The organism is Arthrobacter pascens (genome assembly GCF_030815585.1).
Taxonomy (GTDB): Bacteria; Actinomycetota; Actinomycetes; order Actinomycetales; family Micrococcaceae; genus Arthrobacter; species Arthrobacter pascens_A.
The window spans coordinates 1-115343 of sequence record NZ_JAUSWY010000001.1 but is presented as its reverse complement, the minus strand read 5'-3'; the positions used below and the strand labels follow the sequence as shown (position 1 = coordinate 115343).

Annotated in this window: 99 protein-coding genes, 1 tRNA gene, 3 rRNA genes, 2 pseudogenes and 2 riboswitches (1 of these 107 running past the window's edge); of the genes and pseudogenes, 45 read left to right on the top strand and 60 right to left on the bottom strand. The window is 64.8% G+C overall.

The features are described from left to right. The 4 genes from QFZ30_RS00525 to QFZ30_RS00510 all read right to left on the bottom strand — a co-directional run. Positions 1-58 carry the beginning of a hypothetical protein gene (locus tag QFZ30_RS00525; RefSeq protein ID WP_307072459.1) on the bottom strand. Its footprint begins 233 nt before the window's first position, so the window shows 58 of its 291 coding nt (coding positions 1-58); the start codon lies at positions 56-58; its stop codon lies beyond the left edge, outside the window. Positions 59-154: 96 nt separating this feature from the next. Then, positions 155-721, bottom strand: a complete 567-nt coding sequence (locus QFZ30_RS00520; RefSeq protein WP_307072458.1) for a YdeI/OmpD-associated family protein — start codon at positions 719-721, stop codon at positions 155-157. Between the two features lies 1 nt (position 722). Further along, entirely contained in the window at positions 723-1148 is a 426-nt protein-coding gene (locus tag QFZ30_RS00515; RefSeq protein ID WP_307072456.1) for a VOC family protein, read from the bottom strand. 86 nt (positions 1149-1234) lie between these two features. Next, a complete protein-coding gene (locus tag QFZ30_RS00510) occupies positions 1235-3178 on the bottom strand; it encodes an FAD-binding monooxygenase (protein WP_307072454.1) in 1944 nt (647 codons plus the stop codon). A 222-nt stretch (positions 3179-3400) separates the two neighbouring features. Here QFZ30_RS00510 and QFZ30_RS00505 point away from each other — a divergent pair, with 222 nt between their 5' ends. Genes QFZ30_RS00505 through QFZ30_RS00480 form a run of 6 tightly spaced genes read left to right on the top strand, consistent with a single transcriptional unit; the run spans position 3401 to position 9882 of the window. Further along, entirely contained in the window at positions 3401-4894 is a 1494-nt protein-coding gene (locus tag QFZ30_RS00505; protein ID WP_307072452.1) for a fumarylacetoacetate hydrolase family protein, read from the top strand. Beyond that, positions 4887-5603, top strand: a complete 717-nt coding sequence (locus tag QFZ30_RS00500) for a GntR family transcriptional regulator (RefSeq protein ID WP_307072451.1) — start codon at positions 4887-4889, stop codon at positions 5601-5603. The genes QFZ30_RS00505 and QFZ30_RS00500 overlap by 8 nt, the downstream gene beginning before the upstream one ends. Before the next feature lie 47 nt (positions 5604-5650). Next, positions 5651-7165, top strand: a complete 1515-nt coding sequence (gene hpaE / locus QFZ30_RS00495; protein WP_307072449.1) for a 5-carboxymethyl-2-hydroxymuconate semialdehyde dehydrogenase — start codon at positions 5651-5653, stop codon at positions 7163-7165. A gap of 40 nt (positions 7166-7205) precedes the next feature. Beyond that, a complete protein-coding gene (gene hpaD, locus QFZ30_RS00490) occupies positions 7206-8288 on the top strand; it encodes a 3,4-dihydroxyphenylacetate 2,3-dioxygenase (protein WP_307072447.1) in 1083 nt (360 codons plus the stop codon). A 2-nt stretch (positions 8289-8290) separates the two neighbouring features. After that, positions 8291-9076 (top strand): 2-oxo-hept-4-ene-1,7-dioate hydratase, encoded by a 786-nt coding sequence (hpaH, locus tag QFZ30_RS00485; RefSeq protein WP_307072445.1) that lies wholly within the window; start codon positions 8291-8293, stop codon positions 9074-9076. Beyond that, complete coding sequence (locus QFZ30_RS00480) at positions 9061-9882, top strand: HpcH/HpaI aldolase family protein (protein ID WP_307072443.1); 822 nt, start codon at positions 9061-9063, stop codon at positions 9880-9882. The genes hpaH and QFZ30_RS00480 overlap by 16 nt, the downstream gene beginning before the upstream one ends. 582 nt (positions 9883-10464) lie before the next feature. On the opposite strand, the gene QFZ30_RS00475 is transcribed toward QFZ30_RS00480, so the two are convergent. From QFZ30_RS00475 to QFZ30_RS00435, 9 genes are all read right to left on the bottom strand, one after another. Further along, positions 10465-10890 (bottom strand): heat shock protein transcriptional repressor HspR, encoded by a 426-nt coding sequence (locus tag QFZ30_RS00475; protein ID WP_307072441.1) that lies wholly within the window; start codon positions 10888-10890, stop codon positions 10465-10467. Between the two features lie 14 nt (positions 10891-10904). Further along, positions 10905-11876: a DnaJ C-terminal domain-containing protein gene (locus tag QFZ30_RS00470; protein WP_307072439.1), complete on the bottom strand. Its 972-nt coding sequence runs from the start codon at positions 11874-11876 to the stop codon at positions 10905-10907. A gap of 282 nt (positions 11877-12158) precedes the next feature. After that, complete coding sequence (gene grpE / locus QFZ30_RS00465; RefSeq protein ID WP_307072437.1) at positions 12159-12878, bottom strand: nucleotide exchange factor GrpE; 720 nt, start codon at positions 12876-12878, stop codon at positions 12159-12161. Between the two features lie 2 nt (positions 12879-12880). Beyond that, a complete protein-coding gene (gene dnaK / locus QFZ30_RS00460) occupies positions 12881-14761 on the bottom strand; it encodes a molecular chaperone DnaK (protein ID WP_307072435.1) in 1881 nt (626 codons plus the stop codon). 222 nt (positions 14762-14983) lie between these two features. Next, positions 14984-15214, bottom strand: a complete 231-nt coding sequence (locus QFZ30_RS00455; RefSeq protein ID WP_307072433.1) for a hypothetical protein — start codon at positions 15212-15214, stop codon at positions 14984-14986. A 138-nt stretch (positions 15215-15352) separates the two neighbouring features. After that, positions 15353-16252: a carbohydrate ABC transporter permease gene (locus QFZ30_RS00450; RefSeq protein ID WP_307072431.1), complete on the bottom strand. Its 900-nt coding sequence runs from the start codon at positions 16250-16252 to the stop codon at positions 15353-15355. Between the two features lie 2 nt (positions 16253-16254). Then, on the bottom strand, positions 16255-17247 hold the full coding sequence (locus QFZ30_RS00445) for a carbohydrate ABC transporter permease (RefSeq protein WP_307072429.1): 993 nt from the start codon (positions 17245-17247) through the stop codon (positions 16255-16257). A gap of 32 nt (positions 17248-17279) precedes the next feature. Next, positions 17280-18611 carry an extracellular solute-binding protein gene (locus QFZ30_RS00440; RefSeq protein WP_307072427.1) on the bottom strand — a complete coding sequence of 444 codons (1332 nt, stop codon included), beginning with the start codon at positions 18609-18611 and terminating at the stop codon, positions 17280-17282. 181 nt (positions 18612-18792) lie between these two features. Further along, positions 18793-19497, bottom strand: a complete 705-nt coding sequence (locus QFZ30_RS00435; RefSeq protein WP_307072425.1) for a TetR/AcrR family transcriptional regulator — start codon at positions 19495-19497, stop codon at positions 18793-18795. Positions 19498-19640: 143 nt separating this feature from the next. On the opposite strand from QFZ30_RS00435, the gene QFZ30_RS00430 reads away from it, so the two are divergent. The 5 genes from QFZ30_RS00430 (at position 19641) to QFZ30_RS00410 (ending at position 24984) form a co-directional block, all read left to right on the top strand. Next, positions 19641-20570: an NAD-dependent epimerase/dehydratase family protein gene (locus tag QFZ30_RS00430; protein WP_307072423.1), complete on the top strand. Its 930-nt coding sequence runs from the start codon at positions 19641-19643 to the stop codon at positions 20568-20570. Between the two features lie 74 nt (positions 20571-20644). Then, a complete protein-coding gene (locus QFZ30_RS00425; RefSeq protein WP_307072421.1) occupies positions 20645-21463 on the top strand; it encodes a methyltransferase domain-containing protein in 819 nt (272 codons plus the stop codon). A 132-nt stretch (positions 21464-21595) separates the two neighbouring features. Further along, positions 21596-22219: a LysE family transporter gene (locus QFZ30_RS00420; protein ID WP_307072420.1), complete on the top strand. Its 624-nt coding sequence runs from the start codon at positions 21596-21598 to the stop codon at positions 22217-22219. Between the two features lie 117 nt (positions 22220-22336). Then, positions 22337-22897: a low molecular weight protein-tyrosine-phosphatase gene (locus QFZ30_RS00415; RefSeq protein WP_307072418.1), complete on the top strand. Its 561-nt coding sequence runs from the start codon at positions 22337-22339 to the stop codon at positions 22895-22897. After that, positions 22894-24984 (top strand): chorismate-binding protein, encoded by a 2091-nt coding sequence (locus tag QFZ30_RS00410; RefSeq protein ID WP_307072417.1) that lies wholly within the window; start codon positions 22894-22896, stop codon positions 24982-24984. The genes QFZ30_RS00415 and QFZ30_RS00410 overlap by 4 nt, the downstream gene beginning before the upstream one ends. Positions 24985-25015: 31 nt before the next feature. Here QFZ30_RS00410 and cls read toward each other — a convergent pair whose 3' ends face one another. Next, positions 25016-26488, bottom strand: a complete 1473-nt coding sequence (gene cls / locus QFZ30_RS00405; RefSeq protein WP_373462877.1) for a cardiolipin synthase — start codon at positions 26486-26488, stop codon at positions 25016-25018. A gap of 97 nt (positions 26489-26585) precedes the next feature. Here cls and QFZ30_RS00400 point away from each other — a divergent pair, with 97 nt between their 5' ends. Then, positions 26586-27527, top strand: coding sequence for an aminodeoxychorismate lyase (locus QFZ30_RS00400; protein WP_307072414.1), 942 nt, complete (start codon positions 26586-26588; stop codon positions 27525-27527). Positions 27528-27555: 28 nt separating this feature from the next. Here the strand turns inward: QFZ30_RS00400 and QFZ30_RS00395 are convergent, their stop codons facing one another. Both QFZ30_RS00395 and QFZ30_RS00390 read right to left on the bottom strand, forming a co-directional pair. Further along, positions 27556-29463 carry a transketolase gene (locus QFZ30_RS00395; protein WP_307072411.1) on the bottom strand — a complete coding sequence of 636 codons (1908 nt, stop codon included), beginning with the start codon at positions 29461-29463 and terminating at the stop codon, positions 27556-27558. Positions 29464-29522: 59 nt separating this feature from the next. After that, positions 29523-30941 carry an MFS transporter gene (locus tag QFZ30_RS00390; protein ID WP_307072410.1) on the bottom strand — a complete coding sequence of 473 codons (1419 nt, stop codon included), beginning with the start codon at positions 30939-30941 and terminating at the stop codon, positions 29523-29525. Between the two features lie 141 nt (positions 30942-31082). Here QFZ30_RS00390 and QFZ30_RS00385 point away from each other — a divergent pair, with 141 nt between their 5' ends. Further along, entirely contained in the window at positions 31083-31598 is a 516-nt protein-coding gene (locus QFZ30_RS00385) for a MarR family winged helix-turn-helix transcriptional regulator (protein WP_307072408.1), read from the top strand. 27 nt (positions 31599-31625) lie between these two features. On the opposite strand, the gene QFZ30_RS00380 is transcribed toward QFZ30_RS00385, so the two are convergent. Together QFZ30_RS00380 and QFZ30_RS00375 are read right to left on the bottom strand one after the other, a co-directional pair. Continuing rightward, positions 31626-32030, bottom strand: coding sequence for a (R)-mandelonitrile lyase (locus QFZ30_RS00380; protein ID WP_307072406.1), 405 nt, complete (start codon positions 32028-32030; stop codon positions 31626-31628). Between the two features lie 45 nt (positions 32031-32075). Then, positions 32076-32963 carry a helix-turn-helix transcriptional regulator gene (locus QFZ30_RS00375; protein WP_307072404.1) on the bottom strand — a complete coding sequence of 296 codons (888 nt, stop codon included), beginning with the start codon at positions 32961-32963 and terminating at the stop codon, positions 32076-32078. A gap of 133 nt (positions 32964-33096) precedes the next feature. On the opposite strand from QFZ30_RS00375, the gene QFZ30_RS00370 reads away from it, so the two are divergent. The 4 genes from QFZ30_RS00370 to QFZ30_RS00355 all read left to right on the top strand — a co-directional run bounded on the left by QFZ30_RS00370 (position 33097) and on the right by QFZ30_RS00355 (position 36749). After that, positions 33097-34140 (top strand): NAD(P)-dependent alcohol dehydrogenase, encoded by a 1044-nt coding sequence (locus QFZ30_RS00370; RefSeq protein WP_307072403.1) that lies wholly within the window; start codon positions 33097-33099, stop codon positions 34138-34140. 171 nt (positions 34141-34311) lie between these two features. Then, positions 34312-34776, top strand: a complete 465-nt coding sequence (locus QFZ30_RS00365; protein WP_307072401.1) for a pyridoxamine 5'-phosphate oxidase family protein — start codon at positions 34312-34314, stop codon at positions 34774-34776. Positions 34777-34948: 172 nt separating this feature from the next. Then, positions 34949-35494: a GNAT family N-acetyltransferase gene (locus QFZ30_RS00360; RefSeq protein ID WP_307072399.1), complete on the top strand. Its 546-nt coding sequence runs from the start codon at positions 34949-34951 to the stop codon at positions 35492-35494. Positions 35495-35537: 43 nt separating this feature from the next. Beyond that, positions 35538-36749, top strand: coding sequence for an acetyl-CoA C-acyltransferase (locus QFZ30_RS00355; protein ID WP_373462772.1), 1212 nt, complete (start codon positions 35538-35540; stop codon positions 36747-36749). 35 nt (positions 36750-36784) lie between these two features. On the opposite strand, the gene QFZ30_RS00350 is transcribed toward QFZ30_RS00355, so the two are convergent. Next, positions 36785-37000 carry an AsnC family protein gene (locus tag QFZ30_RS00350; RefSeq protein ID WP_307072397.1) on the bottom strand — a complete coding sequence of 72 codons (216 nt, stop codon included), beginning with the start codon at positions 36998-37000 and terminating at the stop codon, positions 36785-36787. 48 nt (positions 37001-37048) lie between these two features. Next, positions 37049-37555 (bottom strand): hypothetical protein, encoded by a 507-nt coding sequence (locus tag QFZ30_RS00345; protein ID WP_307072395.1) that lies wholly within the window; start codon positions 37553-37555, stop codon positions 37049-37051. A 115-nt stretch (positions 37556-37670) separates the two neighbouring features. Continuing rightward, positions 37671-37786: riboswitch (SAM riboswitch) on the top strand. Between the two features lie 13 nt (positions 37787-37799). Between QFZ30_RS00345 and QFZ30_RS00340 the strand changes: the two genes are divergently transcribed. Genes QFZ30_RS00340 through QFZ30_RS00330 form a run of 3 tightly spaced genes read left to right on the top strand, consistent with a single transcriptional unit; the run spans position 37800 to position 39673 of the window. Next, complete coding sequence (locus tag QFZ30_RS00340) at positions 37800-38057, top strand: DUF1737 domain-containing protein (RefSeq protein ID WP_307072393.1); 258 nt, start codon at positions 37800-37802, stop codon at positions 38055-38057. Then, the gene (locus tag QFZ30_RS00335) at positions 38054-38464 is read left to right on the top strand and encodes a rhodanese-like domain-containing protein (RefSeq protein WP_307072391.1); all 411 of its coding nucleotides are present in this window, start codon (positions 38054-38056) and stop codon (positions 38462-38464) included. Before QFZ30_RS00340 ends, QFZ30_RS00335 begins: the two co-directional genes overlap by 4 nt. Next, positions 38465-39673 carry an O-succinylhomoserine sulfhydrylase gene (locus QFZ30_RS00330; protein WP_307072390.1) on the top strand — a complete coding sequence of 403 codons (1209 nt, stop codon included), beginning with the start codon at positions 38465-38467 and terminating at the stop codon, positions 39671-39673. Between the two features lie 91 nt (positions 39674-39764). Here QFZ30_RS00330 and QFZ30_RS00325 read toward each other — a convergent pair whose 3' ends face one another. From QFZ30_RS00325 to QFZ30_RS00300, 6 genes are all read right to left on the bottom strand, one after another. Next, positions 39765-40070, bottom strand: a complete 306-nt coding sequence (locus QFZ30_RS00325) for a DUF1905 domain-containing protein (protein ID WP_307072388.1) — start codon at positions 40068-40070, stop codon at positions 39765-39767. A 171-nt stretch (positions 40071-40241) separates the two neighbouring features. Further along, the gene (locus QFZ30_RS00320) at positions 40242-41006 is read right to left on the bottom strand and encodes an ABC transporter permease (protein WP_307072386.1); all 765 of its coding nucleotides are present in this window, start codon (positions 41004-41006) and stop codon (positions 40242-40244) included. Continuing rightward, positions 41003-41851, bottom strand: a complete 849-nt coding sequence (locus tag QFZ30_RS00315; RefSeq protein ID WP_307072385.1) for an ABC transporter ATP-binding protein — start codon at positions 41849-41851, stop codon at positions 41003-41005. The genes QFZ30_RS00320 and QFZ30_RS00315 overlap by 4 nt, the downstream gene beginning before the upstream one ends. Beyond that, on the bottom strand, positions 41848-42228 hold the full coding sequence (locus QFZ30_RS00310) for a DUF1048 domain-containing protein (RefSeq protein ID WP_307072383.1): 381 nt from the start codon (positions 42226-42228) through the stop codon (positions 41848-41850). The genes QFZ30_RS00315 and QFZ30_RS00310 overlap by 4 nt, the downstream gene beginning before the upstream one ends. Positions 42229-42230: 2 nt before the next feature. Then, entirely contained in the window at positions 42231-42581 is a 351-nt protein-coding gene (locus QFZ30_RS00305; RefSeq protein ID WP_307072381.1) for a PadR family transcriptional regulator, read from the bottom strand. A gap of 512 nt (positions 42582-43093) precedes the next feature. Next, positions 43094-43501 (bottom strand): RidA family protein, encoded by a 408-nt coding sequence (locus QFZ30_RS00300; protein ID WP_307072379.1) that lies wholly within the window; start codon positions 43499-43501, stop codon positions 43094-43096. Between the two features lie 205 nt (positions 43502-43706). Here QFZ30_RS00300 and QFZ30_RS00295 point away from each other — a divergent pair, with 205 nt between their 5' ends. Beyond that, positions 43707-44204 (top strand): hypothetical protein, encoded by a 498-nt coding sequence (locus QFZ30_RS00295; RefSeq protein WP_307072377.1) that lies wholly within the window; start codon positions 43707-43709, stop codon positions 44202-44204. A 39-nt stretch (positions 44205-44243) separates the two neighbouring features. Here QFZ30_RS00295 and QFZ30_RS00290 read toward each other — a convergent pair whose 3' ends face one another. Then, positions 44244-44507 carry a hypothetical protein gene (locus QFZ30_RS00290; RefSeq protein WP_307072375.1) on the bottom strand — a complete coding sequence of 88 codons (264 nt, stop codon included), beginning with the start codon at positions 44505-44507 and terminating at the stop codon, positions 44244-44246. An 878-nt stretch (positions 44508-45385) separates the two neighbouring features. Here QFZ30_RS00290 and QFZ30_RS00285 point away from each other — a divergent pair. Together QFZ30_RS00285 and QFZ30_RS00280 are read left to right on the top strand one after the other, a co-directional pair. Further along, entirely contained in the window at positions 45386-46087 is a 702-nt protein-coding gene (locus tag QFZ30_RS00285) for an SMI1/KNR4 family protein (RefSeq protein ID WP_307072373.1), read from the top strand. 393 nt (positions 46088-46480) lie between these two features. Beyond that, positions 46481-47042: pseudogene (locus QFZ30_RS00280) on the top strand (recombinase family protein). Positions 47043-47159: 117 nt separating this feature from the next. On the opposite strand, the gene QFZ30_RS00275 reads toward QFZ30_RS00280, so the two are convergent. From QFZ30_RS00275 to QFZ30_RS00265, 3 genes are all read right to left on the bottom strand, one after another. Continuing rightward, on the bottom strand, positions 47160-47645 hold the full coding sequence (locus tag QFZ30_RS00275; RefSeq protein ID WP_307072371.1) for a GNAT family N-acetyltransferase: 486 nt from the start codon (positions 47643-47645) through the stop codon (positions 47160-47162). Between the two features lie 53 nt (positions 47646-47698). Next, positions 47699-48928, bottom strand: a complete 1230-nt coding sequence (locus QFZ30_RS00270; protein ID WP_307072369.1) for a glutamate--cysteine ligase 2 — start codon at positions 48926-48928, stop codon at positions 47699-47701. 153 nt (positions 48929-49081) lie between these two features. Next, positions 49082-50605, bottom strand: coding sequence for a UDP-N-acetylglucosamine 1-carboxyvinyltransferase (locus tag QFZ30_RS00265; protein ID WP_307072367.1), 1524 nt, complete (start codon positions 50603-50605; stop codon positions 49082-49084). Positions 50606-50716: 111 nt separating this feature from the next. On the opposite strand from QFZ30_RS00265, the gene QFZ30_RS00260 reads away from it, so the two are divergent. Beyond that, positions 50717-51313 carry a hypothetical protein gene (locus QFZ30_RS00260; protein WP_307072365.1) on the top strand — a complete coding sequence of 199 codons (597 nt, stop codon included), beginning with the start codon at positions 50717-50719 and terminating at the stop codon, positions 51311-51313. A gap of 25 nt (positions 51314-51338) precedes the next feature. Here the strand turns inward: QFZ30_RS00260 and QFZ30_RS00255 are convergent, their stop codons facing one another. The 4 genes from QFZ30_RS00255 to QFZ30_RS00240 form a co-directional block, all read right to left on the bottom strand. Then, entirely contained in the window at positions 51339-52640 is a 1302-nt protein-coding gene (locus QFZ30_RS00255; protein WP_307072363.1) for an ABC transporter substrate-binding protein, read from the bottom strand. Positions 52641-52750: 110 nt separating this feature from the next. After that, positions 52751-53545 (bottom strand): energy-coupling factor transporter transmembrane component T family protein, encoded by a 795-nt coding sequence (locus QFZ30_RS00250; RefSeq protein WP_307072361.1) that lies wholly within the window; start codon positions 53543-53545, stop codon positions 52751-52753. Beyond that, positions 53542-55113, bottom strand: a complete 1572-nt coding sequence (locus QFZ30_RS00245) for an ABC transporter ATP-binding protein (protein WP_307072359.1) — start codon at positions 55111-55113, stop codon at positions 53542-53544. The genes QFZ30_RS00250 and QFZ30_RS00245 overlap by 4 nt, the downstream gene beginning before the upstream one ends. Then, a complete protein-coding gene (locus tag QFZ30_RS00240; RefSeq protein WP_307072357.1) occupies positions 55113-55763 on the bottom strand; it encodes an ECF transporter S component in 651 nt (216 codons plus the stop codon). The genes QFZ30_RS00245 and QFZ30_RS00240 overlap by 1 nt, the downstream gene beginning before the upstream one ends. Before the next feature lie 65 nt (positions 55764-55828). Next, positions 55829-55970: riboswitch (TPP riboswitch) on the bottom strand. A gap of 57 nt (positions 55971-56027) precedes the next feature. Between QFZ30_RS00240 and QFZ30_RS00235 the strand changes: the two genes are divergently transcribed. Continuing rightward, complete coding sequence (locus QFZ30_RS00235) at positions 56028-56573, top strand: heme-degrading domain-containing protein (protein WP_307072355.1); 546 nt, start codon at positions 56028-56030, stop codon at positions 56571-56573. Between the two features lie 21 nt (positions 56574-56594). On the opposite strand, the gene QFZ30_RS00230 is transcribed toward QFZ30_RS00235, so the two are convergent. Then, complete coding sequence (locus QFZ30_RS00230; RefSeq protein ID WP_307072353.1) at positions 56595-56996, bottom strand: RidA family protein; 402 nt, start codon at positions 56994-56996, stop codon at positions 56595-56597. Between the two features lie 204 nt (positions 56997-57200). Here QFZ30_RS00230 and QFZ30_RS00225 point away from each other — a divergent pair, with 204 nt between their 5' ends. From QFZ30_RS00225 to QFZ30_RS00215, 3 genes are all read left to right on the top strand, one after another. Continuing rightward, the gene (locus QFZ30_RS00225) at positions 57201-58619 is read left to right on the top strand and encodes an MFS transporter (RefSeq protein ID WP_307079947.1); all 1419 of its coding nucleotides are present in this window, start codon (positions 57201-57203) and stop codon (positions 58617-58619) included. Positions 58620-58853: 234 nt separating this feature from the next. After that, positions 58854-61028 carry a hypothetical protein gene (locus QFZ30_RS00220; protein ID WP_307072351.1) on the top strand — a complete coding sequence of 725 codons (2175 nt, stop codon included), beginning with the start codon at positions 58854-58856 and terminating at the stop codon, positions 61026-61028. A gap of 144 nt (positions 61029-61172) precedes the next feature. After that, complete coding sequence (locus QFZ30_RS00215) at positions 61173-61433, top strand: DUF4235 domain-containing protein (RefSeq protein ID WP_307072349.1); 261 nt, start codon at positions 61173-61175, stop codon at positions 61431-61433. A 107-nt stretch (positions 61434-61540) separates the two neighbouring features. Here QFZ30_RS00215 and mnhG read toward each other — a convergent pair whose 3' ends face one another. The 6 genes and pseudogenes from mnhG to QFZ30_RS00185 all read right to left on the bottom strand — a co-directional run bounded on the left by mnhG (position 61541) and on the right by QFZ30_RS00185 (position 67961). Beyond that, a complete protein-coding gene (mnhG, locus tag QFZ30_RS00210; RefSeq protein ID WP_307072347.1) occupies positions 61541-61957 on the bottom strand; it encodes a monovalent cation/H(+) antiporter subunit G in 417 nt (138 codons plus the stop codon). Then, a complete protein-coding gene (locus QFZ30_RS00205) occupies positions 61947-62225 on the bottom strand; it encodes a monovalent cation/H+ antiporter complex subunit F (protein ID WP_307072345.1) in 279 nt (92 codons plus the stop codon). The genes mnhG and QFZ30_RS00205 overlap by 11 nt, the downstream gene beginning before the upstream one ends. After that, positions 62222-62768 (bottom strand): annotated as a pseudogene (locus tag QFZ30_RS00200) (Na+/H+ antiporter subunit E). The gene QFZ30_RS00205 and the pseudogene QFZ30_RS00200 overlap by 4 nt, the downstream one beginning before the upstream one ends. Beyond that, positions 62765-64369, bottom strand: a complete 1605-nt coding sequence (locus QFZ30_RS00195; protein WP_307072343.1) for a Na+/H+ antiporter subunit D — start codon at positions 64367-64369, stop codon at positions 62765-62767. The pseudogene QFZ30_RS00200 and the gene QFZ30_RS00195 overlap by 4 nt, the downstream one beginning before the upstream one ends. Then, positions 64366-64956 (bottom strand): Na(+)/H(+) antiporter subunit C, encoded by a 591-nt coding sequence (locus tag QFZ30_RS00190; protein ID WP_307072341.1) that lies wholly within the window; start codon positions 64954-64956, stop codon positions 64366-64368. The genes QFZ30_RS00195 and QFZ30_RS00190 overlap by 4 nt, the downstream gene beginning before the upstream one ends. Further along, positions 64953-67961, bottom strand: coding sequence for a Na+/H+ antiporter subunit A (locus QFZ30_RS00185; RefSeq protein ID WP_307072339.1), 3009 nt, complete (start codon positions 67959-67961; stop codon positions 64953-64955). Before QFZ30_RS00185 ends, QFZ30_RS00190 begins: the two co-directional genes overlap by 4 nt. Positions 67962-68153: 192 nt before the next feature. Between QFZ30_RS00185 and QFZ30_RS00180 the strand changes: the two genes are divergently transcribed. The 3 genes from QFZ30_RS00180 to QFZ30_RS00170 are packed head-to-tail and all read left to right on the top strand — an operon-like array spanning position 68154 to position 71256. Further along, entirely contained in the window at positions 68154-69557 is a 1404-nt protein-coding gene (locus QFZ30_RS00180) for an MFS transporter (RefSeq protein ID WP_307072338.1), read from the top strand. Positions 69558-69586: 29 nt separating this feature from the next. Beyond that, positions 69587-70069: a cation:proton antiporter regulatory subunit gene (locus tag QFZ30_RS00175; RefSeq protein WP_307072336.1), complete on the top strand. Its 483-nt coding sequence runs from the start codon at positions 69587-69589 to the stop codon at positions 70067-70069. 5 nt (positions 70070-70074) lie between these two features. Next, on the top strand, positions 70075-71256 hold the full coding sequence (locus QFZ30_RS00170) for a cation:proton antiporter (protein ID WP_307072334.1): 1182 nt from the start codon (positions 70075-70077) through the stop codon (positions 71254-71256). A 77-nt stretch (positions 71257-71333) separates the two neighbouring features. On the opposite strand, the gene dcd is transcribed toward QFZ30_RS00170, so the two are convergent. Further along, positions 71334-71909: a dCTP deaminase gene (dcd, locus tag QFZ30_RS00165; protein ID WP_307072332.1), complete on the bottom strand. Its 576-nt coding sequence runs from the start codon at positions 71907-71909 to the stop codon at positions 71334-71336. A gap of 120 nt (positions 71910-72029) precedes the next feature. Here dcd and QFZ30_RS00160 point away from each other — a divergent pair, with 120 nt between their 5' ends. After that, on the top strand, positions 72030-73763 hold the full coding sequence (locus QFZ30_RS00160) for a CAP domain-containing protein (RefSeq protein WP_307072330.1): 1734 nt from the start codon (positions 72030-72032) through the stop codon (positions 73761-73763). Between the two features lie 2 nt (positions 73764-73765). On the opposite strand, the gene QFZ30_RS00155 is transcribed toward QFZ30_RS00160, so the two are convergent. Further along, entirely contained in the window at positions 73766-74209 is a 444-nt protein-coding gene (locus tag QFZ30_RS00155) for an SRPBCC family protein (RefSeq protein ID WP_307072328.1), read from the bottom strand. A 255-nt stretch (positions 74210-74464) separates the two neighbouring features. Between QFZ30_RS00155 and QFZ30_RS00150 the strand changes: the two genes are divergently transcribed. The 3 genes from QFZ30_RS00150 to QFZ30_RS00140 all read left to right on the top strand — a co-directional run bounded on the left by QFZ30_RS00150 (position 74465) and on the right by QFZ30_RS00140 (position 76124). Then, a tRNA-Gly gene (locus QFZ30_RS00150) sits at positions 74465-74535 on the top strand. A gap of 297 nt (positions 74536-74832) precedes the next feature. Further along, positions 74833-74973: a hypothetical protein gene (locus QFZ30_RS00145; RefSeq protein WP_165478350.1), complete on the top strand. Its 141-nt coding sequence runs from the start codon at positions 74833-74835 to the stop codon at positions 74971-74973. Next, on the top strand, positions 74970-76124 hold the full coding sequence (locus tag QFZ30_RS00140; RefSeq protein WP_307072327.1) for a N(5)-(carboxyethyl)ornithine synthase: 1155 nt from the start codon (positions 74970-74972) through the stop codon (positions 76122-76124). Before QFZ30_RS00145 ends, QFZ30_RS00140 begins: the two co-directional genes overlap by 4 nt. Here the strand turns inward: QFZ30_RS00140 and QFZ30_RS00135 are convergent. Continuing rightward, a complete protein-coding gene (locus QFZ30_RS00135) occupies positions 76121-77485 on the bottom strand; it encodes an MFS transporter (RefSeq protein ID WP_307072326.1) in 1365 nt (454 codons plus the stop codon). The genes QFZ30_RS00140 and QFZ30_RS00135 overlap by 4 nt on opposite strands. A gap of 149 nt (positions 77486-77634) precedes the next feature. On the opposite strand from QFZ30_RS00135, the gene QFZ30_RS00130 reads away from it, so the two are divergent. After that, positions 77635-78489: a LysR family transcriptional regulator gene (locus QFZ30_RS00130; RefSeq protein WP_307072324.1), complete on the top strand. Its 855-nt coding sequence runs from the start codon at positions 77635-77637 to the stop codon at positions 78487-78489. Between the two features lie 161 nt (positions 78490-78650). Continuing rightward, positions 78651-78977 (top strand): hypothetical protein, encoded by a 327-nt coding sequence (locus QFZ30_RS00125; protein ID WP_307072322.1) that lies wholly within the window; start codon positions 78651-78653, stop codon positions 78975-78977. A gap of 122 nt (positions 78978-79099) precedes the next feature. Here QFZ30_RS00125 and QFZ30_RS00120 read toward each other — a convergent pair whose 3' ends face one another. Further along, positions 79100-82606: a bifunctional proline dehydrogenase/L-glutamate gamma-semialdehyde dehydrogenase gene (locus tag QFZ30_RS00120; RefSeq protein WP_307072320.1), complete on the bottom strand. Its 3507-nt coding sequence runs from the start codon at positions 82604-82606 to the stop codon at positions 79100-79102. Between the two features lie 382 nt (positions 82607-82988). Then, positions 82989-84437 (bottom strand): amino acid permease, encoded by a 1449-nt coding sequence (locus QFZ30_RS00115; RefSeq protein ID WP_307079945.1) that lies wholly within the window; start codon positions 84435-84437, stop codon positions 82989-82991. Between the two features lie 169 nt (positions 84438-84606). On the opposite strand from QFZ30_RS00115, the gene QFZ30_RS00110 reads away from it, so the two are divergent. The 3 genes from QFZ30_RS00110 to QFZ30_RS00100 all read left to right on the top strand — a co-directional run bounded on the left by QFZ30_RS00110 (position 84607) and on the right by QFZ30_RS00100 (position 87048). Continuing rightward, entirely contained in the window at positions 84607-85545 is a 939-nt protein-coding gene (locus tag QFZ30_RS00110; protein ID WP_307072318.1) for a LysR family transcriptional regulator, read from the top strand. Positions 85546-85643: 98 nt separating this feature from the next. Further along, the gene (gene panD, locus QFZ30_RS00105) at positions 85644-86069 is read left to right on the top strand and encodes an aspartate 1-decarboxylase (RefSeq protein ID WP_307072316.1); all 426 of its coding nucleotides are present in this window, start codon (positions 85644-85646) and stop codon (positions 86067-86069) included. A gap of 52 nt (positions 86070-86121) precedes the next feature. Then, the gene (locus QFZ30_RS00100; protein WP_307072314.1) at positions 86122-87048 is read left to right on the top strand and encodes an AEC family transporter; all 927 of its coding nucleotides are present in this window, start codon (positions 86122-86124) and stop codon (positions 87046-87048) included. 33 nt (positions 87049-87081) lie between these two features. Here the strand turns inward: QFZ30_RS00100 and QFZ30_RS00095 are convergent, their stop codons facing one another. Both QFZ30_RS00095 and QFZ30_RS00090 read right to left on the bottom strand, forming a co-directional pair. Further along, positions 87082-89721 (bottom strand): trehalase-like domain-containing protein, encoded by a 2640-nt coding sequence (locus tag QFZ30_RS00095; protein WP_307072312.1) that lies wholly within the window; start codon positions 89719-89721, stop codon positions 87082-87084. 232 nt (positions 89722-89953) lie between these two features. Then, complete coding sequence (locus QFZ30_RS00090) at positions 89954-90943, bottom strand: LLM class flavin-dependent oxidoreductase (protein WP_307072310.1); 990 nt, start codon at positions 90941-90943, stop codon at positions 89954-89956. Positions 90944-91230: 287 nt separating this feature from the next. On the opposite strand from QFZ30_RS00090, the gene QFZ30_RS00085 reads away from it, so the two are divergent. After that, the gene (locus tag QFZ30_RS00085; protein ID WP_307072308.1) at positions 91231-92214 is read left to right on the top strand and encodes an ABC transporter substrate-binding protein; all 984 of its coding nucleotides are present in this window, start codon (positions 91231-91233) and stop codon (positions 92212-92214) included. A 178-nt stretch (positions 92215-92392) separates the two neighbouring features. Here the strand turns inward: QFZ30_RS00085 and QFZ30_RS00080 are convergent, their stop codons facing one another. The 6 genes from QFZ30_RS00080 to QFZ30_RS00055 are packed head-to-tail and all read right to left on the bottom strand — an operon-like array spanning position 92393 to position 98830. Then, complete coding sequence (locus QFZ30_RS00080; RefSeq protein WP_307072306.1) at positions 92393-93817, bottom strand: NtaA/DmoA family FMN-dependent monooxygenase; 1425 nt, start codon at positions 93815-93817, stop codon at positions 92393-92395. A 9-nt stretch (positions 93818-93826) separates the two neighbouring features. Further along, positions 93827-95011, bottom strand: coding sequence for an LLM class flavin-dependent oxidoreductase (locus QFZ30_RS00075; RefSeq protein WP_307072304.1), 1185 nt, complete (start codon positions 95009-95011; stop codon positions 93827-93829). Further along, positions 95008-95865: a DUF1684 domain-containing protein gene (locus QFZ30_RS00070; RefSeq protein ID WP_307072303.1), complete on the bottom strand. Its 858-nt coding sequence runs from the start codon at positions 95863-95865 to the stop codon at positions 95008-95010. Before QFZ30_RS00070 ends, QFZ30_RS00075 begins: the two co-directional genes overlap by 4 nt. Positions 95866-95919: 54 nt before the next feature. After that, entirely contained in the window at positions 95920-96960 is a 1041-nt protein-coding gene (locus tag QFZ30_RS00065) for an ABC transporter substrate-binding protein (protein WP_307072301.1), read from the bottom strand. 11 nt (positions 96961-96971) lie between these two features. Beyond that, a complete protein-coding gene (locus QFZ30_RS00060) occupies positions 96972-97796 on the bottom strand; it encodes an amino acid ABC transporter ATP-binding protein (RefSeq protein WP_307072299.1) in 825 nt (274 codons plus the stop codon). Then, positions 97793-98830 (bottom strand): amino acid ABC transporter permease, encoded by a 1038-nt coding sequence (locus QFZ30_RS00055; protein WP_307072298.1) that lies wholly within the window; start codon positions 98828-98830, stop codon positions 97793-97795. Before QFZ30_RS00055 ends, QFZ30_RS00060 begins: the two co-directional genes overlap by 4 nt. A gap of 273 nt (positions 98831-99103) precedes the next feature. Here QFZ30_RS00055 and QFZ30_RS00050 point away from each other — a divergent pair, with 273 nt between their 5' ends. From QFZ30_RS00050 to QFZ30_RS00035, 4 genes are all read left to right on the top strand, one after another. After that, the gene (locus QFZ30_RS00050; RefSeq protein ID WP_307072296.1) at positions 99104-101080 is read left to right on the top strand and encodes an FAD/NAD(P)-binding protein; all 1977 of its coding nucleotides are present in this window, start codon (positions 99104-99106) and stop codon (positions 101078-101080) included. A 3-nt stretch (positions 101081-101083) separates the two neighbouring features. Next, a complete protein-coding gene (locus QFZ30_RS00045) occupies positions 101084-101638 on the top strand; it encodes a GNAT family N-acetyltransferase (RefSeq protein WP_307072294.1) in 555 nt (184 codons plus the stop codon). A gap of 4 nt (positions 101639-101642) precedes the next feature. Further along, entirely contained in the window at positions 101643-103376 is a 1734-nt protein-coding gene (locus tag QFZ30_RS00040; RefSeq protein WP_307072292.1) for a helicase HerA-like domain-containing protein, read from the top strand. A gap of 130 nt (positions 103377-103506) precedes the next feature. After that, positions 103507-104499: a hypothetical protein gene (locus tag QFZ30_RS00035; RefSeq protein WP_307072290.1), complete on the top strand. Its 993-nt coding sequence runs from the start codon at positions 103507-103509 to the stop codon at positions 104497-104499. A 92-nt stretch (positions 104500-104591) separates the two neighbouring features. Here the strand turns inward: QFZ30_RS00035 and QFZ30_RS00030 are convergent, their stop codons facing one another. From QFZ30_RS00030 to QFZ30_RS00005, 6 genes are all read right to left on the bottom strand, one after another. Then, positions 104592-106574: an NHL domain-containing thioredoxin family protein gene (locus QFZ30_RS00030; protein ID WP_307072288.1), complete on the bottom strand. Its 1983-nt coding sequence runs from the start codon at positions 106572-106574 to the stop codon at positions 104592-104594. Next, entirely contained in the window at positions 106574-108736 is a 2163-nt protein-coding gene (locus QFZ30_RS00025; protein WP_307072286.1) for a cytochrome c oxidase assembly protein, read from the bottom strand. The genes QFZ30_RS00030 and QFZ30_RS00025 overlap by 1 nt, the downstream gene beginning before the upstream one ends. Before the next feature lie 99 nt (positions 108737-108835). After that, the gene (locus tag QFZ30_RS00020) at positions 108836-109123 is read right to left on the bottom strand and encodes an HU family DNA-binding protein (RefSeq protein WP_214961838.1); all 288 of its coding nucleotides are present in this window, start codon (positions 109121-109123) and stop codon (positions 108836-108838) included. A 422-nt stretch (positions 109124-109545) separates the two neighbouring features. Beyond that, a 5S ribosomal RNA gene (gene rrf, locus QFZ30_RS00015) occupies positions 109546-109662 on the bottom strand. A 224-nt stretch (positions 109663-109886) separates the two neighbouring features. Beyond that, a 23S ribosomal RNA gene (locus QFZ30_RS00010) occupies positions 109887-113012 on the bottom strand. A gap of 558 nt (positions 113013-113570) precedes the next feature. Then, positions 113571-115094: ribosomal RNA gene (locus tag QFZ30_RS00005) — 16S ribosomal RNA — on the bottom strand. Together the 16S, 23S and 5S rRNA genes form the textbook arrangement of a ribosomal RNA operon. Between the last annotated feature and the right edge of the window lie 249 nt (positions 115095-115343).

The following is a 115343-nucleotide window of genomic DNA, read 5'->3' as shown; positions in this document are numbered from 1 at the left end:
TCTGGACCTCATTGAAGCCGGCGACGGCGAGGCCGCGAGCTCCTTCCTGGATGAGCACCTGAGCCGGCCCAGGGAGCGCCTGGTCGAAGCTGTGGGAGGCGTGGCCGGTCCGGAGGCAAATCTCGATTCATCCCTTGAGGACTAGGCCGTTTGATCAGGTCGGCCGGGACTGCGGAAAGTCTCGCAGCTTTGCCAACTCACGGACCAGCACCAACGCACGCGATTCCGGCGTGCGGGCCTTGAGGAGTGGCAAAATCACGGCGTAACGCCCAGACCGTCCCAGGTTCTCGAAGGCGGCGTTGGCCGAGGCATCGCCCGCCAGAGCGGCCGCGAGGTCGGACGGGACCTCGGCTGTGCGTTGTGGCTCATAGGCAGCCTCCCAGCGTCCGTCCGACTTTACGGCCTCAATCTCGGCGAGTCCGGAAGGCCGCATCCGTCCGGCCGCGATCAGGGCCTCAGCCTTGACCACGTTGACCCTCGACCATGAACTTCGCGCCCGGCGTCGAGAGTATCGCTGGAGGAATGCCACGTCGTTATGGGCCTTGCGCTGACCGTCGATCCAGCCGTGGCACAAGGCCACGTCCAGGGCTTCCTCGATGCTGATCAGCGCCGCCCCCGAGTGCCGCTTTCCGACGACCAGCCAAGCCTGGGCCTGACCGTCCTGGTTGGCCGCCAGCCACGACTCCCAGTCCGCGGCGTCGCGGAACTCGAGCGACTCCACCTCAGTCCTGCTGGACGGCAGCGAGGACGTCGAGGTAGTGGGGGTTGTTCATAACCCCCAGCACATTGCCGAACGGGTCCACCACCGACGCGGTGATGAAGCCGGAGTCTCCGTGCGCGGTGATGGGCAGGTACTCGGTGGCGCCCATCGACAACAGTCGCTGCACTGTGCCACTGAGGTCGTCGACGTGCCAGTGCATCACTGCGCCACCGGGCACCGTTGATGTTGCGGACGGCCGGAAGCGGCTGTCGATGATGCCTAACTCGTTCTGGTAATCACCGATGCGGAACTCCGCGTAGGCCAGTTTCCCGTCGGGCCCTGGCCGCTGGAAGTAGGCCTCAAGACCAAGGAATTCCTGGTACCAAGCGGTGGCGGCTTCCACGTCGTCGGCCCAGAAGTTGATCGTGCTGAATCCTCGCAAGCTCACAATTCTTGTCCTTCCTCGGTTCCCTATGTGCTGGTGCCTGTGTGGGTACCCTATGACGGCTGGCCGCCATAATGCACGCATCGGAATCAGAAGTGAGCGAAGGGTTTTTCTGAGCGGACCGCTTCGGGTCGGCGGGCCGGTAGGAGGGGTGCGAAGAACCCGGCGAGCTCCGCCGTCGCCGTCAACGGCAGGACATGGGCCACGTACTGGTCCGGCCGCACGACAACGACGACACCGCCGCGGTCGAGGCCGCGCAGCTCGAAGATGTCCGCCGCAGGATCGCTGGCGTAGACCTTCTCGTAGTCGGTGAGCCGGAACGGTCCGACCCGGGGCTTGAAAACAGCCGGCACGGCGCCGATGTCGATTCTCGTGTGATCCTGCTGGTAGATCACCTTCACGTCGAACCACGCGTCAGGATCGGCGCCCGACGGCGTGGCGGCCAGCGGCGATTCCGGCGAGTTTGCGATCCACTCGGCGAAATCCGAGGTGGGCGACGGCACCGCCTGCTGTCCCATGGCGGGGACTGCCGCGTCGGCGAAGACGTAGATCCGCCACCGGCCGTCCGCCGTGGCGTGGTGGCCGAGGTGCACCGGGTTGGTGTCGCCCACCCGCACAACGGGCGCGGACTTGAAGCGTTTTCCGACGGTGAAGCCGGTGGCCCGGGCCTGGTGTTCAGAGGCGGCGACAAGCATGGAAGGGGCGTACTGGGTCATGAATCCGGCGGGGAACTCGGCGGTGCTGACGTAGAAGTTCTCGAGCTCGGAGGGGTCTGCGAACTCGTCGGGTTTCTTCGCCATGAGCGTTGACCACTCCTTGTCGAAGTCAATGAGGTTCTTCGCGACCACGTGCCGCTCGGCCGAGTACGTGGACAGCAGGCTCTCCGGGCTTCTGCCCTCGAGCACATGTCCGAGCTTCCACGCCAGGTTGAAGCCGTCCTGCATGGACACGTTCATACCCTGGCCCGCCTTGGCGCTGTGTGTATGGCACGCATCGCCGGTGATGAACACGCGCGGCGTGCGGGCGCCCCGCTGGTCGGGAAGGACGTCGTCGAACCTGTCCGTCAAGCGGTGGCCGACCTCATACACGCTGTGCCAGGCGACGTTGCGTACGGCCAGCGTGTAAGGGTGGAGGATCTCATTCGCCTTGCCGATGATCTCCTCGATGGTGGTGCTGCGCACGGCGCCGTGATCGTTCGGATCAACCTCGCCAAGGTCAACGTACATGCGGAAAAGATGGCCCCCTTCGCGCGGGATCAGCAGGATGCTGCCGCCCGTGCCCGACTGGATCGCGCACTTCGTGCGGATGTCCGGGAAGTCCGTGACGGCGAGGGCATCCATGACGCCCCAGGCGTGGTTGGCCTGGTCGCCGGCCAGCGTGCAGCCGATCGATTCCCGCACCTTGCTCCGCGCGCCATCCGCGCCCACGACGTACTTGGCCCGGACAATGCGCTCCTGGCCCTCCTCGGGGCCGGCAGTGCGCAGAAGCGTCACGGTGACGGGGTATTCTCCCCCGCCGGTGACGTTGAGGCTGACGAATTCAAAACCATAATCGGGCACCATGCGCGTGGGCGAGTTCGCCATGAACTCGGCGAAGTAGTCCAGCACGCGGGCCTGGTTGACGATGAGGTGCGGGAACTCGCTGATGCCTGCAGGGTCATCCACGGTGCGGGCAGTCCGGACGATGCGCGAGGGGTCCTTGGTGTCCGGCTTCCAGAACGCCATCTCGGTGATCCGGTACGCCTCCGCGATGATCCGCTCGGCGAAACCGAACGCCTGGAACGTCTCGACGCTGCGGGCCTGGATGCCGTCGGCCTGGCCGATCGCCAGCCGACCGGCGCGGCGCTCCACAATGCGCGTCGTAACTCCGGGGAACTGGGAAAGCTGCGCGGCGGTGAGCACGCCCGCAGGTCCGGTGCCCACAATGAGCACGTCGACCTTGTCGGGGAGCTCCGCGGGCCGGTCGATGCCGGCGCCGGCCACCGGTTGGACCCGCGGGTCACCGGATACGTAGCCGTGGTGGTGGAACTGCACGGGCTTTCCTCACTTCGCTGTGTGGCTGTTTTCGCAGAAGTTCTATATTAGAACTCTACGTTCTATAATTGAAAACCGTCTTGCGCCCTTACTGTACGCCAGAAGTGACATGGCCCACAACCACAACTACCCACCTATGGCGCGAAACCTAGGTGGTTGACCTTCGGGAGTTCCTGCGCCATAGTTTTCGTATACGATTTCGTACTTGATGAGGAGACAGCTGTGGAGCAGGTCACTGACGACACCTTGGCGGCGGCACGCAAGGTGATCGCCGTGCACATCAACTACCCCAGCCGCGCGGCCCAACGCGGACGCACCCCGGCCCAGCCCTCCTACTTCCTCAAGCCCTCCTCCTCCCTCTCGCTGACCGGTTCCGCTGTGGAGCGCCCTTCGGGCTGCGAATTGCTGGGCTTCGAGGGCGAGGTTGCCCTGATCATCGGCAAGCCCGCCCGCCGCGTCGGCATCGACGACGCCTGGAGCCACGTGGAGTGGGTCACCGCCAGCAACGACCTCGGCGTCTACGACCTCCGCCATGCGGACAAAGGCTCCAACCTCCGGTCCAAGGGCGGCGACGGCTTCACCCCTGTGGGACCGGGACTCATCCCGGCAGACGCCGTCGACCCCGCCGGCCTGCGCATCCGCACCTGGCATAACGGCGACCTCGTCCAGGACGACACCACGGAGGACCTGCTCTTCCCCTTCGCCCGGCTGGTGGCGGACCTTTCGCAGCTGCTGACCCTCGAAGAAGGGGACATCATCCTCACCGGCACACCCGCCGGCGCCTCCGTGGCCAAGCCGGGCGACGTCGTCGAGGTTGAAGTAGCTACGACGGCGGCCGGCAACACGGGCCCTGGTCTGACCAGCGGCCGTCTGATTACCCGGGTGGAGGAAGGCTCGACGCCGTTCGCAGACTTTGGTGCGCAGCCCAAGACCGATGACCTGCAGCGGGAGGAGGCCTACGGCTCACGGGAAGCGGCCGGATTGCCGGCGGAAAACGCAGCCCCGGTATCCGCTCTGTCACCCGAGCTGAAGGCGAAGCTGGAAAGTGTCTGCACGGCCACGTTGTCCTCCCAACTGCGCAAGCGGGGCCTCAACAACGTCAGCATCGACGGCCTCACCGCTACCCGGCCGGACAGGCGCGTGGTCGGGCTGGCCCGAACCCTCCGTTACGTCCCCAACCGCGAAGACCTCTTCAAGACCCACGGCGGCGGCTTCAACGCCCAGAAACGCGCCATCGACTCTGTCAACGAAGGTGAAATCCTGGTCATGGAAGCCCGCGGGGAGAAGGGCACCGGCACCATCGGCGACATCCTGGCCCTCCGCGCCCAAGTCCGCGGCGCGGCAGCCATCATTACCGACGGCGGCGTGCGGGACTTCTCAGCAGTCGCAGCGATGGATATGCCCACATATTATTCCAACCCGCATCCGGCTGTGCTGGGCCGACGCCACATCCCATGGGACACCGACATCACCATCGCCTGCGGCGGCACCACCGTGCAGCCCGGCGACATCATCGTGGCCGACTCGGACGGCATCCTGGTGATCCCGCCGGCGCTGGCAGAGGAAGTGGCCAACGAATCCATCATTCAGGAACGTGAGGAATCGTTTATCGCCGAAATGGTGGAACGGGGCCACAGCGTTGACGGCCTGTACCCGCTGGGGGCCGCCTGGCGCGCCAAGTACGAGGAATGGGAAGCGGGCAAAGCCAATGACTGAGACAGCCACGGCCGCAGGTACGACCACTGGCACGGGCGCTGGCAGGAAGACTGCCAGCAGCACTGCCGGAAGCAAATCCGAGCAGGCCTACGCCGCAGTCAAGGCCCGGATCGTGGGAGGCACTTATACCCCGGGGTACAGGCTGGTGCTGGCCAAGATCGCCGAGGATCTGGGTTTCAGCGTGGTGCCGGTCCGCGAGGCCATCCGCCGGCTGGAAGCCGAAGGCCTCGTGAAGTTCGAGCGCAATGTGGGTGCCACGGTGGCGGGGATCGATCCCACCGAGTACCTGTACACGATGCAGACCCTGAGCATCGTGGAGGGTGCAGCCACCGCACTGTCCGCACCGCTCATCGGTGCCGACGACATTGCCCGGGCCCGGGCGGTGAACGCTGAAATGCGGGATTGCCTGCAGCACTTCGACCCCGTGCGGTTCACGCGGCTTAACCAGGACTTCCACAGCGTCCTGTTTGAGCACTGCCCCAACCCGCACATCCTTGACCTGGTCCATCGGGGCTGGAATCGGCTGGCATCGCTGCGGTCCTCCACGTTCCGTTTTGTCCCCGGCCGTGCGCACGACTCGGTGGAGGAACATGAGGAACTGCTCCAGCTCATCGAGTCGGGAGCCGGCGCTGACGACATCGAGAAAGCCGCCCGCCTGCACCGCTCCGCCACCCTGGACGCCTACCTGCGCCAGGCCAGGAACCTCTGACCCACACCATGGGTCCCCAGACGACACCCAGCAGTAAGGAAACAACAATGACGTTCGCATCCGTTGCAGCAAACACGCACTATGTGCCGCAGGACCTGCCCACCCACATCCAGCACTACATCAACGGCGAATTCGTTGACTCCGTGGGCGGCATGACCTTCGATGTCCTGGATCCCGTGTCCAATACCAACTACGCCACCGCCGCCGCCGGCCAGAAAGAGGACATCGACCTGGCCGTCGCGGCCGCCCGCGAAGCCTTCGTCAACGGCCCCTGGCCGAAGATGAAGCCCCGCGAACGGGCACGCATCCTCAACAGGATCGCGGACGCAGTCGAAGCCCAGGAAGAACGCCTTGCGGAACTGGAAACCTTCGACACCGGGCTCCCCATCACCCAGGCCAAGGGCCAGGCCCTGCGCGCCGCTGAGAACTTCCGCTTCTTCGCGGACCTGATCGTGGCGCAGTTCGACGACGCCATGAAGGTGCCCGGCTCACAGATCAACTACGTAAACCGCAAGCCGATCGGCGTCGCGGGGCTCATCACGCCGTGGAACACCCCGTTCATGCTGGAGTCCTGGAAGCTGGCTCCGGCGCTGGCCACGGGCAACACCGTGGTGCTCAAGCCCGCCGAGTTCACCCCACTCTCCGCCTCGCTGTGGGCCACCATCTTCAAGGACGCAGGCCTGCCGGACGGAGTGTTCAACTTGGTCAACGGCCTGGGCGAGGAAGCCGGAGACGCGCTGGTCAAGCACCCGGACGTGCCGCTGATCTCCTTCACCGGCGAGACCACCACCGGGCAGACCATCTTCCGAAACGCGGCCACCAACCTCAAGGGCCTCTCGATGGAGCTGGGCGGCAAGTCCCCGTGTGTCGTTTTCGCCGACGCCGATTTGGACGCCGCGATCGATTCCGCCCTGTTCGGCGTCTTCTCGCTCAACGGCGAGCGCTGCACGGCCGGCTCCCGGATCCTCGTGGAGCGCGCCATCTACGACGAGTTCTGCGAAAAGTACGCGGCCCGCGCCAGGAACATAGTGGTCGGCGATCCGCACGATCCCAAAACCCAGGTGGGCGCCCTGGTCCACCCGGAGCACTTCGCCAAGGTGGCCTCCTACGTGGAAATCGGCAAGACCGAAGGCCGTCTGCTGGCCGGCGGCGGACGCCCGGAGCACCTCCCGGAGGGCAACTACATCGCCCCCACGGTGTTCGCCGACGTCGCGCCGGACGCCCGGATCTTCCAAGAGGAGATCTTCGGTCCCGTCGTCGCCATCACGCCGTTCGAGAACGACGACGAGGCGCTGGCATTGGCGAACAACACCAAGTACGGGCTGGCCGCCTACATCTGGACCCAGAACCTGACCCGGGCCCACAACTTCTCGCAGAACGTGGAAGCCGGCATGGTGTGGCTCAACAGCCACAACGTCCGCGACCTCCGCACACCGTTCGGGGGTGTGAAGGCTTCCGGGCTTGGCCACGAAGGCGGCTACCGCTCCATCGATTTCTACACCGACCAGCAGGCTGTGCACATCACGCTCGGCACTGTGCATACCCCTAAATTCGGCGCATAGACCGCCGCCCCAGGCCCCCTTTCAACGAAGAGAGAATCCGATGACAGACTTTGTACCTACCCCCACCGTTCCTGCCCCGGACATCGTCCGCTGCGCCTACATGGAGATCGTGGTCACCGACCTGGCCAAGTCCCGGGCGTTCTATGTGGACCTGCTGGGTCTGCACGTCACCGAGGAAGACGGGAACAACATCTATCTGCGCTCCCTCGAGGAGTTCATCCACCACAACCTGGTCCTCCGCAAGGGACCCATGGCCGCCGTCGCAGCGTTCGCCTACCGGGTGAAGTCCCCCGCTGAGGTGGACGCCGCAGAGGCGTATTACAAGGAACTGGGTTGCCGGGTGGAGCGCCGCAAGGAGGGCTTCACCAGGGGCATCGGCGATTCCGTCCGGGTGGAGGATCCGCTGGGCTTCCCGTACGAGTTCTTCTACGAGGTAGAGCACGTGGAACGCCTCACCCAGCGCTACGACCTGTACTCCGCGGGCGAGCTGGTGCGTCTGGACCACTTCAACCAGGTCACCCCCGACGTTCCCCGCGGCCGTAAATATCTTGAGGACTTGGGCTTCCGCGTCTCCGAAGACATCCAGGATTCCGACGGCGTCACGTATGCTGCGTGGATGCACCGCAAGCAGACGGTCCACGACACCGCCCTGACCGGCGGCAACGGCCCGCGCATGCACCACATCGCGTTCGCCACGCACGAGAAGCACAACATCATCCAGATCTGCGACAAAATGGGCGCACTGCGCATCAGCGACCGGATCGAGCGCGGCCCCGGCCGCCACGGCGTATCCAACGCTTTCTACCTCTACATCCTGGACCCGGACGGCCACCGTATCGAGATCTACACCCAGGACTACTACACCGGAGACCCGGACAATCCCACCATCACCTGGGACGTCCACGACAACCAGCGCCGCGACTGGTGGGGTAACCCGGTGGTCCCGTCCTGGTACACGGAGGCCTCGCTCGTATTGGACCTGGACGGCAACCCGCAGCCTGTCATCGTGCGCGAGGAAAGGAGCGAAATGGCCGTCACTGTGGGCGCGGACGGCTTCTCCTACACCCGCAAGGAAGGGGCCGAAGGCGAGAACGCGGGATTCAAGCTGGGAGCGCAGCTGTAGCCATGATGGATGCCAGGACGATCGAGGCCATAGCCGACGAACTGCTGGAGGCAGGCAGGAGCCGGACCCCTGTCCCCCGACTCACCGCCCGCTACCCGAAGATGACGGTGGAGGACTCCTACGCCGTCCAGCAACTCTGGCGGCGGCGCAACGAGGACGCCGGGCGGAAGCTTGTTGGACGCAAGATCGGCCTCACGTCCAAGGCCATGCAAGCGGCCACCGGCATCACCGAACCGGATTATGGCGCCATCTTTGATGACGCGGTGCTCGACACCGGATGCTCGGTGCAGTGGGACAGGTACACCCACCCCCGGGTGGAAGTCGAGCTCGCGTTTGTCCTGAAAGACGGCCTCAAAGGCCCCGGCTGCACCATCTTCGACGTCCTGAACGCCACCGACTATGTGGTCCCGGCCCTGGAGATCCTGGACTCCCGGATCGAAATGGAGGGCCGGACCATTGTGGACACCATCGCGGACAACGCCGCCATGGGCGCCATGGTGGTGGGCGGCAATCCGGTCCGGCCGGATGCCGTGGACCTCCGCTGGATCTCAGCCATCCTCTACAAGAACCAGACCGTCGAGGAAACCGGCGTGGCCGCCGGTGTCCTGGACCACCCCGCCAACGGCGTCCACTGGTTGGCCAACAAGATCGCAGCCCACGGCGACAGCCTGTCGGCCGGGGACATCATCCTGGCCGGCTCGTTCACCCGCCCACTCTGGGTCTACAAAGGCGATACCGTCCACGCAGACTACGGACCATTGGGAGCTGTCACATGCCGCTTCGAGTAGAACCAGAGACCACCTTCCGCGATGCCCTGCGCAATCAAAACGGTAAAGCAGGCAGGCCGCTGGCCGGAATGTGGGTGTGCTCCGGCAGCCCGCTCGTGGCCGAACTCTGCGCAGGGTCCGGCCTGGACTGGCTCCTGATCGACGCCGAACACAGCCCCAACGGGCTCGAATCCATCCTGGCCCAGCTGCAGGCCGTCAACGGCTATCCCGTACAAACCGTGGTCCGGCCCCCCATGAACGACACAGTGTTAATCAAGCAGTACCTGGACCTGGGCGTGCAGAACCTACTGGTTCCCATGGTGAACTCTGCCGCCGAGGCCGAGTCTGCCGTGGCCGCCACCCGCTACCCGCCCCACGGCGTACGCGGCGTGGGATCTGCCCTGGCCCGCGCCTCACGGTGGAACCGCATCCCGGACTATCTGGCCCGGGCCGCCGAAACCATCAGCCTCACCGTGCAGATTGAATCCAGTGCGGCCGTCGGAGCCGTGGAGGAGATCCTGGCCGTGGACGGTGTAGACGCCATCTTCCTGGGGCCTTCAGATCTCGCTGCCTCCCTGGGAGTGCTGGGCCAGCAGGAACATCCAGAGGTGCGCGCCGCCGTCGAACACTGCCTCAAAGCGGCCGAAGCTGCAGGTAAACCTGCCGGCGTCAACGCCTTCAACAAAGACACAGCCCGCTCTTACCTAACCGCCGGGGCGTCCTTCATCCTGGTCGGCGCGGATGTTTCGCTCCTGGCCCGCGGCTCTGAGGCTCTCGCTGCTGCCTTTATCAAGCCAGCCGATGGTCAAGAGCCCGCAAGCTACTGAAAGGCTCTCCGCGACGACGTCCCGAAGCACAAGGTGCGATCGGTTTCCCGATCGCACCTCCCCCATTAGTGCCCCGTGAACTCGTTCCAGTAAGCAGAAGTCGCTCGCAGAATGCGAGTCTATGCGTGACCGTCTGAGAAAACAAACCTTTCAGCCGGTTTTCTCAGCCGCACGCCAGTCCGTCACGGTCAACGCGAACTAGCCCATGGCGGGCGCGACTGCGGACCGCGGGCTGAATTGCCTACGCGCCCAGCGGGCAAGCTTCTTGCCCTTGCCCTTCCACCAATTGTCCTCATCCTTGTCATGATGCGGATCTGACCCGGCATGGACCCAGCGAACATGGCCACGGTCTCCATTCCGGCGCTCATCGGACACGACCCACGATTGCGAGGCCGGTACCGGGACACCTGACATTTACGGATACCAAACACACGAAAACACCCCAGAAGGCTTGAAACGATGCTGTGAGACCAGCTGTAGTTCCATTCAAGACACTGGCGGGGGTCCCGTCACGAGTAGTAAGTACTCTGGTCTCAGCGCCGCCGGGCCGCCCGAGTACTCGCTGGCTACTCCCCCAGGGCCCTATTCACCCAGGGCCCTGGGCCGCCAGAGCACCACAGCCTGGGACCGTGCACGCGGGCGCTGGCCGCGGGCCAGGCTCACCACGTCGCCAGCAGCACCGGCGGCAAAGATCCGCGAGTCCAGGGGATCACGACGGCGGCCCAGCTGCTCGGTCAGTTCGGCCACCCTGCGCTGCAGTGCGGACACCTGGTTCTCCAGTTCAAGGATCCGCTTAATGCCTTCGAGCGAGACGCCTTCGTGGGACAGTCGCTGCACTTCGCGCAGCATGTTGACGTCCCGCTGCGAATAGCGGCGGGACTTGCCGGGCGCCCGGCTGGGCGAGACGATGCCCAGCCTGTCATACTGCCGCAGTGTCTGCGGGTGCATGTCAGCCAGTTCCGCCGCCACGGAAATGACGAAAATCGGCTGGTCAGCGCTGATGTCCACGGCTTGCTCCGTTGCTAGAGCCGGGCCTTGGCGGCCAGGCCTTCACGGACATCGGCGTCCGCTGTGGCGGTGGCGAAGGCCCTGACAGCAGCTTCCGCTTCCTTGTTCAGGTTCTTGGGGACCGCGACGTCGATGGTCACCAGCAGGTCGCCGGTTCCCTTGGACGTCTTGACGCCATGGTTCTTGACCCTGAGGGTGCGGCCCGAAGGAGTTCCCGCAGGAACCCGGACCTTGACCTTCTCGCCGTCAATGGTCGGAACCTCGATGTCGGCGCCCAAAGCAGCTTCCGGGAAGGAGACCGGAACGTGGATGCGGAGGTTGTCGCCGTCGCGCGTGTAGAACTCGTGGGGCTTGACCGACACCGCCACCATCAGGTCGCCGCTGCCCGCAGGGCCGGCCTGGCCCTTGCCGCGGACTCGGACCTTCTGGCCGTCCTTGATGCCGGCGGGCACCCGGACGTCAATGACTTCGCCGCCGGGCTCACGGAGGCCGATGGTCGTGCCGCGGATGGATCCGGCGAAAGAAATGGTGGTGGAGGCGGTCCGGTCGGCGCCCTTCTGCGGGGCCTGCTGGAAGCCGGTCTGGCCGCCGAAGCCGCCGCCGAACAGGTCGGCAAATTCAGGCGGAATGCCGCCGGCCGTGCTGAACCCGCCGGAGTGGCGCCCGGCGTTCCCGGTGAAGAGGCCACCGAACATGTCCTCGAAACCGCCGTTGGTGGCACCGCCGCCGCCGGGAGCAAACCGCGCGCCGCCGCCCATGGCGCGGATTGCGTCATACTGCTGCCGCTCGTCGGGGTCGGACAGCACAGAATACGCCTCCGAGATGTCCTTGAACTTCTTCTCCGACGCAGTGTTCCCCGAGTTGGTATCCGGGTGGTGCTGGCGGGCGAGCTTCCGGTAGGCCTTCTTGATGTCGGCGTCGGAAGCGTCCTTGGCGATACCAAGGATCGCGTAAAAGTCCTTGTCCACCCAATCCTGGCTAGCCAATGGCGTTTCCTTTCTCGTTCTCAAATTATGTGCTCTCCACGGCGGCGCTCCGCTGGATAGGGGGCCGTGCCCGCTTCGCGGTGCCCGCCACGCCGCGGCCCCCTATCCAGCTGCGCTGCGCTCATCTCACCTTAGGCGAGACAACCGCCGGGCGACGGACGGATAAGGGGGCCCGGGAGTGGCATCGGGCCTGCCGGAGCTGGGTGGCCAAGGATCGCAGATCCCTGGCCACCCAGCGTAGGGGCGGGGCCCCCTTATCCGTCCGGCGCCTTTATGAGCGGACTAAACCGGAACAGCCACAATCACTTGGGCTGCGCGGAGGACGCGTTCGCCTGACTTGTAGCCGGACCGGAGCACCTGGCTGACGGTGTCAACCTCGATGTCCGCGCCGGGCTGCTGGATCAGTGCCTCGTGGATCGTGGGATCGAACTCCACTCCGGTTTCATCGATGCGGACCAGGCCGTACGTCTTCAGCGCGTTCTCCAGCTTGGTGGCGATCGCGGCGAACGGGCCGTCCGTCAGGTCGCCGTGCTGCCGTGCGGCGTCGACGTCATCCAGGACCGGGAGCAGGGAGTTCAGAACGCCGATAACGGCCATCTCCCCTGCCACGGCACGGTCGCGTTCAACCCGCTTGCGGTAGTTGACGTACTCGGCCTGGAGACGGAGGAGATCGTTCTTCAGCTCGACGGCTTCGGCGTTCGCTGCACCCTGGGCCACGGATTCCTCTGCAGGTACCTCGATGCCGTTGAGGATCTCCTCAGCCTGGGCGAGTGCATCGCCGTCGGAATCTGCAGCTGATGCTGCATCCGGCGTCGGTGCCGATGCGGAAGCGGCGGGCTGCTCCCCTTGCGGGTGGCGGGCCTCCCCGGTCACCGGATCAACCTTGCGGTTGTCCCGGATGACCGGCTCCTGGTGGCCGTTGCCCTGCTGTTCCTGCTGGTTCTCCTGGTCTTGTTGGTCCGCGGCGGCGCCGTGCTCTTCCTCGTTACCGTGATGAGGCATGGCTACTTCTTCGCTTCGTCTTCGTCGATGATCTCGGCGTCAACGATGTCTTCATCTGAAGCGCCCGTCTTGTCACCCGTGGATCCCGCTGCACCTTCGGCCCCTGCGGCACCGGTGGCGCCGTCCGGGGAACCGGCCTGGGCGTAGATGGCTTCGCCGAGCTTGCCCTGGGAAGCCTGCAGCTTCTCGAAGGCGGCCTTCACGGCAGCGTCATCCGTGCCTTCCAGGGCCTTCTTCAGTTCGTCGACGTCGGCCTGGACCTCGGTCCTGACCTCTTCGGGCAGCTTGTCCGTGTTGTCGGCGATCAGCTTGTCCACGGAGTAGGCGAGCTGCTCGGCCGTGTTACGGGTGTCGGTTGCCTCGCGGCGGGCCTTGTCCTCAGCCGCGTGCTCCTCGGCGTCCTTGACCATGCGGTCAATGTCTTCCTTGGAGAGGCTGGAGCCGCCCGTGATGGTCATGGACTGTTCCTTGCCGGTGCCCTTGTCCTTCGCCGAGACGTGGACAATGCCGTTGGCGTCGATGTCGAATGTGACCTCAACCTGCGGGACGCCGCGCGGAGCCGGAGCAATGCCGGTCAGCTCGAACGTGCCAAGCGGCTTGTTGTCGCGGGTGAACTCGCGCTCGCCCTGGAAGACCTGGATGGCCACGGAGGGCTGGTTGTCATCAGCGGTGGTGAACGTCTCGGACCGCTTGGTGGGGATAGCGGTGTTGCGTTCGATCAGGTGCGTCATCACACCGCCCTTGGTTTCGATGCCCAGGGACAGCGGGGTGACGTCGATTAGGAGAACGTCCTTGCGCTCGCCCTTCAGCACGCCGGCCTGGAGTGCAGCGCCCACGGCCACAACCTCGTCCGGGTTAACGCCCTTGTTCGGCTCCTTGCCGCCAGCGAGCTCCTTGACCAGGTCGTAGACGGCCGGCATACGGGTGGAGCCACCCACGAGCACAATGTGGTTGATGTCGGACAGCTTGATGCCCGCTTCCTTGATCACATCGTGGAACGGCTTCTTGGTGCGCTCCAGCAGGTCCTTGGTGAGGTCCTGGAACTTGGCGCGGGTCAGCTGCTCGTCCAGGTGGACCGGGCCGTCCGGGGTGACGGAGAGGTACTGGAGGGAGACATTGGTGCTGGTGGAGGAGGAGAGTTCCTTCTTGGCCTGCTCAGCTGCTTCACGAAGGCGCTGCAGGGCGATCTTGTCCTTGGACAGGTCGATGCCCTTGACCTTGAGCTGGTTCAGCAGGTAGTTGACGACGCGCTGGTCCCAGTCGTCGCCGCCCAGGCGGTTGTCACCGGCGGTGGAGCGCACCTGGATGGTGGAGAAGTTGTCCTCATCCTTGCCCACCTCGAGCAGGGAGACGTCGAACGTACCGCCACCGAGGTCGAAGACCAGGATAAGTTCGTCTTCCTTGCCCTTGTCCAGGCCGTAGGCCAGTGCAGCCGCGGTGGGCTCGTTGACAATGCGGAGGACGTTGAGGCCCGCGATTTCGCCGGCTTCCTTGGTGGCCTGGCGCTCGGCGTCGTTGAAGTAGGCCGGAACGGTGACCACAGCGTCGGTGACCTTTTCGCCGAGGTACGACTCGGCGTCGTTCTTCAGCTTCATGAGGATACGCGCAGAGATTTCCTGCGGCGTGTACTTCTTGTCGTCAATGTTGACGGACCAGTCGGTACCCATGTGGCGCTTGACGGAGGCGATGGTGCGGTCAATGTTGTTGACGGCCTGGCGCTTGGCGATCTCGCCGACCAGGACTTCGCCGGACTTGGAGAATGCAACGACCGACGGCGTGGTGCGGCCACCCTCGGCGTTGGCAATAACGGTGGGCTCGCCACCTTCGAGAACGGAGACGACGGAGTTGGTGGTTCCGAGGTCAATACCTACTGCACGTGACATGTGTTGCTTCCTTCTTTCCGGGGAAACTTGCTTCCGCCCACTCATTGAGCGTTCTGCACTCAACTTTACTCAGGGGGCAGGTGATGTCAAGGCAGGGTTGAGCCACCTTCGCTCAACTTTGAATCTACTGGCGCAGACGATCGCCGTGATTCCGCGGAGTTACAGGGTTTGGGCCGCCGCAAAAGGGCCCGGCGGTTTCGTTCGCCGTGCGTGAACGGGGCGCTAAGAGTCCTTGTCCTCGTCCACCTCGGCCTCGCGGGCGGGCACAGCGCCGGCATCGCCGTAGTCGCCCTCGGTGTATTCGCCGTCCTTGGACTCATCGGCGTCGTCCCCCACCAGCCCGGCGTCGCCGTAGTCGCCCTCGGTGTACTGCCCGCCTTCGCCCTCAATGCCAGGTTCCGTGCTGGCTTTGCGGCGCTCGTGTTCAGCTGCGGATTCGATGTTTTCGCTCATGGCGTGATCTCCCCTTTGAGGTGTCGCGTCCGTGTGGGGCGCGATGGAATTCTACTCAGAAGCGGCGGGCGGCAAAAGGGTGCCGCCCGCCGCCGAAACGCGTGCCAGCTTACGGCGGGAATCGGGTCCCGGCCGTATCTAGGTTCCGGCCAGTCCGGTGGTGGCTACGCCCTTGATGATCTGCCGTTGGAAGAACAGGAAGACCAGGATCAGTGGGAGCGCGGCCAGCAATGCGGAGGCCATGTTCTGGGCGTACTGGATTCCGTAGGCGCTTTTGATGGTCTGCAGGCCAACCGGAAGGGTGAGCAGCGAGCTCTCGTTGGTGGCGATGAACGGCCACAGAAAATTGTTCCAGGCCCCGATGAAGACGAAGATCGCCACGGCGGCGAGGATCGGACGGGACAGCGGCAGCACGATGGTGGTGAAAATCCGCAGCCGGCCGGCCCCATCCATCAGTGCGGCTTCCTCAAGCTCCCGCGGAATCTGGTCAAAGAACTTCTTGAGCACAAACACCATCGGGGAATGGATCACCTGCGGCAGGATCACTGCCCAGTACGTGTCAATCAGGTTCAGCGACTGCATCTGCTGGAACAGCGGGATGATGAGCACCGGCGGCGGAACAATGATCGAGGCAATAATGACGCCCATCAGCAGATCCTTGCCGCGGAAATCGATCCGCGAAATGGCATATGCAACCGACGCCGAAATCACCAGCGTAATGGCCGTAATAGCCGCCGAGGTGAAGAGTGAATTGAGCGTCCAGGTGGGGATGTTTCCGCTCCCCAACACTTTGGTGAAGGCATCCAGGGTAAAGCCCGACGCCGGGATCCAGCTGATGGGGGTGGACGCGGCTTCAGTTTCGCTCTTGAGGGCGGTGAGCGTTGCCCAGGCGAAGGGTATGAGCCACGCGACGGCAAGGACCGAGACGATGACAGTGGCGAGGATGCGGGAAAGCGGCGTCCGCTTCTGGCGGGCAGGAATATCGGCGACAGAGCCTTTGAACCGCAGCTTGGGCCGGGAAAGTGTGGTGGTGGCCATGGCTAGACGCTCCGTTTCCGTGTGATAAATACCTGGACCAGCGCAATGAGAAGGATCAGGCCGAAGAAGATGTAGGAGATGGCCGCGGAATAGCCCAGACGGTAGCCCGTGAAGCCGGCCTCGAAGATGTACTGCACGATGGACCGGGTGGTGCCGCCCGGACCGCCTTCGGTCATCTGGTAGATCTGGTCGAAGACCTTCAGGGATGCGAGGATCTGCAGGATGGCGATCATGACTGTGGTGGGGCCCAGCTGGGGCAGGCTGATGGAGAAGAACTGCCGCCAGCCGCCGGCGCCGTCGATTGAGGCCGCCTCATAGTGTTGCTGCGGAATGTTCTGCAGCGCGGCCAGGTACAGCAGGAAGTTGAATCCCACCGTCCACCAGACCGTCGCGATCACAACGGCCCACATCGCCACCGCCGGATCGTTCAGCCACGCCACCGGCGGGATCCCCAGTTTCACGAGGACATCGTTGAACAGTCCGAGCTCCGGGTTGTACATCCAGGCAAAGAAGAGCGAGATCACCGTGGAGGCGAGCAGGAACGGCGAGAAGAAGGACAGGCGCCACAGCCACTGCGCGGGCAGCCCCATGTTCACCAGGGCTGCCAGCGCCAGGGCGATCACCACCAGCGGTACGGTGCTGATCAGGGTGAAATAGAGAGTGTTTCCCAGCGATCGCCACATGTCGGAGTCGCCGAACGCCTCGGCGTAGTTGGCCAAGCCAATAAATCCGCTGTTGGCGCCGGTCAGGGATTTTCCGGTCAGGCTCATGTATGCGCCGGAAATCATCGGCCAGACCAGGAAGATCAGGAAGAAGGCCAGGAACGGGGCCGAGAATGCCCAGCCATGGATGTTGTCTCGGCGGCTTCGCGGCCGGACCAGCCTGGCGCCGGACCTTTGGCCCGGCGACGTTTTAGCCGGCAGCGCTGCAGGGGCGGGTTCTGAAAGACCAGGCGCAGATTCTCCGGTCGGCGCTGGAATGCGTACGGTGCTCATAGGGACTCCTTTGTCACAGACGTGTTCGGCGGTCAGACGGGGTTCGGCATCGCGAGGACGGTGTTGATGCGTGAAATAAAGGCATCCCAGCCGGCTGTGGCCTTGTCCCGGCCGAGGAACACGTTCTGGACGTTCTCGGCAAAGTAGCTCTGGAAGTCGGACCCCGAACCGGTGAACCAGGCCTCTGGGTCGTAATTGATGATGTCCGCTGCGTGGGCGTAATCGGCCTGCGGTTTCAGGGCGGCGTACTCACTGGAGCGGACCACTGGCTGGAACGCCGGGATGTGGCCGGCTTCCGCCCAGCTGAGGGAACCCTTGAGCATCGAGGCCACGAACCGGTACACCCCGCGGCGCTTGGCCTCGTCCGCTCTGGCCTGGTGCGGCAGCACGAACGAATGCGAATCGGCGAACGCGGCCGGGGTGCCGAACAGTGTGGGGATGGTGGCCGCGCCGAGCGGAACGCCCGCCGTCTTCATGGTCGGCAGCTCCCAGACCCCCGTAAAAAGGATTCCCGAGCCCTGGCTGGCGAACTCCGCGACAGCGGTGCCGCCGTCGCCGCTTTTTGTGGCGATGGTGTTGTCCAGCAACGAGGTGATGAACTCCAGGCAGTCAATGGCCACGTCCCGCTCCACTTGGGCCGGCTTGCCCGGATCGAGGACAAAATCCGCACCGTGCTGGCGGTACAAGGTGTAGAAGAGCCGCCACATCTGGGCACCGTCGCCCAGGTACCCATAGGAGAGACCGTGCTTGCCCGTGACGCGCTGCAGTTCCCGGCTGACTTCCAGGAACTGGTCCGGCGAAGAGATATCCATCAGCCGTCCATCCGTTCCCAGCACGCCGGCCTTACCGGCCACCTCGGTGTTGTAGAGCATCACGAAGGGGTGCGAGTCCAGCGCCAGCGAATACACCTGGCCGTTGAACTGACTCTTCTCCCAGATCCTCGGGCTGAAGTCCTCCGGACGCACGCCGAACTCCGCCAGCAGGTTCAGGTCCCAGGCATCCAGGAGCCCGCCGGGAGCGTAGCCTGGCACCCTGGCCGCGTGCATCACGGCCACCTCGGGCGGCCGTCCGCCGGCCGAGGCCATGGCCAGTTTGGTGTAGTAAGGCGCACCCCAGGCGAGCACAGTGGGCTTGACCTTGAACGCCGCCTCTTCGGCATTGGCCCTGTCGATCATGGCCTGCATCTTGATGCCGTCACCGCCGGAGAGCAGGTGCCAGAACCGGATGTCACCGGCGGCCGCCTGCGCCGGCCCTCCACAGCCGGTCAGCCCCGCCCCCAAGGCCAGCCCTCCAAACAGGGCTCCACCGCCAAGCAGCAATTGCCTTCGGTTCAGGTTGGTACTGCCGGAATCCTGTTGCTTCACCGTCACTCCTTTGGACGTAGCGAGACAAAAAACTTCAGCCGCCACCTCCGGAAACGACCGGAAGCAGGTCAGCGACCCTGGGCTCCACCCGACTTTACATCGTTGTAAAGTCAGAGGCAAGGAAATTTGTTAGCGTTCACAGATTTTCTCACACGAGGCGGGGAACGGCTTGGCCAGCCGCTTAGACCAGTCCAGCGATAGCCTGCAGCACCTGCAGGTGATGCTCGTAGAGTTCATCCCGCGCCGCGAAGGTGTCCGGACCATACTGACCAAACACCTCAAAGCTCACGGCGCCGAAGATGGATGTCCACACCAGTGCACCGCGGGCCAGTAGGCCATCGGGGATGGCCAGCCCCAGCTCGCTCCGGATCGCCGTCAGGTCACCGGAAAGAGCCGAAGGAATGGGCGTGGCATCCTCCGGCCCGGCAGCCATCGCGCCTGAGCGGTAGGCGACGTCGAAGATCCCCATAAGGGCGTAGATCACGCGGGTGCCCGGCTCCGTGGTCCGCTCGGCCGGGGCCTGATAACCGGGCACTGGACTGCCGAACAGCAGTGCATAGCGCGCCGGTTCGCGCAGGGCCCATCTCCTTATGGCCCTGGCCAGGGCGGCAAAACGGCCGGCGTAATCACCCTCAGGCACGGCCCCGACGGCGGCATCCACCTCATCGCCCAACTCGCCATAGGCATCGATGAGCAGGAGCGTGAGCAGTTCGTCCCGACTTGCCACGTACCGATAGACGGCCGACGAAACCACTCCGAGGTCGCGGGCAACAGCCCGAAGAGAGAGAGCCGCGGCCCCGTGGCTTGCCAAGTGTTGGCGCCCCAGCCGGATGATGTCCGCGATGGTCTGGGCCCTGGCCCGCTCCCGGGGCGTCTGTGGATTCATGGTTCCACCCTGCCAGAACGCAGAGCAGTGTCAACTTATGAGAGCAGTGCTCTTGACAGTTGCCGTGAAGCGGTCCATTCTAGATTCAGAGAGCACTGCTCTCACCGCGGGTCGCAGGCCAGAAACTGGAAGCAGGAGCATCAATGTCAAAGCTGTATGTAGTGACTGGAGCAGGCCCCGTGGGGTGGACCGTCGCCGAGCAACTTGCAGGGAAGGGCCACCGGGCCAGGCTCCTGACCAGATCGGGCGATGGGCCTGAACATCCCCTCATTGAACGGGTGACCGCAGATGTCCGGGATCCATCGCTGATCGGCAAGGCAATGTCCGGAGCGGACGCCGTCTTTCACTGCATCCATGGCTCGGCCTATCGGGCTGCCGCTTGGCAGGCGGAGTTGCCGGAGGCGGAGCAGACGGTACTGACTGCGGCAGGCGAGGCGGGCGCCGTCGTCGTATTTCCCGAAAGTCTCTATTCCTACAGCGGGCCGGACCAGGTGATGACCGAGGAGGGGCCCAGGACCGCCAGCGGCGGTAAGCGCGGCATCCGGACTGTGCTGCTCAACGCCCGGGAGCAGTCAGCAACGGATACGGCCAGCGTGGTGGCCAGCGATTTCTTTGGACCCCGGGTGCGGACCTCGCATGCCGGCGAACGCATGGTGCCCGCCATCCTTGCCGGCAAAAAGCTGAGCGTAATGGGCAGCACCCAGCAGCCGCATTCCTTCACCTATGTGCCTGACCTGGCTGCTGCCATGATCAGGGCGGCGCAGACGCCGGAATTGTGGAACAAGGTCTGGCATGCCCCCACCGGACCGGCGATCACGCAGCGCGGGCTCTCTGCTGCTTTCGCCGAGGCCGCCGGAGTAGGAACACCGGCGGTGAGGGCCGTACCGGGCTGGGCACTCCGGGCTGCCGGACTGTTCTCCACGGACATCCGGGAACTGGCCGAGATGCTGTACCAATTTGAGAAGCCCTTCATCATGGACTCCGCAGCCAGTGAATCGGCCCTGGGCCTGCGGCCGACGCCCCTGCCAATGGCCGCAGCGGCCACGGTTGCGTGGTGGCGTTCCCGGGCGTGACGCCGTCGGTAGGCCCTATGGCGCTCCGGCCGAGGTTCCACCCATTAGGGGCATCAGGGCGGTAGCGTTTGTTTATGAGTACGCAGGGGCCCGAAGACGATGTGTACACGCACGGCCACCACGAGTCAGTGGTCCGCGCCCATGCGTCCCGGACTGCGGAGAATTCCGCGGCCTTTGTCATTCCGCACCTGACTCCCGGGGCGTCCGTGCTCGACGTCGGCTGCGGGCCGGGCAGCATCACTTGCGATTTCGCAGGACTCGTGGCGCCGGGAAAGGTGACGGGCCTGGACCGGTCTCCGGACATCATCGCCCAGGCCACAGCCCTTGCCGCGGAGCGGGGTGTGGCCAACGCGGAGTTCCTGGCGGGCAACATCTACGACCTCGATTTCGAGGATGAAACCTTCGACGTCGTCCACGCGCACCAGGTGCTCCAGCACCTGACGGACCCTGTGGAGGCGCTGAGGGAAATGCGGCGCGTGGCCAAACCCGGCGGCATAGTGGCCGTGCGCGACGCCGACTTCCATGGCATGAGCTGGTACCCCGCCATTCCGGAGCTCGATGAATGGATGGAGCTATACCAGCGGATCGCGCGGCGCAACGGGGCCGAACCCGACGCCGGACGACGCCTGGTTTCGTGGGCCCAGTCCGCAGGATTCACCGATGTTGCGCCCACCAGCAGCAACTGGCTCTACGCCACCGGGCAGCAGCGCCGCTGGCAGGCCCGGGTGTGGGGCGAGCGGGTGCTGCATTCGGCCTTCGCTGAACAGGCCCTGGAGTACGGTTTCGCCAACCCCGCGGACCTCGCCCGGATTTCCGCCGGCTGGCACCGCTGGGGGTCAACCGACGACGGCTGGTTCCTGATCCCGAACGGGGAAGTCATCGCCCGGGCGTGAGCGTACTAAGTACGGCGAATGTGGCTGACCTTTCCTCGGACGGTGAAAGGACTTACGTTGGTGGCGGCCGATGCGGATCTCCAGGCCCTTGTCCGTGGCCACCCTGTGGTGAAGGGGCACTAGGCTTGGGAGGTGCAATTCTCCCTATGGCTCACCCTGGCCGGAGCCGGCGTCCTGGTCAGCTTCACTCCGGGTGCGGGCGCCATCAACACGATGAGCAACTCGCTGACCACCGGTTTCCGGCGCTCCATCTGGGGCATCCTGGGCCAGCAGGCGGCCCTGGTCATCCACGTGATGATCGTGGCGCTGGGACTGGGCGTGCTGGTGGCGAGCTCCCCCGTGGCCTTCAATGGGATCCGCTATGCGGGTGCGGCCTACCTGGTGTATCTGGGCATCCGGCAGTTCCTGAGCAAACCGGACCTGGATCAGGAGGACGTCACGGCCCTCCGGAACGAACCCGCCTGGTCCATGGTCCGGCGTGGACTCTGGGTGAACCTGCTGAACCCCAAAGCGATAGTGTTCTTCCTGGCATTCATGCCGCAGTTCATCCGCCCCGAACAGCCCCTCGTTCCGCAGTACCTGGTCCTGACGGCCACGGTGGTCGTGATCGACATCCTGGTCATGTGGTTCTTCTTCGCCTTGGCCGCCAAGTGGTTCCAGCGCTTCACGCATAACACCCACGGACAGAAGATCCTCAGCCGGATTTTCGGGGCCCTCTTTGTGGCGGTGGGCATCCTGCTCGCCCTGATCCACTGACGCGGCAGCCTGCGTCGTAAACCACATGTGTCGGGTTCCGCAAGTCACTTTACGAAACGGTGAAGGTTCATGAAATCCGGGTAGCCAAGAGGGTCCGGCATCCCGCATGCTTAGCCCATGAACTCATCGTCGAGCCCATACCGGATCATCGCCGTGTGCACCGGAAACATCTGCCGATCCCCCATGGCAGAGCGGATGCTGGCTGCGGCACTTGAGGCGGAAGGGCTGGCCGATGAGGTGAGGGTGGACTCTGCGGGAACCACGGGTTACGAAGCCGGGCGCCCCATCGATCCCCGGGCTGCCCGCCGGCTCGCCGCCACCAAACTCACCGCGGACCAGCACATTGCCCGGAAATGGCAGGCCAACTGGTTCCGCGAGCGCGAGCTCATCCTGGCCCTTGACATCGACCACTACGCCTGGCTGCGAGAATCGGCCCCGGACCAGGAATCCATGGACAAGGTGCGCATGCTCCGCAGTTTTGACCCGGCCGTTGCCTCCAGGGACCTGCTTGACCAGGGCATCGAGGATCCCTGGTACGGCGGCCAGGCAGATTTCGACGTCGTGTGGCAGGAGATCCACGCCGCCGTGCCGGGGATCATTGCGCACGTCCGGTCCGTCGTCCGCCAGACGGCACTGCTCCATCAGCAGAACCAGCAGCAGGTACGCTCTATTTCATGACCCCCGCACCTGTGATCATCGCCATCGACGGGCGATCCGGCGCAGGGAAAACCACTCTGGCCATCGAACTGGCAGCACAGCTCCGGAACCACCACAAGGTCTCGCTCTTCCACCTTGAGGACATCTACCCGGGTTGGAACGGCCTGACGGCAGGCATTGAACGCTACGTGTCCACCGTGCTCACGCCCCTGAGCCACGGAGAACGGGCTACCTGGACCAGCTGGGACTGGGAAAGACACTACGACGGCGACACCCGGGTCACCCTTCCCGCCGAGATTGTGATCATCGAGGGGGTGGGCGCCGCCGCGGCCGAAGCCCGCCCGCTGCTGAGCGCCGTGATCTGGGCCGACTCACCGGACGAGGTCCGCCGGACGCGGGCCCTGGAACGGGACGGCGGCACCTATGAGCCGTTCTGGGACCAGTGGGCCGCGCAGGAAGACGCGTGGCTCGCCGGCGATGACGTTCCACAGCGCGCGGACATTCGGGTGCTGAACCTTGCCGATGGCTCCGCCCCCGCGGACGTCCTGCAGCTCCTCCCTTATCTGCCCGCCCTGGCACCTTCCCTGGTCCCGGAACTTTCCGCCCGCCGCGGGCTCAGGCTTCGCGCCGAACGGCTGGAATGCCGTCCGGACGCAGCCACCCTGTTCAATGCGCTGTACGGCAGTTCAGCCAATGCGGTCTGGCTGGACTCCTCGAATGCACCCTCCGAGCCTCCCGCTGAGGATTCTCCGGCGAGTGAGCGCAGCCGCTTCAGCATTCTGGCGGACGGCGGCGGTGTCTTCGGCCAGGCGGTCACGCACCGCTCGGGTGAAAGCCGAATCACGGCCGGTTCCGCCACAGCCCGGGTGTCCGGCCCCTTCTTCCGCTGGCTGGATTCCGTCTGGGGCCGCAGGGCAGTCCGCACCCCGGAGGGCTATCCCGGCGAGTTCACCCTGGGCTGGCTGGGCTGTCTCGGATACGAGCTGAAGCGCGAAACCGGTGGAACCGATATTTCCGCGCAGACTCCTGACGCTGCCCTGATTTTCGCCGGAAGGGCGGCAGTCCTGGACCATGCCGAGGGAACCGTTTGGCTCCTGGCCCTGGAATCCTCCGATGCGGACAGCTGGCTGGCAACGGCCCGCGCCGCAGTGTCAGCGGCGGCGGAACCACGCGCAGGGGAGGCATCGACGCAGGCTGGCGGCAGCAACGGCGTCGTACGTCCGACGGAACCGGCGTTCAGAGGCCGCGACACCGAGCTGGACTACAAGCAGAAGATCGCCGCCGCGCAGCACGAAATCGGCGAAGGGAATTCGTACGAGGTCTGCCTCACCACGACGCTCTCCGCCCGGCTGCCCGCAGCCGCGGCGGACCCGTGGCGGACGTACCTGGCCCTGCGCGGGAGGAACCCGGCGCCGTTCGCCAGCTTCCTGAAGTTCGGCGCGCTGACGGTGGCCAGCACGTCTCCGGAGCGGTTCCTGAAGATAGCGTCCGACGGCGGCATGCGCGCCGAGCCCATCAAGGGAACCCGCCGCCGGGCCGCCGATCCTGCCCGTGACGCGCAGCTGCGGCGCGAACTGGAGACTTCACTCAAGGACCGTGCCGAGAACATCATGATCGTGGACCTGCTGCGCAATGACCTCAGCCACTTCGCGGAACCGGGCTCCGTTACGGTCAGCCGGCTGTGCGAGATCGAAAGTTACGCCACGGTGCATCAGATGGTGAGCACCATCGATGCGTGTCTGCTGCCCGGTTCGCCACGGGCGGAGGCCGTGGCCGCGTGCTTCCCCGCCGGATCCATGACCGGCGCCCCCAAGATCAGCACCATGGCTATCCTGGACCGGCTGGAAGGCGCACCGAGAGGGATCTATTCGGGCGCGATCGGCTACTTTTCACTCAACGGCGCCACGGACCTCGCCGTGGCGATCCGCACGCTGGTGATCACGGCGGAAGCCGGGGACGGCAGCGGAGGCGGGGCAACGGCGGAACTGTCCCTCGGCGTCGGCGGCGCCATCACCTCCGACTCCGCGCCCGATGAGGAGTACGACGAGATCCGGGTCAAAGCCTTCGGCGTGCTCTCGGCCCTCGGCGCCCAATTCCCCGACCGCTGACCCCCGGGAAGCAGACAAAAACTCCCAGTGGTTACTGGACCGTCGCTGTCAGCCGGGCAACGTTGTCTACGTACCTGGCCCCTAGCGGCCGCCTGAGCCAGTCCTCAAGCCTGAGCTCGTGCGAGATGTCCCGGTACGTGTTTTCCACTGCTCGCATGTTGTTGACGATGTCAGCACCAAGGAGCATCACGGAGACCTCCATGTTCAATGAGAAGGAGCGCATGTCCATGTTGCTGGAGCCCAGCACGGCCACTTCGTCGTCGATGGTGAAGTGCTTGGCGTGGAGCACAGACGGGGCCTTGTAGAGGTAGATCCGGACTCCGGCCTCCAGCAGCGCCTCGTAGTAGGAGCGCTGGGCGTGATGGACCAGGAACTGGTCCCCCTTTTCAGAGACGAACAGTTCCACGTCCACGCCCCGCTGGGCGGCGGTGGTGATGGCGTAGAGCAGGGAATCGTCGGGAACGAAGTACGGGCTGCAGATGGAGATGCGGTGCTGGGCGGAGTAGATCAGGGTATTGAACAGCCGCAGGTTGTTCTCGGTGATGAACCCGGGACCGCTGGGCACCACCTGTGCCGTGATTTTGCCGCGTTCCGGGTTGGACGGGAGCTGCAGCTGGTGTTCCAGGGATTCATCGGTTTCGCTGAGCCAGTCGGTGGCGAACACAACGTTCAGCGTGGTGACGATCGGCCCGTGCAGGCACGCCATGAGCTCCACCCATTCGCGGCCGGCCTTGCGGTGCTTCGGGTTGTTGTAGGAGGGCTCGATCAGGTTCTGCGAGCCGGTAAAGGCGAGTTCGCCGTCGATCACCATGATCTTGCGGTGGTTGCGCAGGTCGGGACGCCGCCATTGGCCGTGGATGGGCAGCAACGGGAGCATGCGCTTCCACTGGATCTTGCTGGCCCGCAGGCGCTTGAGGAGGTTGCGGTAGCCCCTGACCCGGAGCGTGCCGATGTGGTCGAACAGCACCCGGACTTCCACGCCGCGTTCGGCGGCCTCTTCCAAGGCCGTGAGCAGATCGTCGGTGATGTGGTCCGTGCTCATGATGTAGAACTCGGCGTTGACGAACTTCTTGGCCTTGCGTACTGCCTCGGCCATGGCCAGGATCGAGTCCGGGTAGCCGGGGATGAGGTCCACGGAGTTGCCGTCCACCATGGGAAGGGAGCCCAGCCGCCGGTTCAGTTCCGCGGCGGAAGTCACCCACTCAGGACCGCGGTATTTGCTTTCGACGTCGGCGAGTGAGGAGGTGCCCGCACGCACCCTTTCATTGACCTGCTCCTGCTGCTGGCGGCGGCGGCTGGAGAGTTTGAAGTTGCCGAACAGCAGGAAGAGGACCAGGCCCAGGAACGGCACAAAGAAAATGCCCAACAGCCACGCCATGGCGGTGGTGGGGCGGCGGTTGCCGGGAATGATGCCCACGGCGAGCACCCTGATCACCAGGTCCGCAGCGCTCAGAAGCACCACGAGCCACGTCGGCGAGGTACCCGCCAGCGAAAATGGCCACAACACTCGAAAACCCCCGGATTGCGCACACCCTGCGGACGGTTTCCGGCCAGGGCAATGACCACAGCTTATCCGCGGCGGCCCGGACTAAGCTGGAGCCATGACCTCTCCTGCTTCCGTGGTGCTCGTTTTCCTTGACCCCGCGTTCCCCAACGGCCGGCTGGCCGATGCCTCGCAGCCCCAGCTGATGGCCACGGACCAGGGTGCCACCCGGGGCGACGGCGTGTTCGAATCCATGCTCGCAGTGGGCGGAGCGGTCCGGAAGCTCCAGGCCCACCTGGACCGTCTGGGCGGTTCGGCACTGGCCATGGATTTGGACATCCCTGGGCAGGAGCAGTGGCGGCGGGCCATCGAAACAGGCGTGGCCGAGTACCGGACGCAGCACCCGGCAACCACCCCTGCCGAGGACGAGGTAGTGGTGAAGCTGATCGTCACCCGCGGAACGGAAGGTGCCTCCTCCCCCACCTGCTGGGTGCAGGTTTCCCCGGTGGGCGCTGCCGGGCGGCGGCAGCGCGAGACCGGCATCGACGTGATCCTCCTGGACCGCGGCTACGACAGCGATGCGGCAGAGCGCGCGCCCTGGCTGCTGCTCGGCGCCAAGACACTGTCCTATGCGGTGAACATGGCGGCGCTGCGGCACGCCCACAAACAGGGTGCCGATGACGTGATCTTCACGTCCTCAGACGGCCGAGTCCTCGAAGGCCCCACCTCCACCGTCCTGCTGGCCCACCTGGAAACGTCCGACGACGGCACCGGCGGCACCCGCACGGTGCGCCGGCTCGTCACCCCGCAGCTGGACAGCGGCATCCTCGCCGGAACCTCCCAGGAGGCGCTTTTCAGGGCCGCCGCAGCGGCTGGTTGGGAACTGGGCTACGGTCCGCTGGAACCGCATGACCTGCTGGAGGCCGACGCCGTGTGGCTGATTTCCAGCATCAGGCTGCTGGCGCCGGTCAACCACATCGACGGCAAGGAGATCGGCACCCCGGCCGTCCAGAAGCAGCTGACGGCGGAGCTGAACGAGCTGTTCGCCAGGATTCAGTAGCTTCGCCCGGATTCAATGGGCTGGCGCGTCAGCGGTTGCTGGCCCTGTCCACGGGTTCCCGGACGAGGGCTTCCGCGGCATCGGCGATATGCGCAGCATCGATCCCGGCCCAGGCAAGCAGTTCCGCGCCGGTTCCTGAGCCCGGCATCCCCGTGACGGCAAGCCGCCTGATCGTCAGGGTTCGCGTCCCGGATCCGGTGAGGGCGTCGGTGACGGCGGATCCGAGGCCGCCTTCGGGGTGGTGATCCTCAGCGACGACGATCCGCCCGCTGGTTTCTTCTGCCGCCGTGATGAGGGTGCCGGCATCAATCGGCTTTACGGAATAACAGTCGATGACCCGCGCCCGGATACCCCGCTGCAGCAGGGTATCCGCGGCCTCGAGTGCGGCGTGAAGCGTGACGCCCGCCCCAACCAGGGTCACCTGGTCATCCTGGCTCGATCTAAGGACCTTGCACCCTCCGATCGGAAACAGCTCTCCCGCCCCGTAGAGCACCGGGTAGGCGCCGCGGGTCGTCCGGAGGTAGCTGATCCCTGACCTGTCAGCCATGGCATCCACCAGGGCCACCGTGCTGGTTCCGTCGGAGGGATAGAGCACCGTGGAGCCATGCACGGCGCGCATCATCGCTATGTCTTCCAACGCCATCTGTGAAGGTCCGTCTGCGCCGATCTCGACGCCGACATGAGACCCGACGAGCCGCAGATCGACGCCCGAGACCGCACCCATCCGGATGAAGTCGTGGGCGCGGGTGAGGAACGCCGCGAACGTCGACGCGAAGGCCTTGTAGCCCCGGACGCTCAGGCCGGTGGCTGCGGCGATGAGCTGCTGTTCGGCGATGAACATCTCGAAAAACCGCTCGGGGAAGGCCTTGGCGAACAGGTCTGCATGCGTGGAGTTGCCCACTTCCGCGTCGAGCGCCACAACGCGTGCGTCCCTTGTGCCGACGGCGACCAAGGCCTCGCCGTACGCCTTCCGCGTCGCCACTTCGTCACCGACCTGGTATTTGACGTGGTCCCAGTCCGTGGCGGCAGCGGCGGGCCTGACTGTCGAGACGACCTCCGGCAGCGGTCCACGGATCTTCAGGTGCCGTTCGCCGCCGAGTTCTGCGATTGCTTCGTCTGCCATGTCCTTCGGGAAGGGCTTGCCGTGCCAGTCAGGACTGTCGGCGGCTTTGGAGAACCCCTTAGCCTTGATCGTCCTGGCGAGGATGACCACAGGTTTGCCCTCTCCTGCCTTACGGGCCTGGACCATGGCATCGTCAATCTGCCCCAGATCGTGGCCATCGATCACTATCGCCTGGGCGCCGAAGGCTTCGACTCGACGCGCATAAGCGTCCATGTCCCAGGCCAGTTCAGTCTCGCCGCGCTGACCCAGCCGGTTCACGTCGACGATCGTGATCAGGTTTGTCAGCCCGTAGTATGCGGCTTTGTCGAGCGCCTCCCAGACGGAGCCCTCAGCGAACTCGCTGTCGCCGCAAAGGACCCAGACGCGGTAGGGCGATTTGTCGAGATATTTGCCGGCGAGGGCGACGCCGACGCCGTCGGGCAGACCCTGGCCGAGTGAGCCCGTGGCGACGTCGACCCACGGCAGGACCGGCGTGGGGTGTCCCTGGAGACGCTCGCCGAAGCGGCGGTAGCCCGTCAACAGCTCCTCGTCCGAGACGACTCCGGCCGCCTTGAAGACCGAGTAGGCGAGCGGGCTTGCGTGTCCCTTGGAGTAGATGAGGTGATCGTTCGCGGCGTTGTGCGGGCGGTCCCAGTCGTAGCGCAAGTGCCGCGACATCAGAACGGCCAGGAGATCTGCCGCAGACATGCTTGAGCTCGGGTGCCCGGAGCCGGCACTCGTGCTGGAGCGTACCGAATCGACTCTGAGTTGAGCCGCAAGCTCAGCGGCGGTTGCGAGGTCAGTGGCTGGGAAGGAAGCGGATTCGATGTTCACGGTGCGGTCCTTCATTCTTGGTTGTCGGGTCCCTTGATCTCAGACTTCCACGGGTGGTCTCAGACTTCCACGGGTTGGGCCGTCTGGGGCAGGTGCGTGAACCGTGGCAGGAATTTGGTTCCCACAACGACGAGCAGGATGATGCCGAGCTGGATCCCGACGGCGGCCGCGAATCCGGCAGGTACGCTGAACGGTTCGAGGGAAAGGTACAAGGTCCCGAGCGTTGCCACCCCGAGTGCGAGCCCGGCCTGCTGCAGCGTGATGAGGACGCCACTTCCGACTCCGCCCAGATGGACGGGAACGTCCGTGAGCACCACCCGAAACAGCCCGGCGAAAAGGATTGACTGCCCGGCACCCGCGAGGAGGAGGGGAATTCCGAGCAGGATGAGATTCACGTCGGGCCACGACAGGACCACCGTCGCAATGACGCCGGCAAGCCCCAACGCCTGCGCAATCCCGCCGGCGGCGAGCGCACCGCGGCCGAAACGATTGATAACGCGGTGGCTCACGACGGAGCCTAGGAAGAACATCACAGCCATCGGCAAGATGGCGAGTCCGCTGGTGAGCGGGTCGGCGTGCAGGCCGTTTTGCACCATCAGCGCGAACACGAACATGAATGCTCCGAAGCCGATGCTGAAGGCGGCGATCATGACCAAGCCCCGCGACATGGAGGGGAGCCTGAGCAGTGATGGTGGCAGAAGCGGCACCTGGCCCTTGGCTTCCAGCCGCCGTTCATAGATGACCGTCGCTGCGCCGAGGACCACCGCGCCACCAAGGAGTGCCAGCGTCCAGGCTGGCCAGCCCAGCGAGTGACCTTCACTGAGCGGGACGAGCAACGCAACAAGCGTCCCCGCGAAGAGAAATGTGCCCGTCACGTCCATGCCGATGGGATGCGGTGATCGGGTAGCGGGGATGACCAGGCGTGAGAGAACAAGCACCACGAGCCCCAGTGGAACGTTGATGAGGAAAATGGGCCGCCATGAGAGACCCGCAATGTCCAGGCTCACCAGCAGCCCGCCGGCAAGTTGGCCTACGACCGCCGCGATGCCTGCCGTCGCCCCGTAGAGTGCGAGTACCCGTGCTTTTCGCTCGCCCTCAAGGGCTGCGTGTGCAGTGGCGAGGACCTGCGGAACCAGCAGGGCGGCAGCTACACCCTGCACCAAGCGGGCAGCGATGAGGACATCCATGGTCGGCGCGAGACCGCAGGCCAGGGACGTAATGACGAAGCCCGCGGCACCGATGCGGAAGAGCCGCTCACGACCGAAGCGGTCACCCAGCCGTCCGCCCAGAACCAGGATGGCCGCGTAGGCGACTCCGTAGATGGCGACGACGAGTTCCAAGGACGCAGGCGTCGCACCCAACGAGGCATCAATCGTCGGAAGGGCGACATTGACGATGAAAAAGTCAGCTATCGGCAAGAAGGCACCCAACAGCAAAACAAAGGCTCCGAACCCATGGAGTCCACCCGTGCGGGCCATCGCCCTGGGTGAAAGTCGAGCCTGCCCGGGTGGCCAGAGACGCGTTCATCTTCACTCCCTTGCATATATGTATTGAACAATTATGCATACTGAACAGTTATGCCGCTAGACCTGTTGCGCCAAGTCGTCTACTGTGGCGATGTGGGCGACAACAATGACAGCCAAGAGGCGCAGCAGGAGGGTGACCGGTGGGCCGACCTGGCCGACCTGATCCTCACCATCTCCCGGGAGATCCAGATCCGGGGGTACACCGACGCAGAGGCGCACTCGCTGACCACGTCGGAGGCTGCAGTCATGCGCCACCTCCAGCAAGAGCCTTCTACGAGCATGACCGGCCTGATCAACGCCACGGGGCTGCTCCGGACGAACCTGTCGACTGTCCTCAAAAGCCTGGACGGGAAGGGGCTCATCGAGCGCCGTGTCCGGGCGGAGAACCGGCGGGAAATCACTGTGCACCGCACACAGCGGGGCCAGCGGAACTACGAGGTCGTCAGGCGCGAGTGGAGCAAGCTCATATCGCGCGCCGCGCCCCTCGACGACGGTGCGCTCGGCGAGGCCCTAGACTTGCTGTCCGGCATCAGGGACAGCCTCATTGCAGAGCGCGCCAGAGCATTGGACAGCAGTGCGTTCGACGCCGACGCGAAGCGAGCGGGCTAACCTACACGGCACCCGCAGGGATGGGCCCTATTTCTTCGGGTATTCGGCCTCAGTGAGGTGGTCAGCCCATGCGGTTTCTCGACCTCCCTGCCCGTCGCCCAGCGCTTCCCACATGGCCAGGTGGCTCATGAAATGATCCGGGGCCGCACCATGCCAGTGCAGCTCGCCGGGAGGCGTGTAGATGGTGTCGCCAGGGCTGACTTCAATGATTTCACCACCGCGGGACTGCACCAGGCCGCGGCCTTCGGTCACGTGCAGCGTCTGGCCGTTGGCGTGTGAGTGCCAGGCCGTGTGGGCGCCCGGGGCGAACCTGACCATATTCACTCGCAGCTGCGAGGGCTCCTCGCCCTTGGCGATAACGTCGAACCACACCTCACCGGTGAACATCTCGGCCGGTCCCTTGTTGCTGGGCGTCTTGGGTTGGATTTCCAAAGGTTCTCCTGCTTTTGAATGAGTGGTATCGGGCGTGATGCAGCGTCACGCCTCTTTTCGTGAAGCTGCCGCCCCGTGCTTTTCAGCTTGGTCAATCGTCGCTGCCCAGCTCCCCAAGAGCCGCAGCGCGTCCTCCGAAGGGGAGCCGGGTTCCGCGCTATAGACCAGCAGCGAAAGCCCGGGGTCGGCAGAAAGGTCCATCGCCTCAAACATCAGGTGGACATCGCCCACCACGGGGTGATGGAAGTGCTTGAGCCCGGTGTAGTGGAGGCGTACGTTATGCGACGCCCACCGGGTACGGAATTCTTCGCTGCGCGTCGAGAGCTCGCCCACCAGGTCTGACAGGGCCCGGTCGTAGGGGTCGCGCCCGGATTCGGTGCGCAGGATTGCCACCGTGTCGCTGGCCGCTCGGTTCCAGTCCGGGTAGAAGTCCACCGCATGCGGGTTCAGGAAGATGAACCGGGCATGGTTCACCGGACGCACCGGATCCAGGTACATCTCGGAGTAGAGGGCGCGGCCCAGGCGGTTCGCACCTACCACGTCGAGGCGCCCGTTGCGCACGAATGCCGGGGCCCCGGTGATCGCATCCAGGGTGAACTGCACGCTGGGGCGGATCCGTTGCTGCCGGGGGCGGCGGGGCCGCGCCGGAGTGCCGGCGGCCCGGGCCAGATCGAACAGGTGGGCACGCTCGGCCTCATCAAGCTGGAGTGCCCGGGCAAGTGCCTCAAGCACGGTTTCGGAAACCCCGCCCAGGTTTCCCCGCTCCAAGCGGATGTAGTAATCAATGCTGACCCCCGCAAGCAACGCGACTTCCTCCCGGCGAAGGCCGGGCACCCGCCGGTTCCCGCCGTAGGCCGGCAGGCCCGCCCGCTCCGGGCTGATCGCGGCACGCCGCGACCCAAGGAACTGGCGAATCTCATGACGGTTGTCCACCCCTCAACGCTACGGCCCTTCCAGCCCCCGTGGGAGGTCCTGTCAATACCTGTATCAGCAGGACCTTCCGCGGGGTTATCGGATACGGTTTGCTGGATAAGCACCCCAAAGCCTCGCCAACCACTGGAGAAGTATGTTCACCGCTAATGCTTACGCTGCCCCGTCCGCCACAGGGGACCTCGTTCCCACTACCATCGAGCGCCGCGACGTCGGCCCCCATGACGTGCTGATCGAGATCAGGTTCGCCGGCATCTGCCACTCAGACATCCACACCGTCCGCGGCGACTGGGGTCCGCAACAGTACCCCCTCGCGCCCGGCCACGAAATCGCCGGCATCGTCACCGAGGTCGGCCCCGCGGTCACCAAGCACGCCGTGGGCGACCGTGTCGGCGTCGGCTGCATGGTCAACTCCTGCCGGGAATGCGTCAATTGCCTCAAAGGCGAAGAGCAGTACTGCCTCAACGGAATGACCGGAACCTACGGCGCCCTGGACCGCGACGGGACCGTCACCCAGGGCGGCTACTCCACCCACGTCGTCGTGAACGAAGACTTCGTCGTCCGGATCCCGGAGGGAATTGACCTCGACGTCGCCGCGCCGCTGCTGTGCGCGGGCATCACCACCTACTCCCCCCTGCGTCACTGGGGTGCCGGCCCCGGAAAGAAAGTCGCCGTCGTCGGCCTCGGAGGACTCGGGCACATGGCAGTCAAGCTGGCCCACGCCATGGGCGCCGAGGTCACCGTCCTGTCGCAGTCGCTCAAGAAGCAGGAAGACGGCCTCCGCCTCGGTGCCGACCACTACCACGCCACCAGCGACGCCGGCACTTTCGAGACGCTGGCCGGCAGCTTCGATCTGATCATCAACACCGTCAGTGCAGCGATCGACATCAGCTCCTATCTGCAGCTGTTGACTCTGGACGGCGCCCTGGTGAATGTGGGTGCCCCCGCTGAACCGCTCCCGGTGAACGTCTTCTCGCTCATCATGGGGCGCCGGTCGTTCGCCGGGTCCGCCATCGGCGGCATCCGCGAAACCCAGGAAATGCTGGACTTCTGCGCCGAACACAACCTCGGCGCCGAGATCGAGGTCATCCCCGCCAGCAAGATCAACGACGCGTACGAGCGCGTCCTGGCCTCCGACGTCCGCTACCGCTTCGTCATCGACACGTCGACGCTGAACTGAGTACCGGCTGTCCGGCCAGCCCCTGTGGTTGTCATCGCAGGGCCGGCCGGCCCAGCCAAGGCCCGGCAGTCGCGGCCAGGAACGCAGATTCCTAGTGATTTGAAGACCAGCTTTGGATCAGGAACGCAAATACGCTTCTAGTGCCGAACCTGCAGCCGTAAGGTGAGGTCCATGAACTCCACTGAGAAGCCTGATGACAAGCTGACGTTTGACGAATGCTGGGAACTGCTGGCTGACGATGCCCTGGGGCGGATCGCGGTGGTGGTGGACGGTCATCCGGAGATCTTTCCCGTGAACTATGTCCTGCACCGCCGGAACATAGTGTTTCGGACCGCGGGCGGCACCAAGCTCTGGGGTGCAGTGACGGAGCGACCGGCGGCCCTTGAGATCGACGGCTACGATCCCCGCACGGAAATGGCATGGAGCGTTGTGGTGCGCGGTGACACCGCGGTTATCCAGGACCAGGAGGAAAAGGACGCCGTGGACGACCTCAACCTGGAGCCGTGGCAGCCCGGGGCAAAGGACCACTATGTGCAATTGACGGCGCACGCCCTGACTGGACGCCGTTTCAAGGTCGCCAAGCCGGACATCTGGAACACCAGGCTGTCCGACCGCAGGCGCGCCTCCTTCGAGTAGCCGCAGAAGGCCCAGGATCCGAACTGGTGATCCGCCAGTCTGCCTGACGTCCCGCCGCCGGAGTTAACATGAAATCACCGGATACTGCACCATCCACGAAAGGCCGCTATGCCGGGATGCAAGAGCTACACCGTGGAAGAGGCTGACCACGGCCGGACCGCGGTCTAGTGGCGTGCGCGATAATAAGCCCGCACCCCTGGGCAACGGCATTTGCGTGCGGCTGCTCCAGCGGGGCGATGCCGCCCTTCTGAGCGAGGCCTACATCCGGAACCGTGAACACTTGGCGCCGTGGGAGCCGACCCGGGACGAGGAGTTCTTCACGCCCTCGCACCAGTTGAACGTCATCCACAGCAAACTCGCCCAGCATGCAGTGAGGCAGGAGATCCCCTGGGTTCTGTTGAACGGCGAACGCATCATCGGCGCAATCACCCTGACCGGCATTGTCCGCGGTCCGTTCCTCAGCGCCAATCTGGGGTACTGGGTGGACCGGGACTTCAGCGGCCAGGGAATCGGCTCGGCCGCAGTGACATTCGCCGTTGACCATGCCCGTACAGACCTGGGCCTCCACAGGGTCCAGGCAGCCACCCTGGTCCACAACGGAGCGTCACGGACAGTCCTCCGCCGGGCCGGGTTCCAGGAAATCGGGATGGCGCCGCAATACCTGAAAATCGCAGGCACCTGGGCGGACCATCTGCTCCACCAGCTCATCCTGCACTAGCCACCAGACCCTCTTGGAATAATCCCACCGGAAGGCACCCATCATGAGCACCGACGCCATGAACAACGACGCCCTTACCGCCGTCATCCTCGGCGGTGCCCGCACTCCCTTCGGACGCTTTCGCGGCAGCCTCGCCCCGCTGACTTCCAGCGAACTTGGCGCCCACGCCATCCGCAATGCACTGGAACGCGCGGGGGTGGGGCCGGAACAGGTCCAGGCTGTCATCGTGGGCCAGGTCATCCAGGCGGGGGCCGGGCAGGGACCTGCCCGCCAGGCCAGCCTCGCCGCGGGCATCGGCTGGGACGTCCCCACCGTGACCATCAATAAGCTCTGCCTCTCCGGACTCACAGCAGTGATAGATGCTGCCCGGATGATCCGCGCAGGCGAAGCGGACTTCATTGTGGCCGCGGGCCAGGAGTCCATGAGCAACGCCCCGCACCTGCTCCAGCGGCTGCGCCACGGCCTGGCCATGGGAGATGCCCCATTGGTGGATTCGCTGAATCACGACGCCCTGCAGGATCCCGTTTCAGGTGTGCTCCAGGGCGCGGCAACCGATGCGGGGAACGCCGAGCGCCGGATCAGCCGGGCGGACCAGGACGAGGTAGCCGCGAGATCCCACCAGCGCGCGGACGCCGCGCGGGCGGAAGGTCGGCTGGCTGAAGAGATTGCGCCTGTCGGGATTCCGCAGCGCCGGGGCCCGTCGCTGACAGTGGATTCCGATGAGGGCATCAGGCCAGGCACGACGCCGGAAACACTGGCGGCACTCAAGCCCGCCTTCTCCACGGCAGAGTCAGCCACCATCACCGCGGGGTCCGCGTCTCCCCTTTCGGACGGCGCGGCCGCCGTCGTGGTTGCCAGCAAAGCGGCCGCCGAGCGGGCCGGACTCAGCTGGATTGCCGAGATCCGCAGCCACGGGCAGACGGCGGGTCCGGACGGTTCGCTGCACTCCCAGCCGTCACGGGCCATCGAACGGGCCCTGGCAACGGAGGGAATGGCCGTGGCGGACCTGGACCTCATCGAGATCAACGAGGCGTTCGCGTCCGTGATCATCCAGTCGGCCAAGGATCTGGGAATCCCGGCGGAGAAGATCAACGCCGACGGCGGCGCAATCGCCCTCGGCCACCCGGTGGGCGCCTCGGGGGCCCGCCTGGTGCTGCACCAGGCCCTGGCGCTCAAACGGCGCGGCGGAGGCACCGGCGTTGTTGCCCTCTGCGGCGGCGGAGGACAGGGCGAAGCGCTCATCCTCAAAGCCTGAATCTGCGGTGACTGCGGAACGGTCCCGCAGTGCGGCTACTGCTTTCCGTACTTCCGATGGACCGCTTGCTTGCTGATGCCCAGGCAAAGGGCAATCGCTTCCCAGGAGAGGCCTGCCTGCCGCGCGTTCCGGACCAGGGCCGCTTCCGCCCGCCCTACTTCCTTGTGCAGCTCCGCAACGGCGTAGAGCGCCTCGGCAGGTCCCTTGCCGTCCATTGATCCAACGAGAGTCTTCATTCGATCCACCTCCATGCGTCAACATTAGTTGACGACGTCCCGGCCGTCAATATTAGTTGACAATCACGTCCCCGGCCCGGCCAGGACTGTGAGCGGAACCAGCCGGAGGGCGCAGGACACGCGGTCCAGGCCAAGGCCGCCGGGGGCGGCCCGGTTGTTGACACCGGTGTCATCGCACCAGTCCACGCCGTACGGAACAGCGCTAACGCCGCCCTCACCAGCAGCCGCGGACTGCGGAACGGTAAACACGAAGGTGAAGGCGCCGTCGTCGGTCATGGGAGCGAGCTCCTCCAAAACGCTCACCCCGGCGGCGTCGGTGACCGTCACTAGAACCCGGGCGGCCGGGCCGTAGCGCGCGTCGCAGGTCGTGTCCGGAGCACTGACCGTGACTTTCTCGCCCGGCTTCGCGGCGGAAGGCGAGACGGAATACTCAGGCGGCATACACGGCGGCGGGGCAAAGATGTCCCTGCCACAGCCGCAGACCGCCAGGAGCAGTGTGGCCGCAACTACGGCGGCGGCCCCGGCACCTACGCAACCCGACGGTGATGCCCTCCACCAAAGTTTCCCCATGCCCCATGGTCCCACCGGGTCCATCCGGTTGTCGCCATCCAACAGAATGCGTTGGTTACGGAACATGACGACGGCGGCAGTGCGGCTCGGTAGGCCAAGTGTTACGTTTTTGGGGAGTAATGAGAACTGGCGCCAAGCCCTGACTGGCCGTTCGGCAACCCTCCATTTCGCGGCGGGGTGCCTCAGGTGAATACTCGGCATATCGACCCATTCGAGCTGCAAGCGTGAGAGAAGGAGAGCCGTAGTGTCCGAAGCACCTGGCCCCGAAGAAAAACTGTCCTACCGACTGGTCACAGGGCCGGATGACCGCTCGTTCTGTGAACGCATATCCACCGCCCTGGCCGAAGGCTACGTGCTGCACGGCAGCCCGGCGGCAACGTTCAACGGCAGCAGCGTGATCGTGGCGCAGGCCCTGATCCTCCCGGCAGCGATCGCCACTGCGGATGCCGCCGTCGCCACGGCCGTTGAAGACCTCGATTTTGACGGCGAGGGCCACGCATGAGCTACGCCGGAGACCTCACCCCGCAGGAAGCCTGGGCCAAGCTGGAGCAGGGCGCCATCCTGGTGGACGTCCGCACCGAAGGCGAATGGGCGCACATCGGCATCCCGGACACCAAAGCAACGGACAACGATCCCCTCTTCATCCAGTGGACGTTTCCCGGCGGCATCCCCAACCCCGATTTCATCCGCGACCTGACGCAGCAGGCACCGGAGGACTCAGGCGCCGAACTGGTCTTCCTGTGCCGCTCAGGCCAGCGCTCCATCTCGGCCGCCATCGCCGCGACCCAGGCGGGTTTCACGTCCTACAACGTCCTGGAGGGCTTTGAAGGCGAGCCGGACCGGTACGGCGAGCGCACCGTGAACGGCTGGAAGAACCGCGGCCTGCCTACGAATCTGGGAAAGAACTAAGTGACCTTCAACGAAGATGCTGCCGGCTGGAGCCCTGAAACCCAGGCAGTCCGCGGCGGGCTGGACCGCACCAACTTCCAGGAAACCACCGAACCGGTCTTCCTGAACTCGGGGTTTGTCTACGAATCAGCTGCCGCTGCGGAGCGGGCCTTCACCGGCGAGGACGAACGGTTTGTCTACAGCCGCTACGGCAACCCCTCCGTGGCCACGTTCCAGGAACGGCTCCGGCTCCTGGAAGGAACCGAGGCGTGCTTTGCCACGGCGTCCGGAATGTCCGCCGTCTTCACCGCCTTGGGTGCCCTGCTGGCAGCCGGCGACCGGGTGGTGGCCGCCCGCTCGCTGTTCGGCTCCTGCTTTGTGATCCTGAACGAGATCCTGCCGCGCTGGGGCGTAGAAACAGTCTTTGTGGACGGACCGGACCTTGAGCAGTGGCGTTCCGCTTTGGCGGAACCCACCACCGCAGTGTTCTTTGAATCGCCGTCCAACCCCATGCAGGAAATCGTGGACATCGCCGCGGTGAGCGAACTGGCTCACGCGGCCGGGGCGACTGTCGTCGTCGACAATGTCTTTGCCACTCCGCTGCTGCAGCGCTGCGGCCAGCTGGGCGCGGACGTCATTGTGTACTCGGGCACCAAGCACATCGATGGCCAGGGCCGTGTCCTGGGCGGAGCGATCATGGGCACGAAGGAATTCATCGACGGCCCGGTCAAGCAGCTGATGCGCCACACGGGTCCGTCACTCTCCGCGTTCAACGCCTGGGTGTTGACCAAGGGCCTGGAAACCATGGCCCTGCGCGTCAACCATTCCTCCGCGTCCGCGCTGCGGCTCGCCGAGTGGCTCGAACAGCAGCCGGCGGTCAGCTGGGTCAAGTACCCGCTGCTGGCGTCCCACCCGCAGTACGAGCTCGCGGCGAAGCAGATGAAGGCCGGCGGCACCGTGCTCACCTTCGAGCTGGCGACGGCGGGCGGCCGCTCGGGCAAGGATGCCGCCTTTGCACTGCTGGATGCGTTGCGGATCATCGACATCTCCAACAACCTGGGCGATGCCAAGTCCCTCATCACCCACCCGGCCACCACCACCCACCGCGCCATGGGACCTGAGGGCCGCGCGGCTATCGGCCTGAGCGACGGCGTCGTCCGGCTGTCCGTGGGCCTTGAGGACGCGGACGACTTGATCGGGGACCTGGAGCAGGCGCTCAAGCAGATCTGACCGGCGCGAACAGTGGGCGCGAACTGGCAGATAATGCCCCGTTTCATGCGTTTTTTGGGCATTATCTGCCCGTTCGCGCCCGGCTACATGCCTAATCCCCGCGCTGAATGTCGAGCTGCACGGCCACTTCGTCCCCTGTGCTGATGCGCGCCGCAGTCCTGATGGCCTTCTTGACCGGCAGAAGGTACGAACCGCTCCTACTGTCAGGAAAGATGGACGTCTGCCAGGACTGGCCGGAGACCTCCGCCGTCACTTTCACCGATCCGAACCCCTTCCGAAACGCGGCGGTTTCCTCCCGGATGTCCTCGGAAACGTCCACCGGCAGAGTGACGAAATGCCAGCCGGACTGGTCCGGATACTGCCACAGCCTGGCCAGGAATGAATACGACGTCGTCACGGGCTGAGTATGGCATGCCACGTTGCCGGACGCATCCTTAGGCGCAGATCGGAGCGGGCCGGCGTTCGTCCACTCGAACAAGGGTGTCATGACGAATGCCGTCCGCATCCCCGTGGGGCAAACGGGCGGCATACGCCGCGCGGCGCGTGCGTCCGCGAGCAGCGCTCGGCCTCAGCTGATCTTTCGACGGTAGATGGCGATCGCGAAGGAGTAGCCGACGACGAGTAAGCCGACGAGCCAGGCGAGGGCGATCCAGATGTCACCGCCCACGGGTTCCTGGGCGAACAGGGCCCGGACGGTGTTCACGATGGAGGTCACGGGCTGGTTCTCGGCGAACCACGCGACCGGGCCGGGCATCGAGTCGGTGGGCGCGAATGCTGAGCTGATGAACGGCAGGAAGATCAGCGGGTAGGCGAACGCGCTCGCCCCGTCGACGGTCTTCGCCGAGAGTCCGGCGATCACGGCGAGCCAGGTCAGGGCGAGGGTGAACAGGACCAGGACGCCGGCGACCGCGAGCCAGGCGGCCACGGAAGCTCCGGTGCGGAACCCCATGATCAGCGCGACGCCGATGACGATCGCGACCGAGACCAGGTTCGCGGCCAGCGAGGTGAGCACGTGGGCCCAGAGCACGCTCGACCTCGCGATCGGCATGGACTGAAAGCGGTCGAAGATGCCGCCCTGCAAGTCCAGGAACAGCCGGTACGCGGTGTACGCAATGCCGGACGCGATGGTGATGAGCAGGATGCCGGGGAGCATGTAGTTGACGTACGACTCGTCGGATCCTGTGTTGATCGCACCTCCGAACACGTACACGAACAGCAGCATGATCGCGATCGGGGTGACCGCGGTGGTGATGATCGTGTCTGGGCTGCGGAGGATGTGGCGCAGCGAGCGGCCGGTGAGGACGCCGGTGTCGCCGAGGACGTGGGTGGTCATCGGGGTTCCTTTCCTGCCGGGACCGTGCCGTCTATGCGGCGGTCGGCGGCGGTGTCGGTCTCGCCGGCGTCTGTCTCGCCGGCGTCACCCACGAGGGCGAGGAAGACGTCCTCGAGGGAAGGCTGCTTCTCGACGTATTCGACCTTGGCGGGCGGGAGGAGTTGCTTGAGTTCGGCGAGGGTGCCGTTCTGGATGATCGTGCCCCTGTGCAGAATCGCGATCCGGTCGGCGAGCTGCTCGGCCTCGTCGAGGTACTGCGTGGTGAGCAGCGCCGTCGTGCCCTGGCCGGCGAGTCGCTTGACGGTCTGCCATACCTCGATGCGCGCCTGGGGGTCGAGTCCGGTGGTGGGTTCGTCCAGGAAAATGATCGGCGGGTTCCCGATCAGGCTCATCGCGATGTCGAGTCGGCGGCGCATGCCGCCCGAGTACGTCGATGCCTTGCGGCTCCCTGCTTCGGTGAGCGAGAAGCGATCGAGCAGGTCGTCGGCGATCGCACCCGGGTTCTTCAGGTGACGCAGCTTGGCGATCAGCACGAGGTTCTCCCGGCCACTGAGCACTTCATCGACCGCGGCGAACTGACCGGTCAGGCTGATCGACTCGCGCACATCACCGGGCTTCGCGCCGACGTCGAAGCCGTGCACCGTGGCGGTGCCCGCGTCGGCCTTGAGCAGCGTCGACAGGATCCGCACCAGCGTGGTCTTGCCCGCCCCGTTCGAGCCGAGCAACGCGAAGATGCTCCCCGCCTTCACATCGAAGTCGACGCCCCGCAGCACGTGCAGGTCCTTGAACGACTTCTCGATGCCCCGCACCCGGATCGCGGGTTCGAGGGCCTGGTCGGTGGTCATGCGCCTGCCCCCTTTCCATTGTCGCCGGCGGCGGCGTCGATCGCCTTCGTGAGGCGCTCCCGCTCCTTGTCGATCCACTGCTTGCCGGAGTAGGCCTGCGCAAAGGTCTCGGCGAACTCCACAGGGTCGTCGCCGACGATCGCGCGCACCGGCGTTCCATCGATGGCGGCCCGCTCCCACAGGTCGGCCAAGTCGCCGAACATCGTCATGAGCGTGTCGCCGTCGGTGATGCCCCCGTAGTACATGAAGTACCGGTGCATGGCCTTCGCCGCTGTTGCGTACGGTTCGGGGAGGCCATCAATGCGGGCCTTGTCCTGCTTGTACTGCTTCTTCTGCTCGAGCGACCCGGTGAGGGTCTCGATCCACTTTGCGGCCATGGTTACTCTCCTGCTTCCTGCGAGTTTTCGATGTTCTGGTGGAGCTGTTCGATCCGTTCTGCGAGGAAACTCCATGTCCTCCAGAACTCTTCGAGGTCCTCGCCGCCCAGTGCGTTCAGCGTGTAAACCTTGCGCGGCGGACCCTTCTCTGACGGGACCTTCTCGACGTCGACGAGGCCGCGTTGTTCGATTCTGACCAGCAGGGCATAAACGGTGCCCTCGGCGATGTCGGAGAAGCCCTGGTCGCGCAGCCGGGCCGTGATCTCATAGCCGTACGCCGGCCGCACGGCCAGAATCGCGAGAACGATGCCCTCGAGGGTGCCCTTGAGCATCTCGGTCATCTGCTTGCCCATGGGATCCCCCCTTCAACTATTCAGTGTTACTACCTACCGGTACATAGTAACCATGAGTACCGGTAGATAGCAACACTGAATAGCGAGCGCGCAAGGGGAGGAGTCTCTGGTTCTCCACGCCGAGCTAGAAGTCGAGCAAATGAGCACAGCCTCGCCGCCATGTGATCGGGCTACCGATCGCTTGTACCGCCGCCTCATCTACACGAACACACCGCGGCTGTCCCGCCACTGACCAGCTCGTTGCCGCGATGGGCGACAACCCACTTGTAACTGCCGCTCTACTCCGCAGCAGTGCATAGGCGCCCGCGGTTGGAACGGCGGAACCACGGAGCAATCGACTCCACCCTGTCGATGGCAGCGTTGCCATGGCGAGCAGGCTGGACGAGACAGCGCCCAGCAGTGTTAACGTTAACCGGGCAAATCGCGGGATCGCTGCGCGCGCGGCCGTCCGCCGGGATCCTGGCGTGGTTCGGCGTCGGTCACCTCGAACCCGGCCTGGCGGCAACGCTGCTTCAATCGATGACGGCGGCGATTGCTTCGATCTCCACTAGCTGGCCGTCATAGCCGAGCACGGTGACTCCCATCAACGTGCTCGGAACATCGTGGTCGCCGAAGGCCGCGCGGACCACATCCCAGGCCGTCACTAGATCAGCCCGGTCTGTCGACGCCACAAGGACCCGAGTGGAGATCACGTCCTCAATGCAAGCGCCGGCGGCTTCCAGGGCAAGGTGCATGTTTTCGACAGCCTTCGCAGCCTGTGCTGCGTAGTCGCCAACGCCTGCGGTCGTTCCGTCCTCATTCAGGGGGCACGAACCCGCCAGGAAAATAAAGCGCGCGCCGTTGGGGGTTGTCGCGGCGTACGCGTACTGCGCGACGTCGCTGGGGGCGTTCGAGCGGACGAGGGTCACAGCACGCGACATTGTTCCCTTTGTTGGAAATGAGGACTGACCGATTCCCACCGCAAGAACCCTAGGAACCCTCTACGGGACGGGGTATGAAAAAACCGGTCTTGCTCGCATGCGACCTGTCCTGAAGGCAGGCGGTTCGGCAGGGGCGCCGTCAGATCTGCCATTGTTCTTCTAGTCCAGAACCCTGCTTCACAGATGACTGAAGGACGGAATCAGAGTGAACGAAAAACTTGATCAGCGAATGGTAGAACTGCTCATGCGCCTCACGGAACGAAGTGATTACAGCGAGATCCACGGGCACGCATCAGGCGACAGACGGATGAAGGAGTACGAGGCGCAAGTAACGGGAAATCGCGACACGGGCCGTTGGCGCATTGAATCTACGGACGGCCTGACCGAATTTGCTCCCGAGAATTCGCAAATCACTTACAGCAACACGGCTCCAGCAACCGTGTACGCACTGACTCATCAAGTTCAGACTGAGGTTGGACTCCTCTTCCCCTTGCGCCTTCCCGTGTGGGGGCGACGGCGCGATACGTGGGAGCCAATCATGGTCGAAGACAATGGAGCGGGAGAGCACATCGTCTATCTTCGAGGCATGTTTGACCGAAGCATGTCCGCGTCAGTCGTGTTAGATACCAAGTACTCCGTGGCAAGACTCTTGATCACCCCTCATGAGGGGCACGCACTTCGCGATTACAAACCAGCCTCTTGACCGTTGGGTTGGGTTGCTTCCCCCCGCAAGAGCAACCTTCTACGGGACGTCATTGGCGTCGCCGCCGATCAGCCAGGCGAGTCCTCGTCGTCCACGTTCGTCGGTTGAAACCAGTGCAAGGGAGTACATGCGGTCGACTGCCTTATCCTCCGCCCAAGTTCTGGCTTCAGAGAATGTTGCATCCGCTATATCGAAGGTGCTCACCGAATGGGCTTCCCCGTGCCCCGCAAAAATGTACACACGGAAAGTGTTTCGGTGTCGTTCCCATTGGTTGTCCCGTTCGTCCGACTCTTCGACGTGCATGAAGGCGATCCTACGTGTGGGGGCAATAAGACGGCCTTCACGTGCCAGGTCAACCCCCGATAGGCATAACGCCCCCGAACTCCACTTTGACGGGGCAGCCGACTGCGTCCGAATACTTGCGCTCCAGACTGGTAACGTCCGATATAGCCTTAAGGGACTCGTCCAAAGTAACCCGCAGATGTGACCCATCTGGCGCTACTGCAACGATGTTAACTGCTGGGTCCGTGGTTAGCAGCTCGCTCCCATACTCACGAAGCTGTCCAGGCGAACACGAGCTTGTCTGGACTGAAATCTGAATCTTGGAGAAGCGGTCCAACAAGTCACGTAGCCTTGAGTCGACTGGGCCGTGCCAATGAACGACGATTCGCTTCCCCTCAAGAACTTCGACTGAGGCCAACCGATCATCCCCCGCCAGCTCCCGGCTCAATTCGCTGGCCGCATGGGAAATGGTGATATCCGCAGGGGAAGCCTCGGGACCGACGGATGAACTAGAAGGCGGGAGCTCTTGCGTCGTCAAACGCGGAGACGGCCGGGCAGCTCCATCTCCTGGGATCTCCGGCCCCGCCCCGGCACAGGACGTAGCGAAAAGTCCGAGACTCATCAGAGCGATGCTTAGCCGCCTCATCGACTCTGATCCTGTATCTGACGCGGTCATGCCTCATACTATTGACCCGTCCTGGATAGGGCTATGACTGACCGCCCTGATGTGCCCGTATCAGTAACCTTTACCGGAGGACCAATTGGCGTCCGACGCGTAAGACCCGAATCCGCAAGAACCCTCGCTCAAGCCCGACTTCTCTCCGCCCCCGACTCGAGGAAGGTATTGATGCTTGGCCTCGCTCGTGTCCATTGAGGGCAAAGGCGCGTAGATTCACCCCATGCGAACACAGGAACTCTGGACCGACATCGTTAGGTGGCTGAGCATCAACGCCCCCGTGACGGCCAAAACCATTCGGGCACCGGCACCGGAGCCCCTGATTCGCTCATTTGAACAGGCCGCACCGAATGGTTGGCCGAGCGATCTGTCGACCCTGTATCGTATTTTCGACGGTACGGAACTGTCAACGGCGGGGGATATTCTCCCGAGGTATCGCCCGCTTCCCCTGGAGGAAGCTGAGAAAGTGCGACGAATGATGCTTAGCATCATGGCGGAGGTCGGGGCGGAAGCAAATGCCGAATTCGAGCGGAGAATAAGTTCCCCAATCTACCGCAACCTTCGGGCGGTCGGTGAGGCCCACAGCAGCGTTCCTGTGCCCGAACCCCATAAACCCTATGACCCAGCAGATGCTGAAGCTGATGAGGCCGGTACCCGCGCCTGGATCTTCATCTCCTCGTTCCTGCCGATCGCAGACAATGGCGCCGGCGACTTCCTGTTCGTCGATCTCAGGGCCGGGCGGCAGCATGGCTGCGTCAGTGAGTGGTTCAAGGACGATGCCGATTGGCGCCCCGCCGTCTGGTCATCCGTTGAAGAACTCCTGGATGAGACGCTGACCAGCCTGCGAACAGGACGACCAGTATTCTTCTCCAGGCCCTCGGTGACAGACGGCAGTCTGCATTGGGAATACGTCCGGGAATCGTGACCAGTAAACAAGGGAGCCCCTGAACGCCTGTCCCACGACCGTGCACCCAGATCTCCACAGGGCAGAAGTCGCAGGGCTGATTTGGCCCGTCAAGTCGCACACGGGCGCTCGGGGAAGAAGAGACCAATCTCGAATCCACCAGGCCCCGCCTCGAGGACGAAGTCAGCGTTGGGACACTTGTGTGCCAACTGAGTTCGCTCAGCCCGTGCGCGGAACATTTCTCGCACACACGCCCGTACAGACCGTCCCGCAAGCCGGTCGATCACCGTGCCGTGGGAGCCTGCCGACACGTTCCGCGCAGTTGCTGGCCGAGGCCATGTACGTAAGACCCGCACGGTGATGCACGATGACGGGAGGATTACTGCAACCATGTTCCTTATGACTGGAATGTAGATCGGCTATGCCCGCGTCTCAACGAACGATCAGGACCTGACCGCCCAACGAAACGCTCTCCTTGGCCTGGGTGTTGAGGAGAAGCAGACCTTCGTCCACCACGGACTGACGGGAGCGAATCGGGTGCGCCGCCGGGCTCCGCGAGGCGATGGCAGCGTGCCGAGGCGGCGATACGCTCGTGGTTACCAAACTTGACCGTTTGGCACGTTCCCTTTCCGATGCCAGGGATATAGCCGGCGAACTGACTGCCAAAGGGGTAGTGCTCAGTCTCGGCGGCAGCACCCACGATCCAACTGATCCGGTAGGCCGGCTACTGTTCAACGTCCTGGGAATGGTGGCTGAGTTCGAGGCGGACCTGATCCGCATGCGCACCCGCGAGGGAATGGCTGTCGCCAAGGCGAAGGGGCGGCTGAAAGGTTAGCAGCCCAAATTATCCAAGATCCAGCGGAAGCATCTGCTGACGCTGCACGGCGCCGGCGAGCACACGCAGGCTGAACTGGCGGAGCTGTTCCGGGTGTCCCGGACGACGGTGTATCGCGAGCTCCAGCGACGAACCGTCTGAAGCCGACGCGGCGGGGACTGCTCGGAACGCCAAACAGCGCTGCAAAAAGAACGCCATTTAACGCGGCGATTCACGCGCTGCGATTCACAGGCGCAGGCCAACAGTCGTGCGCGGAACTTAAATGGAAGGCCTATCGCGCAATGAAGGCCCATCCCCGGCTACGATGCCGGAACTGAGTGACTTTTTGAAGAAGGTCGCCGAGTCCTCGTACCCCATGGCACGGTAGAAGTCCCCTGCACGGCGGCTCGCTAACGAAACATAGGCCGCGCCCTGTAATCCTGCCCAGGTTTCAGCTGCCGTCATCAAGGCCCGTCCGACGCCATTCCTTCGAATGCCGCCAGCAACCATGACCTCCTCAATCCACACAACAGGGCCGTTGGCAAAGAACGTGGACTGGCTGTGCGCCAACAGGTAGCCGACAATGTTTGTCGCGCTTTGTTCGGCGACGAGCACGAGGGCACGAGGGTCTTCAATCAGCGAGCCGAATGTACGCTCAAAGGCTCTCCGCTCCGGCTGGAACGACGTCGCGAAATCTCGGACGAGAGGCCACACCTGATCGACGTCTAAAGCCAGTGCCGGTCTGGAAGATACGCTATCGGGCATCCGCCTACGATACCTCGGCTAAACCCGGCGCGGCTAAGCGCTCCGCCTGCAGCCTAGGACAGGCGCACGCGCAGCAGTTCGGGCGCGGTATCCACCTCGGGAAGCCCGGAAGCTCCACGCATGGTGGCACCCACGGCGTGTCCGACGACGGCGCCCAGCCCGTCGTCGTCGGGCGCGTTTTTCTCCATCGCCGCGTCCCGGGCGCTGCGCTGTTCCATAGAGCCGGTGCCGCGGGCGATGACCTCCTCAACGCCCTGCCTGGCCAGGCCCAGTTCGCCCTGTTCGGCCAGCACCGGTTCCAGGTAATCAATGAGGGATCGCACTACGTCAGCAGCCGGCACCGGCCGGAAGGTGCCGAAATCCAGCAGCTCTCCACCAAGGCCGCTGCAGCTGGCCTGCCACGCGGCCATCCGCAACAGCACGGTGGGGACCGGTGCGGGCTCCACGCCGTCGTGCCACTCCCGGCTGGCCGTTTCCACCATTGCCCGCACCAGCACTGCGATCAGTGCTGCATCCTCCGCACGGAGGCAGACGTCCGCCACCCGCACCTCCACGGTGGGGTGGTTCCGGGAGAGCCGGGCGTCGAAGTAGATCATGCCTTCGTCCAGCATCACGCCACTGTCCAGCAGGCGCGCCACCACCCGCCGGTACGCAGAATACGTCCCGAAAATGCCGGAAGGCCCTGACGTGGGCCACCGGTTCCAGGCCTGGGTGCGGTAACTTTCAAAGCCCGTCTGCATCCCGTTCCAGAAAGGCGAGTTGGCACTCAGGGCCGTGAGGACGGCCAGCTTGTCACGGATCCTGTCCAGCACGGCCACCCCCTCGTCTGGGGACTCAATGAACGTGTGGACGTGGAAGCCGCAGGTCAGCTGTTCCTGCGCCGTCAGCCCGAAACGCTCCAGCATCCGGGCGTACCGGGGGTCCGGCGTGGTGTGGCTGGTGGATGCCAGCGGCGAGGTGGCAAGCGCGGCCACCCTTGCCCCGTTTTTGCGGGCCGCCTGGTCAGCGAGCAGCCGGCCGGCCCGGATCTGCCGCAGCAGTTCCCCGTACTCCAGGCAGGGCCGTGTCTGGGTCTCGATCTGCTCAAGCTTCAGCTCGGCACTCAGGCCCGTTTCGTCGTCGTCGTAAACGGTTTGGTCCTGGGTTTCCAGCACATGCGGATCTTCGGGGGAATCATCGGCAGCAAGCCGCCGCCCGGAGAGCAGGGCATCAGCCAGCGCGAGCGGTTCCCCCGTCTCCGGATCAACGATCAGGAGTTCTTCCTCGACGCCGAATGTTCGCATATTTATATTCTGCGGCAATGCGGCGGTATTCACCGGGTTGCCGCGGACCACAATGAAGCGCGAACAGGCAGATAACACCCTCAAATCCGCTCGGAGGGGTCATTATCTGCCAGTTCGCGCTCGAGGCGGGGCCTCACGCCCGTTCGCGCCGGGTCAGTCCTGGAAGTATTCGATCTTCGCGCCGATAGTGTTGAGCCGTTCGGCCAGATCCTCGTAGCCGCGCTCGATCACATAGATGTTGCGCAGCTCCGACACACCGCGGGCGGCAAGCATGGCGAGGAGCAGGCACGCGGCCGGGCGCAGGGCCGGCGGGCAGCCCACCTCGGCGGCACGCCACCTGGTGGGACCGTTGATATAGATCCGGTGCGGGTCCAGCAGCTGCACCTGGGCCCCGAGCCTGTTCAGTTCCGTCAGGTAGATGGCCCGGTTCTCGTACACCCAGTCGTGGATCAGGGTCTGGCCGGTCGCATTAGCTGCAATCACCGCGAAGAAGGGCAGGTTGTCGATGTTCAGGCCGGGGAACGGCATGGGGTGGATCTTGTCCTCCGGCGCCCGCAGCTCGGAGGGCTTGGTGGTCACGTCAACCAGCCGGGTGCGGCCGTTGCGCGCCATGTATTCCCCGGAGATCTCCAGCTGCTGGCCCATCTGCTCCAGCGTGGCCAGCTCGATCTCCATGAACTCCATGGGGACGCGGCGGATGGTCACTTCGGAATTGGTGACGATGCCGGCGGTGATGAGGCTCATCGCTTCGATGGGGTCCTCGGACGGGAAATACTCGATGTCGACGTCGATCAGCGCCTGCCCGGTGATCTTCAGCGTGGTGGTTCCCACGCCGTCGATCTCCACCCCCAGCATCTGCAGGTAATAGCAGAGGTCCTGGACCATGTAGTTCGGGCTCGCGTTGCGGATGACGGTGGTGCCCCGGCGGTGCGCCGCGGCCATGATGGCGTTTTCGGTGACGGTATCTCCACGCTCAGTCAGCACAAAGGAGCGGTCCTCGGAATCCGCAACAGGTGCCTGCACAGTATAGAAACCAGCGGTCGCCTCGACCGCGAGCCCGAACTGGCGCAATGCCTGCATATGCGGTTCCACAGTCCGGGTGCCGAGGTCGCAGCCACCGGCATAGGGAAGGCGGTATTCGCCGGACTCATCCAGGAGGGGACCCAGAAGCATGATCACGCTGCGGGTGCGGCGGGCGGCCTCCTCATCCATGGCATCCAGGTCCAGGACGGCTGGCCGGCGAAGCTGAAGGTCGGTGTCATTGAGCCAGGTGCATTCAACGCCGATGCTGGTGAGCACCTCAACGATCCTGTTGACTTCCTCAATCCGGGCCAGCCGGCGCAGGACAGTCGTGCCACGGTTGATCAGGCTGGCGCAGAGCAGGGCCACGCCGGCGTTCTTGCTGCTGTTGACGTCCACGGCGCCGGAGAGGGTGTGACCGCCTTCGACCCTCAGGTGAGTCATCTGTGGTTTCCCCACCTTGACGATGCTGCGGCCGAAGATGGTCTCCAGCCGTTGGATCATTTTGAGGCTAAGGTTCTGCTTGCCCTGCTCCATCCGCGCGATGGCACTTTGGCTGGTCCCGAGCTCTGAGGCAAGCTGGCCCTGGGTCCAACCTTTCTCGTTCCGGGCGTCGCGGAGCGTAGCGGCCACATGTTCGGCAGTTTCCTGAGTCATACCCAAAAAATATCACAGATGAGCTATTTTCATCAGGATTTTTCCCAAACAGGCGTTCAAGCTCACACCATACCCACCTCATGCGATACTTGGCCTGCCGAGCTGGCACCCTTGACCCTGCCATCACCCGCAGAGGACACTGAATTGACGGCTCCGGCCAGCCCAGGGCAGCCGAAGGTGGCGCTGTACGTGAATACGGCCAACCCGGGGCACGCCGGCTCGTGGTGGCCCACCAGCAACGAGTATCCGGCAGGTTCCGCCATCCACAATCCGTACGGTAATTGCGAAGCGCCCAACATCAGCGAGGCCTGTGCCTATATGTACGGCTACGCCAAAGCCTACGACGACGCCGAAGTCCGCGGCATCAGCAAACCCTCCGAGTACTTCTGGTGGCTTGACGTGGAAACCGGCAACACCTGGTCCACCAACCGGGACGCCAACCGGGCGGCCCTGGAGGGGATGACCGACTTCTTCCGCAGCATCCAGGCCGACGTGGGAATCTACTCCACCGGCCACCAATGGGGCCAGATCGCGGGCAAGGTCAGCAGCTCCAGCAGCCTGTACCACCTGCCCAGCTGGCTCGCCGGCGCCCTCAGCGCCAAAGGAGCCAAAGCCAACTGTTCAAGCGCCCCACTCACCGGTGGCGGCAGGGTCACGCTGACCCAGTTCGTCTCCAGGGGATTCGACTACGACCACTCCTGCGTCTGACTGCCCTCGCTGAACGGGCAGAGACTCACTTGCCGATGGCCGCCTTGCTTTCGCTGATCCACTGTTCGGCAGCCTTCTCCGGTGTCAGCCTCTTGAAGAGCACCTCGGTGTTGATTCTGGCCGTTATTTCGGCGACGGCCGTTGAGCCGGTGGGCCCAATGAACGTGGGGGCGAACTTCAGCTTGCCGATTTCGTCAATGTAAGCAGCCTCTGCTTTGCCCTGCGGCGTCAGGAGTTCCTGGATGGCAGACCGCATCCGGGCATTGCTGGGTACGCCGCGGTCGCTCTGGATGGTCTTGGCGGCCTCCTCGTGGTTCACGAGGAAGTTCACCAGCCTGGCCGCAGCCTCAGCGTGCTTGCTCCGCGCGGAAATGGTGTAGAACTGCGAAGACTGCAGCCAGATTCCGGGGGTGGGCGTCTCGCCGGGGAGCTTGAAGAGCTTCAGTTCGGTTCCCGCGGCCTTGCTGAGGGCGGTCAAGGAGTTGCTCCAAGTCAGCATCATGGCGGCTTTGCCCATGCCCATGAGGGTCTGTTCGGTACTGGCGTCGAGTTTTTCCACCGTCTCCGAAGCACTGGGCGCGGCGCCGGAGCCGCTCAGGTTCAGGGAGTAGTCGAAGTACTCCTGGACAGTTTCCTGGCCCAGCCCCAGCTGCCCGTCCTCGGTATAGAGGCTTTCCCCGCGCTGGCGGGCGAACGCGTCCAGGGAGTCATGGCTCAGCACCGTTGCGGTCCCGAACGTTCCACGTGGACTCTTTGCGGTTACCTCGGCGGCTACGCGGGCGAAGTCCTCCCAGGTCCATGAACTGTCATCGGGCAGGGACACTCCGGCGGCCTGGAAGACGGCGGGGTTTACAACGACCGCGAGTGCGTTGGCGCCGGTGGATATGCCGTACTGCTTTCCCTGGACCTGGCCGTTCTGGAGGGCGCCTTCGTCGATTCCGGACAGGTCCAGCGTGCCGCTGACCTTGGAGAGATCCAGCAGCGCACCCCGGTTGGCATATTCGGCGGGATAGGCTCCGCCCATGGTGATGACGTCCGGCGCGTCGTTGGCGGCCATTTGGGTGGCCAGCTTGTCGAAGTATCCGCCGATGTCCCCGAATTCCGGTTTGACGGTGATGTTGGGATTTTCCGCTTCGAAAGCCTTGATGGCTTTGTTGGTGAGCTCGGCCCGGGTGGTGTTCCCCCACCAGGAGAAACGGATTTCAACGTTGCCGTTTTCGGGCTGGTTTGTGGGGCCGGTGGAACATGCCGACGTGAGGCCAAGGAGGCTAACGGCAGTGAGGATGGCAACAGATCTGCGGACTCGACGGATAATGTTACGCGTCATTGGGTATACAACCTTTACGTCAGAAACCGGTTCCTGAAACGTATCAAGACTGCCCGGGAGCGTCAAGACCCGTCGGTCAAACGGCGGTCAACCCCGGATCAGGCGCCCGCCTAGCGCCAGACGAAGCTCCAGGTCCCTAAACCCACCGCCGCCAGCACAGCTGCAACCGCAATCACCAGGCCGCCTAGCAGGACCCACGCATCCAGCATGGAGTAGGTGGATTCACGGGCCCACGTCCGCGGGCCGCCGCCAAATCCGCGGGCTTCCATGGTGACGGCCAGCCGCGATGCCCTGCGGATCGCCTGAACCAGCAGGCCGAAACTCTGGCCCAGGGTGGCGCGCATCCGTTGCAGGGGACTCCCCTGCGAGCCGACTCCGCGGGCCCGCCGGGCCATGCCGATGGTCTGCCATTCCTCCGCCATGAGCCCCACCAGGCGCATGGAGGCAAGGGTGCCCAGGACAAAGCGGTGCGGCAGCCGGGCCTTCTGCGCCAAAGCATCGGCGAGGTCTGTGGGGTCCGTGCACGTCATGAGGAGGATGGCCGGCAGGGCGATCGCCAGGCCCCGCAGCATAAATCCCAGCCCCAGCTGCAGTGAACCTTCACTGATGGACCAGATCCCGACGTCGAGCAGCACCGCGCCGGCATCCGCCGCGACAATCGAAGTACTCCAGCCGCCCAGCGCCGCGGCGAGGATCAAGGGCCAGGCCCTCTGCCACAGGAGGCGCAGCGTGAGACCTGCCAGTGGGAAGAGCGCAAGTTCCGCGACCAGCGCCGTGGTGGCGGACACCCAGTCGATGGAAAGTGCCAGCACCAGGGTGATGAGGAAAACCGCCGCGAACTTCGCCAAGGGGTTGGCGCGGGTCAGCAGCGCGTGGTTGCCTCGCAGGTTCAGGGCCGCCCTCACGCCGCACCGGCTTCCAGGCGGTCCCCGTCCCGGGAAGCAGGGTCCAGGCGCAATTCCGTGCCGCCCAGGACTGCGCTGAACTCCTGGTCGTGGGTCACTGACACCACGGCAGTTCCGGCGTCCAGCAGCTCGGAGAGGAAGGATGCCAGCTCAGCCCAGGTATTGGCGTCCTGGCCGAACGTTGGTTCGTCGAGCACCAGCACCCTCGGGTGGGCCGCGAGTACTGTGGCCACCGAGAGACGGCGTTTTTCGCCGCCCGAGAGCGTGTACGGGTTAGCGTCCACCAGATGCGTCAGCCGCAGCCGTTCCACAAGTTCGTCAACGCGCTCCTCGCCGTGTCCCAGGTGGCGGGGGCCGAACATGAGCTCGTCCAGCACGCGCCCCGTAACGAACTGGTGTTCGGGTTCCTGGAAGACCGTTCCGATCCGGGAAATCAGCTGATCGGCCTTCCATTTGTAGGGGTCGATGCCGGCGCCGCCGCTCAGCTCCACGGTGGCCGAAACCTTTCCGTCAACGGGGGCCAGCAGCCCGGCCAGCGTCAGCGCAAAGGTGGACTTTCCGGCACCGTTGGGGCCGGTTACGGTCAGCGCCTGGCCCGCGCGGACCTGCGCTGAAATACCCTGCAGGACCGGAACCGGCGGGATGGATTTGAGGCCGCGGCGGTGTGGCCGTTCGCGGGACACGGCCAGTCCCTCGGCGGCGAGCAGCAGCCCGCCCGAACCCGCAGTGCTGCGGACCCGGGTGGCCGGGACGTAGCCAGGCACCCAGACCCCCGCGGCCATCAGTATGTCCCGGGCCTCGGCCAATACCTGGTCCGGCGGCCCGTCCAGCAGCACCGCAGGATCGGCTGCCGAGCCCGGCTGAAGCACCACGATTCGGTCCACCAGTCCTTTCCAGACGGATACCCGGTGCTCCACCACCACAAGGGTGGCGCCCGTCTTGTCCAGGCACCGGCCCACCGCGTCACGGACTTCCAGGACGCCGGCCGGATCCAGGTTTGCCGTGGGTTCATCCAGCAGGATCAGTCCGGGCCGCATCGCCAGGATGCCGGCCAGCGCCAGGCGCTGCTTCTGCCCGCCGGAGAGGGCCGACGTCGGGTGGTCCAGCGGGAGCCCGCCGGCACCTTCCGCGGCGCTGGCGCGGCGCAGCCCGACGTCGTCGAGCGCTTCATGGACGCGCCTCCAGATCTCGTCCCGGGGCACCGCCAGGTTCTCGGCGCCAAAGGCGACGTCGTCGCCGAGCCGTGACAGGACCACCTGCGTTTCCGGATCCTGCTGCATGAGCCCGGAACGGCCGCGCTGCCCGCGGGGAGCAACGCCGTCGACCAGCAGCGCACCTGTCTCGTCGGCGTCGTCCTCTTCATCACCAAGCACACCGGCGAGGGCGTGCAGGAGCGTGGACTTACCCGCCCCGGAGGGGCCCAGGAGCAGCACGCGCTCACCGGGGCCAATCTCCAGATCGAGCCCCCGGATGGCGGGCGTGGAACGGCCGGCGTGCCGCCATCCCCAGCCCCGGGCGGACACTGCGGCCGGCCGCACAACGGAAGTGCCGGCGTCGGGAGCGGCCATCAGTTGAAGACGGGCTCCGTTCCGGCCTTGCGGGAGGCGAAGGAGCTCAGCACGCCGGTCTTCGCCAGGCCGCGGGTGGCAATCCAGGACAGGACGCCGGCGATGATGGCACCGGAGACCGCGCAGAACACGATGTAGACGAGCTTGTCGCCGGCTTCGTAGGCGATGTTCCAGCCCCACGGCAGGAAAGCATCATTGATGCCGCAGAAGAGTCCGGCGCCGGCACCGGCCAGCAGTGCAGCGATGAGGTTGTACTTCTGGAAGAGGAACGACTTGAACTTGAAGTGGCCGTACACGAGAAGGAAGAACACGAGCTCGGCACCCAGGCCCTGGAGGACTCCGGAGATGAGCACAGTGGCGCCGTACTGCGAACCCATGATGAGTTCGCCGGTGGCTGCCACGGTTTCGCAGAAGATCGCCGCGCCCGGCTTGCGGATGATGAGCATGCCCAGCACTGCGGGGATCATCCAGCCGCCGGCGATCAGGCCGGTCAGCGGCGGGTAGACGGCGTTCATGGGGGTGGATACGATGCCGGCCCCCTGGGACCAGGCCCAGAAGATCACGCCGCCGGCGATGGCAATGAGCGCTGCCACCACGATGTCCACGACGCGCCAGGTATTGCTGGTCTTTTTGATTGCTGCAGTTGTCATGTGGTCCTCCTGAGGAACAGGAGGGGAAAGTGCACCTGGCCTGCGGCGTTGGCCGCCTTGCCAGACACTTCGAGAACTCGACTCCCTTGCGCCGGTACTAACCGGATCAGGTTCGAGGGTCTGCGGCTGTCCGCACTCTCAGCGCCCACCTGCGGTTCCCTGGCAATGCCAGTGATGCCCGACGGCGGCGCTCCCCTGTCGTAAATGAATCTGCCCTTGTGGGCGTGGTCAAGTTTACACCGCGGGAGGGGTAGATTGTGGGCCATGACTCCCGAATCCTCCCCTGTGACAGCGTTCGATCCCGACTCCGTCAAAAGCCAGCCTGAAGGGTCGCTTGAGGCACTGATCGGGCGGATCGAGGCGGAGGTCAACGAGCTGCAGTTTCCGCGTTTCACCAAGGACGACTCGCTGAACCTGGGGCTGCTCCTCGTGGAGCGTGGCAAGGAACGCAAGCTGCCCATCGCCATCGACATCACCAAGGGTGACCAGGTCCTTTTCCACGTGGCCCTTGACGGGGCAACGCCGGATAACGAGCACTGGATCCGGGCGAAGCAGCGAACTGCCGCACGGTACGAGGTCCCCTCCCTGCTGGTGGGACTCCGGGGCCGCCTGCACGGCGGGAGGATCGAGGACAAAGGCTGGTTTGATGAGTCAACGTATGCTCCCCACGGCGGCTCCTTTCCGCTTTATGTGGCCGGCGTGGGTGCGGTAGCCACCGTGACCGTATCCGGGCTTCCCCAGCAGCAGGACCACGACTTGGTGGTCGAAGCCTTGCGGGAAATCCTGCGGTCGATGCAACGGGCCCGATAGCTTCGGCTGACGGCGGGACCCCTATCGCAGAACGGCGGCGACCGCGCTGATCTCGACGAGCGCGCCGGGCACGCCCAGCCCGGCGACACGCGCCGCGGTCACCAGAGCCGGTTCATCGGACGCGAGCTCCGACGCGATCGCCCCGTACCCTGCTGCGAGGTCGACGCCGTCGACGAAGAGCACCGTCCAGTGCACGACGTCGGCGAGGGTCGCGCCGGCCGCGGCGAGCGCGGTCCTCGCGTTCTCGAGGGCGCGGGCAGACTGCACGGCCACGTCGCCCTCTCCGACGAGCGCACCATCGACGTCGACGGCGTTCTGGCCGCCGACATAGATAGTGGTCGCGCCGGGCGGCACGATGGCGACGTGGCTGAAGGCCGGGCTCGAGACGAGCCCCTGGGGACGGATACGCTGGATGGCTGCCATGCCCGTATGATCTCACGGACCGCCGACACCGTGGCAGCCCCAGCCGACTCGTGGTGGCGAGGTGCCGGGCGGCGACCGTTTCCGTCCAGGTTAGTTGTCAGTACACTGGGACGCATGACCGAGCAGAATCCGGCCTTCCCCAAGGCCGCTGCGGCTCGCGACGGCGGTGCTGGCCTCCCCGAGGACGCTGCCGTCACCTCTGCGATGGTCGAGGACGGCGACGCCCCGCGCCTGGCCGATCCCGACGCCGTCGACACGTCCTTGCGCAGTCCGGAGCAGCGGTCCCGCACGTTCACCGGGATCCTGGTGAACACCGCGCTCGCCAACATCACCACCAGCTACCTGTGGTTCGCCCTGACGTTCTGGGTGTACCTGGAGACACGGAACGTGATCGCCACCGGGGTGGTCGGCGGCGCCTACATGCTGTTGATCGCCCTTTCCAGTATCAGCTTCGGCACCTTCGTTGACCGCTACCGCAAGCTGGCCGTGATGCGCTTCGCCGCCGGCTTCACCCTGGTGATGTTCGTGCTGTCCGGGGTCATGTTCCTGTTGACACCCGCCTCCCGGCTGCTGGACCTGACACAGCCTTGGTTCTGGATCTTCACCCTGATCATCCTGATCGGTGCGGTGGTTGAGAACATGCGCAACATTGCCCTCTCCACCACGGTCACCATCCTCATCGAGCCCGAGCGGCGGGCCAACGCCAACGGGCTGGTGGGCATGGTGCAGGGACTGATGTTCATTGTCACCTCGCTGCTCTCCGGGCTGTCGGTCGGGCTGCTGGGCATGGGCTGGACCATCGTCGTCGCCCTGGTGCTCACGGCGCTGGCATTCGCGCACCTGCTCACGCTGCGTATCCCCGAAGAGGTGCGCGCGGCAGCAACGGACGCGCACGGCGGATTCGACTTGCGCGGCTCCCTCGCCGCTGTGTTGGCCGTTTCCGGGCTGTTTGCGCTGATCCTGTTCTCCACGTTCAACAACTTCATCGGCGGCGTCTACATGGCGTTGATGGATCCCTACGGCCTGGAGATGTTCCCCGTAGAGCTGTGGGGCGCTGTCTTTGCGCTCGGCGCCACCGGGTTCATCGTGGGCGGCGCGCTGATCGGCAAGTTCGGGCTAGGGTCCAACCCGTTGCGTACCATGCTTATCGCGGTGATCCTGATGGGGGTCCTGGGCGCGGTGTTCACGGTGCGCGAGTGGGCATGGCTGTACATAGCCGGCATCTGGGCGTACCTGGTCCTGGTGCCTTTCGTGGAGGCCGCCGAGCAGACGGTCATCCAGCAGGTGGTACCTCTGCAGCGGCAGGGCCGCGTGTTCGGATTCGCCATGGCATTCGAGTCCGCGGCAGCGCCGATCACCGCGTTCCTCATCGCACCGATCGCCCAGTTCTGGATCATCCCGTACGCTCGGTCCGCTGAGGGCGCCGCCCAGTTGGCCCCGCTGTTGGGCGAGGGCACCTCCCGCGGCATCGCCCTGGTGTTCCTAGTGGCTGGGATCATCATGATCGCGGCCGCGCTACTGGCCTTCCTGGCCCCGGTCTACCGCCGGGTCTCGGCGTCGTACGCGCAGACTGCAGCAGAGGCCACCGGGGACAGCGGCACCGCCCCCTCGTCCTCCGACTGACTAAGAACGTCTTGGCGAACAGCCGCGCCGGCTAGATCTATGTGATCTCTGACCCCGGTGCGTTAGCGGTCGCAGCCGGGGTTGACAGCCCAGGCCTCCGGCATAGGATTGAATCGTTTCGGAAACCGTTTTCTTAGCACCCGGGTTCTTCCACTGCCCGCTAAACCCTTCAACTAGACCCTCGACCAGATTGCCCGCAGCAGCAGAGCTGACACCATCAGGAGGGCGTGCATCATGCACAGCCAACGCAACGCCATTGACCGGAAAGCCCTGGTCCGCCGCCACAACGTGGAGCAGCGGATGCTCGACCCACGGAGCCCTGTGTCCGTGGGCAACGGCGAATTCTGCTTCACCATGGACCTCACGGGTCTGCAGACCCTCCCCGCCGTCTACCCCGTGGGTGCCCGCAGCGAGCTTCCGCCCGGGACCCTGCTCGGTACCCAATCACAGTGGGGCTGGCATTCCATCCCGGCCGCAGAGGACTACAGCCTGGCGGACTCCACGGTGCTCTACGATTCCCCGCGCGGCCAGGTCCCGTATGTGGACATGGTGGGGAACATTGTTGATGGGCGGGAAAACCAGACGACCGGCGCGGAGACATGGCTGCGGGCAAACCCGCACCGCCTGGACCTGGGCCGGATCGGCTTCGCCCTTTCCGGAGACGACGCCGCCGGGTCCGCAAGCCCACTGACCGAAGCCGACATTGTTGACCCCGTACAGGCTCTCGACCTCTGGACAGGGACGGTGACCAGCACCTTCACCCTCAGGGGACACCCGGTCAGCGTCAGCACAGCCTGCCACCCGGACCGGGACCAGCTGGGCATCCGGGTGGAATCCCCCGCCCTGCTGGACGGGCTGATGATCTCCTTGGCCTTCCCCTACGGCTCGGACGCCTGGCATGACGCCGCGGACTGGAACAGGCCGGATGCCCACAAGACCATCCTGGAAAACCCGGACCCCGCAGGCACCGGGAGCCCTCAGGACTGGACTGTGCACCGCGCCTTGGACGGCTCCGGCTACCAAGTCCAAATCTCTGGTGAAGGCCTCCGGCTGGAGCGGGTGGCAAAGCACGAACTGCTTCTGCGGCCGGCCGGCGGGCAGGAAACCCTGGACGTGGCCATCCACTTCATCAGCACCGGCCAGGGCGAATGCGTCATTCGAGGAGCTGGTTCGGCGGCCCGCCAAGACCGACACTCTCCAGCGTCCGGCACCGCGGTCATTGAAGCCTCCCGAGCCTACTGGCCGCAGTTCTGGCGGTCCGGCGGCGCCATTGACCTGCACGGCACGGCGGATCTGCGGGCCGCCGAGCTTGAGCGCAGGATCGTGCTTTCGCAGTACGTCACGGCCATCAATTGCGCAGGCTCCCTGCCGCCCCAGGAGACCGGGCTGGTGTGCAACTCCTGGCGCGGCCGCTTTCATCTGGAGATGCACTGGTGGCACACGGCGCACTTCGCCCTCTGGAACCGGACAGGGCTCCTGCTTCCGAGCCTTCGCTGGTACGGAACCATCCTGGAATCAGCACGTCAGACGGCCAAGGCACAGGGGTTCGACGGCGTCCGCTGGCCCAAGCAGGTAGGTCCGGACGGGCGGGAAAGTCCCAGCCCTATCGGCACCTTCCTGATCTGGCAGCAGCCGCATCCCATCTACCTGGCCGAGCTGGCCTACCGGGCCGAGCCGTCCCACGAGCTGCTGGAGGAGTTCGCGGAGATCGTTTTCGAAACCGCAGAATTCATGGCGAGCTTCGCCCATCCCACGGAGCGAGGCTTCGAGCTCGGCCCGCCGCTGATCCCCGCCCAGGAAAGTTACGGTTCCATCCGCAGCACCCTTACCAACCCAACGTTTGAGCTGGCCTACTGGCAGTGGGCACTCCGCGTCGCCGTCACGTGGGGGGAACGGCTTGGCCTGGAGCCGAGGGAGAAGTGGCTGGCTGTTGCGGACGGCATGGTGCACCCGCGTACCGTCAACGGCGTCTACGCCGCGATCGACGTCGAGCCGTTCACCATCCGGGAAGACCACCCTTCCATGCTGTGCGCCCTCGGCGTGCTTCCGCAGACTGACCTCATCGATCCGGAGACCATGTGCGCCACGCTCGCCGACGTCCTGGCTCACTGGGACTGGGACAGCACCTGGGGCTGGGACTACCCCGTGATGGCCATGACTGCCGCCCGGCTGGATGACCCGGAGACCGCCGTCGACGCCCTCCTGCAGGGAACCGGGAAGAACACCGCCCTGCCGAACGGCCACAACAGGCAGACTGACTCACTCCCCGTTTACCTGCCGGGAAATGGCGGGCTGCTGGTCGCCGCGGCCCTGATGGCGGCCGGCTGGGACCACGGCCCGGACCGGCATGCGCCCGGTTTCCCCGCGGACTGGACCGTTGCCTGGGAAGGACTGGTGGCCGCGCCCTGAGCAGAGGGATGACGACGCGCCGGGCCGCTCTGCCACAAACACAGCTGCACGCTGAGAGCGAACCGGCGCGTATGCGGGCAGGTGCCCGGTCTCCGGACGTTAGGCTAAGGTCAGTCCCTTTCCGCCCACAAGGAGTCCCCAGAAATGAACCTCTTCATCAAGCTGCTTGGTACCGGAGTAAGCATCGGCGCCGGACTTGTCGGCACCAAGGTGGTCAACGCCGTGTGGGAAAAGTCCACTGGCCGGAAACCGCCCACCGGCAAGGAGGACACTCCCACCAGCCTCCGTTCTGCCCTGACGTTCGCGCTCATCTCGGCCTCGGTGAGCACCATCATCCAGGTGCTGGCCAACCGTGGCACGCAGCGCGCCATTACCCGTTTCGCAAAGAGCCAGGACATCGTCTAGGAACTCCTGGTGGCCCGGGTTCTCTCCGGCCCGCCCCCGGAGTTTTTGTCCGGATAATGCACGCTAATTAGCCTCGAAGCCGCGTTATCCGGACAAAAACTCAGCGGTCAGGGCGAGTCCACAGGGCCGCCGTCTGAAGCGTCCTCACGGGCCGCTTTGGCGGCTGCTTTCTGCACCACGGCCTCCAGCTCATCGGAGCTGAGCAGTTCCCTGTGCAGGTGCTTGGTCCGGTAACCGGCGCGGCCCACCATGTGCGCGGACACCGGCACGGTGAGCAGCTGGAAGATCCAGGCCACCAGCAGCACCGGCCACACCCACCAGGTCCGCTGCTGCAGTCCGACGGCGGCCAGCAGGAGGAAGAGCCCCAGGACCTGCGGCTTGGTGGCTGCGTGCATCCTGCTCATGAGGTCCGGGAACCGCAGCAACCCCACCGCAGCGGCCAGGGACATCAGGGCACCCACCACCATGAACACCGCGGACACGGCGTCGGTGACCGCATCCATCGTGCCGGCATCAGGAATCATGGGGCTGCTCCCGCCGGTCGGCCACAAATCGGGCAACAGTCACCGAGCCGATGAACCCGATGATGGACAGCGCCACCAGCAGCATGAGGTTGTTCAGGTGCCGGTTTACGGCCATGTCGATGCACAGCGCCGCACCGAGGATGGCCAGGAGGACGTCGGAAGCCAGCACCCGGTCCAGCAGCGAGGGGCCGCGGGCAATCCTGATGATGGCACCGGCGGCTGCCAGCGAAAGGATGACTGACGTGACAACCAGAACAGTCTGCATCATGCTGCGGCCTCCAGCCGGATCGCGTCGAGTTCTTCCCTGGTGCCCATGATCCGGATGAGCCCCGCCTCAATGGCCCGGACTTCGCGGCGCAGTTTGGCCACGTCCTCCGGGTTTTTCCACGTTGAGCCCGTGCAGGTACAGGGTGGACGTTGACCGGTCCACCTCCACCACAAGGGAACCTGGGATGAGGGAAATCACGTGCCCCGTGGCGGTGACCATCAGGTCCTGGTGGCTCCGCAACGGGACGGCGACGACGGCGTTGGTCACCTCGGGCCCGCGGGCGACAGCCAGGTACATGACCTGGAAGCTCGCTGCCGCCACCCGCCAGAGGAAGACCACGGCAAACGGGACGGCGTAAAGGATGTTGAAGCGCCCGCTCAGTTCCACTGGCGGCAGGTAGAACATCCTGGCCACCACCACCGCCAGCAGCGCGCCGAAGAGGAGATTGCCGGGGCTAAAGTCCTGCCATAGAGCGCCCCAGACCACCACCAGCCACACCAGGAGCGGCAGTTCCTGGCGCAGCGAGATACGCCGGCGGCTCATTTGTTGGCTCCGGAGGTCAGTACCAGGGGCACCGGCGCGTTCTCGCCAAGCACCGCCTGGATGTAGGAGGACCTGTCCAGCATGTCCTGCGCAGCTTGGTCCGAGACTCTGAACAGCGGGCCCGCAAAGACAGTCAGCGCCACGCCAAGCAGCACCAGGCCCATGGTGGAGCCCACCATGGTGCGCGGAAGCAGGGTGACGTTGTTGCGGCCGGCGCGGCGGCCCCTGTCCGAATCCCCGCGGGCGGCAAGTAGAACAGGATCCGGGTGGTCAGCGTCCGCTGGCTTGCGCCAGAACGCGCGGTTCCAGACCCTGGCGACTGCCAAAAGGGTCAGAAGGCTGGTGACCACGCCTCCTATGACCAGGGCGTAGGCCAGCGGCGTGCCCAGCTCGACGCCGGCCTGCATGAGCCCCACCTTCCCCAGGAATCCGGAGAAGGGCGGGATGCCGGCCAGGTTCATGGCCGGCACGAAGAAGAGCAGCGCCAGCAGGGGCGATAACTTGGCCAGGCCCGCCAGCCGGTCAATGGAAGAGCTGCCGCCACGGCGTTCGATCAGGCCTGTGACCAGGAACAGGCTGGTCTGGATGGTGATGTGGTGGGCTACGTAGAACACAGCGGCACCCAGCCCGGCGACGGAGGACATGGCGAGGCCAAACACCATGTAGCCGATATGGCTGACCAGCGTGAAGGAGAGCAGACGTTTGATGTCGCTCTGCGCCAGGGCGCCAAGGATTCCCACCACCATGGTGAGCAGAGCTGCCACCATCAGCGGAGTGTTCAGGGTGTCCCCAGGAAAGAGCAGGGTCTCGGTGCGCACCATGGCGTACACGCCCACCTTGGTGAGCAGGCCGGCGAACACGGCGGTGACGGGCGCGGGTGCCGTGGGGTAGGAGTCGGGCAGCCAGAAGGACAGCGGGAACACGGCCGCCTTGATGCCGAACGCCACCAGGAGCATCACATGCAGGAGGGTCTTGGTTCCCTGGTCCAGGTCCGCGAGTTTGATGGCCAGGTCCGCCATGTTCACCGTTCCGGTGGCCCCGTAAATCATGGCAATCGAGATCAGGAACAGCACCGAGGAAACCACTGACACCACCACGTATGTGACACCGGCCCGGATCCGTGGACCGGTGCCGCCCAGCGTCATCAGGACATAGCTCGCCGTCAGCAGGATCTCAAAACCAACGTACAGGTTGAACAGATCCCCGGACAGGAAGGCGTTTGACACACCGGCCACCAGGATCAGGTAGGTGGGGTGGAAGATCGAGACCGGGGCATCCTGGTCGCCGTCGGCCATGCCCTGGCCGGTGGCGTAGACCAGCACGGCGAGGCTCACCGACGAAGAGACCACCAGCATGAGCGAGGAGAACTGGTCCACCACCATCACGATGCCCCACGGAGGCAGCCAGCCGCCCACGTTCACGGCCGCGGTCCCGCCTTCCCAGACGGAGGCCAGCAGCAGGCACTCCAGCAGGAGGGTGAGCGACAGCAGTGCGATGCTCACGGTGCGCTGGGCCCGTGAGTGCCGGATCAGCACAAAAGTCAGGGCCGCGCCGAGAATGGGAAGTACGACGGCGAGCGGGGCAAAGCTTGCGATGTTCACTTCACACCTCCTTCGGGGCCAGGATTGACGTTCTGCGATCCGGGCTGCTCTTCCGCTGAGGCATCCGTGGCGGTGAGCGTGACGCCGGCCACGATGGTTGGCTCGGCGGTCTCCGGCGCGTCACCCGCCGTGGAGTGGTCGGATACCGCGCGTCCATCGCTGCCGAGCATGGTCAACGGAAACTCGGACGTCTCCACCGGGATCTCGGCGTCGTCCTCCGCATCGAAGCTGGGCGTCTCGGCGACGCGGCGGTCTTCCAGGTCATCCTGGATCTCGTCCTGCCGCGCCAGCACCCAGGTGCGGTAAATGATGCCGAGCATAAAGGCCGTCACCGCGAACGAAATGACGATTGACGTCAGGATCAGGGCCTGGGGAAGGGGATCGCTGTAGTCCTGGGCAGGGATGTCCTTGGCATAGAACGGCGCCAGCCCTGCGTAACCCCCTGTGGCCAGGATCAGGAGGTTGGTGGCGTTGGCCAGGAGCATCAGTCCCAGCAGTACCCGGGTAAGGCTGCGTTCCAGGATCAGGTAGATGCCGCATGCGTACAGGGCCCCCATAACCGTGAGGAGGGTCAGGTTGACGCTCATGCTTTGCCCTTTGCGCTGGTTTCGGCAGGGACGCCCAGCGGCTCCTGTTCCCCGGCAGGCGCCGTTGCCTGTTCTTCAAAGTGTTCGTCGATCTCCGCGCCCAGGCTGCGCAGCACGTCCAGCACCAGGCCGATCACCACGGTGTACACGCCGATGTCGAAGATGGTGGACGTGACAAATTTGATGTCGCCAAACACTGGCAGCCACAGCTCAATAATTGCCGTCTGGAACACCTGGCCGCCCAGCAGGAGCGGCACCACGCCGGACGCCGCCGCCGTGGCGAGTCCGATCCCCAGCAGCGTCCCGGCGCTGATGGGCGTGGCCTCCCGCAGTTCGAAACGGCCGCCGGCCAGGTACCGGATGGCGAGCGCCAGGCCGGCCGCCAGGCCTCCGGCGAACCCGCCGCCGGGGAAATTGTGGCCGGCCAGCAGGAGGTAGAGGGAGAAGATGATCATGGAGTGGAAGATCAGCCGGGTCACTACTTCAAAGATGATGGAGCGCCGTTCGGGGGCCAGGGTCCGTCCCGCCACAATCCACGCATCGCGGGTGGACGCGGCAAACTTCCGGCTGATGGCCAGCGTGGCGGCGTCCCGGGACCCGGGATCCACCCTGGTGCGCCGGCCCACAGCGCCTTCCGCAATGGCGGAGGACACCCGGATCCCGTCGCCGCGGCTGCGGACAAAGATGAGGCTGGCAACGCCCGTAGCGGCCAGGGCAAGGACCGCGATTTCACCGAAGGTGTCCCAGACGCGGATGTCCACAAGCGTCACGTTGACAATGTTCAGTCCGCCTCCGCCCTCGTAGGCAAGGCGGGGAAACTCCAGTGACACCGGAGTGGCCACCCGGGCACCCATGGCGTAGATGGCCGCGAAAATCATGGTGGCCCCGAACGCCAGCCCGATGATGACCCGCACCACGCGGTACTTGCCGCCGGTGCGGTCCCGGAGTTCGGCGGGCAGGCTGCGCATAGCCAGGACGAACGCCACCAGGACGATGGTTTCCACCAGCATCTGGGTGAGGGCCAGGTCCGGTGCGCCCTGGAGCGCGAACATCAGGGCGATCCCGTAGCCGGTCACGGAGACCATCAGCACGGCCAGGAAGCGTTTGTTGGCTTTGACGGCGGCGAGGGCTCCGATCACAATGCCCGCGCCGGCCACCAGTTGGAGGGGCGAGTTGGGATCAATGAAGTACAGGCCCTCCGGAAGGGGCTTGTTGGCCACGACCATCGCAGTGAGGGGAAGCACAAACGCCACGGTGAGGATGACGGCCAGATAGAAGTAGAGGGAACCGCGCTGGGTGCGCCCGGTGACCCACACCGCGATATCGTCCAAGGCACCGATGGTCTGCTGGTACATGCGGTCACCGTCCACCCATCCAGGCACCCGGGACTGCGCCCGTGCCACGACGTCGCGCCCATAATGCATCGCCAGGCCCAGGGCGAAGGTGACCGCAGTCAGCCCCAGCGCGGGAGTCAAGCCGTGCCACAGCGCCAGGTGGCCTGCCTGCCCGGCCGGTGTACCGGCGTCGGGCGCGGTTGAAGCAAACAGGGCAGCGTACGGCTGGATCCAGCCGTCCACGGGGGCCGGCCACGCGCCGTACGCAATGGTGAGGAGGCTGAGCAGGGCGGGGGCGACGAGAAAGGAGGGCTTGACCGCTTTGAACGGAGTCCGGTCCACTCCCGGCTTCACAGCGAACGCGCCCCACATAAAACGGGCGCTGTAGGCGAAGGTGAGAATGGAGCCGAGCACGATCCCCGCCAGCACCACAACACCCCACGGGTCTCCGTTGCCGGCATGGTGGACAAAAGCCTCAAGTACCGATTCCTTGGCCACAAACCCTGCCAGCAGCGGCACCCCTGCCATGGAGGCGGCGCCGATCCCGGCCACGATGCCCAGGGCACGGGACGAGCTGAAAACCCCTGACAGCTTGCGGACATCGCGCGTGCCGGATTGGTGGTCGATGATGCCCACCACCAGGAACAGGGTGGCCTTGAACAGCCCGTGGGCCAGGAGCAGGGCGAGCCCGGCCAGCGCGGCGTCCGGCGTCCCCAGCCCCACCGCCATGGTGAGGAACCCCAGCTGGCTGACCGTGCCGTAGGCAAGGATGAGCTTGATGTCGGTCTGGCGCAGCGCCCGGTAGCCGCCCACCAGCATGGTGGCCAGTCCCAGCCCGAGCACTATGGGCTGCCAGTAGGCCGTTTCGGCGAATCCCGGGGCGAGCCGGGCCACCACGTAGATGCCTGCCTTCACCATCGCCGCGGCGTGGAGGTAGGCGCTCACGGGTGTGGGCGCAGCCATGGCGCCCGGCAGCCAGAAGTGGAACGGCACCAGCGCGGATTTGGTGATGGCGCCCACCAGGACGAGTACGACGGCGGCGCCCACCGTTGCGCCGGACGGCCCTGTTGCCAGCTCGGGGGCCTGCCCGAGAATGGCCGAGATCCGGTAGGTGCCTGCGGAGGAGCCCAGCATGACCAGGCCCACCAGCATGGCCAGTCCGCCCGCCGTGGTGACCATCAGGGCCTGCAGGGCGGAGCGCCGTGCTGCAAGCCTGGTGCGGGCGAAGCCGATCAGCAGGTAGGACAGGATGGTGGTGAGCTCCCAGAAGATGAACATCAGGAGGAGATCGTCCGCCGCCACCAGGCCGAACATGGCCCCGGCAAAGGCCAGGAGCTGGGAGCCGAAGCCGCCGAGGTCAGAGTCCTTCTTCTTGAAGTACCTCGCGCAGTAGACAAGCACCAGGCAGCCGACGCCCAGGACCAGCAGCGACATTACCCAGGCGAGGGCGTCCATCCGGAAGGCGAATTCAAGCTTGAGCCCTGGAATCCAGGGGAAGACCTCGGTGGCGGCCCCGGAGTCCGAGTACACGGCGCCATGCTGGAAGAGGAGCCAGAGGAAGGAAATCCCCGGTACGGCAGCCAACGCGTAGAAGGCGTTCCGCCCCCAAGCCCTGAACAGGAAGGGCGCCACAGCGGCCACCGCAAAGTGCACGGCAAGAACTGTGATCACTGGTATCTCCGCAACGTCAGGGATTCGATTGTCAAGGGTCAGGGCAGGCGGTTATTCGTAGGATTCGGTGCCCGCAGTTTATCAAGGCACCACTGACACTTTTGCCTCGCCGTGACCGCCCGACGGCGGGATTCCCGGGTGTCCGGGATATCCTCCGCTTGATGTTCGCCACAGGCGGATAGCATTCAGCCTATGAACACCGCCAGCGCTCCTGAGGCAATGCAACCGCCGTCGGAACTCGAAGCCGGGAACCAGGCCACCAGCAAGGGCCGGGTGCTCGCGTGGGCATCCTGGGACTGGGGCTCGGCGGCCTTCAACGCGGTCATGACCACCTTCGTTTTCACGGTTTACCTGACCTCAAACGCCTTCGGCGGCGAGGACCAGGCCTCTGCCGTGCTGGGCGGCGCCCTCGCCGTCGCAGGAGTCGCCATCGCCCTGCTGGCTCCCGTCACCGGGCAGCGTTCGGACACCGGAGGGCGCCGCAAGCTGTGGCTGGGGGTCAACACTGCCGCCGTCGCGGTCTTGACCGCCACGTGCTTCTTTGTTTTCCCGCGGCCGGAATTCCTGCTGCTGGGTGTCTCGCTTATTGCGCTGGGCAATGTGTTCTTCGAGTTCGCGGGCGTCAACTACAACGCCATGCTCGCCCAGATCTCCACCCCGAAGAACATCGGCAAAGTCAGCGGGTTCGGCTGGGGCATGGGCTACCTGGGCGGCATCGTGGCGCTGCTCATTGTCCTGCAGCTCTTTGTGCAGCCCAGCTTCGACTGGTTCGGCGCGTCCACCGAGAACAGCCTCAACATCCGTTTGGTGGCCGTGTTCTCCGCCCTCTGGTTCTTCATTTTCGCCCTGCCCGTCCTGTTTGCCGTCCCCGAACTTCCGCGGCCCGGGCAGGCCAGGCCGCTGGGGTTTCTGGCCTCCTACGGCCTGCTGGTACGCCGGATCAAGGCCATCTACGCCACCAGTCCGCACACCATCTACTTCCTGCTGGCCAGCGCCGTCTTCCGCGACGGCCTGGCCGCAGTGTTTACGTTCGGCGGGATTATCGCCGCCGGGACGTTCGGGTTTGAGCTGTCGCAGGTCATTTTCTTCGCTATCTTCGGCAATGTGGTGGCCGCTGTGGGGGCCATGATCGGCGGATTCCTGGACGACCGGATAGGGCCCAAGAGTGTAATCATCGGCTCGCTGGTGGGGCTGCTCATTGCCGGCACCGTCATCCTGGTCCTCGGCAACGGCAATTACGTTTTCTTCGGGATGCCGTGGGCCGGCAGCACTACGTTCTGGGTGTTCGGGCTGTTCCTGTGCCTGTTTGTGGGGCCCGCCCAGTCCTCCTCGCGGGCCTACCTTGCACGGCTGGCGCCGCATGGCGAGTCCGGTGAGCTCTTTGGCCTGTACGCCACCACCGGCCGGGCGGTCAGTTTCCTGGCACCAGCACTGTTCACCCTCTGCATTGCACTGGCCACGCCCTTGGTTGCCCCTGGCGAGGCCCAGCGATGGGGAATCCTGGGCATTATGGTGGTGCTGCTCGCCGGCCTCCTGGTCCTGCTCCCAGTAAAGGCGCCGGACAAGACCTCGATCGCCGTGGTCCCCGCCACCTAAAACCGCGCCCTGCGGACTAGGCTGGAACTATGAACGTGGACGAGACGGACCTCCCCGGCCTTGGCCGGCGGAAGGATTTCATGACGGCTTCCGGCCGCCGCATCGGCGTCGTGGAGCTGCGGGAAGGCCAGACGGAACTCTTCGTTTCCACCTGGGACGATCCCGATACCTGTCAGGCCTCGATTCCCCTCACCGGGGATGAGGCAGCCGCCCTGGGCAACCTCCTGGGCGGGCAACACCTGGCCATGAAGCTGACGGAAGAACACAAGGAAATTCCGGGCATCGTGACCCGGCAGTTTTCCATCGCCCCGGACTCCCCGTTCCAGAACCAGCCGATGGGAAAGGCGTGCATCCGCACCAGGTGCGGGGTCTCGATTGTGGCGATCATGCGCGAAGGCGAGGTGGTCCCGTCGCCGGGGCCCGACGTCGTCCTTCACCCGGGTGACCTGCTCGTCGCGGTCGGTACGCAAGAAGGCCTGGACTCAGCGGCCGATATCCTGCGCAACGGCTGAGCGTTATGGACCCGTTGGCCCTGACCCTCATTGAACTGGGGGCCGTTGTGTTCTGCCTCGGCCTCCTGGCCAGGCTGGCCGGACGGATCGGAATGTCCCCCATCCCGCTGTACCTCGTGGGCGGCCTCGCCTTCGGCGCAGGTGGGGTGGTCAAGCTTGAAGGCATGCAGGAATTCGCACACCTCTCTGGCGAGATCGGCGTGATCCTGCTGCTGCTTATGCTCGGGTTGGAATATACGGCGGCGGAATTGTTCACCGGCCTGCGGAGGTCCTGGCAGGCCGGTGTGCTCGACCTGGTGCTGAATTTCCTGCCCGGAGCCGCCCTTGCCGTCTGGCTGGGCTGGGGCGCCGTGGGGGCCATGGTCATGGGCGGCGTCACGTACATTTCCTCCTCCGGCATCGCCGCGAAGGTCATTACGGACCTGGGCCGGATCGGTAACCGCGAAACACCAGTGGTGCTGTCCATCCTGGTCTTCGAGGACCTGGCCATGGCCGTGTACCTGCCCATTCTCACGGCTACCTTGGCGGGCGTGAGCTTCCTGGGCGGGCTGACCACGGTGGGAATTTCCCTGGCGGTGGTCAGCGTGGTCCTGATGGTGGCGCTCCGGCATGGCCACCGGGTGTCACAGGCGGTCCACAGCGAAAACTCCGAGGTGTTCCTCCTGAACCTGCTGGGTTTGGCACTGCTGGTTGCGGGAGTCGCCTCGGCCATGCAGGTCTCGGCGGCGGTGGGGGCGTTTATGCTCGGCATCGCCATTTCGGGGGCCACTGCCCATAGCGCCACCCGGATCCTGGAGCCGCTGAGGGACCTCTTTGCGGCCCTCTTTTTTGTGGCGTTCGGGCTCAACACGGACCCGTCCTCTATCCCTCCCGTACTCGGCTGGGCGCTGGTGCTCGCCGTCATCACCGCGGCCACGAAGATGCTCACCGGCATCTGGGCGGCCAAGCGTGTGGGGATCGCCCGCCGCGGCCGCTTTCGGGCCGGCGCTGCGCTCATAGCCCGCGGTGAATTTTCGATCGTCATTGCGGGCCTGGCTGTCGCGTCCGGCGTGGTCCCGGACGAGCTGGCGGCCCTGGCCACTGCCTACGTCCTCCTCATGGCCATCCTGGGTCCGCTGGCCGCGCGCTACGTGGAGCCGCTGCTCCAGGCGGTCACGCGGCCCGCCCCGGCGCCCGCGCAGGCGTAGCTTCGTGCGGCGAGGAGTAACGTCCCGGCGCTGAGACGCCCCGCGTGCGCCGGGATCCCAAAACTCAGGGGGACCGGCTAAACCTCGGTACGGTGGAAGTTCAGGTGGCTGCGGCTGGCTGTCGGCCCGCGCTGGCCCTGGTAGCGGTTGCCGTACTGGCCTGAGCCGTAGGGGTGCTCCGCGGCAGAGGTCAGCCGGAAGAAGCACAGCTGGCCAATTTTCATGCCAGGCCACAGTTTGATGGGCAGAGTGGCCATGTTGGACAGCTCCAGCGTCACGTGGCCCGAGAAACCGGGATCGATGAACCCCGCCGTCGAGTGCGTCAGCAGCCCCAGGCGGCCCAGCGAGGACTTACCTTCAAGGCGCGCGGCGATGTCGTCCGGCAGTGTGACGGTCTCATACGTGGATCCAAGCACAAACTCGCCGGGGTGCAGGATGAAGGGCTCTCCGGTCTCCACCTCCACCAGGCGCGTCAGATCGGGCTGCTCTTCGGCCGGGTCGATGTGCGCGTACTTGTGGTTGTCGAACAGCCGGAAGAACCGGTCGATCCGCACGTCCACCGAGGACGGCTGCACCATCGCGGAATCGTACGGTTCGAGGACAATCCGTTGGGAGTCTATTTCGGCACGAATATCGCGGTCAGAGATCAGCACGCCTCCCAAAATACAGTATCCATTGTTGCCGCCGCTCAGCAGGGCTACTGTTGCCTCAGAATGACAGCCGCCGGATGGTCGCCCGGCTGGCCCAACTTAGCTGGGGAGCTGGGGATAGTTGTGAGAAAAGCTGCGCCGCGCGTCGTTGTTGCCATGTTCTGTGCGCTTGCCCTCGCGTCCCCGGCTGCGGGCATCTATGCGGCTCCTGCCGCCTTCCAGCACGCCAGCCAGTCCGCGAGCGCCGCGGGTCCCCGCGCTGTAGCCCTGGGCCCCTCGTCAACAACGGACGACGACGGCGGGGCAGCCCCCGCGGACACCGGCACCGGGTTCCGGCTCGCCCCCGCCGTTGAACCGGAAATACGTCCGGCTTCCCCCGCCGGGTCATCGCCCGCGGTCTCCAGCGCCGATGCCACGCCTGCCACCCAGGCGCTAGCTGGTCCTGCGCCAACCACGGCGTCTGCAGACAGCACCACCCCACCTGAGCCCGCTTCTGTTCCGCCGCTCTGGGCGCCGGATGCCGAGCTGGCCCAGCCCACGCCACCAGCAGCACCCTGGACAGAGTCCACCCCGGCTCCGGCTCCGGAAGCCCTCCTGTCGGACAGCAACGCAGCGGCCATCCTCACGGTCTTCAACAAGATCAACGAATACCGGGCGTCCAGGGGCCTGGCGCCGGTGAAGTACCACGCCACCGTGGCGGGAATGGCGCAGGAGTGGACCAAAAACATTGCCTCCCGCGAGGTAATCGAGCATCGCTCCAGTTTCTGGACCGACCCCCGTGCGATGAACCCCACCAACGGCGCCGGAGAAGTAATCGCCGTCCGCTGGGACCGTGATGCCGCTCAGCTCGTGGAGTGGTGGAAGACCTCCCCGGGCCACAATGCAATGCTGATCGACCCGCGCTTCAACGTGATGGGCATCGGAATCACGTACACGGACGGCAAGTGGCAAACCACGCCCAACCGGTACACGCTGTGGGGACTGGTGAACTTCTTTGGCTACAACACCCTTCCGGCCGGAACCACCACCTCCCCCGGCGGAACTCCCGGGTTGCCGCCACCCACGCCCAGCGTCTGCGACGCCCCCGTAAGGCACATGCCTCCCACGCTCGACCTGAGTGCCGGGGCAATCACCAGCGCCGCAGACCTCGTCTCGGTCGACGCCGGAGGCCAGGTCATCAACCGCCCCTCCACCGGGAACAGGACCTACGGCCCGGCCAGGGTCATCAACTCCTTCTTCAGCGGCGCGAAGGAAGTGTTCGTCACCGACTGGGAACGCAACGGCACGTATGATCTGCTCGCACAGTGGAACGACGGCCGGCTGACCCTTCATCCCGGCTTTGCCGGCGGAGGCTTCGGCGCTGCAGTGACTTTGGGCCAAGGCGGCTGGGCCGGCCTGACGCTGGCCGTAGGCGGCTGGTGCGCCAACAACCGGCTACCCCAAATCGTTGCACTGGACACCGCAGGAAACGCCTATCTGTATCCGAACAAGGGCCTGGCCGATTTGTCTGTGCGCAGCCTCATGGTCAGCGGCGTTTCCGCGAACAGGCTGTCCATGGTGGATTACGACGCCGACGGTTTCCAGGACCTCCTGGCAGTGCAGGGCACCGGGGCGGTCCAGCTGTACCGCGGCGCCGGGGTTGTTGCTCCCCGCGCCGAAGCCCGGCCCACCGTCGCCACCGGTTGGCAGGATGTCACGGGAATCCGGCCGCTGAAGGATGTCACCGGGCTGAATTCCACCGGAGTGGCCCTGCGCCGGGCCAACGACGTGGTGCAGTACTGGGATCTGAGCACTGGAGGCCTGGCGGCGCCGTCGAACATCGCCGGAAACTGGTCGGGCCAGCGGCTCGCGCAATAACTCTAGGTGGCTGGCTGGAGCTCCAGGACATCCTTGAGCCGTTCCAGCTGGGCCACGTCATCCTTCATGTTCCGCTGGACCATGGTGTTCATGAGCCCCAGCAGGCCTTTGGGCTGGAATTCGAGGGCGAACCTCACACGCGTCCCGTCCGGCTCTGTGCTGAGATAGTACCCGCCTGCGGGCCGGGCCGGGCCGGCGACCACCTGAAACTGTATCTCTGCGCCTGGCCGGGCTTGCGTTATCTCGAAGTCGGCAGCGATGGGCCGTCCCGACCTGCCGGTCAGGGTCTGCTGGTACACGGCTCCCTTGGTGCCGGCAGCGCCTGCCGCCAGGCTGATGCTGCGGATACCGTCGCGCCACTGCGGCAGGTTCAATCCGTCGATCAGGAAGGTGTACACGGCCATGGCGTCACGACGGATGAGGACCTCGTGCTCTGCAATTGCCATGGGAATCCTTTGGTTGACGTGGGGCCTGCCGTTGTAGCCCGCCTCACCCCCCTGACACCGCAGCTATCCGGTTCAGACTAGCCAGAGGATTCCGCCCCGACCTAGCCACAGGCCGGGACGTTATTGAAGAGTTACTGGATGACGCTGCCCCTCCGGCCATGCGCGGACGGACACGGTCCGCACCCTGGGCACCATTGACAAGATGGCCGTGCATCTGCGCTAAGCTAAGTTCTGCCCCGGGCAAATGGGGGCCTTGCGGCTGTAGCTCAATGGTAGAGCGCTAGCTTCCCAAGCTTGATACGCGGGTTCGATTCCCGTCAGCCGCTCCCAATTCTCGCGACAATCCACGCCCCTCGGGGTCCACCTTCCCAGGTGTTCCTGCCCTGCCTTGCCTGCCGCTCCACGGCCTTCTTGTGGGCAGCCAGCCGGGCCTCCTCCTGTTTCCGGTAGCTGCTTTCCCTCGCCCCGGACAGCATGCCCAGCGCAGAGCCCAGAGCGTCATTTTCACACCGGGAACGTGCCGGCACAACAACCGCCGCGCCGCCGCGATCTAGTCAAGGCGTTAGGTGGCGCCGTGTATCGTCAGAAGTCAGGAACCTCCCGGTTCCGCTATAGGAGCAATCATGGCTGACAAGTCCCCGCGTCAAGCAGCATCCAAAAAAGCCGGCAAGTCCATCAAGGAAAAGCGCGCAGACAAAAGGGCGGCTGCAGCTCCGGCAAGCTCCCTGGACATTACGTCCAGCAAGGCCGCCAAAAAGAAGTGAGTGGCCAACAGAACCAGCTGACCCTGGGCGTCCTGGCTTCCACGCGCAAGCCGGACGAACGCCGCCTGCCCATCCATCCCCGGCATTTTGAGCGCATCGCCCCCGAACTGCGCCGGAGCATCATCCTGGAGCAGGGCTACGGTGAGCGCTTCGGCGTCTCGGATGACCACCTCTCCACCCTGGTGGGCAGAATCGTTAGCCGGGAAACACTCGTGGCGGAGGCCGACGTCGTGCTCCTGCCCAAACCGCAACCGGCAGACCTGGCTGAACTGCGGGACGGCCAGGTCCTCTGGGGCTGGCCGCACTGCGTCCAGGACCGCGCCATTACCCAGCTGGCCATCGACAAGAAGCTCACGCTGATTGCCTTCGAGGGCATGAACCACTGGGCCAGCGACGGCGGCTTCGGCCTGCACGTGTTCCACAAGAACAATGAGCTGGCCGGTTACTGCTCGGTCCTGCACGCCCTGGCGCTCACCGGCTCCACCGGAGACTACGGACGCCGCCTCAGCGCCGTGGTCATCGGGTTCGGCGCCACTGCCCGCGGCGCGGTCACGGCCCTGAACGCGCACGGCATCCATGATGTCCAGGTACTGACCAACCGGGGAGTTGCCGCCGTGGGCGCCCCGATCCATTCGGTCAACATCGTGCAGTTTGATCACGACGCCGAGGCCCCCTTTTTGAGCCAGGTCATCACCGAGCGAGGCAGGGTTCCGCTGGCACCGTTCCTGGCCGAAAGCGACATTGTGGTCAACTGCACCCTGCAGGACCCCAACAATCCGCTGACGTACCTGCGGACCGAAGACCTCAAAGCCTTCACTCCCGGAAGCCTGATCGTTGACGTTTCCTGCGACGAGGGTATGGGCTTCAGCTGGGCCCGTTCCACCACATTTGCCGAGCCCATGTTTACGGTCGGCGACCACATCAGCTACTACGCGGTGGACCACAGCCCGTCCTACCTCTGGAATTCCTCCAGCTGGGAGATCAGCCAGGCACTGCTGCCGTTCCTGGAAACGGTCGTCGGCGGCCCGGAAGCGTGGGACGGGAATGAGACCATTTCCCGGGCCATTGAAATCCGCGACGGCGTGGTCCTCAACAAGGATGTGCTGGAGTTCCAGCAGCGTGGGGCGGAGTACCCGCACCTGCCGGTTTAGGCCGCGGTGGGCCGGGTGACGATCCGCAGCAGGCGGCGGTCCTTCAGATCCACTTTGAGCAGCAGGGCACCTTTGCGGGCAAGCACGACGGCGACAGCCAAGGCGGCCAGCGCCGGCACCCCGCCGGACACCAGCAGGGCCACGTGCGGATCCGCATGTTCGGCGATCCAGCCGAGCATGGGACCGCCGATGGCTTGCCCGCCGATGAGCACCATGATGTATAGGCTCATGACGCGTCCGCGGATCCCCATGTTGGAGCTGATCTGGACCAGCTGGTTGGAACCCGTGAGGAACATCAGGCACCAGAACCCGGACAGCACCATCACCGCGCCGAACCACAGCATGGACGGCGCCAGCGCCGCCAGGCACAGCATGACTCCGTACATCCCGGCGCAGAACACCACGGAGCGTAGCCGCAGCTGGCGCCGCCGGGTGGAAGCGACGGCACCGGCCAGGGCACCCAAGGCCACCAGGGCGTTGAGCAGGCCGTAGCCGCCGGCCCCGACGTCGAACACGCGGTCCGCAAAAGCGGCCAGCAGGACCGGAAGGCTCATGGCAAAGACAGCGATGAAGCCGGCCATCAGCCACGGCCAGTAGATGGTGGGTTTGCTGAGCGCGTACCGCAGGCCTTCGCGCAGCATGCCCTTGCGTTTGGGCGCGGGCGTACTCACAATCAGCTGGTCCTTCCGCAGGAGCAGCAGCATGGTGACCGTGGAACAGCATGCCAGGGCGTTCGCGGCGAAGGCCCAGCCGGCTCCGACGGCGGTGAGCAGAAGTCCCGCCAGTGCAGGGCCGATCAGCCCGCCCAGTTGGAACGTGGTGGAGTTGACGCTGATGGCATTGCGGAGGTACTTGGGACCCACCAGCTCATTGACGAACACCTGCCGCGCGGGCTGGTCCAGCACGGTGACCAGGCCCAGCACCAGCGCGATGACGTAGACGTGCCAGACCTCCACCACGCCGGTGAGGCTCAGGGTGGCGAGCGCAGCCGCGAGGATGCCGGCCATACACTGGCACAGGATCAGGATCTTCCGCTTGGCGAACCTGTCCGCCATCATGCCGCCCCACGGACCCAGGAAGAGCGACGGCATGAACTGCAGCGCCACCGTGATGCCCACTGCAGTGACAGAGCCGGACAGTTCCAGGACCATCCAGTCCTGGGCGATGCGCTGCATCCAGACGGCGATCACGGCCACGAAGTGCCCGATCGCGAAGATGCGGAAGTTGGGCACCTTCAGTGAGATGAACGTGTGCCTCCACGGCAGGTGCTCACTGACGACGGCGATGGGCTGGGTTTCGGGGGAGGCGGAATCGATGACGGGCTGGCTGACGGTTGCCGACGACGGCGGTGGGGGTGCCACAGGGGTGTCCTCAAGGAAGCGGGCGGGCTGGGATGCCCTTAACGCTAGGCCGGGCCAGGGTGATTATGTAAGCGTATTGTGTCTATAAGTCGCATTGCGAAACGCAATGCCTCCCATTCCGGGAGCCGCCACAGCCGATGGAGTTCCTCATGTTTGAACCTACCCAGCTCCGCTCCTTCCTTGCTGTGGCCGAGACGCTCAGCTTCACCAAAGCAGCCGAGCGGCTTGGCCTGGCGCAGCCAACCATCAGCCAGCACGTGCGCAAACTGGAAGCTGCCGCGAAGCGGGTCCTGATCACCAGGGACACCCGCGATGTGCGGCTCACGGACAACGGCGATGCCATGGCAGGGTTCGCCCGCACCATCCTCTCGGCCCACGATGCCGCCTCGCGCTATTTCTCCGGCTCCGCGATGCGCGGCCGGCTGCGCTTCGGCACGGCCGATGACCTTGCCATCACGGGCCTGCCCCGGATCCTGCGTGAATTCCGGCAGATCTACCCGCAGATCAACCTTGAGCTGACGGTGGGCCAAAGCGACCAGCTCTACAAGAAACTCAACGCGGGCCAGCTTGACCTCGTGTTTGTAAAGTGGGTGGCCGGCGCCAAGGACGGCACCGTGGTCCAGCACGATTCCTTCTCCTGGGTGGGCCTGGAGCAGACCTCGCTGGAGCCCGGCAATCCTGTGCCGCTGATCGCCTACCCCTCCCCCAGCCTCAGCCGGAAGCTGGCCATCGATGCCCTGGAATCCCACGGCCGGACCTGGCGGATCACCTGCACCACCCGGCAGATCAGCGGCGTGCTGGCAGCGGTCCGTGCGGGCATCGGCGTGGCCGTCATGCCGTCGTCTCTGGTCCCGGAGGACCTCAAAATCATCACGCGCCGCTTCGACCTGCCGCCGGTCGGCGACGTCGATTTCACCCTCATTCGCAACCCGCTGGCCAACGCCGAGGTGATTGATGCCCTGACTCAGGCCATTGTGGGCAGGACGCTGAAGAAATCCGCCTGAGCACTGCGGCCTTCCGGGCACTGCGGACAAGGCGCCAAAACCATTGAAGAAGAAGCCTGCATAATCTATGCTGGTTTTTCATGGGTCAAGCAGAGGGCCAGTTCAAACAACACGAGCACGCCCTGCAGCCCATGGGCAGTCGTGCTCGGGATAGGCAGCCAATGACGACAGCCAGGAACACCCAATTACGCACAGCTCACGGTGCACGCCCACTGAACAACGCGCACCCGCTGACCACGACGCACCATTCCAATCTCGGCGCCAGCGTCGCCAAGTATGTGGAGTCCGAATACGTCGGCAAGCCCACCTGCGAAAAGTGCGGCACCGACGAATTCATCTACCTTGAGTCCTATGTCCCGCCCGTCTTCCGGGGTGACGGGGTGGTAAGAACCCTTGGTGAGGTTGCCTACACCTGCACCCGCTGCGAAGATTTTTCCGCCCATAGCGTTCCGATGTCCTGGGCACCTCCCGGCTGGTACTTGGGCTGATTTCCGCAGGTCTCTAGCCGCCGCGCACCGGCGCGAGCCAACAAGTTACGAACCAACAAATACAGCGAAGGCCGGGCGGTCACCAAATGGTGGCCGCCCTGCCTTCGCATTCCCAACAGCGCCTAGATGAGCGCGTCCGAGAGGTGGTTCGGCGTGCCGAAGCGGTGTGCGGTGATGCTGACGGCCTGCTCGTGCAGGAACGGCAGCAGTTCCACGCGCCCTGCCTCGGTGACCTCGTGGGCGTAAACGGCTATGTCGGGGCGCCCGTCCGTGGCCTCAGCCAAAGCCGTGGCGTTCCCGCCGATCAGCCGGATCCGCGCACCGGACAGCTGTCCTGCGGCGGCGAGGTGCGCAGCTGAAGCCAGCCAGCCGGCGTCGGACTCCACCTTCGCATTGATGTCCAGCCCGGTGAACACCGCACGCAGCTGGGCGGGAAGTTCGACGGCGGTGGAGACCGTGATGTCCGATCCCGCCACCACGCCTGCGGCCACAGTCCGCGCCAGGTGCGCCAGCGGCGCACCCTCAGAGAGGCGGATGGTCACTGGCACGGAACGGTAGCGGAAGATGTTCCGCTCCGCGCTTAGGCCGGAGACGTCCTTGGCGGTGCCGAACTCGTCCGCCCAGGCGTGGGCGTCGGATGCCAGCGAACGCTGCAGCCACTCCAGCTCGGCCGGCTCCAGGGCAGTCCTGGCTGCGTCAGCGATCCGGCGGACGCCGGGGTTGGTGACGGCTGAGCCCGCAAGGCTCTCCTTGCTCACCCAATCACCCAGGCCAGCCAGGTAGTTGGGGCCGCCCGCCTTGGTGCCGGCCCCTATGGCCGACTTCTTCCAGCCGCCGAACGGCTGGCGCTGCACGATGGCCCCGGTGATGCCCCGGTTCACGTAGAGGTTTCCGGCCTGGATAGTGTCCAACCAGGTAGCCATTTCGTCCGAGTTCAGCGAGTGCAGGCCTGCCGTGAGGCCGTACTCGATCTGGTTCTGGATGGCGATGGCCTCCTCCAGTGTGTCAGCGGTCATGATGCCCAGCACCGGTCCGAAGAATTCGGTCCGGTGGAAGTAGGACCCCCGCTGGACGCCGTACTTGACACCCGGGCTCCACAGGCGGCCGGTCTCGTCCAGCTTCTTGGGCTCAACGGCCCAGCTCTCGCCTTCATCCAGCGTGGTGAGGGCGTTGAGCAGCTTGCCGTTTGCCGGCTCGATGATCGGTCCCATCTGGCTGGTGGGGTCCTGGGGGTAGCCCACCTTCAGGGAGGTCACGGCGTCGAGCAGCTGGTTGTGGAACCGCTTGGACGTTGCGACCGAGCCCACCAGGATCACCAGTGAGGCTGCCGAGCACTTCTGGCCGGCGTGGCCGAACGCGGAGTACGCAGCATCCTTGGCCGCGAGGTCAAAGTCGGCGCTCGGAGTAACGATGATGGCGTTCTTGCCGCTGGTCTCGGCCAGGAGCGGGAGGTCCTTGCGGAAGGAACGGAACAGCTCGGCGGTCTCGTAGCCGCCGGTAAGGATCACGCGGTCCACAGCCGGGTGGGAGATCAGCTGCTGGCCAAGTTCCCGCTCACCCAGTTGCACCATGGTGAGCACGTCACGCGGTACGCCGGCTTCCCACAGTGCCTCGACCATCACGGCACCGCTGCGGCGGGCCTGCTTGGCAGGCTTGATGACGACGGCGGAGCCGGCGGCCAGCGCCGCCAGGGCCGACCCTGCGGGGATCGCTACCGGGAAGTTCCAGGGCGGGGTCACCAAAGTGAGCCTGGCTGGAACAAACGTGGCGCCGTCGACCTTTTCCAGTTTGCGGGCCGACTCGGCGTAGTAGTGGGCAAAGTCCACGGCTTCGCTGACCTCGGGATCGCCCTGGTCGAGGGTCTTGCCTGTTTCGCTGGCCATGACCTCCAGGAGGTCGGCGCGCCGGGCCTCCAGGAAGTCGCCGGCGCGGTGCAGGATCTGCGCGCGCTCGTCGCCGGAGAGCGCCGCCCAGGCCTTGCCCTTTTCCACGGCTGTATCGATCACGGCGTTGAGGGTGTCGGCGTCGGTGATGGTGGCTGCTTCGACGGAGGCGTTGCCCAAGGTTGAGGACGGGACGCGCTCCAGGATGGCCCGGCCCCAGTCGCGGTTGGCGGGCAGGGACGGGTCGGTGTCCGGGGTGTTCTCGAAGCCCTCACGCGGCATCGGCTCAGCCGGGAGGCTGCGGTTCTGCTGGCGGCTGGCCGGCGGCACGGCGCCGTCGAGCTTTTCGAGGGAGGCGACGAAACGCTGCTTTTCGCGCTCGAACAGGACTTCGTTCTCACTCAGCTCAAAGACTGCGGACATGAAGTTGTCCTGGCTGGCGCCCTCTTCGAGACGGCGGATCAGGTAGGCGATGGCGACGTCGAACTCTGCCGGGTGCACCACCGGGGTGTACAGCAGCAGCGAGCCGACGTCCTTCTTCACAGCTTCAGCCTGGCCCTGCGCCATACCAAGGAGCATTTCGAACTCGATGCCGGATTCGACGCCCCGCTGCTTGGCCAGCAGCCAGGCAAAAGCGATGTCAAAAAGGTTGTGGCCGGCCACGCCGATCCGGATGTTGCGGATCCGCTCCGGGTGCAGCGAGTAGTTGATGACGCGCTTGTAGTTGGTATCCGAGTCCTGCTTGCTGCTGCAGGTAGCCAGCGGCCAGCCGTGCACGGAGGCCTCAACCTGTTCCATGGGCAGGTTGGCGCCCTTGACCACACGCACCTTGATGGCGGCGCCGCCATCGGCGCGACGGGCAGCGGCCCACTCCTGGAGGCGGATCATGGCGGAGAGCGCGTCCGGAAGGTAGGCCTGCAGCACGATTCCGGCCTCGAGGTCCTTGAACTCGGGCTTGTCCAGGATCCGGGTGAAGACCGCGATGGTCATGTCCAGGTCCTTGTATTCCTCCATGTCCAGGTTAATGAACTTGGCCTTCTGTCCGCCGCCGGCGTAGGACGCGGCTTTGGCAAACAGTGGGGTGAGCTTTTCCACGACGTGTGCCACGGCCTCATCGAAGGCCCAGGGCGAGTGCGGGGCCACGGTGGAGGAGACCTTGATGGAGACGTAGTCCACGTCCGGACGGGACAACAGTGTGTGGGTTCCTTCGAGCCGGCGGGAGGCCTCGTGCTCACCCAGCACGGCTTCGCCGAGGAGGTTCACGTTGAGCTTGATGCCTTCCTTGCGGATCTTGGCGATGGCGGGACCCAGCTTGGCGTCGGTGGCGTCCACGATGAGGTGGCCCACCATTTCGCGGAGCACGCGGCGGGCGATGGGGATAACAACTTGCGGGAGTACGGGTGCCATGCTGCCGCCGACGCGGACCGCACTGCGCATGTACCACGGAAGGAACGCGGGAACCTTGGGGGCCAAGGCCGCCAGGTTGCGGGCAGCCACGTGAATGTCGTCAGGGCGGACTACGCCGTCCACAAAGCCCACCGTGAAGTCCAGGCCGTTGGGGTCCTTGAGGACGCCTGCAAGCTGTTCTGCAGAGGCGTCCACCGGAACCTTCGCAGCCTCGGTCAACCAGTGGCGAACCAGCGCGATGGTGTCCGCCGCGAGAGCCTGGGCCTGAGGCACATCTGATCGCCGGGTGGAGCTGGCCGGTCCGGCATTCACACCGGTCTTCATTGCAATGTTCGTCATGGCGGTACTCGTACTTTCCTTGGTGCGGAGGGGGTCTCATTCATCAGTATGAGCCTCGATTCACATAAGATAAAGCGATGTTTTCTAAGTAATACAGGTTAGAAAAACCGATGATTTAATCCCCCGTCCGAACGTTCGGAAAATCCGCCAACGCTCTCTCACTTCCTGCATCTTTTGGGCCAACCCTCTCTCACTTCCTGCGGCATTTCACGGAACGCTCTCTCACTTCCTGCACCTTTTGGGCCAACCCTCTCTCACTTCCATCACAACAGATGAACCCTCCCTCACAGGATGTGAGAGAGGGTTCATCATTCCCGCACCAAAAGTGAGAGAGCGTCCCGGGAAAAAGCTGCGAAAGGTGAGAGAGCGTCCCGGGAAGGGGTCAGCCGACGGGGCGATGCATCTCCTCCAACTCCTCGTGGCGCGGGCTGTTGGGATTCATCAGCGAGTGCTTGCGACCATAGAAGAAGTAGATCGCCAGGCCGATTACGAGCCAGACGCCGAACCGGGCCCAGGTCTCCCAGTGCAGCTGGAACATCAGGAATGCCGATGCCAACACACCAAAGGCGGGGATAACTGGCATGAGGGGCAGGCGGAAGGTACGCGGGGCGTCGGGCCTCTTGTAGCGGAACACGATCACAGAGAAGCAGACGACGACAAACGCGGCCAGAATGCCGATATTGGTGAGGTCCGCGACGGCCTTGATCGGGAACACGCCTGCCAGCAGTGCAGAGGCGATGCCGGCAATCCAGGTGACGCGCTGTGGAGTGCCGTGCCGGTCGGTCTTGGAGAACCAGCCCGGGAGCAGGCCATCACGGCTCATGGAGAACCAGACGCGGGTGACGCCGAGGAGGAAGGTCAGCATAACGGTCAGGATGGAAAGCACCGCGAAGACGGAGATGATAGTGGCAATCACCGGCAGGCCCACACCCGTGAATGCCGAGGCAAAACCGGCCTTGGGGTCGATGTCCTTGTAGTTCTGCATACCGGTCAGAACCAGGGTGGCTGCGACGTAAAGGAGCATCGCGATGATGAGGGACAGGACGATGGCCTTCGGCATGTGCTTCTTGCCGTCCTTGGCTTCCTCAGCTGCCGTACTCATAGCGTCATAACCGAAAACAGCGAAGAAGACGGTCGCAGAGCCCGCCAGCACCGGGCCAAAGCCGCTGGGCATGAACGGGTTGTAGTTGTTGGTATCGATGTAGAAGATGCCCAGGCCGATGATGAAGAGAATCAGGACGACCTTGATGGCCACGGCTACCAGTTCGAACCGGCCGAAGGCCTTGGTACCACGGGACAAAATCCAGGTCACGACCAGGCAGACGACGATCGCCGGGATGTTAATGATGCCGCCCTTGCCCTCATCCGGCGTGGAGGACATCCAGATAGGCATGTGGATACCGATCCCGGAAAGGAAGGCATCGAAGTAGCCGGAGATACCGATGGCCACCACAGCCACAATGGCGATGTATTCGAGGAGGAGGTCCCAGCCGATGAACCAGCCGATCACTTCGCCCAAGGCGACATAGCCGTAGGTGTAGGCGGAACCGGCCCGGGGAATCATTCCCGCGAACTCCGCGTAGGACAGGGCGGCCGCCGCCGAGGCCAGGCCGGCGACCAGGAACGAAATCAGCACCGCGGGCCCCACGCCCGGCGTGGTTTCATTGCCGGCCGCCACCAGTCCTGCGAGGGAGAATATCCCGACGCCGATAATGCCGCCGACGCCGATGGCCGTGAGTTGCCACAGTCCCAGGGACTTGAACAGCCCGCTGTGTTTATTTTCTTCTTCAATGTCGTCGATTGGCTTTCGCCTCATGATCGACTGGGTCATGTCTTTGGTTGTACTCATCAGGAACTCCTGCTTGGGTGGGGCCCCATCTCGACTCCCTGTGCTTGGCCTGTGACGGGGATAACTCAACTCCAACAGTATGCAAGTGCGCTTGCATTAGATAAAGTGACTACTTCTAACCAATATTCATTAGATTCAGTAAGGAATACTCATGCTCGATGTCCGCCGGCTCAGGTTGCTCCGCGAATTAAAGATCCGGGGCACCTTGGCTGAGGTGGCGGAGGCACTCCAGTACAGCCCGTCGTCGGTATCCCAGCAGCTGGCCCTGCTGGAAAAAGAGGTGGGCGTGGAACTGCTCCGGAAGACCGGGCGCCGGGTGCAGCTGACCCCCCAGGCAGAAGTCCTGGTGGCCCACACCGCACAGCTGCTCGAGACCATGGAGCAGGCGGAGGCCGATCTGGCGGCCTCGCTGACCACGGTCACGGGAACTGTCAAGATTGCGGTGTTCCAGTCCGCGGCCCTGGCCTTGATGCCGGACACCCTCTCCCTGATGGCCACAGCGTATCCGGAGGTCCGGATCGAGATGATCCAGCGTGAACCGGAGACCGCACTGCATGAAACATGGGCACGTGACTTTGACCTGGTGATTGCCGAGCAGTATCCGGGCCACGCCGCACCTCGCTACCCGGAACTGGACCGCCTAAAGCTGACCACCGACGCCATCAGGCTGGCCGTTCCGCCGGACGCCCCGGGCCGCGCCCCCATCGCCTCGATCGAGGATACGGCTGGGCTGGCCTGGGTCATGGAACCGCGGGGCGCCGCGTCCCGGCACTGGGCAGAACAAGCCTGCCGCAGCGCAGGTTTCGAACCGGACGTCCGTTTTGAAACGGCGGACCTGCAGGCCCAGATCCGCCTCATCGAGTCCGGAAACGCCGTCGGATTGATGCCGGACCTGGTCTGGACCGGCCGCGGCACCACAGCGCAGCTGCTGGACCTGCCGGGAAATCCGCGCCGGACTGTGTTCACGTCCGTGCGCCGCTCCAGCGCCCAGCGACCTGCAATCCTGGCTGTCCGCGAGACCCTGGCCATCACCGCCGAGTCCGTGGCAAAGCCCGCCGAGTCCGTGGTCAGGACCGCGGATTCCGAATAGGAAGATCGCACCTGTACCGGCAGCCGCATGACGACCCCCGAGCCTGTGTTTCCTGCGTCACTGCGCGATCCGGAGCCCGGCGCTAGACTGGTCGGGTTATGAATCGCACAATGTTCAAGTCCAAAATCCACCGGGCCACGGTCACGCATGCCGACCTGCACTATGTAGGTTCGGTCACGGTTGACCTGGACCTCCTGGATGCTGCCGACATCCTTCCCGGCGAGCTCGTGGCCATCGTGGACGTGACCAACGGCGCCCGCCTCGAGACCTACACCATCGCCGGCGAGCGCGGCTCGGGTGTCATCGGCATCAACGGACCCGCTGCCCACCGGGTCCACGAGAACGACGTTGTCATCCTGATTACCTATGCAGAGATGACCACCGAGGAAGCCAGGGCCTACCAGCCGAGGGTGGTCCATGTGGACCAGAACAACAGGATCATCCAGCTGGGCAACGATCCCGCCGAGGGCCTCACCCCTGGTCTGATGCGCCCCCCGTTCGCGCTTAACAACGCCGCCCTGTAGTCCGGAGCGTGTGCCCTAACCCCCACTGCCGCTGCGCCTTTGGAGCTATTCCTTGTTAGGCGTGCTCGCGGGCTTTTTTGTGGTGTGGTGCATCATCCTGGTGGGCTGGTTCGTGGGCCGTCGCCGGATCCTTGGGGAGAACGCGCGGCAGGTCCTGAGCTCCCTGACATTCTTTGTGGCCAGCCCGGCGCTACTGTTCGAAACCCTCAGCAAGGCACGGCTGCAGGAGGTCTTCGCTGAGCCGCTGCTGGTGACGGCGGTGGCGGCAATCACCAGCGCGACGGTCTTTTTCGCCATCACAAAATTCTGGTTGAAGCGCGCGCTGCCGGAGGCCTTGATGTCGTCGATGGCCGCTTCGCTGGTCAACTCCGCCAACCTGGGTATTCCGATTGCGATCTATGTGTTGGGGGATGCCAGCTATGTGGCGCCCCTGCTGATCTTCCAGCTGGCGTTCTTCAGCCCGCTGTTCTTGATGATCCTGGATGCCAGCACGAGTTCGCACCGCACCACCCCGCTGAGCTTTGTCTTGATGGTCCTCAGGAACCCCATGATTGTGGGCTCTGCCCTGGGCCTGGTGGTGGCCGGAACCGGCTGGCAAGTCCCGGAGCTGGTCATGGAGCCCATCCACCTGATTGGCGGCGCGGCGATTCCCGCCATGCTGATCGCCTTTGGCATGAGCCTGAACGGCACCCGGCCCCTGCAGGCAGCAGAGGGCAGACGCTTGGATACGCTGCTGGCCAGCGGTTTCAAACTCGTGGTGCAGCCGGCCGTTGCCTACCTCTTTGCGCGTTTTGCCCTGGGGCTGGAAGGCCACGCACTTTTCGCCGTGGTGGTCATCTCAGCGCTCCCCACGGCGCAGAATGTCTTTGTTGCCGCCAGCCGCTACCAGACCGGGCTCACCGTAGCCAAGGACACCGTGCTGATCACCACCGTGGTGGCGGTGCCCGCGATGATCGGTGTCGCCCTGCTGCTGACCTGACGGCAGCCCCTGCCGCCCCAAGCCCGCAGGCACTTAGGGCTTCCTTGTCCCCGGCTGGTGGGCGTCCAGAATCCGTGCGCAGCGGATGAATCCCAGGTGGGAGTACGCCTGCGGATGGTTCCCCAAGTGCGTCTCGGTGCCGGGATCATATTCTTCGGGCAGCAGGCCGGTGGGTCCGAAGAGGTTCACCAGCTGATCGAACAGGTCCCAGGCCTCCTCGATCCTGCCCACCGCAACGTACGCCTCGATCAGCCAAGTGGTGCAGATGTGGAAGCCGCCCTCCAAGCCCGGCAGACCGTCGTCGTACCTGTACCGGAAAACGGTAGGCCCCACCCGGAGTTCGCGTTCCACCGCCGTGACGGTGTCCAGGAAGCGCTGGTCGCTGACGTCCAGGAGACCGGACAGCCCGATGTGCAGGACAGCCGCATCCAGGTCGGGGCTGTCGTAGGCGACTGTGTAGGACGAAGCCGAATCGTCCCAGCCTTCGCGCAGGACCTGGTCCCGGATGGTGCGGGCGGTAGGTTCCCAGGAGGGTTCCGGCTCCCTGCCGTGCCGGGCGGCGGTGCGCAGCGCCCGGTCCAGCGTCACCCAGCACATCACCTTGGTGTAAACGTGGTGGCGGGGTGCCCGCCGGGCCTCCCAGATGCCATGGTCTGCCTCGTGCCATCGGGCCAGTACGGCCGAAGCCATCTGCACCATCAGCTCCCAGTGGGCATCGGCGAGCCCGTCCTCGCGTTCGCTGACGGCGTGGATCAGTTCGGCAATCGGGCCGAACACATCCAGCTGGACCTGGTGGTCCGCGGCATTCCCGATCCGGACGGGTCGGGAGCCCGCATAGCCCGGCAGGCTGTCGATGACGGCCTCGGTGGACAGCGGCGCCCCCGTGACGGAATACAGCGGATGCAGCCATTCCGGGCCGGGCGCGTGCTCCAGGATCCGGCCCAGCCAGCTGAGGAATCCGGCCGCCTCCTCCGTGGATCCAAGATCCACCAACGCGTTCACGGTCATGGAACCGTCCCGCAGCCAGCAATACCGGTAGTCCCAGTTCCGGGTTCCGCCGATCCCTTCCGGCAGGGACGTAGTGGGAGCGGCAAGCACGGCACCCGTTGGTTCATGGACCAGGGCGCGGAGCACCAGCGCGGAGCGACGCACCAGGGACGGTTTCACCCCGGGCAGCTCCAGTTCCTGCACCCAGCGGCGGGAATGATGGGCCACTCCGGCGCGCCGTTCGGTTTCGCCGCCGGGGTCGGCGGTCTGCGGCTCTGTATCACCGCAGCGCATGTTGAGTACCACGGGTCCGTCCTGCAGATTGACGACGGCGGTGGCCGTGGCATGGCGGCCGTCCGAGGCGATCGCGAAGCGGACGCCGGGAGCCAGGAGAATGATGGGATCGGACGTACCCACCACGTGCAGTTCGTCACCGCGCGCCTCCATGCTGAACGGGGCGTTGGCGTAGTCCGGCCTGGGCGCAAAGATGACCCTGGCGGCTCCGCTGCCGGAGAGCACCCGGACCAGGCTGGTGATGCCGTCCGGTGCCGGTTCCAGGTAGTCCGTCACGGTCACGTCCGCCCACCTGGTTTCCACAATCATGGTGCTGTCCACGTAGCGCTGGCCCAGCACCTGGGAAGCCTTGACCGGTTCCACGGAGAAGTGCCCCGCCGCGTCCCCGCCCAGGATATGGGCGAACAGGGACCCCGAGTCCGGCAGCGGATGGCTCATCCAGCAAATCTTGGCATCGGGCGTGACCAGGGCTGTGGAGGACCCGTTGCCGATCATCGAGTGCCGCTCAAGGCCCACCGCATCCTCGCCGAAGAGCCACGCTCGGCGCAGTTCGAAGAGGATGGCGAGGACCCGGGCGAAGGATTCCGGGTCCCGCAGCCGGTGCGAGGCGGCTGTTTCGCCCGGACCCACGCGCAGGCCCATGTCCGGGCCGCGGAGGGTTCCGATTGCCAGCTCATCGCTGTATGCATCCCCGGCGTAGATCGCCGCGCTGGCCCCGAGCCGTGACCGGAGGTTCTCAAGGGCCTCGGCCTTGGACGGTTCCACCACGGACAGGTCCAGGACGGAACCGTCCACGATGAAGAACAGCCCGTGAGCGCGGGCGATCTCGCGCGCGGTTTCGGTCACGGCCTCCACCACGTCGGGCGTGGCCGGCCGGGTGTGTACGGAGACGGCCACGGGCTTGCGTTCAATCCAGATGCCCTTCTGGAAGCCCACAGCCTCGGAAAGGGCTGTGGCCACTTTCTGGAGGGCGGCTTCGGTGGCCAGGGACTGCACGTGGGCAAAGCCCATGTCCGACTCCGCGCCGTGCGATCCGATCAGGTGCACTTCCGCCGGCAGGCGTGACACCGCTGCAAGGTCACGCAGCGAGCGCCCGGAAATTACGGCGGCATGAGTGTTGGGAAGGGCAGCCAGGGCGCGCAGCGCGATCGCTGCGCTGCCAAGGGGCAGAGTCTCGGTGGAAATGCCTTCGGCGTCGCACAGCGTCCCGCCGTAGTTGCACGCCACCAGGAGGCCGGGCACCCGGGCCAGGACCTTCAGCTCCGTGAGGAGCGTGGGCGTGAGCCCGTCGTCGGCGGCATCTGACTGGACGAACGCCCGGAGAAGGCCCAGCGGGAGCGATCTGGTGAGCAGCGCGGAATCCGCCACACTCTGGTTCAACGGCGTTGGCATCCATGCACCCCTATAAAGGCAGAACCCGTCCCGGGACAGCAGCCGCTGGATTTCCAGGCGGACGACCGGGTGGTGCCCCTCTCCTGAAATCCATGACGGAACTCCGGAGGGGGCACTGTCCATTTTCCGGGCAGGCAGTTTCACCCGAATGTCACCGTTATTGCGGCCGTGTTAAGTCCGACGGCGGGACGGCACGCGACGTCGGGAAGGGGCCCGGCGTCGGCCTGCTTTGCTAGACCCGGGCGAGCCCCGCGGCCTGCGCGAGCAGCTCCACGGACCGCAGCCTGGCCTCGGTTCCGGTGCTCTGGTGCGCGACGATGAGCTCGTCGGCGTCGGAGTGTTTGCCGAACTCGTCCAGGTAATCCATCACCACATCAGGCGTGCCGACGGCGGAGTACGTCATCATCTGGGACACGTGCTGCCCCTGCGGAGAGTCCAGGACCATGTCCGCCTCGTCGTCGGTGAACTCCCTCCCGCCGCCGAAGAACAGTGAGACGCGGGCACGCTTGGTGGCCTGGAAGGTTTCCTGCGCTTCGGACGCGGAATCAGCCGCAATCACGTTGACGCCTGCGATCACGTGCGGGGCGTCCAGTTGCGCCGACGGTTTAAATTCGCGGCGGTAGAGGGCCACTGCGTCCTGCAGGGCGTTGGGGGCGAAGTGCGAGGCGAAGGCGTATGGCAGGCCCAGCTGGGCGGCCAGGCGGGCGCCGAACAGGGAGGAACCCAGGATGTAGAGCGGCACGTCGGTGCCCTTGCCCGGGGTGGCCTCAACGCCCTGGATCCGGGTGGGTCCGGTGAGGTAGCCCTGCAGTTCCAGGACGTCCTGCGGGAAACTGTCCGCGGACGCCGGGTCCCGGCGGAGGGCCCGCATGGTGTTCTGGTCGCTGCCGGGGGCGCGGCCCAGGCCGAGGTCGATCCGTCCGGGGTGGAGGGTTTCCAGGGTGCCGAACTGCTCGGCGATGGTCAGCGGTGAGTGATTGGGCAGCATCACTCCGCCCGCTCCGAGCCGGATGCTCTTCGTGTGGGCCGCTACGTGGGCGATCAGCACGCTCGTGGCGGACGATGCGATGGAGGACATGTTGTGGTGCTCGGCATACCAGATCCGGCGGTAGCCCAGCTCCTCCGCGCGCTGCGCCATGGCCACGCTGCCCGCGAAACTCTCCGCCGCCGTCTGGCCTTTGCCGATAGTTGCCAGATCAAGAATGGAGAGGGGAAGAGTCACGTCAGTGCCGGCCTTTCAATGCGTTGCGTCGTGGTGGGCCGGCCGGGTGGCGGCGGGCACACTGTGGACAACGACGGCGGCGCTGGGGTTATTTCTGCGGGCTACGGTGGGGTGCCCCACATCACGCGGGCAGCCCCAATATGACCGCCGCAGTCGCCCCGTTAACGGCGGTTACTCCCCGTATCGTCCCGTTTCGGCAGCCTTTGAACCCTTGATTGCCCTGCCGGATAGTTGCTGCCACGAAGACAAATTCCGTTCCGCACAACAGAGAAATCCAAGGGGAAATAATGGCAGCATTCAGGACAAAGCCGGCCGTCAGTGCAGCAATCGCGGTGACCGCCGTTCTGGCTCTGGCAGCATGCTCGGATCCGGGCGCAACGGCGGCCGGGGCGCCGTCGTCGGAATCCGCCGCGGGCTCTGGAGTCAAGCAGTTCAACCTGTCCCCGGAGCAGGACCGCGTCGAGGTGGCCGAAGACTCCGCGGCCGCCGCACTGGTTCCGGACGCCATCAAGGCCGACGGCAAGCTCACCGTCGTGACAACCGGCGCCACGCCTCCGCTGAGCCTGTTCGCCACGGACAACAAGACGCTCATCGGCAATGAGGTGGACCTCGCCTACGCGGTGGGCGGGACGCTGGGGCTACAGGTCGAAGTGCTTCCCGTGGCCTGGGCCGACTGGCCCCTAGGGGTCGAGTCCGGCAAGTACGAGGCCGTCCTGTCCAACGTCACCGTCACGGAGGCGCGCAAGGAGAAGTTCGACTTCGCCACGTACCGCACCGACCTGCTGGGCTTCTACGCCAAGAACGACTCATCCGTCGGCGAAATCAAGGAAGCCAAGGACGTCGCCGGCAAGCGCATCATTGTCGGTTCCGGCACCAACCAGGAAGCGATCCTGGTGCGGTGGGACGAGGAGAACAAACAGAACGGCCTGAAGCCGGTTGAGTTCCAGTATTACGACGACGACTCTGCCTCCCAGCTTGCCCTCCAGTCCGGCCGCGCGGACCTGACGTTTGGCCCGAACGCCTCGGCCGCGTACAAGGCTGCCCAGGACGGCAAGACCAAGCAGGTGGGCACGCTCAATGGCGGCTGGCCCTTGAAGGCCGATATCGCCTTCACCACCCAGAAGGGCAACGGTCTGGCTGCAGCGGCCCAGGCTGCCCTCAACCACCTCATCAAGGACGGCACCTACGGCAAGATCCTTGACCGCTGGGGCCTGTCCTCGGAGGCCGTCACCACCTCCGAGCTGAACCCGGCTGGCCTGCCCAAGAAGTAGGTCCGCCCACGAAGAATCCCCGCCCACGACAGCGCGAACTGGCAGCTGATGACCCCAAATCCATGATTTGACGTCATTAGCTGCCAGTTCGCGTAAGGGTTAGAGCAGCTGCTCCCAGACCGTCAGCTGCAGGCGGACCAGTCCCCCGCCGTCGGCCTCTGCCGTTGGGTCTTGCTGGTCATGCATGCCGGCCGCCCACCGCGACGCCGTTGTCAGCAACGCCGGCGGCCGGACGCAGGGGAGTGGCCAGGCCCAGATTCTCCCGCAACGTTGTCCCCGCGTACTCCGTGGGGTAGATGCCACGCTCCTGAAGCTCAGGGACCAGATGGTTCACGATGTCGTCCAGGCCGGTGGGGATCAGCCACGGCGAGATGTTGAAGCCGTCCACGGCGCCTGTACGGGCATACTCCACCAGCCGGTCTGCCACCTCGGTGTACGAACCGTTGAACGTGGCGTCCCCGCGGCTGGTCTTCGAGGAGACGAACTGACGGATACTGAGCCCCTTTTCATTGGCTTCGGCCCGCCACTGGTCCGCGAGCTGCCGCGCCTTGGCGCCATGGAAGCCGCTCCCCCGGGTCTCGGACGTCTCCTCCACCACAGGATCGATTTCCGGCAGCGGACCGTCCGGATCGTAGTCCTGCAGCTCGCGTCCCCAGAACTGCTCCAGGTAGGCGATGGCCTGCTGCGGGCCGATCTGCAGGCTCCGCACCCAGGCCTTCTTCTCGCGGGCTTCCTGCGGGGTGGCGGCCAGGATGAACTCGCTGGCAGGCATGATCTTCACGTCGTTGGCGCCGCGGCCAGCCTTCAGCGAGCGGGCGACGATGTCGCGGCGGAACTCGAGGGCGTCGTCGAACTTCGGATGTGCGGAGAAGATCACGTCCGCCTGGCGGGCGGCGAAGTCCCGTCCATCCGGTGAATCGCCGGCCTGGAACAGCACCGGCCGGTACTGGGCGCTGCGGGGCAGCCTGGGCAGGTAGTCGACGGAGTAGTGCTGGCCTTCGTGCCGCGCCCGGCGGATTGAGGCGGGTTTCGCCCACGCTTCCTCCGACGGAGAAGCGGCAATGACGCCGTCGTCCCAGGCGTCCCAGATACGCTTAGCCGTCTCCACGAAAGCCTCGGCATGGATGTACCGGTCGGCATGGTCAAGGTAGCCGCCGCGCCGGAAGTTGGCGCCGGTCCACGCATTGTCGGTGGTCACCACGTTCCAGGCGGCGCGGCCGCCGGAGAGCAGGTCCAGGGTGGATAGCCGGTGGGCCAGATCCGCGGGATCGTTGTAGGTGGTGTTCTGGGTGGCCACCAGGCCGATGTGCGACGTGACGGAGGCGAGAGCCGCCAGCATGGTCTGGGCATCGGGGCGGCCTGCCACATCCAGGGCGTGCGGCCGGCCAAGATGCTCGCGGAGCCGGAGCCCCTCGCCCAGGAAGAAAGCGGCGAACAGCCCGCGCTCCGCCGTCTGGGCGATGCGGCGGAACGATTCGAAGTCGGTCTGGGAGCCTGATTCCGGGGCCTTCCATACGGTCCCCGAGTTGACGCCCTGGAAAAACACGCCCAGCTGCAGCTGGCCTGACGGCCTGAAACCGCCGTCGATGTTTGCTTCAGTCATGTTCGCTCCTCAGTTTCCAGCGCGTGAAGCCGGGAAATGGACGACGGCGGTGCCCGCCGCGGCGTACCGGCTCACCGGCCGCGGCAGGCCCAGCAGTTCGCGAAAGGTGGCGTCGGGGGTCGCCGGCGCCAACAGCCTGCGGCGGCGCAACTCCGGCAGGACCAGCTGCGCCAACTCCTCCAGGTCTGCGTCCACTACGGCAGGATGCAGCCGGACGCCTGCCGCCTCGGTCAAGAGTCCGGCAAGCAGTTCCGTCAGTTCCGCCGCAGTTCCCACAAACCGTGCTCTTGGGCTTTCCCAGAATGCGCGCGCGTCCAGTTCAGCCAGCCGGGACGCCGCAGACTGGCCGCGTGCGTCCAGGACAATGTCCAGTTCGGCAATGAGTGCGGGCTGGGTGCCCGGCGGGTTGGCCCGCGCCAGGCTGGCGGCGGTGTCCCGGAGTTCCGCAGCCAGCAGATCGGGCGTGGGCGCCGAGACCAGGACCGCGTCCGCAGCACCCCCGGCGAGCGCCTCAGGGGGCAGCAGGCCGGCGGGCACCAGCACGGGCAGCGGCCCCTGGAGCGGCCGCGGGATGATGGACGGGCCCTTCACGGAGTAGTCCGGCCCTTCAAAATCGGCGTAGTGGAGGCGGTCCACATCGAGGTAGCGTCCGGTCGCCACGTCCTTGATGACAGCGTCGTCCTCCCAGGTGTCCCAAAGCCGTCGTCCCACCTCGATCGAGGCGGCTGCCTCGCGGGTGCGCCTCGCGGAGCCCGCGGGTTCGCGGCCGACGGCGGCAGCCTCGGCACCGGACCCACTCGCCCGGACCAGCCAGCCGGCGCGGCCACGGGACACATAGTCCAGGCTGGCCAGCTGTGTGGAGACGTGGAAGGGCTCGGTGTAAACCGTGTCCACTTCGGGAACCAGTGCGATGGAGCGGGTCAGTGGAGCCACGAAGGCTGCCCGTTGAAGGGCATTCAGCCGAGCGGCGCCGTTCTCAGGCACCGCCCCGTTCTCAGGCACCGCCCCGTCGCCGAACGTGGCCGCATGGAATCCGGCCGACTCGGCCGCCAGGACGGTGTCCCGCAACCTGGCTGGCCCGAGCACTGCGACCGGGGCCGTCCTGGACTTCCGCCACGCGGCCGGGTGGCCGCCGTCGCCGTCGAGCTCAATCAGCAGCAGTCCGCGCCCCGGGCGCTGTTCCGTGCCGCTCATTTCGCGTCCCGCCTTTCTGCGGTGCTTTCCCGCTCGAACGGGATCTGCTCGCCGGCTTCAATGGCCACCGGCAGCCGGTTCTCGGCGGGCGGCAGCGGGCACGTGGCCAGATCGGTGTACGCGCACGGCAGGTTCACCGCGCGGTTGAAGTCCAGGACCACGGCTCCATCCGGGCCCGGTGCCGCAACCGCCAGGGAGCGGTTGGCAGCGTAGGTGGTCTTCCCCGACGTGGCGTCCGTGAAGAGGACGGAAAGGGTGCCCGTGGCGTGCCCGTTGAAGGCGGTGAGCGTCAGGTCTTGGCCAGCCAGCCGGAAGCGGATCTCTCCGGGGGCCTCGTAGACATGCTGGATGCCTTCGACGGCGGCCCCCACCGTGATGGCGCGCGATTCCGTGAACGGCACGAACGTACCGGCCACCTTGAACTGGGGATCCGGCTCGTAGGCCGGGGTGCCGCTGTAACCCGCGAGCAGCGGGTTGCCCGGGTGCCGCGGCCGGACGACGTACTCGCCGCCGCGTTTGGCGAGTTCGACGACGGTGTCCCCCGACCTCAAGTTAATTCCTTCCCGTTCTGCGATGGGACCGAAGGAAACGGTGGCACCGGCACCGTCCGGGTTCAGCTCCCTGCCGTCCCGGAACAGGCTTTCGCCTGCCGCCAGAACCAGGGTGACGGCGTCGTTCTTAACACTCCAGGTGCCCGGTGCGCCGGCCAGGGCGGCAGGCTCGGAATCCAACCAGTGCAGGTGGGTGACCGCCAGGAAACCGTGCGGGTCCGCGCGGTGCCGTTCATGGGCGGCGTGCCACTCCGTCCAGGCTGCGGTGAAGGGGGCTGTTTCAGTTTCAGTGTGCGTGGGCATGGTTGCTCCTGTTGACGTTGGGGTCGGCAGATTCGGCAGGGGCGGCGGTCACGTCTAGCGCGAGCCGAACGTTGCCTCGGTGATGGTCTTCGATTCGGGAAGCGCCTCTCCGGACAGGCCCCACCGTTCCAGTACCTCGGCGTAGGAGCCATCCTTAATGGCCGAGTTCAGCGCCTCCGTGATCACGGGCGCCAGGCCGTTGCCTTTGAGGGTGGTGGCGGCCACCAGCGTTTCCGAGGGCCAGCCGGCATTGACCTTGCCCACCACTTTCAGGTCATCACGGGTGTTTTCGCGGTACACGGTGGACGGGTACGGGGCGATGTTGAGGTCCGTCCGGCCGGAGGAGAGCGCCAGGATAGTGTCCGCGTCGGAGGAGTAGTACTGCAGGACGGCCGGCGGCTTGCCCTTGCCTTCGAGCTCCTTGTTCCACGCCAGCAGGATCTTCTCCTGGTTGGTCCCGGAGCCAACGGAGACCCTCAGGCCGGAGATGTCGTCCGCGCCCTTGATGTCATAGCTGGCGGACTTCTTGGCCTCGAAGCCCATGTACGCTGCACGATAGCTCGCGAAATCGAAGAGTTTCACCCGGTCCTTGTTGACGCCCACGTTGGAAAACACGGCCTCGAAGTCGCCGGACTGGGTCTTCAGCGGCCAGTTCTCCCAGGAAGTCACCTGGATGTCCAGTTCCAGGCCCAGCTTGTCTGCCACCAGCTGGGCGATGTCCAGCTCGGACCCGATGGGGGTCTTGTCGTCGGTGGCGTGGAAGGACAGCGGGATGGACCCTGCGGTAGTGGCCACTGTCAACTTGCCGTCCCTGCCGATCAGCTCCGGTACCTTGGCCGCGAGCGCTGCGTCCTTCTGCGCCCGGACCCGCTGCTGGTCCGGCGAGGTGTTGTAGGCCACGCCGTTGCGTGCCGCCGTCGTCTCCGGCTGCTCCCCGTTGGCTGCCGCGCCGGGATCGGAGCAGGCGGTCAGTGCGGCCGTTCCAAGCAGGACGACGGCGGGCAGCGCCGCGAACGAGCGTCGGGTTCCTGTTAGGGGGCGGACGCTGGCTCCGGAACCGGCTCGGGTGCTTGCGCGGGTGCTGAAAAATGCCATGGGAAGTTCCTTCAGATATTGAATGCGGGTTCGGTCACCTTGGAGAAGAAACTCCGCGTGCGAGGTTCCTGCGGGCTGGTGAAAATCTGCTGCGGGCTGCCCTGTTCCACGATCTGGCCCTGGTCCATGAACACCACGGTGTCCGCCACGTCCCGGGCGAAGCCCATTTCGTGGGTGACGATGACCAGCGTGGTGCCGGACTTCGCGAGTTCCCTGATGACGTCCAGCACCTCGTTGACCAGTTCGGGGTCAAGGGCCGACGTGGGCTCGTCGAACAGCAGGATCTTGGGATCCAGCGCCAGGGCCCTGGCAATGGCAACCCGCTGCTGCTGGCCCCCGGACAGCTGGCGGGGGTAGGCATCCGCACGGTCCTTGAGGCCAACGCGGTCCAGCAGTTCCAGGCCACGCCGCCTTGCCTCCGCCTTTGAGCGCCCCTGCGCCACCACGGGCGCCTCGGCCACGTTCTCCAGGGCTGTGAAGTGCGGAAACAGGTTGAAGTTCTGGAAGACCATGCCGATTTCGGTGCGCTGCTTCAGGATGTCCTTTTCGCGCAGCTCATGCAGCCGCTGGCCCCTGACCTGATAGCCCACCAGTGTCCCGTCGATTGAGATGTGACCGCCGTCCACCTTTTCCAAGTGGTTGATGGTCCGCAGCAGGGTGGATTTTCCTGAGCCGGACGGTCCCACGATCACAGCCACACCGCCGGGTTCGACGGTGAGGGTGATCCCCTTGAGGACTTCGGTGGCGCCGAACGACTTCCGGACCTTGGTGATCTCCACCAGTCCGCGGGTGGCCTGCGTTTCAGCGGCGTGGGGCACGGCGGTGGCGATGCTCATCGGGGGCTCCTTGCTTGCCCGGATACAGGCGAGTGGGTGGCGAAGAATTTCCGGGCCTTCTGCAGGGGCGTCAGCGGCAGGGTCCGCACGGCGCCCTTGGAGTAGTGCCGTTCGATGTAGTACTGGAAGACGCTCAGCACTGAGGTGATTACGACGTACCAGAGCGTAGCCACCAGGAGCAGCGGCAGCACCTGCTGGGTGCGGTTGTAGATCACCTGCACCGTGTAGAACAGCTCCGAATAGGCCAGGACGTAGACGATGGACGTGCCCTTGACCAGGCCGATGATCTCGTTGAACGCCGTGGGCAGGATGGCCCGCATGGCCTGCGGCAGGATGATCCGGGTGGAACGGCGCCAGGCGGGGATGCCCAACGCGGCTGCGGCCTCCAGCTGGCCCTGGTCCACGGACAAGATGCCGCCGCGGATGATCTCGGCTGAATAGGCCGCCTGGTTCAGGGTCAGGCCCAGCACTGCTGCCGCAAACTGGCTGATCAGTGTGGTGGTCTGAACCTCGAAGAAGCGGACATCGGTGAAGGGGATGCCTAAGCTGATCTTCTCGTACAGGTAACCCAGGTTGTACCAAAGGAGCATCTGGACCAGGAGCGGGGTGGACCGGAAGATCCAGGAGAAGGTCCAGGACACCGAGACCAGCAGCGGCGAGGCGGACAGCCGCATCAGCGCCAGGATGAACCCCAGGACAAATCCCAGCAGCCCGGAGATGGCGGTCAGTTTCAGCGTCTCCAGCAGCCCGTTGATGACGGACTGGGCGGTGAACCACTGCGCCACCACTCCCCACTCCCACCGCGGGTTGGCGGCCAGGGACCACGCCACCGCAGCGACGCCCAGGGCCACCGCTGCCGTTCCTGCCCAGCGCCACGGATGCTTCGCGGCCACCAGGCGGTAGCCGGAATAGTCGACTGCCGGGTTTCGGGGACCGCGTGTGGCCTGTGATGTTCCTGCTCCGGCGGACACCGGTCCGGGAGCTGACTGAGCTGACTCGGTTGACCGGGCCACCCTGGTTGTTGTTGAACTCATGCGCCACCTCGCTTCTTTCACTGGGATCCTCACTGCGCAGGAACTGGCCACCCCACGTTGTTGACTGGCTGCAAATCTAGGGCGGCCCGGAAAGGGGCAGCAAGGCGGCAGGTTGCATAACTTCACCTGGCTTCGCACCGCGTCATGAGTCCGTTTTTTGCGTCGGTTAACGCGCTGTGACGCGGAGTTAACGGGCGTTACCGGGCCACTCGACCGGCGTGGAACGCGCTGCCTAGCATGGGCACTCCAACACCGTCCCCACCAGGAGTCCCCATGCCAGCGAACGCGCCGTCCGTTGTCTTCATCGGCGGCGGCCCAAGAGCGGCCGGGGTGCTGGAGCGGATCGTGGCCAACCGTGCTGCGCTGTTTTCCGGCCGGCTGGACATCCATGTGGTGGAACCCTACGAACCCGGCTCCGGCCGGATCTGGCGCTACGACCAGCATCCCGGCCTGATGATGAACTCGGCCGCGGCGGACGTCACCATGTTCACAGACTCCTCCGTGGCCTGCGAAGGCCCCGCCGTAGAAGGGCCCGGGCTGGCCGAATGGGCAGCCGGCGTACTGGACGGCTCCATCACGGACGTTCCGGACTTCCCGCCGGCTATCCGGGAGCAGCTGCGCTCCCTGACCGGCGCGACGTTCCCCACCCGCCAGCTGAACAGCCAGTACCTTGAGTGGTTTTTCCGCCGCACGGTCTCTGCACTCGGCGGGAAGGTGACAGTCCACCGCACCACCGCCGTAGCGATCGAACCTGCCGGCGGGTCTTCCCGCGGTGACTCTTCCTGCGGTGACCACTCCTCCACAGGCGCCGACGCCGACGCTCACCATGTGCGGCTGGCCAACGGCGGCACGCTGCGTGCCGACGTCGTGGTCACCGCACTCGGTCACACGGACTCGCAGCCGGACGCCGCCTCCGCGGCGTGGGCGGGCTTTGCCGCCCGGCACGGCGCTTTCCATGCGGCGCCCAGCTACACCACCGACGTCGACTATTCAGCAGTCGCCGCGGGTCAGGACGTGATCGTCTCCGGGATGGGGCTGGCATTTGTGGACCTGATGGTCCTGCTGATGGAAGGGCGCGGCGGGCGGTTCGAGGAAACGCCCGACGGCGGCCTGCGGTACCGCGCGTCCGGCCGGGAACCGCACCTTTGGGCCGGATCGCGGCGGGGCGTGCCCTACCACTCCAAGATTTCCGCCGTGCTACACGGTGAGGCCCACGGCGAGCCGCGCTTCGTCATGGCTGCGGCGGTGGGTGCGCTGCTGGAGCGGCACGGCGAGCTGGACTTCCGCGAGCAACTCTGGCCGCTGATCGCCAAGGAAGCCGGCTTCGGCTACTACCGCGAGCTGTTCACGGGCAGCCCCGGGCGGGTCAGCACCAGTTGGGCGGAGTTCTCCACCCGGTTCGCTGAACTGGACTGGTACAGCGCCGCCCGCGAGGAACTGGTGGCTGCCTCCGTCCCGGACTGCCGCCTCCACCTTGACCTCGAGCGGCTGGACCATCCGTTCGCAGGACGGCGGTTCGCCGGCCATGCTGAGGTCCAGGCGGCCGTGGCCGGCTACATCGAGCGCGATCTAGGCCTCCGTGACGGCCCCGACCATCCCGAAACGCTGGCCCTGTTCCTGTCACTGCTCAAGGTCTACATGGCGCTGGGCCGGCTGGTACCGGCCGAGAGGCTCAACGCCCGTTCGCAGCAGGCCGTGCACGGCTGGTGGCACGGGTTCTTCAGCTTCGTGGATTCCGGTCCGCCGCCGCGGCGCCTGCGTGAAATGCTGGCCCTGCACCGGGCAGGTCTGCTGCACTTCCTGGGACCCGGGCTCACAGTGGCTGCGGACGAATCCACCGGAGACTTCGTGGCCGGCTCTCCGCAGTCCGGTGCGGCCGTCCGGGCGAAGGCCTTCATCGAAGCCCGTCTCCCGGCGGCCTCAGCAGCACGGTCCCTGAACCCGCTGCTGCAGTCGGTGCACCGCGGCGGCCTCGGAAGCGAGGAGCAACTCCTCACGGCGGACGGCATCCACTCCACCGGCAAGCTGCTGGTATCTCGCGAGCAGCAACTCGTGGACGCCAAGGGCCAGGCACAGGACAGGATTTTCGGCGTCGGCCCGGGAACCTCCGGCTGGGGTGCCGGCGCGTTCGCCAGGCCAGGGACAAACGCCGCCCCGTTCCGCGAGAACGATGCCCTGGCCAGGAGCATCCTGGCCGTAGCGGCCAGGATGGCCCCGGCCGCCGTACCAGCCGCCGTCGGGAAGGCCTGAATCATGAACATGGAAACCGCGCCTCTTGCCCGGCCCTCGAAGAGGGCTCCCCTCGATCCGGCGGCACTGACCATCCTCAGCCTCGGAATGCACGATCCCCGGGTGCGGCCGCTCCTGGACGAACTGGCCGTGGAATACGATTCGCGCTACGGCGACCGGTTTGGCCGCGGTGCCGCCGCCGATGAGCTCAACCGGTACCCCGCAGCCGAGTTCCAGGAACCGGGCGGTGCACTGCTGGTAGTCCAGGAAAACGGCGGATCCGTTGCCGGCGGAGCCTTCCGGCAGTATGACTCCCGGACCGCCGAGTTCAAGCGCATCTGGACACATTCCGCGCACCGCCGCCGTGGGCTGGCGCGGCTGGTGCTGGCGGAACTGGAAGCGCTGGCCGGCGTGCGCGGATACCGCCGCGTGTACCTCACCACGGGTCCCCGCCAGCCCGAGGCCAAGCACCTGTACCTCAAAACCGGGTATGAGCCGCAGTTCGATCTGCAGCAGGATCCGGAGACCATTGGGCCGCTTGCTTTCACGAAGAATCTCCCGGGGCCACCGCTAAGCTAACGGCATGGCCAACAAAACCACAGCAGAGAAGCTTGCCACCATCCAGATTGGCTACACCCTGGACGGCGCCACCATCGAACTCGGGGCCGCCATCATTGACGGCGAAGTCCACAAGGAAGCCCAGGTCCGGCTGCCGTTGTCCATGATGAACAGGCACGGCCTGGTAGCCGGCGCAACCGGCACCGGCAAGACCGTCACGCTGCACATGATGGCAGAGCAGCTGTCCACTGCCGGAGTCCCGGTGTTCCTTGCCGACATCAAGGGCGACCTCTCCGGCCTGGCCACGGCGGCCACGGGAAGTGAAAAACTGAGCGCCCGCACCGACAGCATCGGCCAGGCCTGGGCCGGCAAGACGTTCCCCGTGGAGTTCCTTGCCCTGGGCGGTGACGGAAACGGGATTCCCGTCAGGGCCACCGTCACCTCGTTCGGGCCCATCCTGCTGTCCCGCGTTATGGAGCTCAACGACACCCAGGAATCCAGCCTGCAGCTGGTGTTCCACTTTGCGGACAAAAAGAACCTGGAACTTACCGACCTGAAGGATCTCCGCTCAGTCATCCAGTTCCTCACCTCGGCTGAAGGCAAGGACGAACTGGAGGAACTCGGCGGCCTGTCCAAGGCCACGGCCGGCGTCATACTGCGCGAACTGGTGAACCTGGAGGCCCAGGGCCTGGAAAGGTTCTTCGGCGAGCCGGAATTCGACACCGCGGAGCTTCTCCGGACGGCGCCGGACGGCCGCGGCGTGATCACGTGCCTGGAGCTCCCCACACTGCAGACCAAGCCCATGCTCTTCTCCACGTTCCTGATGTGGCTGCTGGCGGACCTCTTTGAGGACCTTCCCGAAGCCGGCGATCTGGACAAGCCCAAGCTGGTGTTCTTCCTCGACGAGGCCCACCTGCTCTTCAGCGACGCCTCAAAGGCATTCCTCGACGCGATCACCACCACGGTCCGGCTGATCCGCTCCAAGGGCGTGGGCATCTTCTTTGTGACGCAGACCCCCAAGGATGTGCCGGCAGCTGTCCTGGGCCAGTTGGCGAACCGCGTCCAGCACGCACTCCGTGCCTTCACCCCTGAGGATGCCAAAGCACTCAAGGCCACGGTCTCCACCTTTCCAGTCAGCGACTACGACCTTGAGGAAACCCTGACGTCCGCTGGAATCGGCGAGGCTGTCATCACCGTTATGAACGAAAGAGGCGCCCCCACACCGGTGGCCCTCACCCGACTACGGGCGCCTGAGTCCGTGATGGGGCCCAGCGCCGGTGATCTCGTCAAAAGCACAGTGGCGGGATCCGCGCTGCTGGCCAAGTACGGAACGGCAGTGGACAACGTCTCCGCCTACGAGAAACTCACGGGCAAGGCCGCGGCCACAACAGGCCCGGCAGCACCAGGCCTGCCGCCGGTTCCGGCCAACGCCAGCCAGGCCGACGTCGACGCCGAAGCCCGCCGGATCGAGGAGGAGATCCTCGGCCGGCCGAGCAGCCGGACCGCGCCGGCCTCCTTGCCTGACAGTTCCAGTCCTGGCACTTCCGGTCCCGACGCTGCCGGCCCGGTCACGGGGAGAGCACGGCGGGCACCCAGGCAACCGGCACAGGCCGGCGGCGGCATGGTGGACGACCTCGCCGGAGCACTGGGCGGAGCCCTTGGCGGCGGGCTCAAAAGCATGGTCCGTTCCATGGGCACGCAGCTCGGCCGGGAGCTGCTCCGCGGCGTGTTTGGCACCTCGTCCCGCCGCCGCCGGTAAGCGAAACTGACGGTGCTTTTGGGCCTTGCGTGCCGCCGTCGGGCATCAGGAAGGCGGCCGCTCCGCGTCATGCGGTGGGGCGGCAACTCCTGGATTCGCCGGGCTTGCAGGTAACGTAAGGGACGTGCAGATGAGTCAAGCGTTGGTGAGGATGGCGGCCGGATGGCTGTTGGGCCTCATGCTTGCCGTGGCCGCAGGCGTCGTAGCCGTGAACCTGGTGAACAACACAGTGGCCAGTCCGCAGCAGCCCGTCCGTGAGTATCTGGATGCAATGCACGACGGCGATGGCGGCAAGGCACTGGGCCTCCTGCGCGCAGCCGTTCCCCCGGGCAGCGCCGCCATGCTCGACGGAACCGCTCTGCAGACTGCAGCCTCGCGGTTCGCAAACGTGAAAATCGGCGAGGCCGAGGAACGCTCCGGGAACCAGGTGATGGTGCCCATGGAGTACACCATCGACGGCAGCCGGCTGCGCACTGAGTTCACGCTGGAGAAGACCGGAACGGAATGGCTGTTCTTTAACACCTGGGCTTTCGTGCCGTCGCGGTTACCCACTTTGGACGTCAACGTGGTGAACGCCAGCGAGGCCACGCTCAACGGTGTACCGGTCAACATGCCCAACGGCCGCAATTCCTTTGCCGTGTTCTACCCGGGAGAGTATGAAGCGTCGCTGAACGGCCAGTACTTTTCCGCCCCCGCCACCCGCGCCACGGTAACGTCCCGGGACGTTCCGGCGGCTCCGCTGAACCTGCTGACACAGGCAACCAAGGACCTGCGGGAAGATGTAGGTGCGAAGGTCAAGGAATTCCTGGACGCCTGCGCCGCCGAGGCCGTGAAGCAGCAGAAGCTCCAGCCGGATTGCCCCTTCTACTACGCCAGCAACAACAGGGTCCAGGACGGGACCATCAAATGGACTGTCACGGAGTACCCCGAGGTATCCATCGAACCGTTTGACGGCCGCTGGGTGGTCTCGCCGCTGGACGGCAAGGCGAAGGTGGCGGCACTCCAGCAGAACTCCTTCACGGGAGCATGGTTCCCGCTGGACGAAGAGGTGGACTTCAGCTTCACCACGCGCCTGGACGTCACCGGCGACACCATCAAAGTCACGCCGCTCCTGAGCTACTAGACGCGGCTTTCCGGCCCCGGAGGTCAGGAGCCACGCACGGCGGGACGCCACGCACGGCAGGCAACCTCAGAAGCCGGCGACGGCGGCGGTGATCAGTCCATTCCGCGCAGGTCCAGGACCAGCTCCGTGTCGCCGTCGTCCTGGATCAGCACGGGGATGCCCCAATCCTGCTGGTACAAGTGGCAGGCGGCGTGGTCAGGGATCTCGCCGTCGTCGGTCTCGGGACCGTCGCAGGCCGCCGCGCGGGCGGTAATGTGCAGCACGCCGTCGGGGATGTCCGAGGCCAGCTCCAGGGTCCGGCGCAGGCCCACGGAAGTCCCCGCGCCGGCCACCAGCAGCTCCGGCGGCGTGGAGGAGATCTTCAGCTGGGTGGGATCGCCCCAGCGGTCATCGAGCTTCTGGCCGGTGGGCGCCTCGAAGCGGACGGTCAGTTCCAGCAGGCCAGGGGCAACCGGGCTTTTGGGCCGGTGGGTCTGTACGGCGCCCTCGTCCACCTGCTGCGCTTCCTTGGGGATGGGCACGTACACCAGTTGGTGCTGGTTCGCCTCCACCACCACCAGCAGCGGTTCGGAGCCGGCTGCCTGGGTGTGGTCCACAATCACGTCGGAAGGCTCGGACAGGCCGCGAGCCAGGGTGGACACCGTTCCGGCAGTGGGATCGTAGCGCCGCACGGCACCGTTGTAGGTGTCTGCGATGGCCACGGAGCCGTCCGGCAGGACGGTGACGCCCAGCGGGTGCTGGAGCCGGGCATCGGGCGCCGCGCCGTCGCGGAAGCCAAAGTCGAAGAGGCCCTTGCCCACCGCGGATTCCACGGTGACAGCGCCGGCGTCGTCAATCACCAGCTTGCGGAGGGCGGACGTTTCGGAATCCGCCACCCAGATGTTGCCATCGGCGTCCTCGGCCAGGCCGGAGGGCTGGGCGAACCAGGCTTCGTGGGCCGGACCGTCCAGCAGGCCTTCCAGGCCGTTGCCGGCAGCAATCGCCACAGCGCCGGTCAGCGGATCGAAGCTGAAAATCTGGTGCACACCGGCCATGGCAATCGCCACGGCGTTGAGCTTCGTGGACCAGACGACGTCCCACGGGGAGCTCAGGGAGACGTCCAGGGGGTGGTCACTCAGGCGTCCGGTGAAGCCCGCTGCGTCCTCGTCCACGCGGGCCGGTCCGGTCTCCAGCAGGCGCTGCACACCGCTTCCGGCCACTGTGGTGGCCGTCCCGTCCGCCAGCGACAGTCCGCGGAGGCGGTGGTTGACTGAGTCGGCAATCAGGACGTCGTAGCCCACCTTCCCTGCCACATCCTCCGGGAGCAGGACAAGCCCCTGGGGCTCGTTGAACTGCGCGGTGGCAGCGTCACCGGCGGCAGGGCCGTCGGCGTATCCCTTGGTTCCGGAACCGAAAGTCGCCAGTACCGTCCGGAAGTCGGTGGCCAGTTCCAGAACGCGGTGGTGGCCTGTGTCGGTCACCAGCCAGGAGCCGTGGGCAGATCCTTCCGCTGCCTCGGCAGAACCCCGCCCAGCCGGGAGGTACAGGGCCTTGCCTGGAAACCGGAGGGTGCCCGACGTGGCTTCCGGTGCCACGTAAGGCCCGGAGCCGCGGTGCAGGGTTCCCTTCGCCTCATGCTCGGCGATCAGTTCCGGGATCAGCACCGCCAGGCCGTCGGCATGGCCTTCACCGGAGAGGTGCGCCACGATGTAGCCCTCGGGGTCGATGACCACCAGGGTGGGCCAGGCCCGTGCGGTGTAGGCCTTCCACGTGTCCAGCTCGGGGTCGTCCAGGACGGGATGGTGGATTTCGTAGCGTTCCACGGCGGCGGCCAGCGCCACCGGATCGGCTTCGTGCTCGAACTTGGGTGAGTGCACGCCAACGGTCACCAAGACGTCGGAGTACTGTTCCTCGAGCGGACGGAGCTCATCGAGGACGTGGAGGCAGTTGATGCAGCAGAAGGTCCAGAAGTCCAGCAGCACGATCTTGCCGCGCAGGGCTTCCAGGTCCAGAGACTTGCCGCCGGTGTTGAGCCAGTTGCGGCCCACCAGTTCGGAGGCTCGGACCCGGTGGTGGGTGCGTACGGTTTCGCTCATCAGCGTCCTTCCAGCTTTGAGTTGCGTTTAGCCAGCTTGGCGTCGCGTTCAGCCAATTGGGCAAACATATCGTTGTAAGCAGTCAGATCGGCGTCGTTATTCCTGTCCGCGGCCCGGTCGGTGCGTCGCGTCTCCCGTTCATCGGACCGGGACCACATGACGGCGACACCGATGGCCACCAACAGGGTGGGCACCTCCCCGATGCCCCAGGCCACCGCACCGCCCATTTGCTGGTCCAGGAGGGCGGACGGGCCCCAGGTACGGCCAAGGTTGCCGAAGTAGTCCGCAGCCAGGAGTCCGGTACCGCCCATGATGGCCACGCCAAAGAACGCATGGAAGCCCATGGTGGCCAGCAGGATGACCAGCCGCATCGGATACGGTGCCCGGCGCGGCAACGGATCCGTGCCGATCATGCTCAGCACAAAGATGTAGCCCGTCAGCGCGAAGTGCAGGTTCATCAGCTCGTGGCCCACATGCTCCCGCATGGCAAAGCCGAAGGCCTCCGAATTGTAGAACAGCACAATGGAGCCCGCGAAGTTCGCGGCCGCGAAGAGTGGATGGGTCACCAATTGCGAGAACTTGGAGTGCACAAACACCAGCAGCCATTCGCGCAGGCCGCGGGAACCGTCCCCGCGGGCGGGCAGGGCACGCAGTGCCAGCGTCACCGGAGCGCCGAGCACCAGGAAAATCGGCGCCACCATGGTCAGCGCCATGTGGTCCACCATGTGCGCCGAGAACAGCACCCGGCCGTAGACCGACGGCGGTCCCGACGTGATGTACGTCAGCACCACCAGGCCCATCACCCAGTTCACGGACCGGAACCACTGCCACTTGTCGCCGCGGCGGCGCACCTTGGCCACGCCCAGGAAGTAGGAAACAAGCCCGAAGAGCGCCACGGCTATCCAGAGCCAGTCCAGGCGCCATTCCGTGAGCCACCGTACGGGGGTCAGCTCCGGGGGCAGCTCGTATCCGGACAGGATGAACGCCGGCGATGCGTCCGGTGCAAAAGTAGTGGGCTGCGGCGGGGCCGAGCTGCTCAGCGCTACGGCGATCCCCGAGGTGGCTCCCATGACCAGGAGTTCCACCAGCACCAGCTGCCACAGCACCCGGCGGGACGACAGGGCGGAACCACCCTTGCGGCCCAGCTGCGGGATGACCCATTGACGGTGCATCAGGCCGATCCCGCCCAGTACCAGGGTGGCTACCGATTTCGCCAGGATCAGCTGGCCATAGGGGGAGCCGAACAAGTCATTCCAGCTGGTGACGCGGATGCTCGCGTTGATCACGCCTGAGGCAAACACCAAGACGAAGGCAAAGCCTGCAAGGGAGGAGAACCGCCGCAGGGTGGGCTCGGTAATGTCAGCGCCAGCCCCAGGCTTGGACCCCGTGAGGATACCGGACAGCAGTGCCAGCAGGATGATGCCGCCCACCCAGGCGCTGACTCCCAGCAGGTGAAGGCCCAGCGAGTTGATGGCCCCCTCGTGGTCAGAAGAGCTCGACGAGTGCCCGATCAGCGCCGTGGGCACCAGGCCCTCCAGCGCCAGGACCAGAGTGAGCGCCAGGCCTCCCAAGGATCTCACCCCGAAGAGGGCGGTGGTCACAGTGGCGGCGATGATGGTTACTGCCAGCCAGGCGCGCCCGGTCTCGATGCCCGTCATGAAGTAGACGAGGGCCCGGGTGAACTCGGCGTCCCCGGAGAGCCCTTGGCCAGCGACGTCCGAATACGTGAGCACCAGAACCGCGATCGCTGACAGCGTCCATGCGACACCGGCGGCGGCTGCCACGGCCAGCGCGCGGGAGAAGGCGGGGTGTTCGGGGGCGTCGCCGTCGGCCGCGTTGTTGACGCGGGAGCGCGGTCCTGATGTTCTGGGCAGAATGCCGACGGCGAAAATCAGGCCGCCGATCACCGTTGCCAGGGAAACGTTGTGGATGGCCTTGCTTATAGGAAGTCCCCAGCGGACCAGTGCACCCGGGTCGGAGACCTCACGGGCTGCGGCTGCCCCGGAAAACAGGAGTGCCGCCGCCAGCCCCAGGAACAAGGCCGCGAGCCCCGCCATCTGCCACGGCCGGGAAACCCCCAAGGCGCCGGCAGCCTGGCCGTGCGCCCGCTTGTCGGGGGCGGGCTGGGGCGCTGTTGAACGGGGCTTTGCTGCGGAAGGCACTTATCCATTGTCCGCCACCGGTGCCTGCGCGGCGAATCGGCTTAAAGCAGTGGAGCGGCAACCCTGAGGTCGCCGCTCCACTGCTGCTGCCGGAGAAGATTACTTCTTCTTGGCGACTGCAGCCTTCAGCTTGGAGCCGGCGGTCAGCTTTACGCTGTGGCCTGCTGCGATCTGGATGGTCTCACCGGTCTGCGGGTTGCGGCCGGTGCGTGCTGCACGGTCGGTGCGCTCGACTGCGAGCCAGCCCGGGATGGTGATCTTCTCGCCCGAGGCGACAGAAGTCTCGAAAACCTCGAACAGTGCATCGAGGACGGAGTTCACGGCTGCCTGGCTGGTGCCGGCCTTGCCTGCTACCTCTGAAACAAGTTCACTGCGGTTCTTAGCCATTTATGTCCTCCTGGACTGTCATGATTTCTGGAGCCTGAACGCGGCATGCGTACAAGCCACTGTTCGAAAACTTACCAGCTTGGGCCCGCGCGGTCCGCAAATTCCGCGTGTTTCCGCGACTTTTTGACTTAAATCACTAGTTTTCCGGGGATTTTTCGGAGAATTGCGCCCACAGCGGACGCTCTCTCAGTTCCTGCACGGTTTGGGGTGACGCTCTCTCAGTTCCTGCGGGGTTTTGGGTGACGCTCTCTCAGTTGCTGCGGGGTTTGGGGTGACGCTCTCTCAGTTCCTGTGGTTCGTTCGGTTCGTTGGTGTTCGACGGCGGTGCCGGGGCCCGGAATGCTGCGGGGGTCCGGTTTGGGGTTTGGGTTTTTTAAATGGGTCAGGCCCCAACCTGTGGTTGGGGCCTGAGCCTAATGTGTGTCCGGCGGTGACCTACTCTCCCACACCCTCCCGGGTGCAGTACCATCGGCGCTGTGGGTCTTAGCTTCCGGGTTCGGAATGGGACCGGGCGTTTCCCCCACGCTATGACCGCCGTAACCCTTGTACCCGGCACGCGCCCCGGTGTGGGGGTGGTGTGGGAAGTCTGGTTACAACCTGTCCCCGCAGCTTGTGTGGTGCGGGTGTGGTGTTGTTTATTCAGTTGTGTTCTCAAGCAACGGGTTTGTTGGTTGGGAACCACATAGTGGACGCAAGCAGTCTTGTTATCTTTTTACCGCCCCTGGGTGTAAACCCCTTTTGAATGGGTTTACAGGGGTGGTGTGTGGTGTAAGTTATCGGCCTATTAGTACCGGTCAGCTTCACGAGTCGTTAGTCCTCGCTTCCACATCCGGCCTATCAACCCAGTGGTCTGGCTGGGGGCCTCTCACACACAAGGTGTATGGAAATCTCATCTCGAAGCGAGCTTCCCGCTTAGATGCTTTCAGCGGTTATCCCATCCGAACGTAGCTAATCAGCGGTGCACTTGGCAGTACAACTGACACACCAGAGGTTCGTCCGTCCCGGTCCTCTCGTACTAAGGACAGCCCTTCTCAAATTTCCTGCGCGCGCAGCGGATAGGGACCGAACTGTCTCACGACGTTCTAAACCCAGCTCGCGTACCGCTTTAATGGGCGAACAGCCCAACCCTTGGGACCTACTCCAGCCCCAGGATGCGACGAGCCGACATCGAGGTGCCAAACCATGCCGTCGATATGGACTCTTGGGCAAGATCAGCCTGTTATCCCCGAGGTACCTTTTATCCGTTGAGCGACGGCCATTCCACAATGTACCGCCGGATCACTAGTCCCGACTTTCGTCCCTGCTCGAGATGTCTCTCTCACAGTCAAGCTCCCTTGTGCACTTACACTCGACACCTGATTGCCAACCAGGCTGAGGGAACCTTTGGGCGCCTCCGTTACTTTTTAGGAGGCAACCGCCCCAGTTAAACTACCCATCAGGCACTGTCCCTGACCCGGATTACGGGCCGAAGTTAGATGTCCAAAGTGACCAGAGTGGTATTTCAACGATGACTCCACCCGAACTGGCGTCCGGGCTTCAACGTCTCCCACCTATCCTACACAAGCCACTCCGAACACCAATACCAAACTATAGTAAAGGTCTCGGGGTCTTTCCGTCCTGCTGCGCGTAACGAGCATCTTTACTCGTACTGCAATTTCGCCGAGTTTATGGTTGAGACAGCGGGGAAGTCGTTACTCCATTCGTGCAGGTCGGAACTTACCCGACAAGGAATTTCGCTACCTTAGGATGGTTATAGTTACCACCGCCGTTTACTGGGGCTTGAATTCTCAGCTTCGCCGTGAGGCTAACCGGTCCTCTTAACCTTCCAGCACCGGGCAGGAGTCAGTCCGTATACATCGTCTTGCGACTTCGCACGGACCTGTGTTTTTAGTAAACAGTCGCTTCCCCCTGGTCTCTGCGGCCCCGATCCCCTCCCGGTCGCTAGTACCGTTCAAGGTTGGGGCCCCCCTTCTCCCGAAGTTACGGGGGCATTTTGCCGAGTTCCTTAACCATAATTCTCTCGATCGCCTTAGTATTCTCTACCTGATCACCTGTGTCGGTTTGGGGTACGGGCGGCTAAAACCTCGCGTCGATGCTTTTCTCGGCAGCATAGGATCACCAAATCCCCCCGTGAGGGGGTCCCATCAGATCTCAGGCATCATGAACAGCGGATTTGCCTACCGTTCGCCCTACATCCTTAGACCGGGACAACCATCGCCCGGCTTGGCTACCTTCCTGCGTCACACCTGTTAATACGCTTACCTCCCAGGATCAGGTCCCGCGCTCCACCAAAACCCTCACACCACAAGGGTGATCGGGCAGGTCTCGGGCAGTTAGTATCCCCTGTTCAGCATGGACGGTTTTTCGCCGGTACGGGAATATCAACCCGTTGTCCATCGACTACGCCTGTCGGCCTCGCCTTAGGTCCCGACTTACCCAGGGCAGATTAGCTTGACCCTGGAACCCTTGATCATTCGGCGGACGGGTTTCTCACCCGTCTTTCGCTACTCATGCCTGCATTCTCACTCGTGTAGGCTCCACCGCTGGTTTACACCGCGACTTCACTGCCCACACGACGCTCCCCTACCCATCCAGACGCCTGAACCACAAGGGCTTAGCAAATATCTGAATGCCACAACTTCGGCGGTGTACTTGAGCCCCGCTACATTGTCGGCGCGGAATCACTTGACCAGTGAGCTATTACGCACTCTTTTAAGGATGGCTGCTTCTAAGCCAACCTCCTGGTTGTCTTCGCAACTCCACATCCTTTCCCACTTAGCACACGCTTAGGGGCCTTAGTTGGTGGTCTGGGCTGTTTCCCTCTCGACTATGAAGCTTATCCCCCACAGTCTCACTGCTGCGCTCTCACTTACCGGCATTCGGAGTTTGGCTGACGTCAGTAACCTTGTAGGGCCCATTAGCCATCCAGTAGCTCTACCTCCGGTAAGAAACACGCAACGCTGCACCTAAATGCATTTCGGGGAGAACCAGCTATCACGAAGTTTGATTGGCCTTTCACCCCTACCCACAGCTCATCCCCTCCATTTTCAACTGAAGTGGGTTCGGTCCTCCACGACGTCTTACCGTCGCTTCAACCTGGCCATGGGTAGATCACTTCGCTTCGGGTCTAGATCACGCCACTGCAACGCCCTATTCAGACTCGCTTTCGCTACGGCTTCCCCACACGGGTTAACCTCGCGACGTAACACTAACTCGCAGGCTCATTCTTCAAAAGGCACGCCGTCACCAGAATCAGACTGGCTCCGACGGATTGTAAGCACACGGTTTCAGGTACTGTTTCACTCCCCTCCCGGGGTACTTTTCACCTTTCCCTCACGGTACTGGTCCGCTATCGGTCATTAGGGAGTATTTAGGCTTATCAGGTGGTCCTGACAGATTCGCACGGGATTTCTCGGGCCCCGTGCTACTTGGGATACTTCCCAGGCGGTACACAACATTTCGGTTACGGGGCTCACACCCTCTCTGGCCGGCCTTTCAAGACCGTTCACCTATGCCTGCACATCACACCTCACTGTCCCGGCAGAGACAGTACGGAAAGTCCCACAACCCCGACCATGCAACGCCCGCCGGCTATCACACATGGAACGGTTTAGCCTGATCCGCGTTCGCTCGCCACTACTGACGGAATCACTATTGTTTTCTCTTCCTGCGGGTACTGAGATGTTTCACTTCCCCGCGTTCCCTCCACGCACCCTATGTGTTCAGATGCGGGTCACCAGGCAGCTCGCGCCCCTGGCGGGGTTTCCCCATTCGGACACCCTGGGATCACAGTCCGGTTATCGACTCCCCCAGGCTTATCGCAGATTCCTACGTCCTTCTTCGGCTCCTAATGCCAAGGCATCCACCGTGTGCTCTTAAAAACTTGACCACAAAAGATCAATTACGCTAATTTTCGAGAGAACCACGAAAACCAACCACACCCAACAACACCACCCCCAAGGGGGCGACACCATCACGCGCAGCCAGATCCAGGTTCATATTCTTGGAAATTGCTTCTTATAAAAGATGCTCGCGTCCACTATGTAGTTCTCAAACAACAACCCCAAACCACACACCCCACACGAACCCCCACAACAGGGGACAAACCGTATGATCGGTGCAGCCAGGAAACCAGAAACAAACAAACACCAGGAAAAACAGCCCACAACCCGTAAGCTGCGAACCCCTCCCGGCCCTGTTGCCTCAGGACCCAACAGTGTGCCAAACACTACCCAGCAATCCGTACCAGCTCCGTTCCAAGACACCCCCAACCCCAAAGGGAAGAAAGCGTCCGTACTAACAACCGGTCCGTGCCACCAGGCACCTATTTGTTGATATTCCACCCATGAGCACCCGCCGCAGAACAATCGCCTGCGCAACGGGCATATACTCCTGACAAACCCCCACCAACGCATACACGCGGCAGACATCTGTAGGTGCTCCTTAGAAAGGAGGTGATCCAGCCGCACCTTCCGGTACGGCTACCTTGTTACGACTTAGTCCCAATCGCCAGTCCCACCTTCGACAGCTCCCTCCCACAAGGGGTTAGGCCACCGGCTTCGGGTGTTACCAACTTTCGTGACTTGACGGGCGGTGTGTACAAGGCCCGGGAACGTATTCACCGCAGCGTTGCTGATCTGCGATTACTAGCGACTCCGACTTCATGGGGTCGAGTTGCAGACCCCAATCCGAACTGAGACCGGCTTTTTGGGATTAGCTCCACCTCACAGTATCGCAACCCTTTGTACCGGCCATTGTAGCATGCGTGAAGCCCAAGACATAAGGGGCATGATGATTTGACGTCGTCCCCACCTTCCTCCGAGTTGACCCCGGCAGTCTCCTATGAGTCCCCGCCATCACGCGCTGGCAACATAGAACGAGGGTTGCGCTCGTTGCGGGACTTAACCCAACATCTCACGACACGAGCTGACGACAACCATGCACCACCTGTGAACCGGCCCCAAAGGGGAAACCACATCTCTGCAGCAGTCCGGTCCATGTCAAGCCTTGGTAAGGTTCTTCGCGTTGCATCGAATTAATCCGCATGCTCCGCCGCTTGTGCGGGCCCCCGTCAATTCCTTTGAGTTTTAGCCTTGCGGCCGTACTCCCCAGGCGGGGCACTTAATGCGTTAGCTACGGCGCGGAAAACGTGGAATGTCCCCCACACCTAGTGCCCAACGTTTACGGCATGGACTACCAGGGTATCTAATCCTGTTCGCTCCCCATGCTTTCGCTCCTCAGCGTCAGTTAATGCCCAGAGACCTGCCTTCGCCATCGGTGTTCCTCCTGATATCTGCGCATTTCACCGCTACACCAGGAATTCCAGTCTCCCCTACATCACTCTAGTCTGCCCGTACCCACCGCAGATCCGGAGTTGAGCCCCGGACTTTCACGGCAGACGCGACAAACCGCCTACGAGCTCTTTACGCCCAATAATTCCGGATAACGCTTGCGCCCTACGTATTACCGCGGCTGCTGGCACGTAGTTAGCCGGCGCTTCTTCTGCAGGTACCGTCACTTTCGCTTCTTCCCTACTGAAAGAGGTTTACAACCCGAAGGCCGTCATCCCTCACGCGGCGTCGCTGCATCAGGCTTGCGCCCATTGTGCAATATTCCCCACTGCTGCCTCCCGTAGGAGTCTGGGCCGTGTCTCAGTCCCAGTGTGGCCGGTCACCCTCTCAGGCCGGCTACCCGTCGTCGCCTTGGTGAGCCATTACCTCACCAACAAGCTGATAGGCCGCGAGTCCATCCAAAACCACAAAAAGCTTTCCACCCCCCACCATGCGATGAGGAGTCATATCCGGTATTAGACCCAGTTTCCCAGGCTTATCCCAGAGTTAAGGGCAGGTTACTCACGTGTTACTCACCCGTTCGCCACTAATCCCCCCACAAGTGAGGTTCATCGTTCGACTTGCATGTGTTAAGCACGCCGCCAGCGTTCATCCTGAGCCAGGATCAAACTCTCCGTTGAAGTAAAACAAAAACGAACACCACCCAGAAACCACGGGAAAACGCGGAAACCTGGCAGCAAAATTTGAAACCAGCTGTAAAAACCAGACCACACCACAGGGGCGGCATGACCCGGCAAATTCAACCAATTCATATAAAATAAACCGGTATCAACAAACTTGGCACACTATTGAGTTCTCAAACAACAGACACACCCGACACCACCCAAACCAAACGGTCCAAGATCGCTCCGGAGCAACTTTTCAAACTT

Bases quoted from the DNA above. Each gene is read 5' to 3' on its own strand.
- QFZ30_RS00500 (WP_307072451.1), top strand. From the start codon at position 4,887: ATGACTGAGACAGCCACGGCCGCAGGTACGACCACTGGCACGGGCGCT.
- hpaE (WP_307072449.1), top strand. From the start codon at position 5,651: ATGACGTTCGCATCCGTTGCAGCAAACACGCACTATGTGCCGCAGGAC.
- hpaD (WP_307072447.1), top strand. From the start codon at position 7,206: ATGACAGACTTTGTACCTACCCCCACCGTTCCTGCCCCGGACATCGTC.
- hpaH (WP_307072445.1), top strand. From the start codon at position 8,291: ATGATGGATGCCAGGACGATCGAGGCCATAGCCGACGAACTGCTGGAG.
- QFZ30_RS00480 (WP_307072443.1), top strand. From the start codon at position 9,061: ATGCCGCTTCGAGTAGAACCAGAGACCACCTTCCGCGATGCCCTGCGC.
- grpE (WP_307072437.1), bottom strand. From the start codon at position 12,878: ATGCCTCATCACGGTAACGAGGAAGAGCACGGCGCCGCCGCGGACCAA.
- dnaK (WP_307072435.1), bottom strand. From the start codon at position 14,761: ATGTCACGTGCAGTAGGTATTGACCTCGGAACCACCAACTCCGTCGTC.
- QFZ30_RS00455 (WP_307072433.1), bottom strand. From the start codon at position 15,214: ATGAGCGAAAACATCGAATCCGCAGCTGAACACGAGCGCCGCAAAGCC.
- QFZ30_RS00450 (WP_307072431.1), bottom strand. From the start codon at position 16,252: ATGGCCACCACCACACTTTCCCGGCCCAAGCTGCGGTTCAAAGGCTCT.
- QFZ30_RS00445 (WP_307072429.1), bottom strand. From the start codon at position 17,247: ATGAGCACCGTACGCATTCCAGCGCCGACCGGAGAATCTGCGCCTGGT.
- QFZ30_RS00435 (WP_307072425.1), bottom strand. From the start codon at position 19,497: ATGAATCCACAGACGCCCCGGGAGCGGGCCAGGGCCCAGACCATCGCG.
- QFZ30_RS00430 (WP_307072423.1), top strand. From the start codon at position 19,641: ATGTCAAAGCTGTATGTAGTGACTGGAGCAGGCCCCGTGGGGTGGACC.
- QFZ30_RS00425 (WP_307072421.1), top strand. From the start codon at position 20,645: ATGAGTACGCAGGGGCCCGAAGACGATGTGTACACGCACGGCCACCAC.
- QFZ30_RS00415 (WP_307072418.1), top strand. From the start codon at position 22,337: ATGAACTCATCGTCGAGCCCATACCGGATCATCGCCGTGTGCACCGGA.
- QFZ30_RS00410 (WP_307072417.1), top strand. From the start codon at position 22,894: ATGACCCCCGCACCTGTGATCATCGCCATCGACGGGCGATCCGGCGCA.
- QFZ30_RS00400 (WP_307072414.1), top strand. From the start codon at position 26,586: ATGACCTCTCCTGCTTCCGTGGTGCTCGTTTTCCTTGACCCCGCGTTC.
- QFZ30_RS00390 (WP_307072410.1), bottom strand. From the start codon at position 30,941: ATGGCCCGCACGGGTGGACTCCATGGGTTCGGAGCCTTTGTTTTGCTG.
- QFZ30_RS00370 (WP_307072403.1), top strand. From the start codon at position 33,097: ATGTTCACCGCTAATGCTTACGCTGCCCCGTCCGCCACAGGGGACCTC.
- QFZ30_RS00365 (WP_307072401.1), top strand. From the start codon at position 34,312: ATGAACTCCACTGAGAAGCCTGATGACAAGCTGACGTTTGACGAATGC.
- QFZ30_RS00355 (WP_373462772.1), top strand. From the start codon at position 35,538: ATGAGCACCGACGCCATGAACAACGACGCCCTTACCGCCGTCATCCTC.
- QFZ30_RS00350 (WP_307072397.1), bottom strand. From the start codon at position 37,000: ATGGAGGTGGATCGAATGAAGACTCTCGTTGGATCAATGGACGGCAAG.
- QFZ30_RS00345 (WP_307072395.1), bottom strand. From the start codon at position 37,555: ATGGGGAAACTTTGGTGGAGGGCATCACCGTCGGGTTGCGTAGGTGCC.
- QFZ30_RS00335 (WP_307072391.1), top strand. From the start codon at position 38,054: ATGAGCTACGCCGGAGACCTCACCCCGCAGGAAGCCTGGGCCAAGCTG.
- QFZ30_RS00320 (WP_307072386.1), bottom strand. From the start codon at position 41,006: ATGACCACCCACGTCCTCGGCGACACCGGCGTCCTCACCGGCCGCTCG.
- QFZ30_RS00315 (WP_307072385.1), bottom strand. From the start codon at position 41,851: ATGACCACCGACCAGGCCCTCGAACCCGCGATCCGGGTGCGGGGCATC.
- QFZ30_RS00310 (WP_307072383.1), bottom strand. From the start codon at position 42,228: ATGGCCGCAAAGTGGATCGAGACCCTCACCGGGTCGCTCGAGCAGAAG.
- QFZ30_RS00305 (WP_307072381.1), bottom strand. From the start codon at position 42,581: ATGGGCAAGCAGATGACCGAGATGCTCAAGGGCACCCTCGAGGGCATC.
- QFZ30_RS00300 (WP_307072379.1), bottom strand. From the start codon at position 43,501: ATGTCGCGTGCTGTGACCCTCGTCCGCTCGAACGCCCCCAGCGACGTC.
- QFZ30_RS00290 (WP_307072375.1), bottom strand. From the start codon at position 44,507: ATGCACGTCGAAGAGTCGGACGAACGGGACAACCAATGGGAACGACAC.
- QFZ30_RS00285 (WP_307072373.1), top strand. From the start codon at position 45,386: ATGCGAACACAGGAACTCTGGACCGACATCGTTAGGTGGCTGAGCATC.
- QFZ30_RS00275 (WP_307072371.1), bottom strand. From the start codon at position 47,645: ATGCCCGATAGCGTATCTTCCAGACCGGCACTGGCTTTAGACGTCGAT.
- QFZ30_RS00270 (WP_307072369.1), bottom strand. From the start codon at position 48,928: ATGCGAACATTCGGCGTCGAGGAAGAACTCCTGATCGTTGATCCGGAG.
- QFZ30_RS00265 (WP_307072367.1), bottom strand. From the start codon at position 50,605: ATGACTCAGGAAACTGCCGAACATGTGGCCGCTACGCTCCGCGACGCC.
- QFZ30_RS00255 (WP_307072363.1), bottom strand. From the start codon at position 52,640: ATGACGCGTAACATTATCCGTCGAGTCCGCAGATCTGTTGCCATCCTC.
- QFZ30_RS00245 (WP_307072359.1), bottom strand. From the start codon at position 55,113: ATGGCCGCTCCCGACGCCGGCACTTCCGTTGTGCGGCCGGCCGCAGTG.
- QFZ30_RS00240 (WP_307072357.1), bottom strand. From the start codon at position 55,763: ATGACAACTGCAGCAATCAAAAAGACCAGCAATACCTGGCGCGTCGTG.
- QFZ30_RS00235 (WP_307072355.1), top strand. From the start codon at position 56,028: ATGACTCCCGAATCCTCCCCTGTGACAGCGTTCGATCCCGACTCCGTC.
- QFZ30_RS00230 (WP_307072353.1), bottom strand. From the start codon at position 56,996: ATGGCAGCCATCCAGCGTATCCGTCCCCAGGGGCTCGTCTCGAGCCCG.
- QFZ30_RS00225 (WP_307079947.1), top strand. From the start codon at position 57,201: ATGGTCGAGGACGGCGACGCCCCGCGCCTGGCCGATCCCGACGCCGTC.
- QFZ30_RS00220 (WP_307072351.1), top strand. From the start codon at position 58,854: ATGCACAGCCAACGCAACGCCATTGACCGGAAAGCCCTGGTCCGCCGC.
- QFZ30_RS00215 (WP_307072349.1), top strand. From the start codon at position 61,173: ATGAACCTCTTCATCAAGCTGCTTGGTACCGGAGTAAGCATCGGCGCC.
- mnhG (WP_307072347.1), bottom strand. From the start codon at position 61,957: ATGATTCCTGATGCCGGCACGATGGATGCGGTCACCGACGCCGTGTCC.
- QFZ30_RS00205 (WP_307072345.1), bottom strand. From the start codon at position 62,225: ATGATGCAGACTGTTCTGGTTGTCACGTCAGTCATCCTTTCGCTGGCA.
- QFZ30_RS00190 (WP_307072341.1), bottom strand. From the start codon at position 64,956: ATGAGCGTCAACCTGACCCTCCTCACGGTTATGGGGGCCCTGTACGCA.
- QFZ30_RS00180 (WP_307072338.1), top strand. From the start codon at position 68,154: ATGAACACCGCCAGCGCTCCTGAGGCAATGCAACCGCCGTCGGAACTC.
- QFZ30_RS00175 (WP_307072336.1), top strand. From the start codon at position 69,587: ATGAACGTGGACGAGACGGACCTCCCCGGCCTTGGCCGGCGGAAGGAT.
- QFZ30_RS00170 (WP_307072334.1), top strand. From the start codon at position 70,075: ATGGACCCGTTGGCCCTGACCCTCATTGAACTGGGGGCCGTTGTGTTC.
- QFZ30_RS00155 (WP_307072328.1), bottom strand. From the start codon at position 74,209: ATGGCAATTGCAGAGCACGAGGTCCTCATCCGTCGTGACGCCATGGCC.
- QFZ30_RS00145 (WP_165478350.1), top strand. From the start codon at position 74,833: ATGGCTGACAAGTCCCCGCGTCAAGCAGCATCCAAAAAAGCCGGCAAG.
- QFZ30_RS00130 (WP_307072324.1), top strand. From the start codon at position 77,635: ATGTTTGAACCTACCCAGCTCCGCTCCTTCCTTGCTGTGGCCGAGACG.
- QFZ30_RS00125 (WP_307072322.1), top strand. From the start codon at position 78,651: ATGACGACAGCCAGGAACACCCAATTACGCACAGCTCACGGTGCACGC.
- QFZ30_RS00120 (WP_307072320.1), bottom strand. From the start codon at position 82,606: ATGACGAACATTGCAATGAAGACCGGTGTGAATGCCGGACCGGCCAGC.
- QFZ30_RS00115 (WP_307079945.1), bottom strand. From the start codon at position 84,437: ATGACCCAGTCGATCATGAGGCGAAAGCCAATCGACGACATTGAAGAA.
- QFZ30_RS00110 (WP_307072318.1), top strand. From the start codon at position 84,607: ATGCTCGATGTCCGCCGGCTCAGGTTGCTCCGCGAATTAAAGATCCGG.
- panD (WP_307072316.1), top strand. From the start codon at position 85,644: ATGAATCGCACAATGTTCAAGTCCAAAATCCACCGGGCCACGGTCACG.
- QFZ30_RS00095 (WP_307072312.1), bottom strand. From the start codon at position 89,721: ATGCCAACGCCGTTGAACCAGAGTGTGGCGGATTCCGCGCTGCTCACC.
- QFZ30_RS00085 (WP_307072308.1), top strand. From the start codon at position 91,231: ATGGCAGCATTCAGGACAAAGCCGGCCGTCAGTGCAGCAATCGCGGTG.
- QFZ30_RS00080 (WP_307072306.1), bottom strand. From the start codon at position 93,817: ATGACTGAAGCAAACATCGACGGCGGTTTCAGGCCGTCAGGCCAGCTG.
- QFZ30_RS00075 (WP_307072304.1), bottom strand. From the start codon at position 95,011: ATGAGCGGCACGGAACAGCGCCCGGGGCGCGGACTGCTGCTGATTGAG.
- QFZ30_RS00070 (WP_307072303.1), bottom strand. From the start codon at position 95,865: ATGCCCACGCACACTGAAACTGAAACAGCCCCCTTCACCGCAGCCTGG.
- QFZ30_RS00065 (WP_307072301.1), bottom strand. From the start codon at position 96,960: ATGGCATTTTTCAGCACCCGCGCAAGCACCCGAGCCGGTTCCGGAGCC.
- QFZ30_RS00060 (WP_307072299.1), bottom strand. From the start codon at position 97,796: ATGAGCATCGCCACCGCCGTGCCCCACGCCGCTGAAACGCAGGCCACC.
- QFZ30_RS00055 (WP_307072298.1), bottom strand. From the start codon at position 98,830: ATGAGTTCAACAACAACCAGGGTGGCCCGGTCAACCGAGTCAGCTCAG.
- QFZ30_RS00050 (WP_307072296.1), top strand. From the start codon at position 99,104: ATGCCAGCGAACGCGCCGTCCGTTGTCTTCATCGGCGGCGGCCCAAGA.
- QFZ30_RS00045 (WP_307072294.1), top strand. From the start codon at position 101,084: ATGAACATGGAAACCGCGCCTCTTGCCCGGCCCTCGAAGAGGGCTCCC.
- QFZ30_RS00040 (WP_307072292.1), top strand. From the start codon at position 101,643: ATGGCCAACAAAACCACAGCAGAGAAGCTTGCCACCATCCAGATTGGC.
- QFZ30_RS00035 (WP_307072290.1), top strand. From the start codon at position 103,507: ATGAGTCAAGCGTTGGTGAGGATGGCGGCCGGATGGCTGTTGGGCCTC.
- QFZ30_RS00030 (WP_307072288.1), bottom strand. From the start codon at position 106,574: ATGAGCGAAACCGTACGCACCCACCACCGGGTCCGAGCCTCCGAACTG.
- QFZ30_RS00020 (WP_214961838.1), bottom strand. From the start codon at position 109,123: ATGGCTAAGAACCGCAGTGAACTTGTTTCAGAGGTAGCAGGCAAGGCC.